Consider the following 86335-nt stretch of genomic DNA (forward strand, 5'->3'; position numbering starts at 1 on the left):
AAATTGCAGACCGCCACATCGGTGAGATCACAGCTCTTTCCATCAAAACTGCACATGACTGGTTCTCCAGCATTGACGAAAAGCTCTCCGACAAACAGAACGAAATTGCGTACCGCATCCTTAAGGAAATCCGTGAGCGCCTGAAGTTCCTCAACGATGTTGGCCTGGAATACCTCTCCATGGACCGCTCTTCTGGAACCCTGTCTGGCGGTGAAAGCCAGCGCATTCGTCTGGCCTCTCAGATTGGCTCCGGCCTGACTGGTGTTCTTTATGTTCTGGATGAGCCATCCATCGGCCTGCACCAGCGTGACAATGCCCGCCTTCTGGAAACACTGAAGCACCTGCGCAATCTGGGCAACACCGTCATCGTGGTAGAACACGACGAAGACGCCGTTCTGACTGCGGATTACGTGGTGGATGTAGGCCCGGGCGCAGGTATCCATGGCGGACAGGTAGTTGCCAAAGGTACACCAGATGAAGTGATGGCTAATCCGGCCTCTCTCACTGGTAAGTATCTTTCCGGCAAAATGAGCATCCCGCAACCAGATGAGCCGCGCAAGATTGACAAGAACCGTCAGATCAAGGTGTTCGGCGCACGCGGCAACAACCTCAAAGACGTGAATGCAACCATTCCGCTTGGCACTTTCACATGTGTGACCGGTGTATCCGGTGGCGGTAAGTCAACATTCCTGATCGACACCGTCTACAAGGCAACGGCTCGTCGTCTCAACGGTGCACGCGACAACCCCGCCCCGCATGACCGGATTGAAGGTCTGGAGCGCCTGGACAAAGTCATCGACATTGACCAATCCCCGATTGGCAGAACCCCGCGCTCCAACCCGGCAACCTACACAGGCGCGTTCACTCCAATCCGTGAGTGGTTTGCAGGCATGCCGGAAGCAAAAACACGCGGCTACGCGCCGGGTCGCTTCTCTTTCAACGTGAAAGGCGGACGCTGCGAAGCCTGTCAGGGTGACGGTGTTATCAAGATCGAGATGCACTTCCTACCTGATGTATATGTCACCTGTGATGTGTGTAAGGGCAAGCGCTACAATCGCGAGACACTGGAAGTTCAGTTCAAGGGCAAATCCATTGCAGATGTACTGGACATGACCGTTGAAGAAGCAGCAAGCTTCTTCTCTGCCGTGCCATCCATCCGCGACAAGATGGAAACCCTCGCCCGCGTGGGCCTCGGCTACATCAAGGTCGGCCAACAAGCCACCACCTTGTCCGGCGGTGAAGCACAACGTGTGAAACTGGCAAAGGAACTTTCCAAACGCTCAACTGGCCGTACGCTCTATATTCTGGACGAACCAACAACCGGTCTCCATTTCCACGATGTCGCCAAGCTGCTCGATGTCCTTCATGAGCTGGTCGATCAAGGCAACACAGTTCTCGTGATCGAACACAATCTGGAAGTGATCAGAACCGCAGACTGGATCCTTGACCTTGGCCCTGAAGGGGGTGACGGCGGCGGAACCATCGTTGCAACCGGCCGTCCACAGGATGTGGCAGAGGTACCAGAGAGCTATACGGGACACTTCCTCAAGGAATTGTTTGAAAGGCGAAGCGCCAGCAAACTGGACGCCGCAGAATAAAAACCAAATGACCGGGCATTGTCCCGGTCATTTTTTTTGCAAAAACCGTCACCCCAACAGTCTCTTTCCGCGAGAACAACACAAAATACCAGTTGGCGCCGCTCTATTACAAAGCCTGCTCAAAGCCGGCGACACATTGAAATATGATTAAGTTTTCAGCACCAACTGCCTAAAAACAGCACTCCCAGCCCCTCAGGTATGCAGATTTGTGCCGCAAATCACAAAATTACCGCACTGCACAATCGTTAATTTTAGCATTTATGTCGTTTTGAAGAATGGTAGCGCCATCATTTGCCATAATGCCATGCATTTTTTGCATATCGGACATGCGAAATGATGTGATGCACAATTGGAAAGTCTTTTGTATAAACCAACTCAAGGCCGCTGAGGAACTCCTCCCAATTAAACCTCGGCAGCCTAACATACAATCCTCAGGCAGCACCTCCTCCCAAGCTGCTTGATGGTTCTAAACAGAGATTTCCTCCCAGTTCTCTGTTTACTAGCTTCGCCCGTCGTTCCTCCCATCGACGGGCGTTAGCTGTTTTAAGGGCCTATTTTCCTCAAAACTGCCCATCGTCCTCAGTAAAGCAATCACACAAAAGAAAAGCGCACCAGCCTCGCTGATACGCTCTCCAAATCATCACTGCTTTACGCACATCACTGCGCAACTCTCATCACCAGCTCACCTGCCTGATGGGTTTTCCAAATCAGCGCTGGTCATAGTCAGCCACTTAGTCATATGCAGAATATCCGGCGGCTTGCCATTACTCAGGCGCCAGCTGTCTACCACCCATGGAATCTCAGTCGTTGTATCCACCACAACAGCTGAAGCATGCGGATACTTACCATCAAGGAAGAAACCACGAGAGGCAGGCCGCGCCGCACGGTGGTATTTAAGCCAACCCTGAGAACCCGCATAAACCAGCAGGCTTGTCGTGTTGGTCGCCTCGTCAATGCAATCCATCTGCCCTTTAACGTTGCCATTACCCATATCCAGCCCACCAATATCATTGGATGACCCAACCACAGGCCCAACACGCTTTTCTTGCCACTGCACCGCTTTGGAAATTGCAGCACGTTCTGCCTCAGGGCTTCGATGCCCTCGCTTCAAAATCGAGCGCAACCGCTGTTTGTCTTTCTGGCTAAACGTCACAGCCGTGCGATATTCGCAGCCGAAACCATGACAGATGTACAGTGTGTCACCTTTGTTTTCGATGCCACCCATCTGAGTATACCAGGTACTTGGCTTTCTATTAATTTGGCTCATGCACGCAGTTAGCCCAATTGCGCCAACTGCAATCACGAAGGCCTGAGAAATTTTCTTCAGTTTCTTATTTGAAAAATACATGTGTTTTTGTGAATCACTTTGCACAACCATGGAAGATTGATGGCCTAAATGATTGAACTGAGCAAGTTCAGAGGCTAAGCAATTCGCAAGCGATAAACACTTAGGCTTCATCAGACGCTTTGGCGCAACAGAAGCCCAGTCGATTGGATAGGAAATGACGAAGCAGCCCATACACGTGGTTGGCGGCGGCCTGGCAGGCTCCGAAGCAGCATGGCAGATCGCAGAAAAAGGCCTGAAGGTCGTTCTGCACGAAATGCGCCCAACACGTGAGACCGATGCACACAAAACAGATGGCCTTGCAGAACTGGTGTGCTCCAACTCATTCCGTTCTGACGATGCTGAAAACAACGCTGTTGGCCTGCTTCATGCTGAGCTACGCGCTGCCGGCTCCCTGATCATGAGATGCGCAGATGCCAACAAAGTGCCTGCTGGCGGCGCACTGGCCGTTGACCGTGATGGATTTTCCCAAGCTGTACAAGCTGCGCTGGAAAGCCACGAGAACATAGAGATCCTCCGTGAAGAAGTGACTGAGATCCCATCCGCAGAAATCGGTCAGGTCATTCTTGCAACCGGCCCGCTCACATCTCCAGCTCTTTCAGAGCAGATCCTGCAAGCAACCGGCGAAGACTCCCTCGCCTTTTTTGATGCTATTGCACCGATCATCCACACTGAAACCATCAATATGAACAAAGCATGGTTTCAGTCTCGCTACGACAAAGTCGGCCCGGGCGGTACAGGTAAAGATTACATCAACTGCCCAATGGATAAAGAGCAATACGAAGCCTTTATCGATGCACTGATTGGCGGCGAAAAGACCTCCTTCAAAGAATGGGAAGAAAACACGCCATACTTTGATGGCTGCCTGCCAATTGAAGTGATGGCAGAACGTGGCCGCGAGACCCTGCGCCACGGCCCGATGAAACCAATGGGCCTGACCAATGCCCATCAGCCAGACATCAAGGCCTACGCTGTGGTGCAGCTGCGTCAGGACAATGCCCTTGGCACGCTTTACAACATGGTTGGTTTTCAGACCAAACTGAAGTACGGCGCACAGGCAGAAATTCTCCGCATGATCCCGGGCCTGGAAGAAGCTCAGTTTGCCCGCCTCGGCGGCCTGCACCGCAACACCTTCCTCAATTCACCGCGTCTTCTCGATGATCAAATGCGCCTCAAAGCTCTGCCATACGTGCGTTTTGCAGGTCAGATCACCGGCTGTGAAGGTTATGTGGAATCCACCGCCGTTGGATGTTTGACAGGTTTATTCGCAGCTCATCAGGCACTTGGAACCGACATTGCACCTCCGCCAATCACAACCGCATGCGGTGCAATCGTCAACCATATCACGGGTGGTCACATTGATCGCGAAGATGGTTCCGGCTCGCGTTCCTTCCAGCCAATGAACATCAACTTCGGCCTTCTGCCTCCACTGGACGAAATGCCGAAGCATCCGGAAGGCAAGCGCCTGCGCGGCAAAGAAAAGACCCGCCTTAAAAAGCAGGTTATGGCCAAGCGGGGTCTGGATGACTTTAAAGCATGGGTCGCGAACGTCTAACGCGCACGCAACATGCTATTAGAGACAGGAAAGGCCGGAAACTCCGGCCTTTTTTCTATTTCCGCGAGAGTTTGGTAAGGCGGCGAGATGTCCGCCACATATGCCAGACACGGCGCATATGCGGCGCCCCACCGCAAACCTGCAGCGGCTCAAAGCTGTCTTTATCTGCCTCGTTGAAAAACAACTCCACCTGAAACACAGGCAAGAACGCTGGCAGCACAGACGGATCAATCCCTTCCAACGCACTCTCACAATCATCGAGGTGCTTTTTACTCAGCTCTATCATCTCTTCAAAAGCCGCCCAGAGCGCGTCATTTGAGCGATTTCCCTGCAAGGTATTGGCCTCCACACCATGCCGTTCCATCACATCTTTTGGAAGGAACTGCTGATGCCGCGAAGCCTGCCACGCCAGGGTCTGCATAAGGCCAGACATCGCATACGCCACACCACCATGCCCACATGCGTCAGAAACCTGACGATCTGCTGGTTCCCCACTCAGGATCATCGAGGCAAGCAGAACGACTGTAGAGTTAGTCTCCCCGCAATACCCTTCCAGATCATTGATGGTCGGCATCGGATCAGAATAAAGATCAAATCGGCGCGCAGAAATCAGGTTAAGGAACGGCTCTCTTGGCAGTTTATGATGTTCAATGGTCTCAATGATCGCCTGCGCAACCGGGTTGTGCATCACATCGCCATGATCAGTTCCACTCAGCGCATCATGCCACCATTGCAGGCGAATTTCTCCGGGCATCGGCTCATTCACCAGCTCGCGGATACGCGCAATCTCACAGGCAAAGGCGTAAAGGGCAATCAAACTCGGACGCGCAATGATCGGAGCATACAATGTGCTCAGGTAACGCTCGTAGGAGAAGCGTTTTACGAAATCATTACAGTGGTCATAGGCCTGGCTCATAGCTGGGTTCCGCGCTTCTTTTAAACGTCTTCAACTGCAATAAACACGGCTGCTACAGCTCGGTCTTCACCAAGAAGCACATTGTATGTGCGCACAGCAGCACCAGTGGACATGCTATCGACCATGATGCCCTTCTCACGAAACGGCCCCTTACGAGACTCTGGAAATGGCTTCAGCTCGTCACCAGCACCAATCAGCAACACTTCAATATCATCAGATTCTGCAAGGATTTGCGCCAATGCCTCGTCCGTAACTTCGTCAAAGCTGGTAGGTGCCCAACCATAAACACCAGATGGCACACACATCAGCGATCCACGATGAGACATATCCGCAAATCGAAACCCGCCGTTTCCGTAGGCATCGATCTGAACCATGCTTGGATAATGCGCATCCCGCACTTCCAAAGGCTCTCCACGTTTTCCCATAGTGTCCTCCAATGGCTGTTTTCGCCCAGTATACCCGCAAATTGATAGCCTCTGTTTAATTACACGCGAAAGAATGTCCAATAGAAAATGGGGCTGACCACAACTGTGGCCAGCCCCATTTAAAATCTAAGCAGTTTCTGCTGGTTAAGCCGATTTTGCAGGAGATGTTTCGTCGTCTTTCTTATCAAACACGCTGGTGCGAAGCTTCATGAGCATCAGCAGCGGAGAGGCAAGGAAGATAGAAGAGTAAGTCCCGATCACGATACCGAAGATCATTGCCAACACGAATGACTGGATCACTTCACCGCCCAGGAAGTACAACGCAAACAGCGCCAGCAAAGTGGTCACGGATGTCATTGTTGTACGGGACAGGGTCTCGTTGATGGACTTATCAAGCAGCTCTTCCAGAGAAAGACGCTTGTAACGACGCAGGTTCTCACGAATACGGTCATAAACAACCACCGTATCGTTAAGTGAATAACCGATAATCGTCAGCACCGCCGCAATACTGGACAGCGTAAAGTCCAGCTGCAACACCGCAAACAATCCAACTGTCAGCAGGATATCATTGAAGGTGGTGATAATCGCGCCAACTGCGAACTGCCATTCAAAGCGGAACCAGATGTAAAACATGATCATCAGCAAGGCAGACCCGACCGCCAGCGTTCCTGCATAAGCAAGCTCGCCGGAAACACGAGGTCCAACTACTTCAGTTCTGCGGAATTCGTATCCATCGGTAAAGGCACCACGGACACTCTCAACCACATCCTGCTGCGCACTTTCGCCTTCGCCCTGAGATTCAATGCGGATCAGAACTTCGGTAGGACTACCGAATTCCTGCACCTGCACATCACCCAGATCAAGACCACCAAGTGTCCGGCGAATTTCAGAAAGGTTCGCAGGACCGCTTGTGGACTGCAGCTCAATCAGTGTTCCGCCCTTAAAATCGATGCCGTAGTTCAGGCCGATTGCTAGGAACAGTACAACGGAAAGAACTGCCGTAATTCCAGAAAACGGAAAACTCAAAACCCGCCAATGCATAAAGCGGAAATTGGTCTGCTCCGGAACAAGTCTAAGAAGTTTCATAGGGTCATGCTCCGAGTTAGATTGGCAGTTTGGATGGACGCTTACGCTTCACCCATACAGAGATGAGGAAACGAGAGATAGTAAACGCAGAGAACACTGTGGTGAAGATACCGATCATCAGCGTTACCGCGAACCCTTTAACAGGACCGGAACCGATGAAGAACAGGATCACAGCCACAATCAGCGTTGTGATGTTTGCATCCAAAATGGTGCCAAGTGCACGGCTAAAGCCCGCATCAATCGAACCAATAGCAGAACGACCTGCGCGTGCCTCTTCACGAATGCGCTCATAAATCAGCACGTTGGCATCAACCGCCATACCAATTGTCAAAACGACACCCGCAATACCCGGCAGGGTCAGCGTTGCCTGAAGCGTGGTGAGCACACCAAAGATCAGGAAAACGTTGGAAGCAAGGGCAAGGTTCGCGATGATACCGAACTGGCCATAAGCCGCCAGCATGAAGATCACGACCGCTGCTGCTGCAACGATGGAAGCAACCTTACCGCTATCAATGGAATCCTGACCAAGGCCCGGACCAACAGAACGCTCTTCAACCACATCCAGACGCGCAGGAAGCGCACCAGCACGCAGCAGAACAGCAAGATCATTTGCACCATCAACAGTGAAGCTACCGGAGATCTGACCGGAACCGCCTGTGATTGGCTGACGGATAACCGGAGCGGTGATCACTTCGTCATCCAGCACAATCGCGAATGGACGACCAACATTTGCGCGGGTCACATCCGCAAAGACGCGGGCACCGGCAGTGTTGAAGCGGAAGTTCACAACAGGCTCGTTTGTCTGCTGGTCAAACGCAACAGAAGCATCCTGCAGCTCTTCACCCGTCAGCAACGGGTTTTCATCCAGCAGGTATGGCTGGCCATCAGAACCCTCAACAACCATCGTGCCTGCTGGCGGACGGCCTTGAAGTGCCTGTGACGCGCTCATTTCCTGACTGACAAGATGGAACGTCAGCTGCGCAGTCGCACCAATAATGTCCTTCAGGCGCTGAGGGTTGGATTCACCCGGCGCTTCAACAAGGATACGGTCAGTGCCCTGACGCTGAATGGAAGGCTCAGTCGTGCCGAGTTCATCAACACGGCGACGGATAACTTCAATGGACTGCCTCACAACGGAAGCAAGGCGCATGTCCAGACCTTCTTCAGAGAAAGCCATGCGGAACAGGCCGTCACCTTGAGGTTCAAGAACAAATTCGTTAACCGCTGCACCACCGAAAACGCCGGAGTTAAGCGGGTTTACCAGTTCTACAAGGCGCTGTTCAGCCTCATCGAAGCGTGCATTATCACGAATACGAACCTGAACGCCGTCTCCCTGAATACCCAGACCGGTGTAGCCGATACGTGGGTTCTCGCGCAGGGCCCGGCGGATATTTCCAACCAGCTGACGGAACTGTTTTTCTTTGTAATCTTCCTTATCAACCTCATAGAGCAGATAAGCACCGCCCTGAAGGTCAAGACCGAGAACAATCTGGCGCTTAGGCATAAAATCCGGCCAGGATTGAACGGTACTTGCCGGGAAGAAGTTCGGCAATGTTGTAAAGATACCGCCCAGCACCACGACGATAATCAGGGCGATTTTCCAACGCGCGAAATGAAGCATGAGTATATGCCCGGTCCTAGAATAGGCAGACCGCTCTCACTGCGGCGATTGCCGAAACAGGAAAGCGGTCTGAAACTACAGGTATCAAGGCGCGATTATTCGCCGTCCTTAACAGGTTCACCTTTGGAGCGAACTTCCTGGATCATGGCACGAGCAATACGCACACGCGTACCTTCAGCAATGTCCACCTGCAGTTCAGCATCATCAACGATCTTAGCAACTTTACCAATCAGACCACCAGAGGTCACAACGGTGTCGCCGCGACGCAGATTGCTCACCATTTCCTGATGAGATTTCATTTTCTGGCGCTGAGGGCGAATGATCAGGAACCACATGATCACGAAGATCAGGACGAACGGCACAATAGACATTACAACGTCTGGCACGCCGCCTGCGGCCTGTGCATAGGCAGGGGTAATAAACATTAGTTTCTCCTTACCACAAATTCCCGAGGAACCTGATGGCGATCATTAAACAATTGGCGAGGTACCCCCCCCCAAAATTGACCTTGGCCCGAAAGAACAAGGATTTTGCGCTGGACTATACAGTCCACTCCAACCTTTTCAAGGCATTGACATGCTAACTGGGACTTTCCCCAAGAGTATTGGACATGATACAGCTGTAAATAGGGATACTTGGCCGCAGATCAAATAGCAGAACCGCCGCTGAGACAATTTTTCACCTAGTGCATTATGCGTAAAGCCTATGCCAGCGCACCTGAGTTAATCACGTAGATACACATGACAACTAAAGAAAATACCTCTGAAGTCGCCCTTCTTACATCCAAGCTGGACGAGATTGTCGCCCTGTTGGCCAGCTCCCTTCCCAAGCCTCCGGTTACTGTCAATTTCGACGAAGCCGATGCCTTTGTATTCCACCCTTCCCCGTTTGAGCTTGCACCTGTACCCAAAGTCAATCGGGTTGATATTAGCCTGCTCAAAGGCGTCGATCACTCCAAGAAAATGCTGATGGAGAATACAAATAGGTTCGCAGAAGGTTTTCCGGCCAATAACGTGCTGTTGTGGGGCGCCAGAGGTATGGGCAAGTCGTCTTTGGTGAAATCTGCTCATGCAGCGATCAATGCAGCACACACAGGCTCTTCAGACATCCGCAAGCTTGTTCTCATCGAGATTCACCGCGAAGACATCGAAGCCCTCCCCGCGCTGATGAACGAGCTGCGCGGCAAGCCTTACAACTTCATCATCTTTTGCGATGACCTCTCCTTTGATAGCGACGACACCAGCTACAAGAGCCTGAAAGCGGCCCTGGACGGCGGCATTGAAGGTCGACCAGTGAATGTCCTGTTTTACGCCACATCCAACCGCAGGCACCTTCTGCCGCGCGATATGATGGAGAACGAGCGGTCAACCGCCATCCATGCAAGCGAAGCGGTGGAAGAAAAGGTTTCACTTTCTGATCGATTCGGCCTTTGGATCGGCTTCCACAAATGCTCTCAGGATGAGTATCTGGATATGATCTACGGCTACACAGAGCATTTTGGCTTAAAGATCGAGCAGGAGCAGCTCCGCGCACAGGCGCTGGAATGGTCTACCACACGCGGGGCCCGCTCTGGTCGTGTCGCATGGCAATTTATTCAGGATCTGGCAGGCCGCCTCAGCCAAACGCTGTCCTGACAAACAAACACGCTTATAAAAAAGCACGCCGCGTGAAGGTCATCAACGCGGCGTGCTTTACCTATGAAAAGAGTTCCAAGAAGAACCCTCCCCCTTTTATTAGGAACGCGGTAGATGGCTCATAGGATCTACCGGCTTGTTATCCTTACGCAGCTCAAAATGCAGCTGAGGTTGTGTCACAGACCCCGTCGCGCCAGCCATGGCAATAGTCTGACCACGACGTACGGCATCACCACGGCGCACCTTCAGCTCTTTGTTGTGCGCATAAGCTGAAACCCAGCCATTATCATGGCGGATTAGTACCAGGTTTCCAAAGCCTTTCAGCTCGTTACCGGCGTAAACGATGGTTCCGTCTTCCGCAGCTTTAATATCTGTCCCTGATGGAACAGCCAGATTAATGCCGTCGTTTTTAGACCCACCCGGCTTAACGCCAAAGTCAGAGATAATCCGCCCACGCACCGGCCAGCGGAACGTCGCTTCATCTGCCACAGCAACCTTTGGAGCCTTCGCTGTCGCAACAGGTTGCACAGGCGCTGGCTTGGAAACTTCAGCTGGCTGCAAACGGACAACATCCGTCTCAGATTCAGAGATAATCGGAACAATCGGTTTTTGCGGCTTCTCTACACTCGCAGTGTGAACTGGGGCCGGTGCAAGAGAGTTGGCTAACGTTCGCTGTGTCGCAACCGGAGCGGTCACTCGTTGCGGGCTCAACCCTGCCAAAGCAATTCTCTTTGGCTTCGGCACGGCTCGTGTCGCTGTGACACTGGCAACCGATGCTGGGCGCTGTGCAACAGAAGCCCTAGGCTTGCTCTTTGGCACAGCTGAAACGCGCAAAGGAGCAACGCTGCGCGCTGCCTGCCCTGTTACAGGTACACCGTAAGATGGCTGAGCAGTCGCAGACTGCGGAGCAACAATCGGCGTCAAAGACTGACTGCGATAGGTCGTTGGCTGTTGCTGCGCGCGATAGACCTGAGAAGGTGCAGGCTGCTGAATTGGCTGAAGCGAAGACGCAGGCACAGCTGCTGCTGGTGCACGCCTTTGCACCGGATAAGCTGCTGGAGGCGCATCACTGTAAACAGGGCGCGATCGTTCTCCCACATTACCCGGAGGAAGCAACGCAGCCGCAATCTTGGTCGCAAACACGTCACGAGACTGCCTGGAAGCAGAACCATTGGCATTCAAAGGCGCAACATACTGCGAAGGAATGGAGGCCGTCGTCTGAGGCTGCCGGCCATTGGACGGCAACACACGAGCGCTGGCTTTCGGTAAACGGTTCGGTTTACGAACCATCTTCACCGGAATAACAACGGAATCACCTGGCTGCAGCGCAGAACTCACTGTCACACGATTAGCATGAAGAATTTCGTTCGCTGGTACACGGTATTGCCAGGCAAGACTATCAACATTCTCGTTGGCTTTCAGCGTGACAACGCGGCCACCAACAGCTGTCCACCCAAGCGCGCCATCATTCGGCGCTTTGGCAAGTGCTGCAGGAACCCGGGCGCTCGAGCGCGTGCGCTGGCTCACCGGAACAGGCTGTTTAGAAAATGTCGGCTGCCATGTCTGCTGCGGATACCCGCGCGATTGCGCAGATCCGGTCACAATAGGAGCATTGCTTGATGTTGGCGCAGGCAACAAGACGCCGCGCTGAACAACAGGTTTTGTGCTTGATGATGGAAGTCCAGGCGTCACCACAACGGCAGTTCGAGCCGGAGACGTTGGTTCATCAACATATTCAGATTTGCCAAACCGATCCACATTGCCACTACAACCAGCAAGACCTGCTGACAGCAAAAACAAGGCTACACCGCGCCGCAATCTGGCTTTCTCACGGGAATGAAACTGCATATCCGCCCTACCCAATACAAATAAAAGGCTAACTGGCGTAAGTTTACTGACAACAGAGTTGATAAAGACTTAATTAAAGCCTCATTCCCCTACAGTTTCGCAGCTATTCCCGGTGTGAGAGAAAGATAGCGGAAGCCACCAAGGTCAGTCTCATCAAGACCGCGGCCACCTTTGTCATACTGAATCAGGCGGCAAATACCGCTTTCATGCTTGATTGGCGCCAACAAACGCCCCCCGGGCGCAAGACGGTCAAACAAGAAGCCCGGCACACGGTCCAGCGCACCATTCAAAATGATACGATCAAACGGGCCGCCATCATCCTCTTCATCAACAGACGCCACAAGACCATCCGCATGAATCACATCTACATTGTTGATCTTGCAAGACCGAAGTCGCTCACGCGCCAGATCAGCCAGTGTCCGGTAGCGCTCCAGCGAGACGATGCGATCACAGATTTTAGAAAGAACCGCGCACTGATACCCGGACCCACTGCCAATCTCCAGCAGGGAATGATCCGGCTTCATTTGCAGAAAGTCGGCAACCTTCCCAATCAAGGATGGCTGTGTACTCATCTGCCCGCAATCAATTGGGAATGAACGATCTTCAAAGGCCAGAAATTGCTGGCTGGCTGACAAAAATATTTTACGAGGAATAGCTTCAAGTGCGCCCAGAACCACAATATTCCGCACACCCTCAGATCGCAGCTTCATCACCCATGCCGCCTGCTTGGCAAGGTTCTCATCAAAGCGACCATCTTCATCAGCAAACAGACTGTCTTCCATTTTAAAACACTCCGTCTATCTGCAGTGCAAAGCCTGCTGGCAAACCAGCAAACTCAAAAGAACGCACCTTCAAAGGTCCACCTCGGCCCTTTGAAGAATACGCACACATAACCTCAGAACCTGACGCGAACCCGAAGGACTTCAGCAGGTTCTCATCATATCAGGACTTTTCGAGCGTCTTTTCCAACTGCCCCATCAACTCATCAGCTGTCAGGTTCAAATGCAAAGGCGTGACCGAAATATAGCCCTCTTTCAAAGCGCTGATGTCAGTCCCTTCACGCGCATTGGGCACACGATTTTGGAAAGCAAGCCAGTGATATGGATTACCACGACCATCCTTGCGGCTTTCAATGTAGAGCGAACCCGCATCGCGCTTGCCCTGACGCACAACCTTAACACCTTTAACCATGTCAGGCGCATCTTTAGGGAAGTTCACGTTCAGCAGCGTGTCAGATGGCAGATTGAACTCCAGCAAGCTGCGGATCACACCAACAGCATGCGCTTCAGCGGTGTCGTAGCTTGGGCCAAACTCGGAACCAAATGCATAGGCCTGAGAAAGCGCGATGGAACGAACGCCCATCAAAGTGCCTTCCATAGCCGCAGCAATGGTGCCGGAATAAGTCACATCATCTGCAATGTTCGCACCCCGGTTGATACCGGAAAGAACCAGATCAGGTGGTGTATCCATGATGGAACGAACCGCCATGATCACACAATCCGTTGGTGTACCGCGAACTGCAAAGTGACGGCTGTCAATTTCACGAACGCGCAAAGGATCATTCAATGACAGGGAGTGCGCCACGCCGCTCTGGTCGGTCTCTGGTGCAACAACCCAAACATCATCTGAAATCTGCCGCGCAATGCGCTCCAAAACCTCAAGACCCTCAGCGTGGATCCCGTCATCGTTGGTTAGTAAGATACGCATATCGCAGCAATTCCTCATATAAGTCGCGCAGTGCAGCAGAAGAACGCAACCGCCCTTCTGCTGAAAATACGCTTACATCAATTGTTAAGCGCCAATGACTTCAAGGCCATTCATGTACGGGCGAAGAACCTCAGGAACCGTAATTGTTCCGTCTGCATTCTGATAGTTTTCCATCACCGCAATCAGGCAGCGCCCAACAGCAAGGCCGGAGCCGTTCAGAGTATGAACGAATTTCAGAGCCTTCTCGCCTTCCACGCGGTAGCGTGCATTCATGCGGCGGCCCTGGAAGTCACCACAAACAGAACAGGAAGAGATCTCGCGATAAGCATCCTGACCTGGCAGCCAAACTTCAATATCGTAGGTTTTACGAGCACCAAAGCCCATATCACCAACACACAGTGTGACAACACGGTAGTGCAAGCCAAGCAGCTTCAGAACCTTTTCAGCGGACTCACGCATCCGCTCCAGTTCTTCCAGAGAGCTGTTCTCATCCGTAATAGAAACAAGCTCACACTTCTGGAACTGATGCTGACGCAGCATGCCAGCCGTATCACGACCAGCAGACCCGGCCTCAGACCGGAAGCAATAGGTCAGAGCAGTCATACGCAGTGGCAGATCTGCCTCAGCAAGCGTCTCACCAGCAACCACATTCGTCAGCGGAACTTCTGCTGTTGGAATAAGCCAGTGATCATTTGTCGTACGGAACAGGTCTTCAGCAAACTTCGGCAGCTGGCTCGTACCGTAAAGCGCGTTATCACGCACCAACAGTGGTGGAGAAACTTCGGTGTAGCCGTTTTCCTGCGTGTGCAGGTCAATCATGAATTGACCAATCGCACGCTCCAGACGCGCAATCTGACCTTTCAGCAACACAAAACGGGAGCCAGACATTTTAGCAGCGGTTTCAAAGTCCATGCCGCCAAGTTGCTCACCCAGCTCGTAATGTTCTTTCTGCTCAAAGTTGTTACGCGGCTTTTCGCCATGCGTGTGCAGCAAAACGTTGTCAGCCTCATCCGCGCCAAGCGGAACATCCTCATGAGGAATATTGGGGATAACAGCCAAAGCATCCTCAAGCGCAGCGTTCAGCTTGCGCTGTTCCTCTTCGCCGTTCTGGATAAAGCTTTTAATTTCGGCAACTTCAGCCTTCAGGGCCTCTGCTTTTTCCTTGTCGCCCTGGCCCATGGCCATGCCGATTTCTTTGGATGCGGAGTTACGGCGCTGCTGCGCCTCCTGAAGCTTGGTGGTGTGGGAACGGCGCGCATCGTCCAGTTCAACGAGCAGCGCAGCGCGTGGCTCTTGGCCGCGTTTAGCGAGAGCTGTATCAAAGCTCTCCTGATTTTCACGAATCCACTTGATATCAAGCATAACTTAGTAACCCCGGCAGGTTTGCCTTCAAATAACCCGCCGGGAAACTCGTAAATCAGGATGGAAGTGCGACTAGGCCTCTTCTTCCGCTTCCTTCTCTTTACGTTTCTTCTCGACGAGCCTTACACAATAGATGGAGACTTCGTAGAGAAGCAGAGTAGGAAGTGCAAGACCGATCTGCGAAATCGGATCAGGAGGTGTTAAAATTGCCGCAGCTGCAAACGCAGCAACAACGGCATATTTCCGCTTACCCTTCAAAGACTCAGAGGTCACAAGACCCGCGCGTCCCATAAGCGTCAAAACAACCGGAAGCTGAAAGACCAGACCGAACGCGAAGATCAGAACCATCACAAAGCTCAGGTACTCACTCACACGCGGAAGCATCTCAATGGACGCTTGCCCGTCCATACCCATCTGCTGCATGGCAAGGAAGAAGCCCATCGCCATTGGCAGCACAAGGTAATACACCAGCGACCCGCCAATCACGAACAAAATAGGTGTCGCGACCAGATACGGAATAAATGCACTGCGCTCGTGCTTATAAAGCCCGGGCGCCATAAACATGTAAATCTGACTGGCAAGAACCGGGAAGGCAATAAACAGCGCTCCAAACAAAGCCAGCTTCATCTGGGTGAAGAACCATTCGTGCGGTGCGGTGTAGATCAGCTTGACTTCAATACTTTCCCCGGCCGCTGCCGAAAACGGCTCGATCAGGAAGTTGAAGATGTCATTTGAGAAGTAAAAGCAAACCGCAAAGGCAATAGCGATCGCAATCACCGACTTCATCAGGCGGGAACGCAATTCGATCAGGTGCTCAATCAGTGGCGCACGCGAATCTTCAATTTCGTTATCACTCATAAAATAGCCGCCCTAGCTTTCATCTTTGCTGGAAGGAGTGCTTGCGGCACTTACTTTTGCTTTTTGCGTGGAAGCCAGCTCAGCTGAAGAAACAACTTTCTGCGTCGGAACCTCTGCTTTCACAGGCGCAGCTTCTGGCGCACTGTCCGGCTTACTCTCCGAAGAGCCCTCACCGTTCAGCGAGCTTTTCACATCGCTTTCCGCAGTTTTCATGCTGTCCTGAAGCTTCTTCTTCTCGTCCGCCAATGTCTTTTTCAAGTCATCAAGTGGATTGAAGTTTTGTGCGGCATCAGCCTGCTTCCGCATTTCATCAATGCCGGTCTGCTTCTCCGCTTCTTTGACAGCGTCATTCAAACTAGACTGAAACTCGCCAGCCATACGCCGCACACTGCCGATTGTGCGCCCGATTGTGCGCAACATGCCCGGCAGTTCTTTGGGGCCAACCACCAAAATGGCAACCACAGCAACAAGCAGCAGCTCTGTCCATGCGATATCGAACATAAAGAAGCCGTTTCGTTAGTGTCTCAATGACAGCCCATTGTCAGGCTCTCATCATAGACATGTCGTGCCGCAAACGGCACATTCACTAGGGAAAGGCGTAGATCACAAACTCTAAGCCAGAAAACGCCGACTTTCCCTAGGTAATTTACACAGACTACCTTAAAGGAGACTTAGTCCTTTTTCGCGGTGTCTTCAGTTTTTTCCTGCGCATTCACGGTGTCACCCGGCGCATGGTCGATCACTTTAGGATCTTCTTCTTTTTCTTTTGCTTCCGCAGCATCATCATTCAGCCCCTTTTTGAAGCTGTTGATGCCCTTTGCAACATCGCCCATCAGCTCGGAAATCTTTCCGCGACCAAACAGCAGAACTACGACAACCGCGATGATGACAATTTGCCAAATACCAATTGAGCCCATCAACCAAACTCCTTAAGAACCCTGAACTGTGTTTTGAGAGACACTACATCCCCCAGATACTAATAGGTAGTATCCAGAAGAATTACCCACTATGATTTACTGACGTCTCTCGCCCAAAAACCAAAACATTCTCTGCATTTATACACAAGTCTATGACATTTTCTGGGTAGAATTGTAATACATCCCTCGTACGAATACGTAGAAGACGCTCAATTCCATCAACTTGTACGTCCAGAAGATCTGTCTCACCTGCCATTGCGCGAGAAATTACTCTGCCTTTGAACTGTCCCTCACCATGGCATACCTTTAAGTGATGTGGTCTTACACATAAGGTCGCATGAGCCCCTTCTTCAAGGCCATTAGAGGAAAAATTCCCGATAGGCGTGACCACACGGCCACCAACAACTTTTCCGGGTATCTCATTGAGATCGGAAAAGAATTTAGCGGCAAACAAACTATTCGGGCGGAAGTAGATATCCTCTGGCGTCGCCAGCTGTACCACCTCCCCATTACGCATCAGCGCAATCCGGTCACCCACGCGCAAGGCTTCTTCAGGATCATGGGTCACCACAACCGCTGTCGCGCCTTGCATTTTGATCATATCCAGCGTCTGCGTGCGCACATCATCACGCAAGCGACTGTCCAGTCCTGAAAATGGCTCATCCATCAACAAAGTATGAGGCCGCGGTGCCATTGCACGCGCCAGCGCAGCACGTTGCTGCTCACCTCCAGACAATCCATGCGGATAATCATCCAGATACTGACCAAGTCCAACCATGTGCAGCGCATCACGCGCACGGCGCTCGGCCACTTCAGAAGAAAGGTCGGAAAGACCAAACTTCACATTCTCAAGAATCGTTAGATGCGGAAACAGCGCATAGTCCTGGAACATAAGCCCCACACCGCGCTTTTCCGGCGGCAGAAAAGTCCGCTCATCAGCAACCACAGAACCATTGATCCGGACGCTTCCCTGCTGCTGGCGCACAACACCAGCTGCAATACGCAGCACCGTTGTCTTTCCGCAACCAGAATGCCCTAGCAAACACAGCACTTCTCCGCTTTTCAAAGAAAGCGAAACACCGCGAACCGCAGGTAAGTCCCCATAATGATGGTAGATATTGTCAAACACCAGCCGTTCTGATGCTGCAACCTTCCCTGGCTCCATTCGTCCCTCATAAAACTTGCAAGGCGGCGAACACAACATCGCGCCCCTTGCATGTGTTTATTTTTCTCCGGCGTCTTCTTCAAGTGCGCCAGTTGCAAACATTTCACTTTCTTCCAGAGGATCTTCATCTTCTGTCAGATCAATACTGTCATCCGGTGCTGGCACATGGAAGCTGGCAGGGATCGCACTATCAAGCAGCCCTGCCCCTTTCAACTCTTCCAGTCCCGGCAAATCCTTGATGTTCTCAAGACCAAAATGGTCAAGAAAATCAAAGCTCGTTCCATAAGTTACAGGACGTCCTGGTGTTCTGCGTCGACCTCGCATGCGCACCCAGCCCGTTTCCAGCAGCACATCAAGCGTGCCCTTAGATGTAGAAACGCCGCGAATATCTTCAATCTCTGCGCGGGTCACAGGTTGGTGAAAGGCAATAATAGCTAATGTTTCCAGCGCGGCCCGCGACAAACGCCGCTGCTCAACCGCTTCACGGTGCAAAATGAACGACAGATCTTCCGCAGTCCGAAACGACCAGCGATCCTCAGTAGACCGCAGTTGCACACCGCGCTTGCGATAAAACGAGCGCAGGCGGTTAAGAGCGCCGCGAATATCCCGATCACCAGGAATACGCTTTGTCAGCTCGGAAAAGCTGAGAGGCTCCGCACTGGCAAAGATCAAAGCCTCAACCATGCGCTCCGTTTCTAAAAGCTCCCCGGCATCCGCAACTTCAATAGCCTCATTGTCTGAGACTGTGTCGAGCAGGTCTGGTGTTTTACTCATGACAACTCAACCTCTTTTTCCTGAAGCTCTTCAGCCGGCTCACCCGCACCAATCTCTTCCGGCGTCCGCTGTGAGGCACGCACATAAATCGTCTCGAATGGTCCGGACTGCTGAATATCGATCACCCCTTCACGCACCAGCTCCAGACTGGCCGAAAACGCGGATGCCATTGCCGTCGCCCGCTCCTGCGGGTCTTCCAGATAGGCCGTCAGAAATCGCTCAATCGGTGTCCATACTGCAACCTGCCCTACAAGACGGGTCAGAATATCCCGCGCTTCCTGAAGCGACCAAACCTCACGTCGCTTCACATGCACGGACGTCACCGAGTGGCGCTGACGCTGCGACGCATAAGCCATCAGCAAATCATAGAGCGTGGCAGTCCAAACACTGCGGCGTTCCACCGACACAGTTTCAGGAGCACCACGCGCAAACAGATCCCGCCCAAGACGCGACCGGTTCATCAACTTAGCAGAGGCATCCCGCATAGCTTCTAATCGTTGCAGACGAAACGCCAGCGCCGCTGCCAGCTCTTCACCCGTCGGCTCATCGCTGTCTTTTTGCTGCGGAATAAGCAAACGGGATTTCAGATAAGCCAACCACGCCGCCATCACCAGATAATCTGCAGCCAGCTCCAGCCGCAAACGGCGCGCTTCCTTTACAAACTCAAGATACTGCTCTGTCAGCGCGAGAATGGAGATCTTGGTGATATCAACCTTCTGGCTGCGGGCCAGTGTGAGCAAAACATCAAGCGGGCCTTCAAACCCGTCCACATCCACAAGCAGGTTCGGGTCGCCAGTCGCGGGCTGCTCCACAGCCGCCGCGCCTGCCAACGCCTCCTCTATCTGCTCTGTGGCCTCAACGTCGCTCAAGCATCAATCCCTTTAAAGCGCATCCCCGAAGAGCATGTCCTGCACTCCAGTAGAAAGACACCCTCTCAAACTTTCGCACACAGCTCATCAAACTCCGCGCGCAGTGCCGTTTCATCCCCATCAAACACTTGGGTATTTCGCAGCATAGCCGCCTCGATGCGTTCAGCACGCTTACCGCTCACTTCTGGCACAGCCGATGCAACCACTTTCATCTCGTCCAGTTCGCCATTGCAATGCAGAACAAGATCACATCCCGCCGCAACAATTTTCTCAACCCTGCTCTTCAAATCACCGCCAAGCGCTTTCATGGAGATGTCATCACTGATCAAGACACCATCAAAACCAATCGCTTCCCGGATAACCTTCTGAATAGCATAGGAAGATTGCGTAACAGGATGATCTCCATCAATCTCTTTAAACACGATGTGAGCGGTCATCCCCATCGGGCAATCCCGCAAGGATTTGAACGGCAAAAAGTCCCGCGTTTCAAGCTCCTCAAGAGGGCTTGTCACTTCAGGCAAGGAAAGATGACTATCAACCAGCGCTCGGCCATGACCCGGAATATGCTTCATAACCGGCATCACACCAGCTGCGAGACAGCCATCCATCGCAGCGTGACCCAGATCACTCACAAGCGCAGCATCAGACCCATAGGCCCGCAGACCAATAATGTTGCTCGCACCTTCAATGGGCATATCAAGACACGGAATGCAGTTGGCGCTCAAACCAAGATCACGCAGATCCAGCCCAATCAGCAAGGCATGCAAATAAGCCGCCCGTTTCGCCGCCTCAACGTCCTGCGCATAAAGGCGCCCAATCGTCCCTGCTGCTGGATAGACTGGCACATGTGGCTCACCAACCCGCTGCACACGCCCGCCTTCCTGATCAATAAAAACAGGAGCATCCGCACGCCCAACAGCCTCGCGAAAATCAGCGCAAAGACGTCGGATCTGCTCCGGCGTTTCCATATTTCGGGCAAATAGGATCAGACCAAACGGCTGCTGGTCACGAAAAAAGGCTTTGTCCTCAGCGCTAAGCTCAGGTCCAAGGCATCCGGAAATGAACGATTTTAAAAACATGAGTAAAGCTGGTAGCTTGACGCTGGTACGGCGTCAAGCTCCAAAGCGTGGTCCCTGAAAAAGGAACTCGTATTTAGTTGCGGCGAACGTAACAGTCGCCACCAGCAGATTTAAACTCACCGCAGAAGGTGTTTGCACTGGTCGGGCCATCAAACGGCACCTGAATGCGGTAGTAAATACCTTTGTCGCCAAGATCAGCACGCGTAATCACCGGTGTCACCAAAGCCATCAGGTTTGGATAGCGACTGTTGTAGCGACGGATCTGACCACGTGCATCCTCAACAGTGCGCACAGAAGCCACCTGCACGATGTAAGTTCCACCTGGGATCTCACCCAAAACGCCTGCACCCGGTGTCGGAGTTGGAGCAATCGCCTGCGGGTTTACAGCAGCTGTCTGCGTATTCTGGTTACCAGTCAGGTTCAGTGGCGCGTTGCTGGCACGAGACGTCGGCTGCGGCTGCAGCGGCGTCAGTGTGTTGGAGCCAACAGTACTACGGCCTGTATTGGCAGACGCCACAACAAACGGCTTGGACTGAGGCACAACACTCACACCCAGAAGCGTATTACGCGTCTCGGTCCGCGTTGCCACTGGAGCATTCGCAAACGCATCCTGCAAACTTGTCGCAGTTGGTACAGCTGCAGCCTGCTGGTTTGCACTCTGGGTTTCACCCGGAAGTGGATCCCACTGCCCAGACGTCGCCGCTGGTGTCGTGCTACCCGTATTCTGCGGATTGCTGTTGCGCACAGTGCTGCTTGTGACAACACGAGGCTGCGCAGACACATTGGCCTCTGCACCAGCCCGCTGAACGATGGTCCCGTCAGGACGAACAATAACAGTCCGCACCTTCTTCGTCGGGTTCACATCAAACACGCTGGACTTGGCAGTATCCGTTTCGCTGGATGCTGGCGGCAAGGGTGTTACAGCTGCATCTTCGCGCTGAATCATCTTCTCGCCAGTAGCTGGCTGAGAGGCTTCTTGCGGAGAAAAGACTTTTGCAGTGTCGTTCTTAGGCTGCGCAGAAGGAGATGGGACCTCCTTCATTGGAGAGGCATCAGCGCGAATGACTGGTGGCGGAGTTGCGTCTCCGCCCGCTCCGCCAAAGTCGAACAGGAACAAGCCGGCACCGCCAACCACAACAATCGCAACAATGGATGCAGCAGCCATCAGGCCTTTACGCATGCCGCCACTGCGGCTCTCTTCTGCTTCAATCGGAACATCAACAGAAACGCGCGGCACAGCTTGCGGAAGAACGCCGCCATCAAGGCTCGGATCTTCTTTGCGCATAGCCTGCGCCACAGCATCAAGATCATATCCGCCAGGAGGAGGAGATTGCTCTTCACCAGGCTTTTTCACTGCATTCATTGCCTCTTGATGAGCAGCTTCCGTCTGCGCCAGCTTTTCAGCAGCAGCAGGCCAGGACATTTCATCCAAAGACGTATCGTTGGCAACGCTTTCGTCCAGCTGCCAGGCATCATCACCTTCAACGGCAAATGGATCGATTTCCTGAGCAACCTGTTCAAAACCGGCACTCATGCGCTCAAATTCATTCAGCTCTGCAGCAACTTCAGGGCCAATTTCAACTTCAGGCTCTGGTTCTGGCTGCGGCTCTTGCGCAATTTCATCTGCAAAGATGTCATCAACGCTCGCTTCAATGTCCTGCGCAACATTTCGCACAGGCTGAGGCGCAACAGGTTCAGCAACAACGCTTGGCTGCGCTTCCTCGTCAAGACTGAACTCAGCCAACAAAGCTTCTTCAAGATGCTTGGCAGGAATAACCGTTTCCTGTGCAGACACTTCAGGAGCGCTGATGTGCTCACCTTCAAGCTCAGCACCGGTGTCCATCGCAAACGCCGTCATATCCGGTTCAAATGAAACAGGGTCAGCAGCAGGTGCCACATCATCATGCGTGCCACGCAATTGAGGCGCGGCAGGAGCTTCTTCAATCGCAGGCGTTGGTGTCGGTGCAGGCTGAACAGGCTTGGCAGCAGCTGCTGCAGTTGCACGTTCTGCAGCACGCTCGGCGCGCCAGCTGTCATAATCGCTCTGGGAAAGCTCATCCAGAGCTCTTGGCGAAGCAGACGCCACATTTTGTACAGGCGCAGCAGGCTCGGCAACGCGCGGTGTTTCAACCGCACGTGGAGCATCCGCTGTGCGGCGTTCAAGACGCTCACGCAAAGTCTGCTCAGGGCGCACATCCCGCGCGCCAACAGCATCCAGTGTCGGTGTCGCACGGCTCACGGACCGCTGAGGACGAGACGTCTGCTCACGCTCCACCTGAGACTGATTGAGAGAAGCAACGAGGCTCTCTTCAAGATCGCGCGAAAGAATATCATCCATTTCCGGCTCTGCAGTCACATCAGCGGCAGTCACAGACTGGCGCACAGGTGCAGGCGCAGGAACTGGCTTTGCTTCAGGCACAGCCGCCGCTTTTGGAACCGGAGGAAGGTCACTGACATAGTCAACAGCCTCACTTGGCGCACCAGCAGACAACGCAGCAGCGCTCAAATCCGCAAACGGATCAGCATGTGCAGGTGACGCGGAGGTTTTTGGAGATGCAAAAACAGCATCCAGAGCCGCAAATGAATCTTGAGTTGATGCAGGCTCATTCACTTCAGCTGCACCCACTGAATAATCATCGGCCAACGTGGCGTCCTGAGAGCCATGCTGAGGAGCATGATCGGCAGTTACACTGCGCTCATCAGTCTTTGGAAACAGCGGACGGTCAGAGACTTCGCTTTCTACGCGAGAACTAGGACGGTACTGAGCAGCGCTCTCCCCGACAATTCTGGCAAGTTCTACGAGCGGATCTTGATCGCCTGCCCACTGTTGCGGTTCATCGCCTGCCGTTTGCCTAGCAGAAACCTCACCCGGACCCGGATACTTGGAGCGATTGGTCATTGCAGCGGTGTTTTCCCTTAAATAAGAGGCTCGCAATCCCCACCGCGAACCTCCAGTACTCTATCAACTATGCTCAGGCGCTAGCGCATTTCATTTGGTGCAGTGACACCCAAAACATTGAGGCCAGAAGCTATTACCTGTGAAACTGCGTAAACTAACGCGAGTCGAGCTTTGGTTAATTCTGGCGTTTTATCATTAATAAAGCGTAATTGCGGCTTTTCCTTGCCTCTGGACCAGTGTCCATGCAGGGCGCTTGCAAGCTCATACAGATAGAACGCAATGCGGTGCGGCTCGTGATTTTCTGAGGCTCCGTCTACAATTCGAGGCCACTGAGCCATCTTCGCGACCAGTGCAAGTTCACCCTCATCTTCAAGTTGTGCAAAATCTGCAGACTGCAACTCTTCAGCTGTGTTGGAGAACCAATCCAGCTCTCCAGCAGCCTGACGCAGCACAGAATGACACCGAGCGTGACCGTACTGAACATAAAACACTGGATTGTCTTTTGACTGCTCTTTCACCTTGTCAAAATCGAAATCCAGCTGCGCATCGTTCTTACGATAGAGCATCATAAAGCGTACCGCATCTACGCCCACTTCATCAACCACATCGCGAAGGGTGATGAAATTACCAGAGCGCTTGGACATTTTGAACTCAGCGCCGCCCTTAAAGAGCTTCACAAGCTGACACAGACGCACAATCACATCCACATCACCGCCAGAGATCGCATTGCCGATCGCTTCCAGACGCTTCACATAGCCGCCATGGTCCGCACCAAGCACAAAGATGATTTCTTTGAACCCGCGCTCAATCTTGTCGCGCATGTAAGCAACGTCAGCGGCAAAGTAGGTGTAGCTACCATCAGACTTCACCAGCGCTCGGTCACTGTCATCACCGTAGTTGGAGGAGCGGAACAGGGTCTGCTCACGGTCTTCCCAGTCATCAGGCACTTCGCCTTTTGGTGGCGGCAAAGTGCCAGTGTAAACCAGATCGCGCTGACGCAGAGCATCCAGCGTCAGATCAATGGCATTCCCCTGACCGTGCATGGTCTTTTCTGAAAAGAACACGTCGTGCTTCACGTTCAAAGCACTCAGATCTTCACGGATCAGATCCATCATCTTGTCAACGGCATAGCCCTTGAGCAAAGCATGACGCTCGCCCTCGTCCATCTCCTTCAGGCGCTCACCATATTCCTCTGCCAGCGCCTTGCCGACGGGAACAAGGTATTCGCCCGGATAATAGCCCTCAGGGATCTGCCCAATGTCTTCACCCAGTGCTTCGCGGTAACGCAGAAAGGCGGACTTCGCCAGAGTATCAATCTGGGAGCCAGCGTCGTTGATCACGTATTCACGGGTCACATCATAACCGGCAAACTGCAACAGGCTCGCCAGCGCATCACCCACAACAGCACCGCGTGTATGGCCCACATGCATCGGTCCGGTCGGGTTCGCGGATACATACTCCACATTCACCTTCAAACCGGCACCACGGCTGCCACTGCCAAACGCATTGCCCTTGGCAACAACATCTGCCAGCACGCGTTCCCAAATAACTTTGTTTACGCGGATGTTGATGAAGCCAGGTCCGGCAATATCAACAGCATCAACTTCACTGTCGGCGCGCAGGCCTTCTGCAATCTTTTCGGCAAGATCACGCGGCTTCATCTTCAGCTGTTTAGCCAGCACCATGGCAGCGTTGGTCGCCAGATCGCCATGAGCAGCATCCCGAGGAGGTTCAACAGTCACTCGTCGCAGATCCAGCTCCGGCGCGTCAGCAGCAAGGTCGAGACCCTTGACTACACTGTTTACCCTTTCGGCGAAGTCTGCAAAGATGTTCATTTTTAATAGCCTAGTTTGACAGCTCACAGGGTTTTGCGAAGCCGCAGCCCCACATAAACTCCATGAATTAATAGTGTTTGAATTGGCGCATTACCCCAGTTCCGGGGTATCGTCAAATAATCGTCGGTGTTCGTCTATGGCATAACGGTCCGTCATGCCTGCAATGAAGTCACAAACCCTGCGGGCCTTCACATCATCACCCTCGCCTTTCAATCCCGTACACCATGGTTCTGGCATTCTTTCCGGTGCTTTAAAGTAGGCATGGAACAAATCCCGCACCACTTTGGCAACCTTCCTGCGAACCGCCAGAACACTTTCGTGCCGGTACAGATTAGCAAACAAAAATTCTTTCAACTCGCGCTCTTCTCGCGCCATTTCAGTTGAAAAGGCAATAACAGGACCATTTGCATCACGAATATCCCCGCATTTCTTGGGAGAAACCTGATTAATTCGCGAAATACTCTCCGCAATCACGTCCTCCACCATGCCTGTGATACATCTGCGTCCGATCTCATGAATACGCCGCGCATCTTCAAGACCGGGATATTTCCCGTCCACCTCGTCTAAAATACGCTTCAGATACGGCACCTCTTTCATGGCCTCAAAGCTAAGCAACCCGGCCCGCAATCCGTCATCCAGATCGTGCGCGTCGTAAGCGATATCATCTGCAATCGCTGCCACCTGCGCTTCTGCACTCGGCCACGACCACAGCAGCAAATCCTGATGCTTGGCATATTCACTCACAGCAAACGGCAGATGCTTGCCTTCAAGCTTGCCACAAGGCGCACCGGATCGATCCGTCAGCGGCCCATTGTGCTTCACAAGCCCTTCCAGCGTTTCCCACGCCAGATTGAGGCCATCAAACTCCGCATACCGGCGCTCAAGATCCGTCACAATGCGCAGGGACTGGGCATTGTGGTCAAACCCGCCATAGTCCGCCATGCATTCATGCATCACGTCCTCGCCCTCATGCCCAAACGGGGTGTGTCCAAGATCATGCGCCAGCGCCAGACACTCGGCCAGATCCTCATCCAGCCGCAGCGCACGTGCAAGCGAACGCGCAATCTGGGAGACCTCAATTGTGTGCGTCAGGCGTGTGCGGAAGTGATCGCCCTCATGGTACACAAAGACCTGCGTCTTGTGCTTGAGGCGGCGGAAAGCAGCACTGTGAATAATACGATCTCGATCACGCTGAAACGGCGTGCGTGTCGGGCTTTCCGGTTCTGGAAAAAGTCGGCCACGGCTGACTTCCGGATCAACAGCATACTCTGCCCGTGGCTGAGCACCGTATCCTAACGTCTTGACCATTCTTTATCCCCCACCCCTTACAATCAGAAAATGCCCAGGTCATTCCCTGCGATTTTCGTATCACAGCAATGACATAACAGATGTAAAAGCCCTGTAAACAACCGCTTTCCTAAGCCAAATGTAATTTAGCAATAAAATACTATGGAAATTACCATGGAGACCACCTAAATTATAAGGCAAAGCGCATTCCCGAAAAGTGGCTACCGGTTTTCGGATAAGAATACGCAGATAAATAATCTTTAAAGCTGTTTAAGCAGCCCAAACCAAAAGCAAACAGCTTTAAAGAAAGTACGCAAGCCGAAACAAGACTGAGCTTATGACCCAGACCCCTGAAAATACCGTCGGCTTGACCGACAAGGCCGCAAAACGCGTCGCCCAGATACTGGAAACAGAAACCAATGGCAGCATGCTCCGCATTTCTGTCGAAGGTGGCGGCTGCTCCGGTTTTCAATACAAGTATGACATCGTAAAAGAACAGGAAGATGACGACCTCGTCCTCGCCAAATTCGGCGCAACGGTTCTCATCGACAGCATCTCCCTGCAATACATGGCAGGCTCGCAAATTGATTTCGTAACAGATCTCATGGGCCAGTCCTTCCAGATCTCAAATCCTCAGGCCGCCGCCGGCTGTGGATGCGGCACAAGCTTCTCCATCTAAGATAAGCCAGTCGCACATCAGGGGAATAAGTTAAAAAGCGGGCGTGAATGCATCCCAAAGCAACCACGCCCTACCAGCCTCAAAGCCCCGCCCCATAAGAACGCAGTTTTCCCGCTTTCCGCGCAAACCAACGCACATTTCAACGCAAAACAGTTATCCTCGTTCCGCGTAGAACTTGTTCCCTTCCACGCAAACACCTCAGAGAAGCCTCATGCTGTCCTTTCAAAATGCTCACAAATTGGTTGTTTATGCGCTCCTGAGTGTTGGCGTGCTGCAGATCGCAACATCAATCATAGCGAACTGGCATTTTGGCGTCTTTGCTTACACCGCTGATCAGTTTGTGACCCAGGCATCCGTCCTTGTGAGTTCATTTGCAATCGGCGGGCAACTCATTGCGCTGGCCTTTATCCTTGAGTACCTCAAAAGGCTTTTGGATCAGAAAGCCAAGTAAAGCAGCCTCAAGATTGCCCGACAGCGCCCGACAAGGCCTCATCCACACACACTTGCCCTGCCTGCCTTGCCCTCCTCAGACACCGTGCTAGAACAAATCAAGACACATATAGACCAAGCAGCCAGAGCCACTGCTGCAAATGCATTGATGCGCAGAGCTCTGACCTCACTGCTTTCTCGAAGGGAAACCCGATGAAAATCGCAAGCTGGAACATTAATGGCGTCAAAGCGCGGTTAGAAACGGTTCTCAAATGGCTCGAAGAAGAACAGCCGGATGTCGCTTGTTTTCAGGAAATTAAATCGGTTGATGAGAATTTCCCACGCGCTCCGTTTGAGGAGCTGGGATACAATCTGGAAACCCACGGCCAGAAAGGCTTCAACGGCGTCGCAATCCTCTCCAAACGCCCGTTTGAGGAGGTTAACCGCCGCCTGCCGGGTGAAGACGAAGACGAGCAAGCCCGTTATATCGAGGCCGTTATCGCCGGCGACAACGAACCAATCCGCGTGGGCTGCCTCTACCTGCCAAACGGCAATCCGGTAGAGACCGAGAAATTCCCCTATAAACTGCGCTGGATGGATCGCCTTCACAAGCATGCCGTTAAGCAGCTGGAAAAGGAAGAAGCCTTCCTGCTGGTTGGCGATTACAACGTCATTCCTGAGCCGGAAGACGCAAAGAAGCCAGAGGCTTGGGTTGGTGATGCTCTCTTCCGTCCGGAAAGCCGCCAGCGTTTCCGCGCCCTGCTCAACCTCGGCTTCACCGAAGCCGTCCGCGCAACCAATGGCACCGCCGGAACCTATACGTTCTGGGATTATCAGGCAGGCGCATGGCAACGCGACAACGGCATCCGCATCGACCACCTGCTGCTCTCACCGGAAGCCGCCCGCATCATGCAGGGCGTTGGCATCGACAAACACGTCCGCGGCTGGGAAAAACCATCAGACCACGTCCCGGTCTGGGTTGAACTCTCCGCTTAAATACCGCGCTCATTTTGAGCGTACCCTCCAAAAATTCTGGTGGCGACCGCGCCACCAGCCCTCCTCAATTTTTCCATCCAAAACAAATAAACAGAAGTCTGGGAGGACATCTGATGGCTTGGCAACCAGCTGAAAATCGCTATGACACCATGAAGTACAACCGCTGCGGGAAGAGTGGCCTCAAGCTACCTGCCATCTCCCTCGGTCTCTGGCACAATTTCGGTGAAACCACCCCACATCAAACCAAACGCGAAATGTGCCGCACAGCGTTCGATCTGGGCATCACCCACTTCGACCTTGCCAACAACTACGGCCCACCTCCGGGAAGCGCTGAGACCGCATTTGGTGAGATCCTGCGCACCGACTTTGCCGGATACCGCGACGAGCTCGTCATCTCTTCCAAAGCAGGTTATGACATGTGGCCGGGACCTTATGGCGAATGGGGCAGCCGCAAATACCTCATGGCCAGCTGCGATCAGTCCCTGAAGCGTATGGGGCTGGACTACGTCGACATCTTTTATTCCCACCGCTTCGATCCGGACACACCACTGGAAGAGACCATGATGGCCCTCGACCAGATCGTCCGTCAGGGCAAAGCGCTCTACGTGGGCATCTCCTCCTACAACTCCAAACGCACCAAGGAAGCAGCGAAGATCCTGAAGGAACTGGGCACCCCGTGTCTTATCCATCAGCCAAGCTATTCCATGCTCAACCGCTGGGTGGAAGAGGACGGACTGCTCGACACGCTGGAAGAAGAAGGCATCGGCTCCATCGTCTTTTCCCCTCTGGCACAAGGCATGTTGACCAACAAATACCTGGGCGGCATTCCACAGGACAGCCGCGCGGGCAAACACGTCGGCTCCTTCCAGGAAAGCTTCCTCAACGAGACCACGCTGACCCACATTCGCTCGCTGAACGAGATCGCCGAGAACCGTGGGCAGACACTGGCCCAGATGGCTCTGGCTTGGGTCTTGCGCAAAGGCCGCGTCACCTCAGCTCTGATCGGCGCAAGCCGCAAGGAGCAGGTGATCGACTGCGCAGCCACCATCAACAATCTGGAGTTCACAGAGGAAGAACTGACCGCCATCGATCAGTACGCCACAGAAGCCAACATCAACCTCTGGGCCCAATCCTCCGAACGCGAAGGTCCATCCCGCCCCGCGAAGAAGAAACAAGACGCTTAACGACAAAAGGAGTGCGAACATTAAGCTCGCACTCCTGCTTCTAAAGATAAGAAAGTCTCTTTAAGAGCGCGGATCCAGCCCTTTCTCTTCAAAATACGCGATTGCTGTGTTCAGGCCATTCAGGGCGGCGGGCACGCCTGCATAAACCGCCATTTGCCAGATGATCTCAAGAATCTCGGAGGCGCGCGCACCTGAGTTCAGCGTGTGCTCGATATTCATGACCAATTGCGGCCCTGTATGACCGCCCATCGCTGTCAAAGCCGCAATGCTGCACAACTGCCGGGTCTTCAGGTCAACACCTTCCCGGCCATAATGCTTGTCGTAGGCCCAATCCACGACACTCTCAGACATACCGGGCACCGCAGCATCATATTTATCAGCAAGCTTCTTCTTTAGTTCGGGATTTAAAATACTCAGGACTTTCTCCGCATTCATAAGCCAGTCTCCTCAAGCCATAAACAACCGCCGATCAGGCTTGCCTAACTGCCTCCTCTTGAAAATCGGTGTGTTAATCACCGAGAAGTTGAGGTGATTGCGGCAAACACTCAACCCGCTCGCCCATCAGAGCAGCACGTCTTGTAAGTTCATAAGATCCCTTAAGAGACTGAAATAGCGAGAAAATGTAGCTCTCTTGTAAAACCGGAGCACACGACTGTTTATTCCTTCTCAGATCTGCTAGGCATTTTTACGAGGAACAATCTGGATTGCGGAGCCACTCAATGCTTGAAGACCTTCAAACCCCTTGCCTTTTGCTCGATGAAGCTGCAATGCGCCGAAACATCAAAGGCATGGCAGACAGGTTCAAACAGATCGACGTTCCGCTGCGCCCGCACCTCAAAACAGCTAAGTCCATTGATGTCGCCCGCATTCTGCAAGAGCATGGCGCAGACCGCTGGACCGTTTCCACATTGAAGGAAGCAGAGTACTTTTCCTCCTTTGGCCTCAAAGATATCCTCTATGCCGTCTCCATCATCCCGCAAAAGATGGAACGCATCATGCGCCTCAACCGCGCCGGCGCACAAATGTCCATCTGTCTGGACAGTACCGAGATGGCAACGCACCTATCTACCATGACATTGGATGGCCCAAAGCCGCGCGTCTATCTGGAAGTCGATGTGGACGGTCACCGCACTGGCGTAAAGGCAGATCAACAGCGCGCCGTAGATGTCGCCAGAATACTTGCAAACGCATCTAACATGGAATTCGCCGGCGTTATGGCCCATGGCGGCGGCGTGAGCTATGCAGCAAACGGCAAGCAGGAGCTGGAAGCCGCTGCGGAACAGGAGCGCACAGCAACGCTTGCCGTTAAAGATGCTATTCTGGAAGCAGGCCTACCCTGCCCGCAAGTCAGCATCGGCTCTACACCAACAGCCCTCTTCGGAACATCATTTGACGGAGTTTCGGACGTTCGCGCAGGCGTTTACGTCTTTCAGGATGTGTTTCAGGCAAACCTTGGCATGTGCGCAATGGAAGATGTGGCTGCCACCGTACTCACCAGCATCATCAGCCACGCCCCACACCTCAACCGCATTGTCGTCGATGCTGGCGGACTAGCACTCTCCAAGGACCGTTCCTGCGCAAGCCAAAGCAATGACTGTGGCTTCGGCCTTCTAAGCGATGCAGACGGCCACTTGGATCCGCTGCTTTATGTGCAAGGTGTCAGCCAGGAGCATGGCTACATCACCACCAGAGACGGAAGCCCTCTTCCCTTCGAATTGTACCCTCTGGGATCACAGCTCCGTGTTCTGCCCAACCATTCTTGCATGACTGTCGCCGCCTATGAGGGGTATCATATGATCGATGGGGACCATGAAGGAGAGTGGTGGCCGCGCTGTAACAGGTGGTAGGTCAACCCGTTCCATCAATTATATCGGTCACATCTCATTGAGCCCTAAAGATTGTCGCACTAGGAAATTGATTGGCAAAAGTTTTTTCCAATTACGGCACACTGAATCTCCCGTGGATATCACCGTTTACCAATCAAGTTTTGTGGCCGAATTGAGTCTTTTTGGCCACCTCCAGGCGCTGTCCTGAACCGCAAAAGTCGATTTTCCACCCCCGCCACTAATATTTCAAACTTCGCATATCAGCTATGCAAAATTGACCTACCTACATTATACTTACTATAATGTACTTAGACCGCACCTAAGTGAAAATGCGGGCGCCCTGTTACACTGTTTCGCAAACGCACAAAATCAGCATCTCCTAACACGCAATTTCCTAAGCAAATTCATAGGACTAGAACCATTCCAGACCTCATTGCAACGCACACAACTTGAGCGAGTTATATCACCACCCACAATTGGCCGCCCAATATCCAAAATGTATGCATTTGTATAATGTTGCCTTGCATTTTTTGCAGGTCAGCCAGCCATTTCGGAATTGACATAAATCAAGATGCGGCCCCACTTGAGGCGTACAGTCAATGTCAACAAGCACTGGACGCAAGGAAGCGTAACTCACTGCAAGCCTTTGGAATTTACTTGTAGCACCACGCTAAATTGCTCAAATGATGAAGGACCTAAAAATGGGCGTTCACCAGAACATCGATAAAGCTACCTCCGACACTCTTCCATTTCTGAAAGACGACGGACCCAAGGCTTACGCAGGTTTCAAAAAGGGTGACTGGAACAAAGAAATTGACGTGCGCAATTTCATTCAGCTCAACTACACCCCTTATGAAGGTGCTGACGACTTCCTTGCTGGCCCAACCGCTGCAACAACCAAACTCTGGGACAACGTTCTTGAGTTGATGAAAGAAGAAAACAAGAAAGGCGTTCTCGACGCTGACACTGAAGTTGTTTCTTCTATCGTTTCTCACGCACCAGGCTACATCAACAAAGATCTCGAAAAGATCGTTGGCTTGCAGACCGATGCCCCATTGAAGCGCGCTTTGATGCCTTACGGCGGCCTGAAAATGGCAGCAGCCGCTCTGGAGAGCAACGGTTACAAACTCTCAGAAAAAACCGCTGAGGTTTTCTCTAAGCACCGCAAAACACACAACGACGGTGTGTTCGATCTTTACACTCCGGAAATTCGCCGCGCTCGTTCCGCTGGCATCGTAACCGGCCTTCCAGATGCTTATGGCCGTGGCCGCATCATCGGCGATTACCGCCGCGTTGCGCTGTATGGCATCGACAAGCTGATGGAAGACAAGAAAGCACAGCATGCTTCTCTGGACGGCAACGTCCTGAACGAAGAAACACTGCGCCTTCGTGAAGAAATCTCTGAACAGTACCGTTCCCTCGCTGAACTGAAGGAAATGGGCGCTGCACACGGCTGCGACATCAACCGCCCTGCAGAAAACGCTCAGGAAGCTATTCAGTGGCTTTACCTTGGCTACCTTGCTGCGATCAAAGAGCAGAACGGTGCAGCCATGTCTCTGGGCCGCACAACCACCTTCCTCGATGTGTACATCCAGCGCGATCTGGACAAAGGCGTCATCACAGAAGATGAAGCACAGGAACTGATGGATCACTTCGTCATGAAGCTCCGTATGGTTCGCTTCATGCGTACTCCAGACTACAACGCGCTGTTCTCTGGCGATCCAGTATGGGTAACTGAATCCATCGGCGGCATGGGCATCGATGGCCGGACACTGGTCACCAAAAGCTCCTTCCGTGTTCTGCAGACCCTTGTGAACCTCGGCCCTGCACCAGAACCAAACCTGACCGTTCTGTGGTCCGAGCATATGCCTAAGGGCTTCAAAGACTACTGCTCAAAGATCTCCATCGAGACATCTTCTGTTCAGTACGAAAATGATGACCTGATGCGTCGTTACTGGGGTGATGACTACGGTATCGCTTGCTGTGTATCTGCAATGCGCATTGGCAAGCAGATGCAGTTCTTCGGTGCACGTGCCAACCTTGCAAAAGCAATGCTTTACGCAATCAATGGCGGCATTGACGAAAAAACTGGCAAACAGGTTGGTCCAAAAGCGCACCCAATCACCGGCGACGTGCTGGAATGGGAGGAGCTGGAACCACTTTACGACCAGATGCTCGACTGGATTGCAAAAGTCTACGTTCAGGCGCTGAACTGCATCCACTTCAGCCACGACAAGTACAACTACGAGCGCGTTGAAATGGCGCTGCATGACCGCGACATCCTGCGCACCATGGCATGTGGTATTGCTGGCCTGTCTGTTGTTGCTGACAGTATCTCCGCGATCAAAAACGCGAAGGTCAAGATCATCCGTAACGACGAAGGTCTCGCAGTTGATTACGAAATCGAGGGCGACTTCCCTTGCTTCGGTAACAACGACGACAGCGTTGACGTGATTGCAGAAGACATCATGAAGAAATTCATGGGCAAAATCCGCAATCAGCCAATGTACCGCAATGCGACACCTACACAGTCTGTCCTGACCATCACATCCAATGTGGTGTACGGCAAAAAGACTGGCTCTACTCCGGATGGACGTAAAGCAGGCGAACCATTTGCACCGGGCGCAAACCCAATGCATGGCCGTGACCAGAAGGGCGCAGTGGCTTCCATGAAGTCTCTCTGCAAACTTCCTTACGAAGACAGCCAGGACGGTATCTCTTACACCTTCTCCATCATCCCAGGCGCACTGGGCAAGGACGAAGCTGAACGGATCGACAACCTGTCCCACCTGCTCGACGGTTACATGCATGACATGGGTCACCACATCAACGTGAACGTGTTCGATCGCAAGACCCTGGAAGACGCAATGGAACATCCTGAACTGTACCCACAGCTCACCGTTCGTGTCTCCGGTTACGCTGTGAACTTCATCAAGCTGACCCGTGAGCAGCAGATGGATGTGATCAACCGTACATTCCACGGTCAGCGCTAATAGCACTTGGCCAACGGTCAGCGCTAATAGCACTTGGCCAACGGTCAGCGTTAACAGCGCTGACCTCTCAAATTCCAAAACAAGGCGCGGGGCTCAGTCCCGCGCCTTGTTTATTGCGACAAAAGAGCCAATCTCATGCGACAGGAGCGCACATGCACCGAAAATGAATGGCTGAGTTGCACAATTTCATCTTTAAAAACAAGGTCAAAGACCTTACTTTTAAAGCATTATAAAAAGCAGAAGCGGCCCGAGGAAAAATCCTCACTCCCTATCCAAAACAGGCCGCTCGCAAACAATGATAAAGGACGCCAGCCATGCAAGACACCATGGGCTATGTTCACTCAGTAGAAACAGGCGGAACGGTAGACGGTCCCGGCCTGCGCTACATTGTGTTCACCTCTGGCTGTCCGCTGCGCTGCCTGTACTGCCACAACCCCGACACTCTAAAGCTGAAAGCCGGGAAACAATCCTCTGCCTATGAGCTTTTGAAGGACATCTCCACCTACCGCACCTATTTTGAAACTGGCGGCGGCGGCCTGACCGTGAGTGGCGGTGAACCTATGGCGCAAAAAGAGTTCCTGAAAACGCTTCTTTGGGGCTGTAACCAGATGGGCGTTCACACCACCGTGGACACCTCCGGCTACTTGCACGCCAACCTCGATGACGAAACCATCGACATGGCAGACCTCTACCTGCTCGATATCAAATCCTGGGTGCCAGAAACCTACAAGAAGGTCACCGGCGTTGAAGTTGGCCCAACTCTTGAGTTCGCAAAGCGTCTGGAAAAGATGGAAAAAGACATTTGGATCCGCTTTGTACTCGTACCAGGCCTCACAGACGCACCAGAGAACGTTGAAGGCGTCGCAAAGTTCGTTTCTGAACTCGGCAATGTAAAGCGCGTTGATGTGCTGCCCTTCCACAAAATGGGCGAACACAAGTGGCAATCCATGGGCAAAGCCTATCAGCTCAAAGACACCCGCGAGCCATCAGCCGAAGAAACTGAAGCTGCCAAAGAAACCTTCCGCAAGTACGGATTGGACGTGCACTGAGCATCTGCCATGCTTAGGCCACAGGCGCCCCAAAGATACCTGTCGATTACATAGGTTCTCCTGAATTTCAGGAAAAAGTCGCCACAATACCTTCCCAGACTAGCCCTCGAAAACATGGGGGCTTTTTCATGAGTAAACGAGTTATCCTCGGTGGGCTGGCAATGCTCACCGCAAGTGCATCAGTTGCAGATGCAGGCTTTAATCAAAGTAGAGCGGAAAAATTCGCCAAGAAAAACGAAGAGCACATCATCTGCTATTACCTCTACGGTGTGAGCAACCAGAGCAACAAGCAGGACATCGCCAGAGGCGTCATCACAGCCATGGCCTACGCCAAGGGCATGAAAAAGCAGGAAGCCATCTACGCACTCGGCTACGGCTCCGGCAAGATCTCCGCCATTCTGGAAGCCGACCCAGATCACCGCGAAGACCTGATCAAAGAATACAGCAAAGACTGCAAATAGAAAAAAGGCTGCTATCGCATAGATAGCGGCCTTTTGACTTCTCAGCCTCGAAATCCCACTTTACTGAGGTTTTCCGAGCACTTTCAGCACGTCATCCTTGGAAACGGCGCCTTCATATCCCATTTCACTGCGGATATGAGAGACCACCTGAATACGCTCTGCATTGTCCTTGGCAAGCTTGCCAGTACCGTGCCACAAGCTGTTCTCAAAGCCGATCCGCGCATGTCCACCATGACCAAAGGCCAGCGCACCACATGCTGTTTCAGCCCGCCCAAAGGCGCAAAGCATGAACGGGTTATCCTGAGCGATATGAGCTGCAGCATCGCGAGCGCTAAGGAAACCAAGCAAATCACGCGGATCGCTCTCCTGATCCTTAGCATAACGCCCCAGCACATAAAGCTGGCTGCCATACCCGGCCGGAACAACGCCCTCACCCATCAGCAGATCGAGACGAGCCACATCTTCCGGAGCATACAGGATATGCTGAACCGCACGGCCCGCGTCCTTCGCTTCATGATAGAACCGGCGCGCCAGATCCATATCACCGCCCTCTGGCGCCATTTCACGCATGGCAACAGAAACAGCCTCAGGCTCCACAGCGGCAACAACATCATACTGTTCCTGCGCGCTGTACCGACCAACAGCTTCGGTGGTGATCTGAACAGCCAGTTCAGGGCACTTGGCCGTCACCTCAAGGATAAGCTCCTTGTAAAGGCCAGCATCTAGAACATGTTGCCCTTCTGCACCGCGCACATGGGCATGAAGGGCATCCGCGCCCTCCGCTTCCACGTTCACGGCGCAAGCAACGACATCTTCAATCGTCACCGGCAGCTGCGGATGATCCGCTTTGCCACGACGCGCGCCATTCGGTGCACTCATGATGAGCCGTTTTGTCATTAGACAGAAACTCCGACCTGCGTGAAACTCTCTTTCATTGCAAGGCTTAGCTTCTCAACGATCTCGCCGATATGACTGTCATCAATGATGAACGGAGGCGCGAGCAGAATGTGGTCGCCGATTTTTCCGTCAACCGTACCACCCATCGGATAACACATCAGACCAGCCTTCATGGCATTCTGCTTCACTTTCGCATGAAGCTTGAAAGATGGATCCAAAGGCTCTTTCGTGTCGCGATCCTTAACCAGCTCCAGCGCACGGAACAGACCACGCCCGCGAATATCGCCAACATGAGGATGCTGACCAAACTCGTCATGCAGCGCAGCGGAAAGCTTCTCACCCATGGTCCGCACATGCTCCATACGGCCCGGAGCCATCAACTGATCCATAACAGCAGCACCAGCAGCAGCAGCCAGAGAATGCCCCATGTAGGTATGACCATGCTGGAAGAAACCAGAACCTGTCGCGATGGTGTCGTAGATCTCTTTAGAGCACAGCATTGCCCCAAGCGGCTGATAACCAGCGCCGATACCTTTCGCGATAGCAACGATGTCCGGGCGAACCTCATCTTCGTTACACGCGAAGATATGACCGGTGCGGCCCATGCCACACATCACTTCATCCAGCACAAGCAGGATGCCGTACTTGTCACAGATCTCGCGAATACGTTTCAGATAGCCTTTAACAGCCGGAACCGCGCCCATGGTTGCACCAACAACAGGCTCAGCGAAGAACGCAGCAACCTTTTCCGGTCCAACACGCAAGATCTCTTCTTCAAGAAGATTAGCAGAACGCTGGCCGTATTCTTCGAGCGTTTCACTCTCTTCCTTGTAACGATAAGCGTAACAAGGATCGATATGAGACATTTCGATCAGCAGTGGACCGAACATTTCACGGCGCCACTTGTTGCCACCAGCAGAAAGCGCTCCCAGCGTATTTCCGTGATAGCTCTGCCAACGCGCAATCATATGCGAGCGTTGGTTTTCTCCCTTTTCAACAAAGTACTGTCGTACTAATTTAACAGCAGACTCCATTGCCTCCGATCCACCTGAAACCAGATAGACACGGTCAATGCCTTCAGGAGCTTGGGCCACCAGTTTATCGGCAAGCTCTTCCGCCGGCTCACTGCCAAAAAAGCCAGTGTGAGCGAACGAAAACTTATCCAGCTGGTCCTTAATCGCGTCGATCACTTGTTCATTCGAGTGACCAAGACAGGAAACCGCGGCGCCCCCACAGGCGTCAAGGTATCTATTACCAGTGGAATCAATGAGGTAGCACCCGTCGCCCTTAGCAGCTGTTGGTAGTGTTACACGGGTATTTCTAGGAAAGATGTGGCTCATTTTACAGCCTCCGGGCTGTAGCTCTGTTGTTCGATTGACCGTCCATAGACACGCAAAACTACGCGTGACATTTTGCACAGGCACCACATTGCCTACGTCAAAGTACTTGTCCATAAAAAACTATGAAATATCTCCAGATTGTGATCGGAGACACCCGCACAAAAGACACTCGAGATATTTTACTACAAATTCCGGCAATAAAATTAGACGGGGTCTTGCTTGAGTAAGCAAAACCCCGTGCACCTAACGTGTAAGTTACTTAGTCACCGAAAGACTCCCTCAGTAAAATTTGAGTGGCCTAGAGCACGTCAGAGGCGGTGCGCCGCGTCTGACGAAGTATCCAGTGCGGTTTTTTCTGCGAGAACATCAAAAGCGTCATAACAAGCGTCAGCGCCTCAACCACAGGCAGGGCGTAAAACACGCTCATCGGCCCAATCACAAACCACAGGACGACAATCAGCAAAAGCGGCATAACCAGAGACCGGGACACCGCAATCAGTGCCGACTGGGTCGCGCAATGCATACCTGTAAAATAGCCGGAGAACGCGATGTTGACACCGTTGAACAGGAAGACAGGCCAGATCACACCAATGATCTCGATCGTCAGCTTCACCGTCGCCTGATCTGCATCTCCAACAAAGGCACTTGCCAGCAACATGGGCTGAAAAATCAATAGACAGGCAAGCAGCAAGCCAACAACAAAGTTGGTCCCGACACCAAGCGACAAGAACTGATAAATCCGACGCGGTTTCCGTGCACCAAAATTGACGCTCACCAGAGGCCCAAGCCCCTCACTCACGCCATAAAACACCATGATTCCGCTGAAAAACAGATAGTTCACGATAGTGAACGCAGCCACACCTTGGGCACCAATTTCGGTAATCAGGATCCAGTTGAACAGGAACACAACGATACCGCCAGAGCTTTCGTTGATGAACTCAGACAAACCATTATAGGCAGCCGTGTACATCACCCGCCAGGGTCCAAATGGCCGTAGAAATCGCAACTTGGCGCTTTTATTGGCGAAATGCAAAAGCAGAAACAGCATGCCAGCCTGACTGGCCAGCCCGGTTGCCAGCGCAGCACCCCAAACCCCCCATCCCAGATACCCGATCATCCAGGCATCCAGCACAATATTGACCACAGTGATCATCACCATGCCGGCAAGGGAAAAATTGGGACGCCCGTCAATGCGGACGAAATGCGACAGCGCAACCGCAAGGCTCAAACCGGGAAAGAACCAGGCAACGGTGAAGATATACGTCTCCACCATCTCAGCAGTCTCCGCGTTTGCGCCAAGCATCCGTGCAGCTGTTGGCGTAAAAACAAGCAGCAATGCCGCAAACACCACGGAAAAGGCCAAGACGCTGATCAGTGCCTTCATAAAGATGTTGGAGGCATCTCTTTCCCGTTTCTCACCGATGAACTTGCCTGCCACCACGGCAGCACCAACGGTCAGCATCACCACCACGCCAAAGTAAAGCGCAAACATAGGCGTAATCAGGCTGATCGCAGCCAATGCCGTCGCACCAACAAAGTTTCCGACAAAGATGCCATCGATAATACTGGCAGACGCAATGGAAATCATGCCAAGCACAGCAGGAACCGCAAACCGGAAAAACTCTTTCGCCGGATGTCCCCTGGTCATCTGCTCGTTTGCCATTGCCACTGACATGCTTTCACCTTTGCCTTCGAGAGTGCCCTCCCGCATTTCCGATCAAAATTGAGAAGAAATTGAATTTGAACGATTGATCAACTTGGACATACGTTCAATTTCGTGCTATGTCAAGATTGACCAATTTAAAGAGATAATCTGGAACGCTATATGGCCTATCTGGCGAAGGAAGAACGCCGCAAAGCAATCATTCTGGCAACACTGGATGTTGTGAAGGAAAATGGGTTTGCTGGCATCACCACCCGGGCAGTCGCCAAGCAACTTGGAGCCGCAACTGGCATTCTTCACCACCATTTTAAATCACTCACAGATTTAAAATGTGAAGCCCTGCGCTACCTCTCTCAAAAGAACGGCGACAACTGCATCTCGGTCTCCAAAGACCTTCCACCGACACAAGCCCTGCTCCGTCTCATCAGCTTCAATGCAACTCCTCAGGAAAAAGCAGAGACCAGCATATGGATCAGTGCGGCAGATGAAGCCAACAGAGACCCGGAGTTTGCCCGTGTCTACGCTGAAGAAACCAACAAAAGCCATGAATGGATCAGCAACAACCTCAAGGAAGGTATCCGGTCTGGCGAGTACACCCTCACCCTGCCCGCTGAACTTGTTGCATGGAAACTCATGTCACTGGCCTTCAATCTTTATGACGTATCCAACCTGCCCGACACAGATCTAACACCAGACATGGCCGTTCAGATCCTTAAGGACGAACTGAAGTCAACTCTTGGGCTCGACAGCAAAGACCTTGCGTCTCAGCTGCTTTCAAGCCATTAAGGTGAGACTTGATCACCGCACAACTTCAGAGAGCTTTCATGAAGAAGATCCTCATCCTCAACGGACCGAACCTGAACCTGCTTGGAATGCGCCAGCCAGAAGTTTATGGCTCCGCCACGCTTGCAGAGATAGAAGATCAGTGCCGCGCCCACGCAAAACAGCTCGGCCTAGACATAGAATGCAAGCAATCCAACCATGAAGGCGAGCTGATCGACTGGATTCACGAGACCCGCCAGACGCGGACCGCAATCGTGCTCAATGCAGGCGCTTACACCCACACCTCAATTGCAATCATGGATGCAATCGCCAGTGTGGAGCGCCCAGTGATCGAACTCCACCTCTCAAACATCCACCAGCGAGAAGAGTTCCGCCACACCTCCTACATCTCCAAGGTCGCAAAAGGTATGATCTGCGGTCTCGGCGCACACGGCTACACGCTTGCCATGGACGCTGCACTTCGAATTTTGGAAGAAGAAGACTAAGCAGTGTAGACGGGTTATCTCCCACCGCAATGCAACGCGATTGAGTTTACCACACACCAGCAACAGTTCGGCGCAGCTGAGCTGTCTCATCGGGCGAACTCAGAAAACTCAAGCGCTCCCAGAGTTTACTTGCCGTTATACTGTACAACAACAACAAGCCCCAGAACAGGTTTTCCATCCTCAAAACGCGGCGTAATTTCATCCAGCTCAATAAGCGCAAAGCCGTTATCCACCAGCAGCTTGTGTAGATAATCAGCAGAATGAGCAAATCTTCCACGATTGCTCATCACATATGGCTTTTCTGAAAAAACATCGTCTGCCGCTGTTTCCGTTGTGAAAATGACCTTGCCATTAAGCTCCAGGTTCTTAGCAAGGCCAGCGACAGCCTCCTCCAGTGCACCAAGATAAATAAATGTATCGCCAGAGATGATTAAGTCCCAGCGTTCATCCCAGTCGTTCTGTAGGAATTCAGTTAAGTCATTCAAATAAAGATCGTCATAAAGATTTTTCTGATCGGCCTTTTCAAGCATCCCTTCAGAAAGGTCTACTCCCGTCTTATGCAGCGCAAGATTGCCGATCACCTCGGTACACAAACCAGTACCGCACCCCAAATCTAAAAGGCGTTTAAATCTGCCCTCTGTGAACTTGCTGACCATCTCCTGAATAATCTGAGGTACTTCATAGTTGAGCTGTTTAGTCAAGTGCTGATCAAAGTTGTCTGCATAATTGTCAAAAATCTTGCTCACGCACTGCTCAGGCACTGTGTCGGGAGTGAAATTCTCATCATTTGATCCAGATGCCAACTGCTCTTGCTCAATAGCACTTAAATCCTGCTCTACATTTTTTAAAGCAAGCTGCTCAGCTTCTTCGGTCTTGCCTGCCTCTTTAAGATCCTGCACTTGGCAGTCGATCAAGAACTTTTTGAGCGCAGCATGTATTGGATTGTCTTCATCGTCTGAATTGAAATTAATATTCATCATCGTGACATGCCTCCACCTAAAGCAAACAAGTTGTTTTGCTTAAAAGTTCTAGATCAAAAAGCATGATGAAGACTTACAGTGCTTGATAAATATCGCTTTGTATTTTTGTCAGGCAGTTTGGATGCGCTGCTGTTTTTTGTTCGTCCTGTGAGACACGACAGGCTCCTCCTCGCACTCATAAGCATATGGGCGATTAAACTTACAGGAAGAGCCAACCCTCCAAATTAGTCATAGTTCTTAGAACTACGCAGCTTCTTGATGTTGCCGCGCTGCTTCTTACCTTCCATTCGCCGGCGCTTAGAGGCCAGCGTTGGCCGTGTGGCTTTACGCGTCTTGGGCACATAAGCTGCTTTGCGAATAAGCTCCAGCAACCGCTCCAACGCATCTTCTCTGTTGCGCTCTTGCGTGCGGAAGCGATCAGCCGTCAAAACAACTTCCCCCTTCAGCGTCAGGCGTGAGCCTGCGATCTTGCGCAAACGACTCTTTAAGTCATCCGGGAGAGTCGCATTTCCATCCAGATTGAATCGCAATTGCACGGCAGAAGACACTTTATTCACGTTTTGACCACCCGGCCCAGACGCCCTGATGAAGTCTTCTTTGATGTCGCGTTCCTCAATTGAGTAGCGCTCATTTACCTTTATTTTTTTGCGCTCGCTCATCTGGCCCGCCCGTTACACCACGCATGCATAGCATTGATTGAAATAAGAAATTTTACTATTTGGTCAAAAAACAACCAGGAAAGCAACATTGCACGCTATAATACCAGCCCTTCAGATTTGCAAAGTTTTACGCAACAAAGCCACACTCCATCGCAGGTATAGGCGAACGTATAATGCGCGTATATGTTTGATATCGCTTGATTTAGTCAGGTCTTCTACCTAGTCTCGGATCCATATCCTGACAGAGGGTAAAATAATTAAGGCGCTCAGCCGAACAAACAATATTCGTCTCAAGCGTTACTGGAGGGGAAATGACAGAGACTAACATATTGGCGCGGGACGAGATCCAAGAGATCACCGGCCTGACTACAAACAACCTTGATGCCTACTGGATGCCATTCACGGCAAACCGGCAGTTCAAGAAAGATCCACGCCTTCTCGTGAAGGCCAAGGACATGCATTACACCGCCGCCGATGGCCGCCAGATTCTGGATGGCACAGCAGGCTTGTGGTGCTGCAATGCTGGCCACGGACGCCAGAAGATCGTCGAAGCTGTGCAGAAGCAGGTCGCCGAGCTGGACTACGCACCAGCCTTCCAGATGGCACATCCCAAGTCCTTCGAGCTCGCTGCCCGTCTGGCAGCACTCATGCCAGATCCGCTGAACCACGTGTTCTACACCAACTCCGGCTCTGAGAGCGTTGAAACCGCCCTCAAAATGGCACTGGCCTACCACAAGGCCAAGGGAGAAGGCTCACGGACCCGCCTGATTGGACGCGAACGCGGCTATCACGGTGTCAACTTCGGCGGCATTTCCGTCGGCGGCATGGTTGCCAATCGCAAGCAGTTTGGTGCAATGCTCGCTGGTGTCGATCATATACGTCACACCCATGGCATTGCAGGCAATGAGTTCAGCAAGGGCGTGCCGAAAAACGGCATTGAGTACGCTGAAGATCTCATGCGTCTCATCCAGCTCCACGACCCATCCACCATCGCAGCTGTGATTGTGGAACCGGTTGCGGGCTCTGCTGGCGTGATCCTTCCACCAGAAGGCTACCTGAAACGCCTGCGCGACATCTGTGATGAGCATGGCATCCTGTTGATCTTCGACGAAGTCATCACCGGCTTTGGCCGTCTGGGCACTCCGTTCGGTGTCGATTACTTTGACGTCATCCCGGACTTCGTCACGACGGCCAAAGGCCTCACCAGCGGCGTTGTGCCAATGGGTGCGGTGTTTGCCAGCTCCAAGGTCTATGATGCATTCATGACCGGCCCTGAGCATCTGATCGAGCTGTTCCACGGCTACACCTACTCAGCTCATCCACTTGCCTGTGCAGCTGCCCTGGCAACGCTGGATGTCTACGCTGAAGAGGAGCTGCTCACACGCGGCGCCAAGATGGCACAGTACTGGCAGGACGCACTTCACTCCCTGCGTGATTGTCCGAATGTGATCGACATCCGTAACATCGGCCTGATTGGCGCGATCGAGCTGGAGCCGATTGCAGGTGAGCCGACCAAGCGCGCATTCACAGCCTTCCTGAAAGCTTATGAGAAGAACATTCTCATCCGCACCACAGGCGACACAATCGCAATGTCCCCACCACTCGTCATCTCTGAAAGTGAGATCGATGTACTGGTTGGCATACTGCGCGACGTCCTTAAGAATTTGGTTTAAGCTCCTGTTTCTGCATGAAATTTCAAAGAGGCGCCCCGGCGCCTCTTTTTACATACCGCAACGTTATAAGTAGCTTACACACACATTCTAAAGTTAACCCTTATTAACTTTAACCAGTTCCTGAGCAGCAATTCACCACATATACCAGCAAGCGCAACAAAGCCCCTCGCCATGAAACCATGAGGCTGATAATGTGCCGCCCGAATTACAAAAGCTCTCATGCATCAGGACTCCCATGCTACCTTCCCGCGACATTTCCCGCCTCATCGAAATCATGAAGGCCCTCAGAACACCTGAGACCGGCTGCCCTTGGGATCTGGAGCAGAACTTCAAAACCATTTCGCCCTACACCATCGAAGAGGCTTATGAAGTTGCCGATGCAATTGAGCGTGAAGATCTGAGCGATCTGAAAGAAGAACTTGGAGACCTGCTCCTTCAGGTCATCTACCACTCCCGCATGGCCGAAGAAGAAGACGCCTTCGCCTTTGGCGACGTGGTTGAAGCCATCACCAAAAAGATGATCCGCCGCCACCCGCATGTATTCGGAGATGACGAGCAAAAAGCAGCGGGCTTCCCGAAAGGCACATGGGATCGCATCAAAGAAGAGGAAAAGCAGGAGCGCAAACAACAACGCGCCGCAATGGGCCTCATTGACCAGATGCCACGCTTTCTGGATGAAGTGCCATCCGCATTCCCAGCTCTGACAGAAGCCGAAAAACTCCAACACCGCGCCTCCAAAGTTGGGTTTGACTGGGGCGCAGCAGAGCCCGTCCTCGACAAGATCAAAGAGGAAGTGGAAGAACTCACCGTTGAAGTCACAGCCAATACGCCAGACCGCAGAAAAATCGAAGACGAACTTGGCGATGTCCTGTTCGCAATCGCCAACCTTGCCCGTCATCTGGAAATCCAGCCAGAAGCCGCCCTCAAACGCACCAATGCCAAGTTCCGCCGCCGCTTCGCCCACATAGAAGACGCAGCAACAGCCGAACAACGCCCGCTTAAAGAGCTCTCCCTCGACGAGATGGAAGCTCACTGGCAAGCAGCGAAGAAGTTTGATCCAGCAAGCTGAAGAATACCGTCAGGCGAGTAGACACTATGTTCGCCTGAAACCCACCCAATTCACACAATCAAAAGGCATGTTTCAGGGTTAAGTTCCCGTATATAACCCGCCTCAAGATATGGCTGTACTTTGCCCCACTCAGTCAGAACTTCCGCCGCAAAATCGGGGTGCGCAGACCAGTCTGAGACCGCAACTGGATACTTGTTCGCAGGCACGATCATTTTGATCACATCTGGCCAATGGCGCTCTAACGTCATCAGATATCGACGCGACGCACTCACACTTCCAACCGCGATCACAGAACCAACAACCTCATAAAGCCCAAGCCCTTTTAAGCGCGTAAGTGAGAACGCCACATTCTCACCCGTGTTGGTCGCACGGGTCTCCAGAATAATTTGACGCCTTGGCACTCCAGCAGCAACAAGCGCCTCACACATGTCATGCGCTTCAAGATGACCCAAGGCAGTCCGCTCACCACCCGTAATCAGAACACGCTCAACAAGTCCATCACCCCAGAGTCTCACCGTGACCTGAACCCGAGCTTCAGCACTTCTGTGCGAGCCAAACAGCAAACACAGATCAGCCTTTCAGATCTCGGTTCTGACAAGCAAATATCGGTTAATCTCAGCAACAAGCTGATGAGTAAGCTCTAAATGCGGATTGATTGAACACGTCATGACCCGACTAGTCTAACAAGACAATCCAGTCATGTCATAAGGATACGCACAAGCACAGTGATTCAATAAAGCAAACACCTCAAAGAGAGGGTTTATCTATCTGAAATATTTGAACTACATTTCCATTACCGTTAAGCTAGGCTACGATGCCTTACTATCCTAAGTCTCCCCAGCCGATTTAAACACAGAAGCACTCATCAATAATGAAACATCGATTTTCCCTAGCCCTTATTGCCTGGTTAATAAGCCCTACAAGCTCCGCAACCGCAGAACCTCAGGACCACAATTTGCAACAAGGCCTCATTCAATGGGAGTGCTCTGCATTAGCAGAGATCGCAAACAAGGACAGCTCTCAAGAACATTTCAATGAGGGCCTCTCAATCATCAGAGCTGCACTAGACACATACAAACAACCGTATACGGGCACTAATAACAATACCTCAGAACTTCTAGACCTAATAGAAAATTACTCCAGTATAGACTTCGCCCTCGGCATGAGGTGGGCTGACACACTAATCAGAATGCATAATAAAATTGTGAGAGAATCTTTACATACCCAACGTTACGAAGACTATTTAGTCAACATTGTGTCAAGAGCCAGTGATTACTACGAAAAACGTGATTGTTCTGCTTTACAGGAAACCAAGTAATCACGTCTCACCCTAGCGCCTCACTAGAAACTCTCAGTTACCAACAAGAAAGCCCCACTCGCATGAGCAGGGCTTTCTTGTTTTCATTCGTCTCTCAGAGCCAATCAGATTGGTGAGTAACCACTGTCGTCATCCTCTTCACCGCCTTCTGAAGTCGGCTCTTCAGCCAGCTCCAGCCCGGTCACGAAGTACTTCGCGAAGCGCTCACGGACGCGAGATCGATGGGCATCCGGGACACGAACAGACAAGCGAATACCGTCCTCGGTATCGTCACGCGAGAGGATCTCGCAGTTCTGATAGAGCCATGCATGCCCCTGCCCGTCACTGTGTGGCAGAACCATCGTCACGGTATCCAGCTGCTCAGCCAGACGCGTTTCGATGCGAGCAATCAGATCCTCGATCCCATCGCCACTCAGCGCAGATACCGCAACCGGTCCCTCATCAACCGAGTTACTTTCCAGCAACTTGGCGCGATGTGCCTCGTCCAGCATGTCGATCTTGTTATAAACCTCAATGACACGATCACTCTCAGATACTTTAAGACCAAGCATCTCAAGCGTTTCATTCACATCCTGAGACTGCGCTTTGGTGTCTTCATGAGCAATATCGCGCACATGAAGCACAATATCAGCCTGAATAACCTCTTCCAGCGTCGCCCTGAAGGCAGCCACCAGATTGTGCGGCAACTCGGAGATGAAGCCAACCGTGTCTGACAGAATGACCTCACGGCCATGCGGCAGCTTCAAACGGCGAAGCGTAGGATCGAGCGTCGCAAACAGCAGATCCTTGGCAAATACCTCCGCATTTGTCATGCGGTTAAACAGCGTAGACTTGCCGGCATTGGTGTAGCCAACAAAAGCGATGACCGGATGCGGCACCTTCTTACGTGCTTTGCGGTGAAGCTTACGGGTGCGCTGAACCTGCTCCAGGTGACCTTTCAGCAGCGTGATACGATCCTGAATGATACGCCTGTCGGCCTCAATCTGGGTCTCACCCGGGCCACCAACAAAACCAAGACCGCCGCGCTGACGCTCAAGGTGGGTCCAGGACCGCACCAGACGGGATTTCTGCCAACTCAAGTGAGCAAGCTCGACCTGCAGGCGACCTTCCTTGGTCTGTGCACGTTCACCAAAAATCTCCAGAATAAGACCCGTCCGGTCAATAACCTTGGTGTTCCAGTCTCGTTCCAGATTTCTCTGCTGGATTGGGGTGAGCGGATGATCAACAACAACCAGCTCAATCTCTTCGACATCAATTCGCAAGCGGATCTCTTCCACCTTGCCTGAGCCGAACAGACTTCCCGGTTTTACATTTGCCAATCGAACCAGACTTGAGGAGACAATCTCCAACTCGATTGCAGCTGCTAGTCCAACAGCTTCTTCCAGTCTGGCTTGGGGGCTGCGCTCGGCACCAAAGGGGCGCTCAGGAGCACCTTTCCCTCTCGCCAGAGCTCTGCTTTGAATGATCGGTACGATGACGAGTGACCGGGTTCCCCGGGTCACTTCGTCTTCGCCGGCCTCAACATTCGCATCGCGTTGCTTGCGGTTCAGACCGGCCTCTTTTTTAGATTGGGGCTTCATCAGCCTCCTGCTTTTTCGCCTTCTTCTTCAGCTGGTTCGAACAGCTGTATAGGGCTATTTGGCATGATTGTTGAAATAGCGTGCTTGTAAACGAGCTGGGAGTGCCCGTCACGACGCAATAATACGCAGAAATTATCGAACCAAGTAACTACGCCTTGCAGTTTTACACCATTGATCAAAAAGATTGTCAGTGGCGTCTTCTGCTTCCTGACATGATTTAAAAATGTATCTTGAAGATTTTGAGCGCGGTCAGCCATAACTATTTTTTTCCTGTTCTCAGTGGACACGGCCGCGGCATCCACCATTTACTGTTCCCATCCTCGAAACGGCCAAGTGACACTCACAAACACAAGAGAGATGCCCCAACACTAATAAGGTGCGCCGTCTTTCCTAAGTTCCCTTCAGCAAACACCGGAGGCACTTAACCCCCGGCAACCGTCAGTTTAATCAACTCTGACGCTTCATGGAATGATTTTCTTAAGTCTTGAACGATTGGACCGGGCTTACCATCACCCAAAATTGTTCCATTTACATTCACGACGGGCATGACAAGTCCCGATGCACTTGTTAAAAATGCCTCTTGCGCACTTTTTGCCTCTTCCAGAGAGAAACCGCGTTCTTCTACGGAAAATCCTTTCATTTCCGCCAGTTTTAGAACGCCCGCTCTGGTAATCCCTTTTAAGATTCCGTGGGTAGCAGGTCGCGTCACCAAAGTGCCGTTCTTTAGAATTATCCAAGCATTGGTTGAACCGCCTTCAGTTATCAGACCTTTTTTATCCACAAACCATGCTTCTCGGGCACCAGACTCCTTAGCCTTTTGTTTAGCAAGGACATTAGGCAAAAGACCAACAGTCTTGATATCGACCCGATCCCAACGATTCTCTTCTACCGTAATGACGCCAACACCCTTGGCCGCAATTTGGTCCATTTTGTGTGACGGCACCGATTTTGCAGTCATCACAATAGACGGTGGAGTCCCAGCTGGCGGGAAATAATGGTCGCGCGAAGCCACGCCGCGCGTAACCTGCATGTAGATCAAGCCGTTTTTCACCCGGTTGAGCGAAATCACTTCCTTCATCACCCGCGTCAAGGCCCCGCGTGACATTGGGGCGGAAATCTGCAGCTCACTCAGCGACCGATCCAGCCGGTCCAGATGGGCGCTCATGTCCACAATCTGGCCTCTCCAGACCTCACAGACCTCATAAACGCCATCAGAGAACTGGTAGCCCCGGTCCTCCACATGCACGGCTGCATGAGAATGTGGCACATATTGTCCATTTACGTAGGCAACACGGCTCATCAGCCTCTCCTGCTCAGGAACATTCAACAGGTTACATCTAAGGGCATTTACTGAATACTATCAAGTGGCTAACAGCAGATAAAACTAGATATTTCCGAGTGGGATCACTGAGAAAACCTGAGCTTCCGTTTTAGGAAGCTAAAACCAACCTGCTATCCGGGCGTTTAAGCCAGAAATACTTAAAATCACAGGTTTATAGGCGGGAAGAAAAAACAAAGACCACGACGCCTCTGCTGGCCAGTCGCGAACAGTCGCGCTTCAGGCTTAACGGCTTGATGTTCCGGCACTTTCATACGAGAGCGCCGGAATCATGTAACAAAACCAGTTCTAGAAGAATTCCAGCGACACACGGAACATCTGCTCCACCTGACGCACCTTGTCTGCAATAGCAAAAATCACAACGCGGTCATGGGCCTGAATACGCTCATCGCCGCGCGGTGTTACCACTTTGCCATCACGTAAAATTCCACCGATACGAATGCCTTCTGCAAGCTCCACCTCACGTAGGGGACGACCAACAAGCGGAGAAGTATCCAGCGCCTCAGCCTCAATCACCTCAGCAGCACCATTTTGCAGCGCATGAACTGCCCGAATACGGCCACGACGCACATGCTGCAAAATCTTGGAAATCGTCACTTGACGCGGGTTCACAAAGGCATCAATGCCCAAAGCATGCGCAAAAGCTGGATAACTGGTGTTGTTCAGCAGGGAAAGGTTCCGCTCACAGCCCATTTTCTTGGCCATGACACAGGAAAGGATGTTCACCTCATCCTCGTTGGTCAGCGCCACCATCATGTCGGAATCTTCAACATCCGCTTCCTGCAACATCACCTGATCCAGCGCACTGCCATGCAATACCACAGTTCTGCGCAGTTCATCAGCAATGCGAATAGCGCGATCACGCGAATGCTCGATAATCTTTACTTTGGTTCTGCTTTGCTTTTCCTCAAGACGGCGAGCAACGTAAGCACCAATATTACCACCACCAGCGATAAGAACACGCTTGGCCTCAGGCTCTTCGTGACCGAAGATGCTCAGCGTACGACGCACCTGACCGCGCTCACAGCACACATAAACCAGATCCCCTTCCCGCATCATATCAGAGCTGTGCGGAACAAAGACCTTGCCTTCACGCGCGATACCAACAACAACAGCCGAAAGATCCGGGAACAACTCGGTCAACTGACGCAGTGGCGTATCCAGCACCGGACAATCACCACCACAGTCGACCCCGACGATGATCATGTTATCATCTGCAAAGCGCACCGTTTCCATGGCACCTGGCAGCGACAAGCGCCGCAGGATCATCTCACCCACTTCGATTTCAGGAGAAATGATCACGTCAATTGGCATGTTATCGCGCGAAAACAGATTGCGGTAATGGGATTGCAAATAGCTTTGCGCACGCACACGCGAAACCTTGATCGGCACGTTAAACAAAGAGTGCGCGACCTGACATGCGACCATGTTGATCTCGTCATACAAGGTCACGGCAATAATCATGTCAGCTTGATCAGCACCAGCCTGCGCCAGCACGTCCGGATGCGCACCATGGCCAATAAAGCCGCGCACATCCAGTGTGTCACGAATGGCATGAACCAGCTGTGGGCTGGTATCAATCACAGAAACGTCGTTCTGCTCCGCTGCAAGTTTTTCGGCAATGCCGTACCCAACCTGTCCGGCGCCACAAATTACAACCTTCATAATTCAGTCCTTTGCTCCACCTCAAAGCTCACCAATCAGGTGAGACCAAGAGACTTGAGCTTTCGGTGCAATGCTGACCGTTCCATACCAATATATTCAGAGGTACGCGAGATATTACCGCCAAAACGCTTAACCTGTGCTTGCAGATATTCACGTTCAAATTGTTCCCGTGCTTCACGAAGTGGCAAGGACATCAACTCTTCACCACCAGAAGACCCCGGCATACTCGGCACAGTAGACGCCACCTCAGCAGGCAGAAGATCCGCTGTAATCACAGCTTCTGAATCAGCCCGTGTCAGGATCATCAGACGTTCAACATTGTTGCGCAGCTGGCGCAGGTTCCCCGGCCAGTCATGCGTTTGCAGCACGGCCATCGCATCCTCACCAATTCGGCGCATTGGCAGGCCAGTAGAGTTGGAAATCTGTTTCATGAAGAAATGGATCAGCTGAGGAATATCCTCACGGCGTTCTTCAAGCGGAGGCACACGCAGCGGCACAACAGCCAGACGGTGATAGAGGTCCTCACGGAACAAACCTTCCGCAATCCGGTTTTCCAGATTGTAGCCACTGGAAGACAAGAGACGCACATCCACCTTCACCTTGTTGTGGCCACCCAGACGGGTGAAGGTCTGATCCACCAGCACACGTAGAATTTTATTCTGCGTCTCCAGAGGCATATCGGCAATCTCATCCAGATAGATGGTCCCGCCATGCGCCTCTTCAAGCGCGCCCACCTTGCGCGGTGTGGTGTCAGTCTCTTCAATGCCGAAGAGCTCCTCTTCCATCCGCTCCGGCGTGATGTTCGCAGCAGAAAGCACCACAAACGGCGATTTGGAGCGAGGAGATGCCTCATGGATCGTCCGCGCAACGGTCTCCTTGCCAGAACCAGACGGCCCGGTGATCATCACACGGCTGTTGGTCAGACAAATACGCTCAATCGTCATGCGCAGGTTATTGATTGAGGACGAACTACCCACCAGATTAGAAACGTCACCAGCACGCTGCTTCAGTTCCTTGATCTCGCGCTTCATAGAAGAAGCTTCCAGCGCGCGCTCGGTGATCAGAACCAGCTTGTCTGCCTTAAACGGCTTCTCAATGTAATCGTAGGCGCCTTTTTTGATCGCAGAAACCGCTGTCTCTACGTTGCCGTGACCAGAAATAATCACAACAGGCAGGTCAGGGTTTTCTTTCTTGATCACCTCAAGCACCTCAAGCCCGTCAAGCTTGCTGCCCATGAGCCAGATATCAAGAATAATCAGAGACGGACGACGGTCCGCAATCGCAGCCAACGCCGCATCACTGTTGCCAGCGGTACGGGTATTGTAGCCGTCATCCTCCAAAATTCCAGCGATCAGCTCACGAATATCTGCTTCATCATCAACAATCAGAATGTCACTTGCCACGGCTTATCACCACCATTCTTACGTTACATTTTCAGTGAAGGAAGGAACATCAAAACTTCGTAAAGTCAGCCGAACCATGGCGCCATGTCCACCCTCGGCAACAGATGGCGCATCCAGCAGTTCAATTCCACCTCCATGATCTTCCATAATTTTCCGCACAATCGCGAGCCCAAGGCCGGTGCCCTTTTCGCGGGTCGTCATATACGGCTCCAAAAGCCGCGTGCGGTGCTCAGTTGGAAGGCCAATTCCGTTATCAATCACATCAATTGTGAGAACCGGACCTTCCCTATAAAGTTTCACCAGAACAGAGCCCTGCTCCGGATTTTCTTCGCTCGCCAGATAAGCCTCAACAGCTTCCGACGCATTCTTGATCACATTACCAACAGCCTGCCCAACCAGACGGCTGTCAAATGTTGCCCGTACAGCCTCATCCGGCACATCGGTTTCAAAGTGAACCTGAGAATTGGCAACAGACACCATAAAGGTGGACTCGCGCACCACAGAGCGCAGATCGGCCTCTTCCATCTTTGGTTTTGGCATACGCGCAAACGAGGAGAACTCATCCACCATACGGCCAATATCCCCCACCTGACGAATGATCGTATCCACGCACTGGTCAAACACCTTACGGTCATCATCCTCAATACGCTTGCCATAGCGGCGACGGATACGCTCCGCCGAAAGCTGGATCGGTGTCAGCGGGTTCTTAATCTCATGCGCAATACGGCGAGCAACATCCGCCCAGGCCGAGTTACGTTGAGCTGCAACAAGGTCTGTAATGTCGTCCAGCGTCACCACAAAACCATGCTCAGAACGGGTCGCCTCTTCAGTCGTCACACGCACATTCACAGTCCGCTCGCGCCCCTTACGCATAATGGCAACCTGCGCCACCTGCGAGCCGCTGGAGCTTTCTTCAAGCGCTTTCGACACAACCTCTTGCACCTCTGGAAGATTGTCGTAGATCGGCTTTTCCAGAAGCTCGTTTTCGTCCTGACTGAGAAGACGTGTTGCTGAGCGATTGACCATGGTCACATCGCCCTCATCATCAATCCCGATAACGCCAGAGGACACGCCAGACAGCACGGCTTCACTGAAGCGGCGACGACGGTCAATCTGATCATTCGCAGCCAGCAAAGCATCCCGCTGCCCACGCAACTGACCCGTCATATTGTTAAAGGTCCGCCCAAGGCTCTCAAGATCGCCACTCGCTTTCGCAGCTTCCACCTCAACATAATAGTTGCCTTTGGAAACCTGATCTGCCGCCCCAATAAGATTGCGGATCGGCAGCACAAGCTGGTTGGCAAACCCAAACCCCACCCAGATGGAGGAGAGCAGAAGCACGAGCGCCACACCCACATAAACAAGCGCAAATGCCAGCTGAACACCAAAGCGTCGCTGCTCCAACTCGGCGTACTCATTAACGCCAGCCTCGGCCAGACGCTGGTATTCAACCACTCGAGGATCAAGCGCACGGGTCACATAAAGATAAAGATCATCAAAAGCAGAAAGCTTGATCACACCGCCGACAAGGTTAGAAACACCCGGCGCAATTAGAACAGGAGCCCCGTCTTTCGCCTGATTCATAGCCACTTGCGGCGGCAACAACGGCTCCACCTTCGGGTCGCGCAACACACGCATCACAACGGTGCCGTCATTCTTCAGGACATAAGCCCCCAGCAATCCGCGAACCCAGGTCTGCGTCTCAAAAAAGCGGTCAAACCGGGTGGGGTCGTAGAAATAGGAGTTCCGGTTCAGATCAACATCACTGGCCATACCAATCAACGTGGATCGCAGAGAATTTCCGTGCTCCTGAACATAAGCTGCCGCAACCGACTGTGCGTTGGTGATGATATTGCGCGTTCTTGTCTCAAACCAGCGATCAAGCCCCTGATCCAGCGTGATCGTTGCCACCACAGCAACAATAAACGCAGGCAGTGCAGCCACCAGCGAGAACATTGTCACAATGCGCACATGAAGACGTGCAGCTGCACGCCCACGGCGCCGCGCCTGCAACAGCTTCACAAGCTCAAAGATGATCAAGCCGATAAGCAGGAACACCAGTGCGCCATTAAATCCAAGCGCAATGTAAACAACCGTTTCAGAGGGAACGATAGGCGTCACGCCCATCAGCACCAGAAAGGAAACCCCGATGGAACACAGCGCCAGCAACACCACGGAAAGGCCAAACATGCGAGACTTGCGGCCTTTCGCATCAAGCTTTGGAGTATGTTCTTCTGCTTTTGACTTGAAAATCATGAAACGCGAACCTGCGCACCTGCGATAACTTTATTAATATTGGAAACAGACTATTAGCACGAATTGTTGCCAAAATGCGACAATGGGTTTTATTAGTCACACTCTTGATGGGGAAAACCGAAAAATCCACAGGTCAGAATAAGCATGCAGCGCACAACTCAAACGCACTCTCACCCCATTAAACGCAAAATGGCGCAAGAGATCGCGCCATTTTGAAAGTTTCACTCGATAAAAGTCGATTATCTAGAGCTGCGGATCACCTGAACGTCCAGTTCGCGGATTTTCTTGCGCAAGGTGTTGCGGTTCACACCTAAAAGTTCAGCGGCCTTAATCTGGTTGCCACGGGTGGCTGCAAGCACGGCACTGATCAAGGGGTACTCCACCTCACGCAGGATACGGTGATAAAGGCCCGGAGGCGGCAGATCTTCGCCAAATCCGCCGAAGTAATCGCCCAGATACCGCTCCACAGACCCACCCAGATCCTGAACAGACGGCGCATCCATGTCATTCACAGCCGTAGAAGGCTGAGAAAGTTCCAGATCGATCAAACTGGCGGTTATGTCATCCTGCGGATACAGCGCTGCCAGACGGCGCACAAGGTTTTCCAACTCACGTACGTTGCCCGGCCAGCGATAACGGCGCAGCTTATCAAGCGCAGCCACCTCAATCTGCTTTGCAGGCAATCCTTCACTCTCTGCGATAGAGAAGAAGTGGCGCACAAGATCAGGAATATCCTCAGTCCGCTCTCGCAAAGGCGGAAGGCGGATTGGAACAACATTCAGGCGGAAATACAAATCTTCACGGAACAGCCCCTGATTGATCAGCTGACGCAGGTCTTTGTTGGTCGCTGCAATAATGCGCACATCGGTCTGGATCGGCGTACGACCGCCCACAGAGGTATATTCGCCCTGCTGCAACACGCGCAGCAAACGGGTCTGCGCTTCCATCGGCATATCGCCGATTTCATCCAGCAGCAGCGTCCCACCATCGGCCTGCTCAAACCGGCCAGAAGAGCGCGCCTGAGCACCTGTAAACGAGCCCTTCTCATGCCCAAACAGCTCAGACTCAATCAAATCCTTTGGGATCGCCGCCATATTGACCGCAACAAACGGACCATTCCGGCGTTTGCCATAATCATGCAGCGCCCGCGCAACAACCTCTTTACCAGTCCCACTCTCACCGTTGATCATCACGGTCAGATCAGTCTGCATCAAACGGGCAAGCACGCGGTAGATTTCCTGCATGGCAGGAGAACGACCTACGAGTGGAATATTGTCATTCCCCTCACCGCTCATATCAAACTGCCGCCCTTTAGGCTCAGCGAGCGCGCGGCCCACAATACCCGTCAGCTCTTTCAGATCAAACGGCTTGGGCAGATACTCATAGGCCCCTTGCTCAGAGGCCTTAATCGCCGTCATAAAGGTGTTTTGCGCACTCATGATGATGACAGGCAATTCCGGACGCAGCTTGCGGATACGCGGCAGCACATCAAACGCGTTCTCATCCGGCATCACCACATCTGAGATCACCAGATCCCCCTCGCCCGAACTCACCCAGCGCCACAACGTGGTGGCGTTGGATGTCAGTCGAACAGTATACCCTGCACGAGACAGAGCCTGATTGAGAACGGTACGGATCGCAGAATCGTCGTCAGCAACAAGAATGGTTCCACTCGGCATACTCTTAGTCCTCAATTCCAGAATGTACGTCAGGCCCGGTAAAGGCAGGCATCAGAATGCGGAAGGTCGTGCCCCGATTGCCGCTCTCGCACTCCACCACGCCGCCATGATCACCCACGATCTTGGCAACCAGCGCCAGCCCAAGGCCAGAGCCATTCGTCTTTGTCGTAATAAACGGATCAAACAGATGCGGGCGCAGATCTTCCGGCACCCCATAGCCGTTGTCGCGCACACAAAACTCAAGCGGCAAGCTCACACGCTCCTGCACGCCGGGCACAGACAAACGCACACCGGGACGGAAGGCCGTGGAGACAACAATCTCCGGCTCGTTCACGCCGCTCAGCGCTTCGCTCGCGTTTTTGATCAGATTGATAAATATCTGCACCAACTGGTCACGGTTGGCATAAACGGGCGGCAAGGAGGGATCATAATCCTCGACGACCCTTACCTTGGAGGCAAAGCCATTTTCCGCAACACGTTTCACATGATCGAGCACCACGTGAATATTGACCGGCTCGCGATCAATCGGGCGCTCATCGGAAAACACTTCCATCCGGTCCACCAGCTTCACGATCCGGTCCGTCTCCTCCATGATGAGACGGGTCAACGTGCGATCATCTTCACTGGCTGACTGCTCCAACAGCTGAGCCGCACCGCGAATACCAGAAAGCGGGTTTTTGATCTCATGAGCCAGCATGGCAGCAAGGCCGGTCACGGTACGCGCAGCACCGCGGCTGGTCAGCTGTTTGTCCAGCTTCTCCGCCATGGTGCGCTCCTGAAACAGCAGCACAACGCCGCCCGGAGCATCACTTAAAGGGGAAGCGTGAATATCAACCAGCTTCTCCTGCCCAATGCGCGGTGTCCCAATGTCCACCTTATACTCATTAACCGCACCGCCGCGCTCACGCACCTGTGCAATCAACCCCAGCAGCGGGCTGCCAAACGGCACAAACCAGGACACTTCACGGCGCTTCAGCATCGACAAACTGGCATGGAAAAAGTCTTCCGCCGCACTGTTTGCCCCAACAATCTTGTCATCTCCTCCAACCACCACAACAGGGTGCGGCAGAGAATCCAAAACGGCCTGTCCCGGCACACCCTTGCCCAAACCAGCCTTGGCTTCTGTCAGAGTGTCTCCTCCCGTCTCCAACATCAGGCAGCACTCCTCATAGGGACTTGAACAAACCAGTCATAAAGGGTGTTCCGCACCAGATCAGCATCCAGACTGGTCATAAGCCCTCGCATAAATCCTTGCGGCGCATCATCAAGCCGTCCCCCAGCTTCCAGATACCAGCCCATATGCTTGCGGAAGGCCCGCACGCCGATCTCAAAGCCATATTGCTCCAACATGGCGTCGTAGTGCTCCACAACAAGTGCGGCCAGCTCTTCCCCATGTGGATCAGCAAGCCGTTCACCCGTTTCCAGATAATGCGCAATCCGCCCCGGCACCCACGGGCGTCCATAAGCACCACGGCCAACCATCACCAGATCAGCACCAGACTGCGCCAGCATCTCGTCGGCATCCTCAAACTTGCAACAATCACCATTGGCCACCAGCGGCACATCCGGAACAACATCCCGCACCTGCCGGATTGCCCGCCAGTCCGCCTTGCCCTTGTAAAATTGCGAGCGCGTACGACCATGCACGGTGATCATCTTCACACCTGCATCCACCGCCCGTTTGGCAAGCTCCGGCGCATTAATGGAAGTCTCATCCCAGCCCAGGCGCATCTTCAACGTCACTGGAACAGACACAGCCTCCAGCGTCGCCTCAACCAGCGTCATGGCGTGGTCCAGATCTTTCATGAGAGCAGAACCGGAGTAACCAGAGGTCACTTTTTTTGCAGGACAGCCCATGTTGATGTCGATCACATCCGCACCGGCTTTTTCAGCCATGCGCGCGCCCTCGCCCATCCAGTGAGGATCTTTGCCTGCCAGCTGCACGATGTGAGGATCGATCCCCTCACCTTCGGCCCGCATCAGCGATTCTGGATGCCCAGTACACAGCGCTTCACTGGCAACCATTTCACTCACCACCAAACCCACGCCATAGCGCAAAGCGATACGGCGGAACGGCAAATCCGAAACGCCGGACATTGGCGCAAGAATAACTTTGTTTTTGAGGGGGATATTACCTATCGTCAGCATTACGCATATTTCTTGAAAGAGCCCAGTTGCACATTTGATAAGCAGCATATGAAGTTGCACATATTCTAACCAAACTAAAAATTTAGGCAAGGGAATATTAAAGAGAAGAGATTGAAGTGTTGAGCTTCGCTCTTAAATCGAGCAAAACCCTCACCAACACAGTTTCTAAGAGCCGCCACCTCACACCCTGAGGACGCAGTTCACACTCAAAGCAGGTGATCCAGTTTTGCAGTCCACTGAAAAAATTGCATGCATCATAGTTGCAGCCGGACGCGGTTCACGCATGTCCACGCAAAATGACAGCAGCCCGAAGCAATACCGGGACCTTGGCGGAAAGACTGTTCTGCAAAGAACACTGGAAGCAATTTTATCCTCCTCGCAGGTGGATCTGGTGCTGCCTGTCATCCACGCAGAAGACGGCGAGGCCTATCAAGAGGCCGCAAGCTCACTGACTGACAATCGCCTGATAAGGCCCGTCACGGGCGGAGCCACCCGTCAGGCATCTGTCGCATGCGGCTTGAAAGCACTGGAAGAGCACGCCCCGGACTACGTTCTGATCCACGACGCCGCCCGCCCCTTCATCACACCAGCGGTGATCGAAGATGCTATCACGGCCCTGCAAAACGGCGCACAAGCAGCACTACCAGCTGTGCCAGTGGCAGACACGTTAAAGCGGGCAGATGCAAACCAGCAAGTTCTGGAAACCGTCGATCGCACCCACCTGTGGGCCGCACAAACACCGCAAGCCTTCCCGTATCCGCTCATTTGGGCAGCTCATCAGGAAGCGATCAATGAGAACATCGACAGCTTCACCGATGATACGGCACTCATCGAATGGCAAGGAAAACCTGTCACTATCACGACAGGAGACCCGCAAAACATCAAGATCACCACACTCAAAGACATGACGAACGCACAGGAACAGATCGCCATGAAACAACTCGCAGACCTTGGCGACATTCGCGTTGGAACCGGCTACGACGTGCACGCATTTGAAGATGGAAATACCGTCATTCTCGGCGGCATTTCCATCCCGCACACCCAGAAACTCAAAGGCCATTCCGACGCGGACGTTGGCCTCCACGCCCTGACGGATGCCATCTTCGGCGCATTGGCAGATGGCGACATCGGCTCGCATTTCCCACCCTCTGACATGCAGTGGAAAGATGCGGCCTCTGACCAATTCCTGAAATACGCAATAGACCGGGTTCACAAGCGCGGCGGCATGATCGCACACTTGGATTTAACGCTGATCTGTGAAGCTCCGAAAATCGGCCCACACCGGGAAGAAATGCGCAAACAGATCGCACAGATCTGCGATCTACCCATTGGCCGCGTGGCTGTGAAAGCAACCACCTCCGAAAAGCTGGGCTTCACCGGTCGCCAGGAAGGCATTGCTGCGCAAGCCTGCGCAACCATCCGGCTTCCGTTTGAAGATTAAACGAAGCCACCAAAACAAGGGAGAGAGAACCATGACCGACATCCTCAGCCTTAAGGAAAGAGCACGCGTTCTCGTCTCCAGATACGCTGAAAAAGAGATCAAGATCACCACAGCAGAAAGCTGCACTGGCGGCCTGCTCGCAGGCCTGCTGACAGAAGTGCCCGGCTCCTCTGCTGTGCTCGATCGTGGCTTCGTCACCTACTCCAACGAAGCCAAGCATGAGATGATCGGCGTCCCCGTTGACCTGCTCATGAGCTACGGTGCGGTCAGCAGCGAAGTTGCCAAAGCCATGGCAAGTGGCGCCCTGATTTGCTCCAATGCCAACGTGGCCGTTTCCATTACTGGCATCGCCGGACCGGACGGTGGCACCAAAGACAAACCTGTCGGACTTGTCCACTTTGGCTTTGCTGCTGACCAAGAGGAAACCAAGCACGTCCAATGCCTCTTCGAGAACACCGGACGCGAGGGAATACGCTTTCAGGCGCTGGTACAAGCGTTAAAATTATTAGAAAATTTTATTGAAACTAGCTAATCGAAATTTACCTTCTCGTTAAAAGAGTACCGGGTAGGCACTACTACCTTATGACATTCTAAGAAAACTTAGATAAAATCTGTTTTAAATTTACAACGGAATGTCACGGTATACCCATGAGATATATTGCTAGTTTGTTTTTGGGCATGTGCTTAAGCACCTCAGCTTATGCGGCATCAGATGTATTCCTCATTTCACGAGGGTTCGATGACGAGTTCATCGGCTCTCACGAAGTGCAGAAAATGCCACGCGGTGGCTATAAGGAGTTGCGCCTGTGCGGCCAGTCCTACTGGGTGCGCCCCTACTCTGTTGCCTGGACAAAATGGGAAGAACAGCTTGGCCACAAGATCCGCCTTGAAGTAAACCAGGGCTATGGCTGGGTGGTTCTGTGCACCAAACCAACCACACAGCTGAACCTCAAAGACGTCGGCATTTACGCTTCTCTTGAAAAGACCATGGAGCATGGTGATCCGGATAAGGAACTCACCAACCGCTTTCAGGCAATCCGGCGCACTTTCGTCATGCGCAATGGCCTTACCCCAGAGCAGGCTGAAGCCGAAATCTCCAAAAACTACGAGAACAGAGGCTCCCGCCTGAGCCAGTTCCTGAACAATCGCGACAAGAATTAAGCGGCATTTCTGAGGTCTTTCAGCCACAAGAACGCCGAAAGACCTGAAAATAACCGACTGATCAGCGCCAATGCACTTCATTCGGCTGCTCTTTGTACATGAATATTTTACATGAAGGAGCAGCAGCAAAATGCATATTTGGCGACCAGCACAAACAATCAAGGTGAAAGCCCTCGGCCTGTACTGGCGCAACAATCGCCTGTTGGCGGCAGAAATCTATGATGACGCAGGCAACCTCAAAGGCGTCCGCCCACTTGGTGGTTCAGTGGAGTTTGGGGAAGATTGGAAGACAGCCCTGATCAGAGAGTTCAGGGAGGAACTCAACATCCAAATCACTATCTCTGGCGACCCCGTTATCATGGAAAACATTTATGAGCACGAAGGCCAGACAGGCCACGAGATCCTATTCATCGCAAATGTGACCTTCCCGCCAGAGGCATTCACCACACAGGAAGCGATCACATTTCAGGAAGACAGCGGAACAGAAATCACCGCACGCTGGTTCGATCCCGAAGAGCTCACCCCAAACGGCGTTGACCTCTTCCCTACAGGATTAAAGCAACACCTGGAGACCCTGCGATAGCCCATACAAGAAAATGGGTCACCTTTGTGATTATGGAATATATTTATATTATCTAAATACATCCAATTTTAGTGGGTATCAGACTTCAGATTTTTAGGTGCCGTAGATTTTGTCGGCGCGGTCTTCAAAGGCGCTAGAGAATTTGCGGAAGGCGCGGTCGAACATAGCGCCCATCATGGTGCCAAGTGTCCGGCTCTTGAACTCATAATTGATATAGAAGCTCACATCACATTCCTTTTCGGAAACCGGATCGAAGCTCCAGACATTTTCCAGATGGCGAAACGGGCCATCCAGATACTCAACCGTAATTTTACTCGCCTCACGATCAAGGGTCACACGGCTGGCAAATGTCTCTTTGAAAACTTTGTAAGCCACAGTCATATCCGCCACCATCATTTCACGGTGGTCATCAATCTTCCGGCGTCCGCGCACACGCAATGCTTGACATAAAGGCACAAACTGAGGGTACTGGTCCACATCTGCAACCAGATCAAACATATCATCAGCACTGTGCTGAACTCGATGTGTGCTTTCGAAAGACGGCATATGCTCGCGTTCTTTTTCTTCTAGTTTTTCAAAAATTCTTCAGGATGCTCTAAGCGACCTTTTTTGATTTGCCAAGAAAATTTTCAGGTTTTCTCTCATCAAGCAGGCCCCTGTGAGCCAAAAGCATCAGAAATTTTCAAGTCGCAATTATACCGCGACGATCTAACGCAACCGTTTCATTCTCAAAACTCTGGCCAGTACTCAAAACTCAATTCTACACTATGCGCTAATACTTAGCTCTTTTTGAAAGCAAACCCAATGCTTAGTCCTTTTAAAATTTCCCACCTCGCCAAAGAAGGCGGAGAAGAAGATTACATTAAAACCACTAATACTCTCACCGATAGTCCTGTGCAGGTCATCAGCCGCGAAGAAACCGCCAAATACCATCAAATCACAGTGGTCGAAGGCGGAATTGAACGCATCAGATACATCCCCCACCAAGCCCGGCACAAAACCCCGCTCATCTTCATCCACGGCATGTGGCATGGCGCATGGTGCTGGAAGAACTATCAGGAAAAACTCGCAGAATCCGGCTGGGAGAGTGTCGCCATCAGCCTGCCCGGCCACGGTCACTCACCAGAACAACGCCCCACAGCAGAAGCCACACTGGGCTATTACCTGCGCTTTGTGCAGGAGGAGGTTACCCGCCATGACCAGCCAGCCGTTCTGATCGGCCACAGCATGGGCGGCGCTTTGGTGCAGTGGTATCTGAAGTATGTCGGCGGGCTGAAAGCTGCCGTTTTTGTCGCCTCATGGACCGCCATTGACGTTATGCAAGACTGCCTGAAAAACGCTATGTCCATCGACTGGCTTGGAACAGCGCTGTCCCCCCTTTTGGGATACAAGTTCCAGTTCAGATCCCCCAAAACCGTCGCAAAATGGTTCCTTGCGGATCGCTCGAACCCGGTTGCCCAGTACATTCAGAGCCAACTTGGGCCAGAATCCAACGTCGTGCTCCTGCAACATCGCCCGCCGCAATGGTTTCCGCCGCTGGATGATGCAACACCCAAACTATGGCTCACGGCCAGCGAAGACGCCATCATCCCCTTCAACCGCTCCCTGCACTCTTCTGCCCTCTATGAGGCAACGCATAAAATCGTGCCCCATGCCGGACACGACATCATGCTGGAAGACAATTGGGAGGAAAGCCTGTCCTACATCACCACATGGCTGCAGAACATGAGCACCACCAGAGCACTGGCAACCAGCTGAGTTCCTAAAGAAGCGCCTCCCATCGTGGTGAGGCGCACACACCAAAACCAGCTAAGCCTTACCTTGCAGTTCAACAAGGCACTTTGCTGTATCTGCAGCCTCCTCAGCATAAGCAGGATCACGATGGATAAGCATGGTCGAAAACGCCCCCTCCATCAGCAACACCACACGGCGTGCCAGAACCTCAGGCTCCATCAAACCAGCAAGCGTATAACGCTCTGCCAACCAAGCCTCAAACGCCTTCTTGTGCTTTGCCCCCACAACAACAGCCGGATGCCCCGGCATGTTAGCCAGTTCCGCAGCTGTGCGAATGAAACCGCATCCCTTCCATTTCGGATGCCGGGCGTTTGACGCAACACGCAGGAAAATTGCAGCAGTCTTGTCCGCAGCACTGCCTTCCGCCTCATCAAACCACGTCGCAAATGCTTCCAGATTGGGTTGGTCCCGGGAGATAAGGTACTCAGTCACCAGATCATCTTTGCTTTTGAAATGGTAGTAGAGCGTCTTCTTGGTGATCCCTGCTTTCTCGGCAACGGCATCCACACTGACAGCACGAATGCCCTCACCGTAAAACAACTTGTTTGCAGCATCTAAGATGCGATCGCGGGTCGTCCGCTGAGTTTTCTGAACCATGTATACTAACCAGTGAGTTTACTGAAGAGTGCAGCACTCCTACCCTTGAGTCAATCCAGCTTGAAATGAGGGAAACACCATGAAAAAGCTCGTTCTGTTTGAAGTCAGAGACCGCATTGCACTGCTCACCTTAAACCGCCCGCAAAAACTCAACGCACTGAACTACCAGACCAACGACCGCCTTCTGGACCTTCTGGACCGGATTGAAGATGACCCGAAAATCAGCGCCGTGATCCTCACAGGCGCAGGAGAGCGGGCATTTTCCGCCGGTGGTGACATTCATGAATTCTCCCAGAGCATCATCAAAGGGACAGATGTTGCCGTCAAACAATTCGTAGCCCGTGGCCAGACCATGACCAGCCGCATAGAAAACTTCACCAAGCCCATCATCATCGCCGTCAACGGCATCGCTTTTGGGGCGGCTGCGAAATCACCGAGGCCGCCCATCTGGCAATCGCCTCAGACCGTGCCGTCTTTGCCAAACCGGAGATCAACATTGGCATTCCGCCCACTTTCGGCGGCACCCAGCGCCTGCCCCGTCTCGCCGGTCGCAAGCGCGCGCTGGAACTGTTGCTCACCGGAGACCCGTTCGGTCCGGACCGAGCCTGTGAGCTTGGCCTCATCAACAAGGTCGTCCCGCACGATGACCTGCTGCCGGAAGCCTTCGCTCTGGCAGAACGCATCCTGCGCCACTCCCCACTCGCCGCCGCCCGCATCCTCACCGCCGTCACCCGCGGCCTCAACACAACCATCGCCGAAGGCCTCCAAATCGAAGCCGCCCAATTCGCCCAAATGGTCCCCACCAACGACATCCACGAAGGCCTCAACGCCTGGATAGAACGAAGAACCCCCGCCTATGCCGGCAATTAGAGAGGAGCGTCAGACTGTAAATCTATGCGCGCAAATAATCATAACCTACGAAGTGAAGATGGAGGCCTGCCATACAAATTCTGAAACACAGCATTAAAGCGTCGTATTCCCAAAGCCCGAGGCAAACGCAATCTCTGCCAACGTGAGATCAGTCGTGTCAATCAGACGCTTTGCACGCTGAAGTCTTACTGTGGCAGCAACCTGGCTGGGAGTTGCCTCAAGATACTGGGAAAATAAGCGCGCTAAATGGCGACTACCAATGCCGAGAGTTTCAGCAAGTTGCTGGACATTGTTACTATCAAGATACCCCGTATGGATGAGACGCATCGCACGTCCAACAGTCGTTGCAGTCCCCATCCATGCAGGGCTACCGGGCGCGGCCTCGGGCCTGCAACGAAGGCACGGACGATACCCTGCTTGTTCCGCCGCAGCAGCAGATGGATAGAAACTAACGTTTACTGATTTTGCAGGGCGAACAGGACAAACAGGACGGCAATAAATCCCAGTAGATTTAACTCCCGAGAAGAACACCCCATCATACCTGCGATCTCTAGCTAACCGCGCTCGATCACACGTCTTCCAATCTGGGAACTCTGCAGCCACATCAATCATTGCAGCAGTAAATTCTTTTTATTTGAATCTGTCGATCTTTAATCGACGATGGAGTCCGTATCCGGCGAGTTTCAGCAGATCATTTGTGGCAAGAAATTATGGTTTTCTGAAAGGACAACTATGCCTCAAACATCTGCCAAGCTCATTCCGGAGCTCTGCCTTCTCATAATCCTGTCCTTCCTTTGGGGAGCTTCCTTCACACTTATCGAAGTTGCAATCACCACCATTCCACCAGCAACCATCGTTCTTCTCAGGCTGCTGATTGGTGCTGTAGTCCTCATCACACTGGTCATGATCAGCGGAACCGTTTTCCCCAATACCGCCAAACGGTGGGGTGAACTTCTTGTGCAAGGCATTTTGCAAAACGCACTCCCCTTCACGCTCATCAGTTGGGGGCAGCTGCATACTTCCAGTGGCCTTGCAGGTCTACTAAACACAACGCCACCTCTATTCGTATTTTTGATCAGCTACTTTGTTTTGCAGGACAAGACCGTAGACGCCAAAAAGCTCCTCGGTATTCTGATTGGATTTGCAGGTATTGGTGTCATCATGGGGCCTACGGCCTTTGCAGGAGAGCAAAACTCAGCACTCGGACAACTGGCAATCACAGGGGCCAGCCTTTGTTATGCCTTAGCTGCCCTGAACGCAAAGCGCTTTTCAGATCAACCACCACTGCTGACAGCAGCATGCTCGATGACCCTTGCAGCTTGTCTTATGGCACCGATTGCTTTCACACTCGACCATCCATTGAAGCTTTCACCATCGCCTGAATCTCTGGCCTCAATCCTTGCTCTGGGTGTGTTCTCCACTGCACTTGCAATGGTGCTTTATTTCCGCCTTGTACGCACACTTGGCCCTTTAGGAGTAACAACAGGAAGCTATCTCAGGGCCGGTTTCAGCGTAGTCTTGGGAGTACTATTTCTTGGCGAAACCCTTACAGCAAACCTACTGACCGGTCTGCTCTTTATCTTTACAGGAGTAGCGCTGGCAACCGGACAGATAAAACTTCCGCGACTAACGAAGAAGACAACTTGATCTTGCAACACCCACAAACAAAAAAAGCGTCACACCGTGCAGTGTGACGCTCTTTAAAAACTCGTGGAGTGGAACCGGCGCTTAGTTGCCTTGTTTTGCCTTACGGGCTGCTTTCAGCTCGGCAAAGTCTTCGCCAGCGTGGTGGGAAGAGCGGGTCAGCGGGTTCGCGGAAACCTTCAGGAAGCCTTTCGCGTAAGCGATCTTCTCATAGGCCTTGAACTCGTCCGGGGTTGGGAAATTCATCACCGGATGGTGCTTCTTGGTTGGCTGCAGGTACTGGCCAACAGTCAGGAAGTCCACATCAGCAACACGCAGATCATCCATCAGCTGAAGCACTTCGTTGCGCTCCTCACCCAGGCCAACCATGATGCCGGATTTGGTGAACATCTCAGGATCAATCTCCTTCACGCGCTGCAAAAGGCGGATGGAGTGGAAGTAGCGTGCGCCCGGACGAACCTTCAGATAGTTGGAAGGAACCGTTTCCATGTTGTGATTGAACACGTCAGGTTTCGCCGCAACAACAATCTCAACTGCGCCTTCCTTACGAAGGAAATCAGGCGTCAGCACTTCAATTGTTGTTTTTGGAGAGGCTTTACGGATCGCAGCAATCACGTTGGCAAAGTGCGTCGCACCGCCATCATCAAGATCATCACGGTCCACAGAGGTGATAACAACGTGCTGCAGTTCCATGGAGGCAACAGCTTTACCAATGCTTTCCGGCTCATTTTGATCAACTGGCCCCGGCATCCCGGTGCGTACGTTACAGAACGCACAAGCACGGGTACAGGTATCACCCAGGATCATGAAACTCGCATGCTTCTTGGACCAGCACTCACCGATATTCGGGCAACCAGCTTCTTCACAAACCGTGACGAGGTTGTTCTTGCGAACCAGCTCGTGGGTCTCTTTGTAGACAGGAGAAGTGGGCGCCTTAACACGGATCCATTTTGGCTTGCGCTGAACAGGATTATCCGGGCGATGTGCTTTTTCCGGATGGCGCGGACGCTCTTTTTCCTGTAGTGCAGACGCCGTTTGGCTTTTATGATTAGGATCGAGTGTATTTACCAGTGTAACCATATCAGTTCCGTCAGGTCCGAGACTTTGCGTCACACTTGCCTTAAGGGTCAGTGTCGCTGTCTCTTATAAGTTTAGTGGTCCATAACAGGAAATGAAGCATCTCTCAATGCCAGACACTGGTGTTCAGTCAGTTCCGCGCCTCAGGACCACGCCTATTCAAAGCCAATTGCATCCCCACCAATCAGTGAGGCAATCAGAGCAAACGCAATGGCGCCAACCATCGCAACGACCGCCTGGTCGAGATATTCATTCCCCAGGGAAACTTCCACATCCGCAAATTCGAACAGGTAAACCCCTGAAATACCACCGAGAAATCCGGCGATAATCAACACGGCGAAGTCTCCGCCAACTGTAGCCATCACCAGCACAGTAGCTACAACGGCACAAACGGCTGATGTCACCAGCCATATGATTGATTTCATAAAGTCCACGGTTCTTCTCCTTTTTGATAAGAAGAGTACCCGGGAAAAATTAAGTCCCTCTCACTGGTAAAATTCCAGTGAGAGGGAATTGATTTACATATTTAGAGCACGTCCGTAGGCGTCCAGAACACTTTCCTTCATCATTTCGGAAAGGGTCGGATGCGGGAAGACAGTGTGCATCAGCTCTTCTTCGGTGGTCTCAAGACCCATGGCAACAACGAAGCCCTGAATGAGCTCGGTCACTTCAGCGCCAACCATGTGCGCACCCAGCAGCTGACCGGTCTTCTTGTCAAAGATCGTCTTGACCAGACCTTCAGGCTCACCAAGAGCAATCGCCTTACCGTTACCCATGAACGGGAAACGACCAACGCGCAGCTCATAACCAGCATCTTTCGCACGCTGCTCAGTCAGACCGACAGAAGCCACCTGCGGATTACAGTAGGTACAACCCGGAATCTGCTCGCTCTTCATCGGGTGAACATCAAGGCCGGAGATCTTCTCAATGCAGATCACGCCTTCATGCTCAGCCTTGTGCGCCAGCATTGGAGGACCAGCAACGTCACCAATCGCATAAACGCCAGGAACGTTGGTGCGGCTGAAGCCGTCAGTCACGATGCAGCCGCGGTCTGTCTTGATGCCAAGCGCTTCAAGGCCAAGGTTCTCGATGTTACCAACAACGCCAACAGCGGAGATCAGCTTCTCAGCGGTGATTTCCTGCGTCTTGCCGTCTTTGGTCTCAACAGTCGCAGTCACCTGACCGCTACCCTTAACAACCTTGGAAACCTTCGCTTCCATCACAAACTTGATGCCCTGCTTCTCCATCTGCTTTTTCGCAATCGCGGAGATTTCAGGATCTTCAACCGGCATAATGGTCGACATCATTTCAACAACGGTCACGTCAACGCCCATTGTCTTATAGAAAGATGCAAACTCGATGCCGATCGCGCCGGAACCCATCACAACAATGGATTTAGGCATTTTTTCTGGAACCATCGCTTCGAAATAGGTCCAGATGTTTTCTTTGTCAGGCTCAAGACCCGGAATGACGCGCGGCTTAGCACCAGTTGCAACAATAACGTGCTTGGCGGAATAAGTGCCGTGGCCCTTCACACCCTTAGGTGTTGGGTGCTGTGGCTGCATAGCGTCTTTGGAAGAAGGCCCAACAGCGATCTCACCCGGCTTGGTGAGCTTTGCTTCACCCCAGATGATGTCCACTTTGTTCTTCTTCATCAGGAAGCCGATACCGCCATTGAGCTGACCGGAAACTCCACGAGAGCGCTTCACAACAGCAGAAGCGTCAAAGCTCACGCCTTCAGCGGAAAGACCGTAGTCTTTGCCGTGCTGCATGTAATGGTAGATCTCAGCAGAACGCAGCAGCGCTTTGGTTGGGATACAGCCCCAGTTCAGGCAGATACCGCCCATATGTTCACGCTCGACAATCGCGGTCTTGAAACCAAGCTGCGCGGAGCGGATTGCGGTTACATAGCCACCAGGACCAGAACCAATGATAATCACGTCGTAGGCGTTGCCACTCATCTCTTTAACCTCGCCAAATCGGCATCAAGGAGCTTGAGGCTCCACATAAAGGTGGGAGAACTTGGAAAAGTTCTCCAAAACGTAGTCGGGCAGTTCTCCGCTGTCCTTAGCGACCAGCTTTCCTCTGCCATCGCCCGCATCCAGACGGTCCAGCGTTCTTTGCGCACGGCCCAGATAGGCATCATTCATGTGTTCGGTGTGTGAGTAAGCCTCAAGTTTCGTAACCACCTTGTCCATGTCCCCCAAAAAGCTGAAGTGCCAGCTGGAAGACCTGATCAATTGACGTCGCATAAACCGGCTGTGCCGTGTAAGAGCTTTCCATTGCCACAAAGCAGCCTCGAGAACAGGAGAGAGACTTTTGCTTTGATAAGCTCGCTCACGCCGCAAAGCCTGAGCACCTTTGAAAAACATCGCACTGATCATTCGCGGGCACGAGGTAAAATCCGAGACATCGTCTTTGAAATTCAGTCTGTATCGGAAAATATCTGCGCCAAAGAATGTCAGGCTTTTACAGCTCCTGGGGTCATTTTTCGCTCTGAGCAGCGCCTCCGGCTTTGGAATTTCATCCACGTCGGAAACTATGATCAGATCTTTCACCGCAAGATCTTTAAGGCCGCGTTCTATGCAATCGCGTTGGTGGTACTCCCTCGACCAGGCGTTCTGCGGTGCCTCTGGCATGTCCTCGACAATGATATGCCGGATCTTGCTCAAAAACGGTGCAAACCGCGACTTGTTATCAGCAAAATAGAGAGGCTTTTCGTGTCCGGTAAAGGTCTTGGTGGCCTCTACAAGAATGAACTCATCCACCACATCGAAAAGTTCGCCCAAGCGAATTTCCAGGGTATCGAGTTCGTTGAAAAACGTGAAGCCATCGACAACTTTGACCATATCATACGGTCTCCTTGCTCAAACGGTCTTCAGCTTACTCCACTCTAATTGCTCACACCTACCACTTGGATTTACCGGCAGAAAAGCAGGGGCTCCTGTTTCTGCCGGTAAGTCCTGATTAAACCAGCATGGACATCGGGTTTTCGATGTAGCCTTTGAAGGCCTGCAGAAGTTCTGCACCCAGCGCACCATCCACCGCACGGTGGTCAGTGGAAAGGGTCACAGACATCACAGTCGCAGGGACGATTTCATCGCCCTTCACAACTGGACGCTTCTGACCAGCACCAACAGCAAGGATGGTTGCATGCGGAGGATTGATCACCGCTGCAAATTCCTTGATGCCGAACATGCCAAGGTTGGAAACAGAGGTTGTTCCACCCTGGAATTCGGTTGGAGCCAGCTTGCGCTCACGAGCACGCTTTGCCAGATCTTTCATCTCGATAGAGATGGTGGAAAGCGTTTTCTCTTCAGCGCGGCGAATGATCGGAGTGATCAGGCCACCATCGATGGAAACAGCAACACCAACGTCAGCATGCTTATGCATAACCATGCCGCTCTCAAGGTAAGATGCGTTAGCAGCTGGAATTGCTTTCAGTGCCAAAGCATGCGCCTTGATGATCATGTCGTTGACAGACAGCTTGTAAGCTGGCTTGCCGTCGCCGTCTTTCGGTGCAGACGCATTGAGCTGAGCCCGCAGAGCCAGCAAAGCATCCAGTTCACACTCCAGTGTCAGGTAGAAGTGTGGAACAGTCTGCTTAGACTCGGTCAAACGCTTGGCAATGATCTTACGCATGCCATCGTGAGGAACCAGCTCGTAGCTGTCTTCATCAAACAACTTGAGGGTCTGTTCATCAGATGGACCAGACGCCAGCGCAGCTTTTGGAGCCTCAGCAGCCTTCGGTGCATCCGTAGCTTTAGGAGCAGCCTCAGCCTTGCCAGTGCCAGCAGCAATCGCTGCATCAACGTCACGCTTCACAACGCGGCCATGTGGGCCGGTGCCAGCGATCAGCGCAATGTCCAGACCATTCTGCTTCGCCAGACGGCGCGCCAGAGGGGATGAAAACACGCGCTCACCAGAAGCTGCAATCGGAGCAGCAGGTGCAGGAGCTGCAACTGGAGCTGGTGCCGCTTCAGCAGCAGGTGCTGCAGGAGCCTGAGGGGTAGCAGCAGCGGTTGGTGCAGCAGGTGCTGCATCCATCGCAGAAGCGTCTTCGCCCTCTTCCAGAAGGATCGCGATCGGTGCATTCACCTTCACGCCCTCTGCGCCTTCAGCAACCACGATTTTACCGATGGTGCCTTCATCGACAGCTTCCACTTCCATGGTCGCTTTATCGGTTTCAATCTCTGCAATCACATCGCCTGCAGAAATCGCGTCACCTTCTTTAACCAGCCACTTGGCCAGATTGCCTTCTTCCATAGTCGGAGAAAGCGCAGGCATCAGAATATTGATTGGCATACCACTTGTCTCCCGGTTAGGCGGTGTAGGTCACAGCCTTAACAGCATCGATAACTTCCTTGGTGTTTGGCAGAGCCAGCTTCTCAAGGTTTGCTGCATATGGCATTGGAACATCTTTACCGGTCACGCGAAGAACTGGCGCATCCAGCCAATCGAAAGCTTCACTCTGAACCTGATAAGCAATTTCAGAGGAAACGGAACAGATTGGGAAAGCTTCTTCCACGGTCACCAGACGGCCAGTCTTGCGAACGGAGGCCAGAACAGTCTCCATGTCCAGCGGACGAATGGTGCGCAGATCAATCAGCTCAACAGAAATGCCCTGCTTTGCCAGCTCATCTACAGCCTGCAGCGCATAGGTCATGCCAATGCTCCAGGAAACCATGGTCGCATCAGTACCTTCGCGAACAATCTTCGCTTTGCCGATTGGCAGAACCAGATCTTCAACATCCGGCACGTCGAAGTGCTGACCGTAAAGGATCTCGTTTTCAAGGAACACAACCGGGTTCGGATCGCGGATAGCCGCTTTCAAAAGACCCTTCGCATCAGCTGCGGTGTAAGGCTGAACAACCTTAAGGCCTGGAATGGAAGCATACCATGCTGCAAAGTCCTGAGAGTGCTGTGCACCCACACGAGCAGCCGCACCGTTTGCACCGCGGAACACCATTGGTGCACCCATCTGACCGCCAGACATGTAAAGCGTCTTACCAGCAGAGTTGATGATGTGGTCAATCGCCTGCATTGCGAAGTTGAAGGTCATGAACTCAACAATTGGGTTCAAACCTGCCATCGCAGCGCCAACAGCAAGGCCAGTAAAGCCATGCTCGGTGATTGGTGTGTCGATCACGCGCTTTTCGCCAAACTCGTCCAGAAGACCCTGGGAGATCTTATAGGCGCCCTGATACTGAGCAACTTCTTCGCCCATCAGGAACACGTTCTCATTGCGGCGCATTTCTTCGGCCATCGCGTCGCGCAGAGCTTCACGAACGGTCATGCTCACCATTTTGGTGCCCGCAGGAATTTCCGGATCAGCAGGTGCAACGCTTACAACCGGAGCAGCAGCCGCGACTGGTGCTTCAGCAGCCACAGGTGCAGCCGGTGCAACAGGAGCAGCGCCCAGATTGTCAGCAGCAGATGCATCTTCGCCTTCTTCCAGCAAAACTGCAATCGGCGCATTCACTTTTACTTCTTCGGTGCCTTCAGCAACGAGGATCTTGCCAAGCACGCCCTCATCAACCGCTTCCACTTCCATGGTTGCTTTGTCGGTCTCGATTTCAGCAATCACGTCACCTGCAGCAACGGTGTCGCCTTCTTTCTTAAGCCACTTAGCAAGTTTGCCTTCTTCCATGGTCGGAGAAAGCGCAGGCATTAAAATTTCAACAGCCATAATGTATTATCCCGACCTTAGAGCACGATATCTGTGTAGAGCTCAGATGGATCCGGCTCAGGATCATTCTGTGCAAACTCAGCAGAAGCAGCAACAACAGCGCGTACTTCTTTATCGATAGCCTTCAGATCGTCCTCACTTGCCCATTCTTTTTCAAGAAGGCGAGCACGAACCTGTTCAATCGGGTCATGCTCAGAGCGCATCTTCTGGACTTCATCTTTACTGCGGTATTTTGCAGGGTCAGACATGGAGTGACCACGGTAGCGGTAGGTGATCATCTCAAGGATGTAAGGACCATTGCCTTCACGGCACCATTCCATCGCATAGTCGGTCGCAGCTTTCACCGCGCGCACGTCCATACCGTCAACCTGAACACCCGGAATGCCGAAGGAAGCACCGCGCTGGCTAAGATCTGTTGTGGAAGAAGCACGTTCAATGGAGGTACCCATGCCGTACTTGTTGTTCTCAATGACGTAAATCACTGGCAGGTTCCAAAGCTTCGCCATGTTGAAGCTCTCGTAAACCTGACCCTGGTTGGCAGCACCATCGCCGAAGAACGCCATGGAAACTTTACCGTTCTCTTTATAACGGTTCGCAAACGCAAGACCGGTACCAAGTGAGACCTGAGCACCCACGATGCCGTGTCCGCCATAGAACTCCTGTTCTTTGGAGAACATATGCATGGAACCGCCCTTACCTTTGGACAGACCACCGCTGCGACCAGTCAATTCGGCCATCACGCCGTTCGGGTCCATGCCACAAGCGAGCATGTGAGCATGGTCACGGTAAGAAGTGATCATCTGATCACCTTTTTCCTTGGCCATCTCCATTCCAACGACAACAGCTTCCTGGCCGATGTAAAGGTGACAGAAGCCACCGATCAGACCCATACCGTAAAGCTGACCCGCCTTTTCTTCGAAGCGACGGATAAAAAGCATTTCGCGATAAGCGTTTAGCTCTTCATCTTTGGAGAATTCTACTAGTGCAGGTACGTTTTTCATCGCACCGCGGGCTTTGGTAGCACTTTTAGCGCGACCGCCTGAAGACTTGGATTGAGTTCCAGCCATGAGCCTCGTCTCTTTGTGACGTGAATTGGTGAAAGCACACTATCGCCCACAGCGTAGAATGCCAATATGAGCAGAAACACTTGTGGATTTATCTAAGATATTGATTTTACTGATATTTTCAAGTTAACTTAAATTGGGTTAACTCAATCAAATCAACTCATTTTAAGTTAATGCACGCTGATGTTTCAGTTGCGCATGATTGCAACTTCATTCACGTGCGCCAGATTTAGGGAAGCGCGAGCCCGCTCATCCACCATGTCTGGATCAAGGCTCTCCGGGTCAAGCAACATGACACGGCGTTGTAATTGCAGGCGTTCTTCCCGCAACTCATCAAGCTCCAATTCGAGCGCAAGAATCTCATGTTCAATCTGTGGTCGACCCACAAGACCCAGCTTACCGTTGAGCGCATGAAATGCAAAGTAGCAAAGCGCACCAATGGCAATACCCGGCACAAGGAGATTCTTTAGATAGGAGTGTTTTCGCTGACGTGTGGTAGCTAGCACTGACTGACCTACTCATTACAAAAATGGTCACATGCCCAGCACTATTTCACAACGCCCTTAACCAAGAGTTTCCGTAACAATTGAAAACTGTCTTTATCTGTTATTTTTTCTAAAACAGAGCAGTATCGTGTGCCCCCAAAAAAATGGGCATAACTTTTGGCATCTCATTAAAGTCAACCAGACTGCGCCCCACGAATGGGGCGCTCATCCATTTCAAACCAGCCGGCTCAATCACTCTATGGAGTGAAATTAGGCCATCTCTTCACGATGTTCATGTGACACCAGTAGATCTTCTTTTGGACCAAAGAACTCGAAATTGAGCTGCTTTTCGGGCACGCCGCGATCCTGAAGACTAGAGTAGAGACCAGCCATAAACGGCTTTGGCCCACAAAAGTAATAGTCCGCACCAAGGCTAGCAGGCAGAGTCTCCAGAAATCTATAATCGACTAAACCGGTTGAACTATTACCCGTTCGGAACTGGCCGTCTGCCTCTTCGTCGCTATAGCGATAATAAACTTTCAGGTTCTGGTTCTGGTGCGCAAGCTCATTTATTTCACCTTTAAAAGCTTGGACAGTCTCGTTCTGACTGGCATGAACCAGAATAACCTTTCTGTCTCCATCTCGCACAAGTGCTGCTTTCAGAATACTCAGGATTGGGGTAATGCCAACACCTGCAGCCAACAATACCAGCGGACGGTTTTCTTCAACTTCTTCGTTCAGAAAAAAGTCTCCACATGGGGCCGCTAGTTCCAATTTTGCACCTGTTTCAATGCGACTGTGCAGCAAGTTGGAGACGTACCCAGCCGGGTGCCCCTCACCGAAAGCAAGCTCTTTCTTCACACTGATACGAAAACAGCCTGCATCTGGCCTGTCGGACAAGCTGTAATTGCGCATGGTGGTTTCTGTATTCGGGTCTGGTACTCTTATTGTAATGTACTGACCCGGCTTAAATTGGGGCAGAGCACCTCTGTCTGCTGGCTTGAGGTAGAATGACGTGATGTTACTGCTCTCAGCCTGTTTCTTAACAACCTCAAAGTCTCGGAAACCATCCCAGCCACCTGGTTGATCAGCTTTTTCCTTGCAAATCGTGCTTTCTCGCTCAATCAAAATACTAGAGAGAAAACCATAAGCCTCTTCCCATGCATTAATGATGTTATCTGTTGCCGCATCTCCCAAGACTTCTTTAATGGAAGCGAGCAGATTTTCACCGACAATAGGGTAATGTTCAGCCTTGATTTGCAAAGCAGCGTGCTTTTGCGCGATCAACTCAACCGCACCAGCCAAAACTTCCAAATTATCAATATGCAGCGCAAATGCAGTTACAGCACCAGCCAAAGCTCTTTGCTGAGTACCCTGCTCCTGATTGGATGTATTGAAGAAAGAGGCAACCTCTGGATTGCGCGAAAGCATACGCTTATAAAAATGCTGTGTTAATACCTCTCCATACTCCTGAAGAATAGGTGCTGTAGATTTAACAATTTCAATGGTAGTTTGGCTGATCATTTGATCGGCCCCTTAAATGTGCATTTCAAATGCTAATTATTAACGAGAGCTTACGGCGTCAAGATGCAATTGACAAAATTTACGGATTACGGCCTGAGAACACTCATGTATCTCGCCTCAAACCCCCAGCGTTTATGTAGTGTTAAAGAGGTTTCGGAATACCATGATATCTCCCGTAACCATTTAGTGAAGATTGTGTTACGCCTTGTTGAAGCGGGGTATATTTCATCTTTCAAAGGTAAAGGGGGCGGTATGCAGCTGGCCAAACCAGGCAACAAAATCCAGTTGGGTGAGGTCATCAAATTACTGGAACCAAACATGACAATGGTGGAGTGCTTCGATCCAGCAACGAACACTTGTAGGATAACCGGTTCCTGCAACGTCAAGCACTACCTCTACGAGGCCTCTCAATCATTCATTGAAACCATGAATAAGCATACATTAGAAGACGCTATATCAACCCAATAGTGCTCTTAAAGAAGCTGCATTGCTCCCATCGTCAGTTGAAGCGACAAGACTCAAGCAAAATTAATGAACTCACAAAATCTTTCATCTTAATGCTAAAGAACGCAAACCAGCGCACATAGCGACGCAACGCTGGGATTTCATAAAAACCCCAGCAAATGAGCCATTTAAGACAAAAAAATCAGGCATTTTCAGCCAGCCGTGAGAGCTTAATCAACACAGCAGCGGCTCCCTTCAACCGATCATCCGCAGACGGCCAATCACGGGTCAGCACCACCTTCTGATCTAGGCGGATCTTGGCGAGGATAGTTTGTTCCGCGATGTAGGATACCAGCCCAGCCGGATTGTTGAATTCGCCATTGCGGAAGGCAATCACGATGCCCTTCGGCCCAGCGTCAATCTTTTCAACGTTCGCTTTGCGGCACAGCCCCTTGATGTAGACAATCTTCAGAAGGTGTTGAACTTCCTCAGGAAGTGGCCCGAAGCGGTCAATCATCTCAGCCCCAAAGCCATCGATGTCTTCAAGCTCCATGAGATCCGCCAGACGGCGATAAAGCTCAAGCCGCAACTGAAGGTCCGGCACATACGTATCGGGGATAAGAACAGGCGTACCGATGGCAATTTGTGGAGACCACTTGTCCTCCTGGAAGTCCTCACCGCCAGATTTCAGCTGCGCAACCGCCTCCTCCAGCATCTGCTGGTAAAGCTCAAATCCAACCTCTTTAATATGCCCGGACTGCTCTTCCCCAAGCAAGTTACCCGCTCCGCGAATATCCAGATCATGTGACGCAAGCTGGAAGCCAGCACCCAAATTCTCAAGGCTTTGCAAGACCTTAAGGCGGCGCTCAGCAGTAGGTGTCAGCGTCTTGTTGGCAGGAACAGTGAACAGTGCATAAGCCCGCGTCTTGGACCGTCCCACACGCCCACGGATCTGATAAAGCTGCGCCAGACCAAACATGTCTGAACGGTGCACAATCAAAGTGTTCGCGTTTGGTATGTCCAATCCGGACTCCACAATTGTGGTTGCCAAAAGCACATCAAACTTACCCTCATAGAAGGCGTTCATGATGTCATCCAGCTCCCCGGCAGGCATCTGCCCATGCGCAGAAACCACTTTAACTTCAGGCACATTCTCTTCCAGGAACGCCCTCACCTCTGCCAGATCAGACACGCGCGGACACACATAAAAGCTCTGCCCCCCGCGATAGTGCTCACGCAGCAAGCTCTCGCGGATAACCATCGGGTCAAACGGGGATATAAACGAGCGTACAGCCAAACGGTCCACCGGCGGTGTCGCGATAAGGGAAAGCTCCCGAACGCCCGTCAGTGCCAATTGTAGGGTACGAGGAATCGGGGTCGCAGAGAGGGTAAGAACGTGAACATCACTTTTCAGCTCTTTCAACCGTTCTTTATGCTTCACACCAAAATGCTGTTCCTCATCGATAATGAGAAGACCCAGATCCCTGAAACCAATTGCTTTTCCCAGGAGCGCATGCGTCCCGATAACAACATCGACGGCCCCTTCTTTCAGACCCTTCTTGGTCTCAGACAGCTCCTTACCGGGGACAAGTCGCGATGCCTGCCGTACTTCAATCGGCAATCCATTAAAACGATCCGCAAAAGTCCGGTAATGCTGACGCGCCAACAACGTGGTCGGAACCACAATCGCCACCTGCCTCCCAGACATCGCCGCCAAAAACGCAGCTCTTAGAGCAACTTCCGTCTTACCAAAGCCCACATCACCACAGATAAGCCGGTCCATCGGACGCCCTGATGCCATGTCATCAAACACAGATTCAATGGCGCTCATCTGGTCATCGGTCTCATCATAAACAAACCGCGCAGTGAACTCATCATAAGCCCCCTCAGGAGCCGTAATCGCAGGAGCAGTTCGTAACGCACGTTCTGCCGCAATCTTAATCAAGCCATCGGCAATCTCAAGAATACGCTTTTTCATCTTGGCTTTACGGGCCTGCCATGCCCCGCCGCCAAGCTTATCTAACTGAACTTCCTGATCTTCTGAACCGTAGCGCGTCAGTAGCTCAATGTTCTCGACAGGAAGGTAAAGCTTGTCCGACCCTGCATATTGCAGCTCAAGACAGTCATGCGGCGCCCCAACAGCCTCAATGGTCTTCAGCCCGATAAACCGGCCAATACCATGCTCCACATGCACAACAAGATCACCGGGGGCCAGAGCAGAGGCCTCAGTAAGAAAATTCGCCCCTTTGGACTTCCGCCGACGCTGACGCACCAGACGGTCACCGAGGATATCCTGTTCCCCTATGAAGGCCAGATCATCAATCTCAAAGCCATGTTCCAGCCCAAGAAGGATCAGTGCCGTCAGCCCAGCGGGTACCTTGCCCAACTCAGCAGAATTGCCCGCATATCCAGTGCGGTCCAATCCATGATCGCTCAGAACTTGGGTTAACCGTTCACGAGAACCCTCACTCCAGCAAGAAAGAACCGCCCTCTTCCCATCCTTAGCAAGAGCTGACACATGCTTGGAAAGCGCATCAAAAATATTTACATCACCCGCAGCACGTTCAGCCGCAAAGTTCCGTCCCTGACGCCCCCCCATATCAATCGCAGTCTTGCCCGTGCCCGGAGGCATAGCGAACGGGGATAACTGAGCAGAAGCCCTGTCTGCCACAAATGTGCTGAACTGGGTGTCCTGAAGATAAATGGCAACTGGTGGAATAGGTTTATACGGCACACCAGAGGAAAGCGCTTTGTTGTTGAGCCCGTCCTGACGCGCACCAAAATGCTCTTCAATCTGCTCAAGGCGTTCCTTGATCATGTCCTCAGCACTGGCATCCAGCACAACTGGCGTTTCACCAATGTAATCAAACAGGGTAGAAAGGTTATCATGGAACAGAGGCAACCAATGCTCCATCCCCGCATAACGCCGCCCCTCACTAATGGACTGATAGAGAACATCCTCAGGCCCAGCGGCTCCAAAAGCAGTCACATAGTTACGGCGGAACCGCGAAATCGTTTCAGGATCAAGAATGATCTCGCTCATAGGAACAAGCGTTAGACCCTTCTTCTGAGCCAGCGTTCTCTGACTATCCGTATCAAAGGAACGAATGGACTCCAGCGTATCCCCGAAGAAGTCCAGACGCACAGGCTCTTTGGTTGCTGGAGAAAACAGGTCAATAATGCCGCCGCGTACAGCATACTCCCCAGTTTCACGCACTGTTGGCGTGCGGGCAAAGCCGTTGACTTCCAGCCACTTAACGATCTTGTCGGGATTGATACGGTTGCCCGGCATAAACGAGAGAATATGATTGGCCGTCCACTCACGAACAGGCATCCGCTGCAAAGCCGCGTTCACTGTTGTGATCAGAACAAACTTCTTTTTCTTCGGCAGTCCCTTTGCCAGCCGAAGCAACGTCAGCAACCTGCGCGCAACAATCGCTCCATGAGGCGAAACACGGTCATACGGCAAGCAATCCCATGCAGGCAGCTGAAGCACTTCCACATCAGACGCAAAGAACCCCAGAGCCTCTGTCAGCGCCGCCATACGGGTTGCATCCCGCGCAACATAAGTCAGCGCAAGGCCGCCCTCCTCAACTTCAGCAAGCACCTTTGAAAGCACGTAGGCTTCTGCTCCATCAGGAACGGAAGCTAGCGTGATGTTTTCACTTTTTTTGAGCAAACTTTCAAACACGGGAGGGGCAACCTTATTATTTCAAATCGTCGGCGGGCAATAACAGACACCTGATCTACAGCAAACCAGAGGTCACAACGCACTCAGCTTCCAGCCTTGTCCTTGTAGTAATCGAGGATCTTGCGGAAGAGATCTGTGTTCGCTTCATCGGGGACCGGCTTCGTGCCAATAAACCATGAGAAGAGATCCTGATCATGATGCTGCAGGAACACTTCCAGTTCGTCCAGCTCTTCATCACTCATCTGAACAATGTGCTTTTCAACGTAGCCGCCAAGCATGATGTCCATTTCCTTCATGCCACGATGGTGACAGCGGAAAATGATACGTTTACGGCGGTTATCCAGCTCGATGTTCTCGTTTTGATCTTCGCTCTGCGCACTCTGATCCATCGTAGTTTCCTTAGAAGGTCGCTGATCCTTGTCACTATCTGCAAATAGATAGGGCCAAAATGTTTCGCCTGTATACAACCCTTATTTTCATCTGTCAGTGTTTTCTTAAGGGCGTTGCACAAATCACAAGAACATGGCACAGATCAGATCTGCTGTTCACGTTCTGGTCTATATGGTATGCGCCCTACTCGCCTTGATCCTCTTTTCGCTTCGGTCACCAAACTTCCGGGTATCGGCCCCAAGATTGCGAAGACCATAACAAACCTGCTTGTCGGCAGTCCGGACCGCGACGCCCGCATTTCCGACTTGCTCTTCCATGTTCCGGTAAATGTTATCGACCGACGCTTGCGCCCAGGTGTCTCCGGCTCCCCTGAGGGGGAAATCGTGACGCTTGTGCTCCACATAGACCAGCACCGCGCACCTCCACGCGGCAGCCGTGCCCCCTATAAGGTTCTCGCGCATGATGAGACCGGAGCCATTGAGCTGGTATTCTTCCACGCACGCGGAGATTTCTTGCATCGCACGCTGCCCGAGGGTGAGAAGCGCATCGTCTCTGGCAAGGTCGAATGGTTTAACGACCGTGCCCAAATGGTGCACCCAGATCACATGGTCTCTGAGGAAGAAGCTGAAAATCTGCCGCTCGTAGAGCCTGTTTACCCAATGACAGCGGGCCTTGCTTCCAAAACGCTCCAACGTGCAATGGGCACCGCTCTTGAGTTTCTCCCGCAAATGCCTGAGTGGCAAAACCAGCCCTTTATAGAACAACGCGATTTCCCGCCGTTTGATGTTGCCTTGCGGTCCATACATAAACCAGAAGATGCCAGAGATCTGGCACCAGAAGGCAAAGCCCGCGAACGCCTCGCTTACGATGAGTTTCTGGCAAACCAGCTAGCTCTTGCTCTTGTACGCAACTCTCTGCGCCACATGGGCGGCAAAGCCCGCAAAGGCGACGGCTCGTTACGCCGAAAGATCCTTGCAGCCCTCCCGTTCGAACTCACAGGCGGTCAGGAAGAAGCGCTGAAAGAGATCTTCGCTGATCTGGAAGAGCCAACCCGCATGCTGCGCCTGCTTCAGGGCGATGTTGGTTCAGGTAAAACGGTCGTCGGACTCATGGCAATGGCAGCTGTTATTGAGACAGGCGCTCAAGCCGCTATGATGGCTCCAACGGACATTCTGGCCCGCCAGCACTACGCCTCCATGAAACCTCTGTGCGATGCAGCAGGCATCCGCACCGCTGTTTTATCAGGTAAAGACACGGCCAAAACTAAACGCGAGATTGGCGAAGCGTTGGAAGCAGGTGAAATCGACTTAATTGTCGGCACTCATGCGCTCTTCCAATCAACGGTCAATTTCAAAGACCTTGGCATCACGATCGTAGACGAGCAACACCGCTTTGGTGTCCACCAACGACTGGCTCTGTCCTCCAAAGGCGCCCACGTGGATGTGCTTGTGATGACCGCAACTCCAATCCCGCGCACGCTGGTCCTCTCTTTCTTCGGAGATATGGACGTCTCCCGCCTGACTGATAAGCCCAAAGGCCGACAGGAAATCAAAACCGTCTCCATATCGCTGGATCGCATTGGTGAGGTTGTTGACCGCCTGAAAGCAATGATTACACAGGGGCAAAAGATCTATTGGGTCTGCCCGCTCGTGGAAGAGTCAGAAAAGATCGACCTCGCCGCTGCCGAAGAACGCTTCAACGACCTGCAAAACGCCCTCGGCCCGGTCGTCGCTCTTGTTCATGGACGTCAGAAGGCCGATGAAAAGCAAGCCGCCATGGACGCCTTCAAAAATGGTGACGCGCGCGTACTTGTAGCAACCACTGTGATCGAGGTTGGCGTTGACGTCCCGGACGCAACCATCATCGTGATTGAACACGCCGAACGCTTCGGCCTTGCGCAGCTGCACCAGCTCAGAGGACGCGTTGGCCGTGGAAGTCTAGCCTCTTCATGTCTGCTCCTCTTCAAAGCCCCCCTTAATGAAACGGCAGCATCCCGCCTCAACATCCTGCGCCAAACCAATGATGGTTTTCTCATTGCCGAGGAAGACTTGCGCCTGCGCGGCGAAGGCGAGCTCCTGGGCACTCGTCAGTCCGGCACACCGGGCTTCCGGCTCGCCTCCATTGAAGATCATGCCGATTTAATGGAGATCGCGCGTGATGATGCAAAGCTTATTCTGGCAACAGATCCTGAGCTTGAATCAGAAAGAGGCGACGCCTTGCGCCACCTCCTGTACCTCTTCGCCAGAGACGAAGCTATCAAACTGCTCAGAGCAGGCTGACCTATTCAGCTGCGACAGTCTCTGGACCATCGCCGCTTTTGCCAGCTTTCTTACGTTGATGCGCCTCAACAGCCTTTTTATCCTCGCCCTCTAACAGCTTCGGATATTCCGGGCTGACAAGGCCAGCTGAAATCACCAGCTTTGCGGCATCTTCAACGCTCATGGAAAGCTCGATGATGTCCTCGCGCGGCACAAACAGCAAAAAACCAGAGGTCGGGTTCGGCGTGGTTGGCAAGAAGACAGAAACCGTATCCGCTTGTTCTTCCAGATGCGCGGCAACTTCACCCTTGGTGTCCGTGGCAAGAAACACAATCGCCCACAAACCTTTGCGCGGATACTCAACCAGCCCTGCTTTGGTGAAGTTACGTCCACTGTCATTCAAAACAGTCTCAAAGATCTGTTTCAACGCAGAATAAAGGTTACGCACCAATGGCATCCGGCCAAGAATGGACTCGCCAACGCTGATGAGCGAGCGCCCCGCAATGTTAGCTGTCAGGAAACCAATCACCGTTATTGCCAGCAATGCAGCAAACAATCCAAAACCCGGAACTTCGACCGGCAGATAGTTATCTGGATTGTAGATAGATGGCAGGAAGGGCTTTACCCAACCATCAATCAATTGGATCAATGACCAACTCAGATAAAGCGTAATACCAACCGGACCCGTGATCACAAGGCCAGTAAAGAAATAGTTCCGCAGCCGCGTCATAAACCCAACGCGCTTTGGCTTTTTATCCCCGTCAGATCCCATCGGCCAAACTTTCATAATTCGGGAACCTTCCGCTTTATATCAGCGACAAGGCGCAGGTATATCCGTGCTTCTTTACGAACTAGTGTATTTTGTCGGTTTTGCAAGTTCCTCTTGAAAAAGAATTCATGCTTCTCATCTAAGAGGGTGGATATGTTAGCCATGGTCGCCGGTTGATGCGCCAATAGCCAAACTCCCACTATTGTCAGCACTCACCAACACGGCGTATAAGGCATATCATGCTTGCCGGAAGTGGAGCTCTCTGTGAAGAAGCTATTCTATATGACGCTTGGATTAGCCTTAGTGGCCACAGGGATCGTTGGCATCTTTTTACCGTTGCTGCCGACAACAATTTTCTTCATTCTTGCAGCAGGTTGCTTTGCAAAATCCAACCCACGTCTGGAAAACTGGATCCTGACACATCCAAAGATTGGACCAAGTGTCATCCAATGGCAGGAACATAAGGTCATCCCCAAAAGAGCAAAATTTTTTGCCTTCACAGGCCTGATCTTTGGCTACCTGATGTTCCTGAAAATGTCACATCCAACAATCCTGCTCGCCGTAGCAGTCGCCCTCATGATGTGCGCCATAGCCGCCTACATTGCCAGCCGCCCCTCCAAACCACTGGCAACTTGAAAGTCTCGACCTCGTAAACAAGACTTGCCTGAACAAGTGCATCCAATTGGCAAGTAAAGTCGAGGTTCCTGAAGATTTACTGCATCCGCCTGCTAGTGCGGATAAAACTCACCCACTTTGATGCAACAGTCCCACCACTTTTCGAGGTTCAAACGGATTTAAACTTCTCACTGATTCCGCTTCTGGACATGCGGCTCGCTTTGCTACACACATATCAAGAACTGGACAAATGCGTCAAATACGCGTCAAGCATCAATATGGTGTGTTTGCGAGTGATGGAGGTCCCCCCGGAGTTGGCCCAGACTACACTCTCGCTTGTTGCTGCTGTAGATGACTCTAAGCGGTTCAAGAGTTTGCGAACGGCTGCGGCTCATTTTGGTCTAACGCCAAGGCGGTTTCAGCCAGGGGAAACTGACAACCCAGGCCGGTTCTCCAAAGCCGGAGATATGCAACTCCGCTGTGTCCTTGAGCCTCCCCCTTTGAAGTGATCCGCCCTTATAGTTAGGAAAGCGGAGGACCAATGATGGCGATTAAGAGACCTAAGGCCGAAGAGATTGTCGTGAAGTTACGGCAGGTTGAAGTTCTGATGGGGCAAGGAATGGCCCGGATTGATGCGATCAGACAGATCAGTGTGACAGAACAAACCTATTATCGCTGGAAGAAGAAGTACGGCGGGATGGGCACAGAACAGCTGAAGGAACTGAAGCGGTATCAATGCAGGGTCAAATTTCCCCAGTTTGAGGTTTGGTGACCAGCCTTTTTTAGGTCTAGTTCTCCTTTTTAGGTGGTCTTCCGCGACGTTTGGGTGGTGGTGGAGGAGTTATTGATGCGTTGGCTCTTATATGCTCTGGAATAAGGTTGGTGTGACCGCGCAAGCGGTAGCT

At 52.3% G+C, this 86335-nt stretch carries 76 protein-coding genes and 3 pseudogenes (1 of these 79 running past the window's edge); 27 read left to right on the forward strand and 52 right to left on the reverse strand.

Translation table 11 applies throughout. The annotated features are described in order from the left end of the window. Positions 1-1598, forward strand: the 3' portion of a protein-coding gene (gene uvrA, locus PsAD37_RS15650; protein WP_063296944.1) for an excinuclease ABC subunit UvrA. It extends 1336 nt beyond the left edge of the window; 1598 of the gene's 2934 nt are visible here — the last part of the coding sequence; the start codon falls outside the window, past its left edge; the stop codon is at positions 1596-1598. A 682-nt stretch (positions 1599-2280) separates the two neighbouring features. Here uvrA and PsAD37_RS15660 read toward each other — a convergent pair. Then, positions 2281-2865: a hypothetical protein gene (locus PsAD37_RS15660; RefSeq protein ID WP_208991905.1), complete on the reverse strand. Its 585-nt coding sequence runs from the start codon at positions 2863-2865 to the stop codon at positions 2281-2283. Between the two features lie 235 nt (positions 2866-3100). Between PsAD37_RS15660 and trmFO the strand changes: the two genes are divergently transcribed. After that, on the forward strand, positions 3101-4498 hold the full coding sequence (trmFO, locus tag PsAD37_RS15665; RefSeq protein WP_084407855.1) for a methylenetetrahydrofolate--tRNA-(uracil(54)-C(5))-methyltransferase (FADH(2)-oxidizing) TrmFO: 1398 nt from the start codon (positions 3101-3103) through the stop codon (positions 4496-4498). A 55-nt stretch (positions 4499-4553) separates the two neighbouring features. On the opposite strand, the gene PsAD37_RS15670 is transcribed toward trmFO, so the two are convergent. The 5 genes from PsAD37_RS15670 to yajC all read right to left on the reverse strand — a co-directional run bounded on the left by PsAD37_RS15670 (position 4554) and on the right by yajC (position 8971). Beyond that, positions 4554-5414: a phytoene/squalene synthase family protein gene (locus PsAD37_RS15670; RefSeq protein ID WP_063296946.1), complete on the reverse strand. Its 861-nt coding sequence runs from the start codon at positions 5412-5414 to the stop codon at positions 4554-4556. Positions 5415-5434: 20 nt separating this feature from the next. Continuing rightward, a complete protein-coding gene (locus PsAD37_RS15675; RefSeq protein ID WP_057466261.1) occupies positions 5435-5839 on the reverse strand; it encodes an Mth938-like domain-containing protein in 405 nt (134 codons plus the stop codon). 144 nt (positions 5840-5983) lie between these two features. Further along, positions 5984-6925: a protein translocase subunit SecF gene (secF, locus tag PsAD37_RS29180; protein WP_063296947.1), complete on the reverse strand. Its 942-nt coding sequence runs from the start codon at positions 6923-6925 to the stop codon at positions 5984-5986. 16 nt (positions 6926-6941) lie between these two features. Next, complete coding sequence (gene secD / locus PsAD37_RS29185) at positions 6942-8546, reverse strand: protein translocase subunit SecD (RefSeq protein WP_063296948.1); 1605 nt, start codon at positions 8544-8546, stop codon at positions 6942-6944. Between the two features lie 95 nt (positions 8547-8641). Next, positions 8642-8971 (reverse strand): preprotein translocase subunit YajC, encoded by a 330-nt coding sequence (gene yajC / locus PsAD37_RS15690; RefSeq protein ID WP_057466258.1) that lies wholly within the window; start codon positions 8969-8971, stop codon positions 8642-8644. A gap of 315 nt (positions 8972-9286) precedes the next feature. Here yajC and PsAD37_RS15695 point away from each other — a divergent pair, with 315 nt between their 5' ends. Further along, positions 9287-10180 (forward strand): ATP-binding protein, encoded by an 894-nt coding sequence (locus tag PsAD37_RS15695; RefSeq protein WP_063296949.1) that lies wholly within the window; start codon positions 9287-9289, stop codon positions 10178-10180. Between the two features lie 99 nt (positions 10181-10279). Here PsAD37_RS15695 and PsAD37_RS15700 read toward each other — a convergent pair whose 3' ends face one another. From PsAD37_RS15700 to PsAD37_RS15765, 14 genes are all read right to left on the reverse strand, one after another. After that, positions 10280-12028, reverse strand: a complete 1749-nt coding sequence (locus PsAD37_RS15700) for a M23 family metallopeptidase (protein ID WP_063296950.1) — start codon at positions 12026-12028, stop codon at positions 10280-10282. A gap of 89 nt (positions 12029-12117) precedes the next feature. Next, positions 12118-12810: a protein-L-isoaspartate O-methyltransferase gene (locus tag PsAD37_RS15705; RefSeq protein WP_063296951.1), complete on the reverse strand. Its 693-nt coding sequence runs from the start codon at positions 12808-12810 to the stop codon at positions 12118-12120. 160 nt (positions 12811-12970) lie between these two features. Then, the gene (gene surE, locus PsAD37_RS15710; protein WP_063296952.1) at positions 12971-13735 is read right to left on the reverse strand and encodes a 5'/3'-nucleotidase SurE; all 765 of its coding nucleotides are present in this window, start codon (positions 13733-13735) and stop codon (positions 12971-12973) included. 84 nt (positions 13736-13819) lie between these two features. Further along, positions 13820-15097, reverse strand: a complete 1278-nt coding sequence (gene serS / locus PsAD37_RS15715; protein ID WP_063296953.1) for a serine--tRNA ligase — start codon at positions 15095-15097, stop codon at positions 13820-13822. A 72-nt stretch (positions 15098-15169) separates the two neighbouring features. Continuing rightward, positions 15170-15955: a twin-arginine translocase subunit TatC gene (gene tatC / locus PsAD37_RS15720; protein ID WP_057466252.1), complete on the reverse strand. Its 786-nt coding sequence runs from the start codon at positions 15953-15955 to the stop codon at positions 15170-15172. Between the two features lie 12 nt (positions 15956-15967). Continuing rightward, positions 15968-16456, reverse strand: coding sequence for a Sec-independent protein translocase protein TatB (tatB, locus tag PsAD37_RS15725; RefSeq protein WP_063296954.1), 489 nt, complete (start codon positions 16454-16456; stop codon positions 15968-15970). 170 nt (positions 16457-16626) lie between these two features. Further along, a complete protein-coding gene (locus PsAD37_RS15730) occupies positions 16627-16872 on the reverse strand; it encodes a twin-arginine translocase TatA/TatE family subunit (RefSeq protein ID WP_057466250.1) in 246 nt (81 codons plus the stop codon). A gap of 82 nt (positions 16873-16954) precedes the next feature. Continuing rightward, positions 16955-18037: an ABC transporter ATP-binding protein gene (locus PsAD37_RS15735; protein WP_057466249.1), complete on the reverse strand. Its 1083-nt coding sequence runs from the start codon at positions 18035-18037 to the stop codon at positions 16955-16957. Between the two features lie 57 nt (positions 18038-18094). Next, complete coding sequence (gene scpB / locus PsAD37_RS15740) at positions 18095-18811, reverse strand: SMC-Scp complex subunit ScpB (protein ID WP_063296955.1); 717 nt, start codon at positions 18809-18811, stop codon at positions 18095-18097. Then, a complete protein-coding gene (locus PsAD37_RS15745) occupies positions 18808-19680 on the reverse strand; it encodes a ScpA family protein (RefSeq protein ID WP_063296956.1) in 873 nt (290 codons plus the stop codon). The genes scpB and PsAD37_RS15745 overlap by 4 nt, the downstream gene beginning before the upstream one ends. 65 nt (positions 19681-19745) lie before the next feature. Next, the gene (gene nagZ / locus PsAD37_RS15750) at positions 19746-20759 is read right to left on the reverse strand and encodes a beta-N-acetylhexosaminidase (protein ID WP_063296957.1); all 1014 of its coding nucleotides are present in this window, start codon (positions 20757-20759) and stop codon (positions 19746-19748) included. A gap of 73 nt (positions 20760-20832) precedes the next feature. Further along, a complete protein-coding gene (locus tag PsAD37_RS15755; RefSeq protein WP_063296958.1) occupies positions 20833-23658 on the reverse strand; it encodes an SPOR domain-containing protein in 2826 nt (941 codons plus the stop codon). Between the two features lie 80 nt (positions 23659-23738). Then, positions 23739-25493: an arginine--tRNA ligase gene (argS, locus tag PsAD37_RS15760; RefSeq protein WP_063296959.1), complete on the reverse strand. Its 1755-nt coding sequence runs from the start codon at positions 25491-25493 to the stop codon at positions 23739-23741. A 90-nt stretch (positions 25494-25583) separates the two neighbouring features. Next, positions 25584-26801 (reverse strand): deoxyguanosinetriphosphate triphosphohydrolase, encoded by a 1218-nt coding sequence (locus tag PsAD37_RS15765; RefSeq protein ID WP_063296960.1) that lies wholly within the window; start codon positions 26799-26801, stop codon positions 25584-25586. A 316-nt stretch (positions 26802-27117) separates the two neighbouring features. Between PsAD37_RS15765 and erpA the strand changes: the two genes are divergently transcribed. From erpA to mgrA, 4 genes are all read left to right on the forward strand, one after another. After that, on the forward strand, positions 27118-27459 hold the full coding sequence (gene erpA, locus PsAD37_RS15770; RefSeq protein ID WP_063296961.1) for an iron-sulfur cluster insertion protein ErpA: 342 nt from the start codon (positions 27118-27120) through the stop codon (positions 27457-27459). Between the two features lie 211 nt (positions 27460-27670). After that, the gene (locus PsAD37_RS15775; RefSeq protein ID WP_063296962.1) at positions 27671-27910 is read left to right on the forward strand and encodes a hypothetical protein; all 240 of its coding nucleotides are present in this window, start codon (positions 27671-27673) and stop codon (positions 27908-27910) included. A 191-nt stretch (positions 27911-28101) separates the two neighbouring features. Further along, the gene (gene xth / locus PsAD37_RS15780) at positions 28102-28884 is read left to right on the forward strand and encodes an exodeoxyribonuclease III (RefSeq protein ID WP_063288823.1); all 783 of its coding nucleotides are present in this window, start codon (positions 28102-28104) and stop codon (positions 28882-28884) included. Between the two features lie 113 nt (positions 28885-28997). Continuing rightward, complete coding sequence (gene mgrA / locus PsAD37_RS15785; protein ID WP_063296963.1) at positions 28998-30068, forward strand: L-glyceraldehyde 3-phosphate reductase; 1071 nt, start codon at positions 28998-29000, stop codon at positions 30066-30068. 60 nt (positions 30069-30128) lie between these two features. On the opposite strand, the gene PsAD37_RS15790 is transcribed toward mgrA, so the two are convergent. Then, entirely contained in the window at positions 30129-30503 is a 375-nt protein-coding gene (locus tag PsAD37_RS15790; RefSeq protein ID WP_063296964.1) for a carboxymuconolactone decarboxylase family protein, read from the reverse strand. Positions 30504-30787: 284 nt separating this feature from the next. On the opposite strand from PsAD37_RS15790, the gene PsAD37_RS15795 reads away from it, so the two are divergent. From PsAD37_RS15795 to PsAD37_RS15810, 4 genes are all read left to right on the forward strand, one after another. Next, complete coding sequence (locus tag PsAD37_RS15795; protein ID WP_063296965.1) at positions 30788-31915, forward strand: alanine racemase; 1128 nt, start codon at positions 30788-30790, stop codon at positions 31913-31915. Between the two features lie 680 nt (positions 31916-32595). After that, positions 32596-34887: a formate C-acetyltransferase gene (gene pflB / locus PsAD37_RS15800; RefSeq protein WP_208991906.1), complete on the forward strand. Its 2292-nt coding sequence runs from the start codon at positions 32596-32598 to the stop codon at positions 34885-34887. A 314-nt stretch (positions 34888-35201) separates the two neighbouring features. Continuing rightward, entirely contained in the window at positions 35202-35936 is a 735-nt protein-coding gene (gene pflA / locus PsAD37_RS15805) for a pyruvate formate-lyase-activating protein (RefSeq protein WP_063296966.1), read from the forward strand. A gap of 128 nt (positions 35937-36064) precedes the next feature. Continuing rightward, positions 36065-36397: a hypothetical protein gene (locus PsAD37_RS15810; protein WP_063296967.1), complete on the forward strand. Its 333-nt coding sequence runs from the start codon at positions 36065-36067 to the stop codon at positions 36395-36397. Positions 36398-36457: 60 nt separating this feature from the next. Here PsAD37_RS15810 and PsAD37_RS15815 read toward each other — a convergent pair whose 3' ends face one another. From PsAD37_RS15815 to PsAD37_RS15825, 3 genes are all read right to left on the reverse strand, one after another. Then, a complete protein-coding gene (locus PsAD37_RS15815; RefSeq protein ID WP_063296968.1) occupies positions 36458-37294 on the reverse strand; it encodes a 3-keto-5-aminohexanoate cleavage protein in 837 nt (278 codons plus the stop codon). Next, positions 37294-38634, reverse strand: a complete 1341-nt coding sequence (locus PsAD37_RS15820; RefSeq protein ID WP_063296969.1) for an aspartate aminotransferase family protein — start codon at positions 38632-38634, stop codon at positions 37294-37296. The genes PsAD37_RS15815 and PsAD37_RS15820 overlap by 1 nt, the downstream gene beginning before the upstream one ends. Before the next feature lie 298 nt (positions 38635-38932). Further along, on the reverse strand, positions 38933-40345 hold the full coding sequence (locus PsAD37_RS15825; RefSeq protein WP_208991907.1) for an MATE family efflux transporter: 1413 nt from the start codon (positions 40343-40345) through the stop codon (positions 38933-38935). A gap of 114 nt (positions 40346-40459) precedes the next feature. On the opposite strand from PsAD37_RS15825, the gene PsAD37_RS15830 reads away from it, so the two are divergent. Together PsAD37_RS15830 and aroQ are read left to right on the forward strand one after the other, a co-directional pair. Then, complete coding sequence (locus PsAD37_RS15830) at positions 40460-41083, forward strand: TetR family transcriptional regulator C-terminal domain-containing protein (RefSeq protein ID WP_063296970.1); 624 nt, start codon at positions 40460-40462, stop codon at positions 41081-41083. 38 nt (positions 41084-41121) lie between these two features. Next, positions 41122-41565 carry a type II 3-dehydroquinate dehydratase gene (gene aroQ, locus PsAD37_RS15835; protein WP_063296971.1) on the forward strand — a complete coding sequence of 148 codons (444 nt, stop codon included), beginning with the start codon at positions 41122-41124 and terminating at the stop codon, positions 41563-41565. A gap of 125 nt (positions 41566-41690) precedes the next feature. Here aroQ and PsAD37_RS15840 read toward each other — a convergent pair whose 3' ends face one another. Together PsAD37_RS15840 and arfB are read right to left on the reverse strand one after the other, a co-directional pair. After that, positions 41691-42545: a class I SAM-dependent methyltransferase gene (locus tag PsAD37_RS15840; protein ID WP_063296972.1), complete on the reverse strand. Its 855-nt coding sequence runs from the start codon at positions 42543-42545 to the stop codon at positions 41691-41693. A 224-nt stretch (positions 42546-42769) separates the two neighbouring features. Then, positions 42770-43204 carry an alternative ribosome rescue aminoacyl-tRNA hydrolase ArfB gene (gene arfB, locus PsAD37_RS15845; protein ID WP_063296973.1) on the reverse strand — a complete coding sequence of 145 codons (435 nt, stop codon included), beginning with the start codon at positions 43202-43204 and terminating at the stop codon, positions 42770-42772. 311 nt (positions 43205-43515) lie between these two features. On the opposite strand from arfB, the gene PsAD37_RS15850 reads away from it, so the two are divergent. Then, complete coding sequence (locus PsAD37_RS15850; RefSeq protein ID WP_063296974.1) at positions 43516-44877, forward strand: aspartate aminotransferase family protein; 1362 nt, start codon at positions 43516-43518, stop codon at positions 44875-44877. Positions 44878-45112: 235 nt separating this feature from the next. Continuing rightward, complete coding sequence (gene mazG, locus PsAD37_RS15855; protein WP_063296975.1) at positions 45113-45946, forward strand: nucleoside triphosphate pyrophosphohydrolase; 834 nt, start codon at positions 45113-45115, stop codon at positions 45944-45946. Positions 45947-45996: 50 nt separating this feature from the next. Here mazG and PsAD37_RS15860 read toward each other — a convergent pair whose 3' ends face one another. The 10 genes from PsAD37_RS15860 to dusB form a co-directional block, all read right to left on the reverse strand. Beyond that, positions 45997-46509, reverse strand: coding sequence for a YdcF family protein (locus PsAD37_RS15860; protein WP_275078328.1), 513 nt, complete (start codon positions 46507-46509; stop codon positions 45997-45999). Between the two features lie 859 nt (positions 46510-47368). Beyond that, positions 47369-48844: a GTPase HflX gene (gene hflX / locus PsAD37_RS15870; protein ID WP_063296977.1), complete on the reverse strand. Its 1476-nt coding sequence runs from the start codon at positions 48842-48844 to the stop codon at positions 47369-47371. Then, the gene (gene hfq / locus PsAD37_RS15875) at positions 48844-49101 is read right to left on the reverse strand and encodes an RNA chaperone Hfq (protein WP_008546823.1); all 258 of its coding nucleotides are present in this window, start codon (positions 49099-49101) and stop codon (positions 48844-48846) included. The genes hflX and hfq overlap by 1 nt, the downstream gene beginning before the upstream one ends. Before the next feature lie 164 nt (positions 49102-49265). Continuing rightward, positions 49266-50144, reverse strand: coding sequence for a D-amino-acid transaminase (locus tag PsAD37_RS15880; protein WP_063296978.1), 879 nt, complete (start codon positions 50142-50144; stop codon positions 49266-49268). A gap of 327 nt (positions 50145-50471) precedes the next feature. Next, positions 50472-51848, reverse strand: coding sequence for a Trk system potassium transporter TrkA (gene trkA / locus PsAD37_RS15885; protein WP_063296979.1), 1377 nt, complete (start codon positions 51846-51848; stop codon positions 50472-50474). Positions 51849-51883: 35 nt separating this feature from the next. After that, the gene (locus PsAD37_RS15890; RefSeq protein ID WP_063296980.1) at positions 51884-53251 is read right to left on the reverse strand and encodes a sigma-54 dependent transcriptional regulator; all 1368 of its coding nucleotides are present in this window, start codon (positions 53249-53251) and stop codon (positions 51884-51886) included. An 18-nt stretch (positions 53252-53269) separates the two neighbouring features. Next, complete coding sequence (locus PsAD37_RS15895; protein ID WP_057466221.1) at positions 53270-55507, reverse strand: PAS domain-containing sensor histidine kinase; 2238 nt, start codon at positions 55505-55507, stop codon at positions 53270-53272. A gap of 239 nt (positions 55508-55746) precedes the next feature. After that, on the reverse strand, positions 55747-57186 hold the full coding sequence (gene ntrC, locus PsAD37_RS15900) for a nitrogen regulation protein NR(I) (RefSeq protein ID WP_063296981.1): 1440 nt from the start codon (positions 57184-57186) through the stop codon (positions 55747-55749). Between the two features lie 4 nt (positions 57187-57190). Next, entirely contained in the window at positions 57191-58339 is a 1149-nt protein-coding gene (locus tag PsAD37_RS15905; RefSeq protein ID WP_208991909.1) for a nitrogen regulation protein NR(II), read from the reverse strand. Beyond that, a complete protein-coding gene (gene dusB / locus PsAD37_RS15910) occupies positions 58339-59334 on the reverse strand; it encodes a tRNA dihydrouridine synthase DusB (protein ID WP_063296982.1) in 996 nt (331 codons plus the stop codon). Before dusB ends, PsAD37_RS15905 begins: the two co-directional genes overlap by 1 nt. Positions 59335-59560: 226 nt before the next feature. Here dusB and PsAD37_RS15915 point away from each other — a divergent pair, with 226 nt between their 5' ends. The 4 genes from PsAD37_RS15915 to PsAD37_RS15930 all read left to right on the forward strand — a co-directional run bounded on the left by PsAD37_RS15915 (position 59561) and on the right by PsAD37_RS15930 (position 62519). Continuing rightward, entirely contained in the window at positions 59561-60775 is a 1215-nt protein-coding gene (locus PsAD37_RS15915; RefSeq protein WP_193778275.1) for a bifunctional 2-C-methyl-D-erythritol 4-phosphate cytidylyltransferase/2-C-methyl-D-erythritol 2,4-cyclodiphosphate synthase, read from the forward strand. Positions 60776-60806: 31 nt separating this feature from the next. Next, positions 60807-61307, forward strand: a complete 501-nt coding sequence (locus tag PsAD37_RS15920; RefSeq protein WP_063296983.1) for a CinA family protein — start codon at positions 60807-60809, stop codon at positions 61305-61307. Positions 61308-61423: 116 nt separating this feature from the next. Beyond that, on the forward strand, positions 61424-61936 hold the full coding sequence (locus tag PsAD37_RS15925) for a hypothetical protein (RefSeq protein ID WP_208991910.1): 513 nt from the start codon (positions 61424-61426) through the stop codon (positions 61934-61936). A gap of 130 nt (positions 61937-62066) precedes the next feature. Further along, a complete protein-coding gene (locus tag PsAD37_RS15930) occupies positions 62067-62519 on the forward strand; it encodes an NUDIX hydrolase (protein WP_063296985.1) in 453 nt (150 codons plus the stop codon). Between the two features lie 93 nt (positions 62520-62612). Here PsAD37_RS15930 and PsAD37_RS15935 read toward each other — a convergent pair whose 3' ends face one another. Next, on the reverse strand, positions 62613-63065 hold the full coding sequence (locus PsAD37_RS15935) for a type II toxin-antitoxin system RatA family toxin (RefSeq protein ID WP_084407858.1): 453 nt from the start codon (positions 63063-63065) through the stop codon (positions 62613-62615). Positions 63066-63323: 258 nt separating this feature from the next. Between PsAD37_RS15935 and PsAD37_RS15940 the strand changes: the two genes are divergently transcribed. Beyond that, entirely contained in the window at positions 63324-64277 is a 954-nt protein-coding gene (locus PsAD37_RS15940; protein ID WP_063296986.1) for an alpha/beta hydrolase, read from the forward strand. Positions 64278-64328: 51 nt separating this feature from the next. Here the strand turns inward: PsAD37_RS15940 and PsAD37_RS15945 are convergent, their stop codons facing one another. Beyond that, the gene (locus tag PsAD37_RS15945; RefSeq protein ID WP_063296987.1) at positions 64329-64910 is read right to left on the reverse strand and encodes a TetR/AcrR family transcriptional regulator; all 582 of its coding nucleotides are present in this window, start codon (positions 64908-64910) and stop codon (positions 64329-64331) included. Positions 64911-64989: 79 nt separating this feature from the next. On the opposite strand from PsAD37_RS15945, the pseudogene PsAD37_RS27625 reads away from it, so the two are divergent. Continuing rightward, positions 64990-65780 (forward strand): annotated as a pseudogene (locus tag PsAD37_RS27625) (crotonase/enoyl-CoA hydratase family protein). Between the two features lie 93 nt (positions 65781-65873). On the opposite strand, the gene PsAD37_RS29505 reads toward PsAD37_RS27625, so the two are convergent. Together PsAD37_RS29505 and PsAD37_RS29510 are read right to left on the reverse strand one after the other, a co-directional pair. Continuing rightward, positions 65874-66137 (reverse strand): helix-turn-helix domain-containing protein, encoded by a 264-nt coding sequence (locus PsAD37_RS29505; protein ID WP_342633582.1) that lies wholly within the window; start codon positions 66135-66137, stop codon positions 65874-65876. Positions 66138-66221: 84 nt separating this feature from the next. Further along, positions 66222-66392: pseudogene (locus PsAD37_RS29510) on the reverse strand (Ada metal-binding domain-containing protein); the annotation flags it as partial. Positions 66393-66512: 120 nt separating this feature from the next. Between PsAD37_RS29510 and PsAD37_RS15960 the strand changes: the two are divergent. Then, the gene (locus PsAD37_RS15960) at positions 66513-67427 is read left to right on the forward strand and encodes a DMT family transporter (protein ID WP_063296989.1); all 915 of its coding nucleotides are present in this window, start codon (positions 66513-66515) and stop codon (positions 67425-67427) included. Positions 67428-67508: 81 nt separating this feature from the next. Here the strand turns inward: PsAD37_RS15960 and lipA are convergent, their stop codons facing one another. From lipA to hmpA, 9 genes are all read right to left on the reverse strand, one after another. Continuing rightward, positions 67509-68504 carry a lipoyl synthase gene (gene lipA, locus PsAD37_RS15965; RefSeq protein WP_057466208.1) on the reverse strand — a complete coding sequence of 332 codons (996 nt, stop codon included), beginning with the start codon at positions 68502-68504 and terminating at the stop codon, positions 67509-67511. Between the two features lie 152 nt (positions 68505-68656). Beyond that, on the reverse strand, positions 68657-68926 hold the full coding sequence (locus tag PsAD37_RS15970) for a hypothetical protein (protein WP_244271761.1): 270 nt from the start codon (positions 68924-68926) through the stop codon (positions 68657-68659). A gap of 93 nt (positions 68927-69019) precedes the next feature. Continuing rightward, entirely contained in the window at positions 69020-70462 is a 1443-nt protein-coding gene (gene lpdA, locus PsAD37_RS15975; RefSeq protein WP_063288847.1) for a dihydrolipoyl dehydrogenase, read from the reverse strand. Between the two features lie 24 nt (positions 70463-70486). After that, complete coding sequence (locus PsAD37_RS15980) at positions 70487-71350, reverse strand: N-acetylglucosaminyltransferase (protein WP_063296990.1); 864 nt, start codon at positions 71348-71350, stop codon at positions 70487-70489. 118 nt (positions 71351-71468) lie between these two features. Continuing rightward, positions 71469-72806 carry a pyruvate dehydrogenase complex dihydrolipoamide acetyltransferase gene (locus PsAD37_RS15985; protein WP_063296991.1) on the reverse strand — a complete coding sequence of 446 codons (1338 nt, stop codon included), beginning with the start codon at positions 72804-72806 and terminating at the stop codon, positions 71469-71471. Positions 72807-72822: 16 nt separating this feature from the next. After that, a complete protein-coding gene (locus PsAD37_RS15990) occupies positions 72823-74190 on the reverse strand; it encodes a pyruvate dehydrogenase complex E1 component subunit beta (RefSeq protein WP_063296992.1) in 1368 nt (455 codons plus the stop codon). A gap of 17 nt (positions 74191-74207) precedes the next feature. Then, complete coding sequence (gene pdhA / locus PsAD37_RS15995) at positions 74208-75191, reverse strand: pyruvate dehydrogenase (acetyl-transferring) E1 component subunit alpha (RefSeq protein ID WP_370446600.1); 984 nt, start codon at positions 75189-75191, stop codon at positions 74208-74210. Between the two features lie 251 nt (positions 75192-75442). After that, complete coding sequence (locus PsAD37_RS16000; RefSeq protein ID WP_057466201.1) at positions 75443-75709, reverse strand: septum formation initiator family protein; 267 nt, start codon at positions 75707-75709, stop codon at positions 75443-75445. Between the two features lie 300 nt (positions 75710-76009). Beyond that, positions 76010-77263: an NO-inducible flavohemoprotein gene (gene hmpA, locus PsAD37_RS16005; RefSeq protein ID WP_063296994.1), complete on the reverse strand. Its 1254-nt coding sequence runs from the start codon at positions 77261-77263 to the stop codon at positions 76010-76012. Positions 77264-77326: 63 nt separating this feature from the next. On the opposite strand from hmpA, the gene PsAD37_RS16010 reads away from it, so the two are divergent. Continuing rightward, positions 77327-77731 carry an Rrf2 family transcriptional regulator gene (locus PsAD37_RS16010; RefSeq protein WP_063296995.1) on the forward strand — a complete coding sequence of 135 codons (405 nt, stop codon included), beginning with the start codon at positions 77327-77329 and terminating at the stop codon, positions 77729-77731. A 178-nt stretch (positions 77732-77909) separates the two neighbouring features. Here the strand turns inward: PsAD37_RS16010 and mfd are convergent, their stop codons facing one another. Together mfd and PsAD37_RS16020 are read right to left on the reverse strand one after the other, a co-directional pair. After that, entirely contained in the window at positions 77910-81398 is a 3489-nt protein-coding gene (gene mfd, locus PsAD37_RS16015; RefSeq protein WP_063296996.1) for a transcription-repair coupling factor, read from the reverse strand. Positions 81399-81481: 83 nt separating this feature from the next. Further along, positions 81482-81787, reverse strand: coding sequence for a succinate dehydrogenase assembly factor 2 (locus PsAD37_RS16020; protein ID WP_063296997.1), 306 nt, complete (start codon positions 81785-81787; stop codon positions 81482-81484). A gap of 177 nt (positions 81788-81964) precedes the next feature. Between PsAD37_RS16020 and recG the strand changes: the two genes are divergently transcribed. After that, complete coding sequence (gene recG / locus PsAD37_RS16025) at positions 81965-84067, forward strand: ATP-dependent DNA helicase RecG (protein WP_063296998.1); 2103 nt, start codon at positions 81965-81967, stop codon at positions 84065-84067. 1 nt (position 84068) lies between these two features. Here recG and PsAD37_RS16030 read toward each other — a convergent pair whose 3' ends face one another. Next, the gene (locus PsAD37_RS16030; protein WP_063297010.1) at positions 84069-84818 is read right to left on the reverse strand and encodes a DUF502 domain-containing protein; all 750 of its coding nucleotides are present in this window, start codon (positions 84816-84818) and stop codon (positions 84069-84071) included. A 279-nt stretch (positions 84819-85097) separates the two neighbouring features. Here PsAD37_RS16030 and PsAD37_RS16035 point away from each other — a divergent pair, with 279 nt between their 5' ends. The 3 genes and pseudogenes from PsAD37_RS16035 to PsAD37_RS16045 form a co-directional block, all read left to right on the forward strand. Beyond that, positions 85098-85451, forward strand: coding sequence for a YbaN family protein (locus PsAD37_RS16035; protein ID WP_057466196.1), 354 nt, complete (start codon positions 85098-85100; stop codon positions 85449-85451). Between the two features lie 275 nt (positions 85452-85726). Continuing rightward, the gene (locus PsAD37_RS29585; RefSeq protein WP_369327096.1) at positions 85727-85939 is read left to right on the forward strand and encodes a transposase; all 213 of its coding nucleotides are present in this window, start codon (positions 85727-85729) and stop codon (positions 85937-85939) included. 35 nt (positions 85940-85974) lie between these two features. Continuing rightward, positions 85975-86166 (forward strand): annotated as a pseudogene (locus PsAD37_RS16045) (transposase); the annotation flags it as partial. Between the last annotated feature and the right edge of the window lie 169 nt (positions 86167-86335).

Source organism: Pseudovibrio sp. Ad37, assembly GCF_001623075.1.
Lineage (GTDB): Bacteria > Pseudomonadota > Alphaproteobacteria > Rhizobiales > Stappiaceae > Pseudovibrio.

Coding starts and splice junctions, on each gene's coding strand:
- surE (WP_063296952.1), bottom strand. CDS start 13,735: ATGCGTATCTTACTAACCAACGATGACGGGATCCACGCTGAGGGTCTT.
- PsAD37_RS15765 (WP_063296960.1), bottom strand. CDS start 26,801: ATGGTCAAGACGTTAGGATACGGTGCTCAGCCACGGGCAGAGTATGCT.
- PsAD37_RS15960 (WP_063296989.1), top strand. CDS start 66,513: ATGCCTCAAACATCTGCCAAGCTCATTCCGGAGCTCTGCCTTCTCATA.
- PsAD37_RS15755 (WP_063296958.1), bottom strand. CDS start 23,658: ATGACCAATCGCTCCAAGTATCCGGGTCCGGGTGAGGTTTCTGCTAGG.
- PsAD37_RS15980 (WP_063296990.1), bottom strand. CDS start 71,350: ATGGTCAAAGTTGTCGATGGCTTCACGTTTTTCAACGAACTCGATACC.
- PsAD37_RS15670 (WP_063296946.1), bottom strand. CDS start 5,414: ATGAGCCAGGCCTATGACCACTGTAATGATTTCGTAAAACGCTTCTCC.
- arfB (WP_063296973.1), bottom strand. CDS start 43,204: ATGAGCGAGCGCAAAAAAATAAAGGTAAATGAGCGCTACTCAATTGAG.
- PsAD37_RS16010 (WP_063296995.1), top strand. CDS start 77,327: ATGCAATTGACAAAATTTACGGATTACGGCCTGAGAACACTCATGTAT.
- PsAD37_RS15700 (WP_063296950.1), bottom strand. CDS start 12,028: ATGCAGTTTCATTCCCGTGAGAAAGCCAGATTGCGGCGCGGTGTAGCC.
- lipA (WP_057466208.1), bottom strand. CDS start 68,504: ATGGTTACACTGGTAAATACACTCGATCCTAATCATAAAAGCCAAACG.
- ntrC (WP_063296981.1), bottom strand. CDS start 57,186: ATGCCGAGTGGAACCATTCTTGTTGCTGACGACGATTCTGCGATCCGT.
- hflX (WP_063296977.1), bottom strand. CDS start 48,844: ATGAAGCCCCAATCTAAAAAAGAGGCCGGTCTGAACCGCAAGCAACGC.
- PsAD37_RS15905 (WP_208991909.1), bottom strand. CDS start 58,339: ATGTTGGAGACGGGAGGAGACACTCTGACAGAAGCCAAGGCTGGTTTG.
- PsAD37_RS15660 (WP_208991905.1), bottom strand. CDS start 2,865: ATGAGCCAAATTAATAGAAAGCCAAGTACCTGGTATACTCAGATGGGT.
- PsAD37_RS15840 (WP_063296972.1), bottom strand. CDS start 42,545: ATGATGAATATTAATTTCAATTCAGACGATGAAGACAATCCAATACAT.
- PsAD37_RS15815 (WP_063296968.1), bottom strand. CDS start 37,294: ATGACAAAACGGCTCATCATGAGTGCACCGAATGGCGCGCGTCGTGGC.
- PsAD37_RS15985 (WP_063296991.1), bottom strand. CDS start 72,806: ATGCCAATCAATATTCTGATGCCTGCGCTTTCTCCGACTATGGAAGAA.
- trkA (WP_063296979.1), bottom strand. CDS start 51,848: ATGAAGGTTGTAATTTGTGGCGCCGGACAGGTTGGGTACGGCATTGCC.
- nagZ (WP_063296957.1), bottom strand. CDS start 20,759: ATGTTTTTAAAATCGTTCATTTCCGGATGCCTTGGACCTGAGCTTAGC.
- PsAD37_RS15920 (WP_063296983.1), top strand. CDS start 60,807: ATGACCGACATCCTCAGCCTTAAGGAAAGAGCACGCGTTCTCGTCTCC.
- pdhA (WP_370446600.1), bottom strand. CDS start 75,191: ATGAAAAACGTACCTGCACTAGTAGAATTCTCCAAAGATGAAGAGCTA.
- PsAD37_RS15675 (WP_057466261.1), bottom strand. CDS start 5,839: ATGGGAAAACGTGGAGAGCCTTTGGAAGTGCGGGATGCGCATTATCCA.
- pflB (WP_208991906.1), top strand. CDS start 32,596: ATGGGCGTTCACCAGAACATCGATAAAGCTACCTCCGACACTCTTCCA.
- dusB (WP_063296982.1), bottom strand. CDS start 59,334: ATGCTGACGATAGGTAATATCCCCCTCAAAAACAAAGTTATTCTTGCG.
- PsAD37_RS15795 (WP_063296965.1), top strand. CDS start 30,788: ATGCTTGAAGACCTTCAAACCCCTTGCCTTTTGCTCGATGAAGCTGCA.
- PsAD37_RS15935 (WP_084407858.1), bottom strand. CDS start 63,065: ATGCCGTCTTTCGAAAGCACACATCGAGTTCAGCACAGTGCTGATGAT.
- PsAD37_RS15945 (WP_063296987.1), bottom strand. CDS start 64,910: ATGGTTCAGAAAACTCAGCGGACGACCCGCGATCGCATCTTAGATGCT.
- PsAD37_RS15895 (WP_057466221.1), bottom strand. CDS start 55,507: ATGATTTTCAAGTCAAAAGCAGAAGAACATACTCCAAAGCTTGATGCG.
- recG (WP_063296998.1), top strand. CDS start 81,965: ATGCGCCCTACTCGCCTTGATCCTCTTTTCGCTTCGGTCACCAAACTT.
- scpB (WP_063296955.1), bottom strand. CDS start 18,811: ATGAGTAAAACACCAGACCTGCTCGACACAGTCTCAGACAATGAGGCT.
- secD (WP_063296948.1), bottom strand. CDS start 8,546: ATGCTTCATTTCGCGCGTTGGAAAATCGCCCTGATTATCGTCGTGGTG.
- erpA (WP_063296961.1), top strand. CDS start 27,118: ATGACCCAGACCCCTGAAAATACCGTCGGCTTGACCGACAAGGCCGCA.
- PsAD37_RS15730 (WP_057466250.1), bottom strand. CDS start 16,872: ATGGGCTCAATTGGTATTTGGCAAATTGTCATCATCGCGGTTGTCGTA.
- lpdA (WP_063288847.1), bottom strand. CDS start 70,462: ATGAGTGGCAACGCCTACGACGTGATTATCATTGGTTCTGGTCCTGGT.
- PsAD37_RS15695 (WP_063296949.1), top strand. CDS start 9,287: ATGACAACTAAAGAAAATACCTCTGAAGTCGCCCTTCTTACATCCAAG.
- PsAD37_RS15850 (WP_063296974.1), top strand. CDS start 43,516: ATGACAGAGACTAACATATTGGCGCGGGACGAGATCCAAGAGATCACC.
- PsAD37_RS15820 (WP_063296969.1), bottom strand. CDS start 38,634: ATGAGCCACATCTTTCCTAGAAATACCCGTGTAACACTACCAACAGCT.
- PsAD37_RS29505 (WP_342633582.1), bottom strand. CDS start 66,137: ATGGGGACTGCAACGACTGTTGGACGTGCGATGCGTCTCATCCATACG.
- yajC (WP_057466258.1), bottom strand. CDS start 8,971: ATGTTTATTACCCCTGCCTATGCACAGGCCGCAGGCGGCGTGCCAGAC.
- PsAD37_RS15990 (WP_063296992.1), bottom strand. CDS start 74,190: ATGGCTGTTGAAATTTTAATGCCTGCGCTTTCTCCGACCATGGAAGAA.
- PsAD37_RS29585 (WP_369327096.1), top strand. CDS start 85,727: ATGGAGGTCCCCCCGGAGTTGGCCCAGACTACACTCTCGCTTGTTGCT.
- PsAD37_RS15970 (WP_244271761.1), bottom strand. CDS start 68,926: ATGAAATCAATCATATGGCTGGTGACATCAGCCGTTTGTGCCGTTGTA.
- PsAD37_RS15705 (WP_063296951.1), bottom strand. CDS start 12,810: ATGGAAGACAGTCTGTTTGCTGATGAAGATGGTCGCTTTGATGAGAAC.
- PsAD37_RS15940 (WP_063296986.1), top strand. CDS start 63,324: ATGCTTAGTCCTTTTAAAATTTCCCACCTCGCCAAAGAAGGCGGAGAA.
- PsAD37_RS15830 (WP_063296970.1), top strand. CDS start 40,460: ATGGCCTATCTGGCGAAGGAAGAACGCCGCAAAGCAATCATTCTGGCA.
- PsAD37_RS16030 (WP_063297010.1), bottom strand. CDS start 84,818: ATGGGATCTGACGGGGATAAAAAGCCAAAGCGCGTTGGGTTTATGACG.
- tatB (WP_063296954.1), bottom strand. CDS start 16,456: ATGTTCGATATCGCATGGACAGAGCTGCTGCTTGTTGCTGTGGTTGCC.
- PsAD37_RS15825 (WP_208991907.1), bottom strand. CDS start 40,345: ATGCGGGAGGGCACTCTCGAAGGCAAAGGTGAAAGCATGTCAGTGGCA.
- PsAD37_RS15735 (WP_057466249.1), bottom strand. CDS start 18,037: ATGGAGCCAGGGAAGGTTGCAGCATCAGAACGGCTGGTGTTTGACAAT.
- PsAD37_RS15790 (WP_063296964.1), bottom strand. CDS start 30,503: ATGAATGCGGAGAAAGTCCTGAGTATTTTAAATCCCGAACTAAAGAAG.
- pflA (WP_063296966.1), top strand. CDS start 35,202: ATGCAAGACACCATGGGCTATGTTCACTCAGTAGAAACAGGCGGAACG.
- xth (WP_063288823.1), top strand. CDS start 28,102: ATGAAAATCGCAAGCTGGAACATTAATGGCGTCAAAGCGCGGTTAGAA.
- argS (WP_063296959.1), bottom strand. CDS start 25,493: ATGAACATCTTTGCAGACTTCGCCGAAAGGGTAAACAGTGTAGTCAAG.
- PsAD37_RS15775 (WP_063296962.1), top strand. CDS start 27,671: ATGCTGTCCTTTCAAAATGCTCACAAATTGGTTGTTTATGCGCTCCTG.
- aroQ (WP_063296971.1), top strand. CDS start 41,122: ATGAAGAAGATCCTCATCCTCAACGGACCGAACCTGAACCTGCTTGGA.
- PsAD37_RS15880 (WP_063296978.1), bottom strand. CDS start 50,144: ATGAGCCGTGTTGCCTACGTAAATGGACAATATGTGCCACATTCTCAT.
- hmpA (WP_063296994.1), bottom strand. CDS start 77,263: ATGATCAGCCAAACTACCATTGAAATTGTTAAATCTACAGCACCTATT.
- mgrA (WP_063296963.1), top strand. CDS start 28,998: ATGGCTTGGCAACCAGCTGAAAATCGCTATGACACCATGAAGTACAAC.
- PsAD37_RS16020 (WP_063296997.1), bottom strand. CDS start 81,787: ATGGATCAGAGTGCGCAGAGCGAAGATCAAAACGAGAACATCGAGCTG.
- PsAD37_RS15930 (WP_063296985.1), top strand. CDS start 62,067: ATGCATATTTGGCGACCAGCACAAACAATCAAGGTGAAAGCCCTCGGC.
- secF (WP_063296947.1), bottom strand. CDS start 6,925: ATGAAACTTCTTAGACTTGTTCCGGAGCAGACCAATTTCCGCTTTATG.
- trmFO (WP_084407855.1), top strand. CDS start 3,101: ATGACGAAGCAGCCCATACACGTGGTTGGCGGCGGCCTGGCAGGCTCC.
- PsAD37_RS16035 (WP_057466196.1), top strand. CDS start 85,098: ATGACGCTTGGATTAGCCTTAGTGGCCACAGGGATCGTTGGCATCTTT.
- PsAD37_RS15925 (WP_208991910.1), top strand. CDS start 61,424: ATGAGATATATTGCTAGTTTGTTTTTGGGCATGTGCTTAAGCACCTCA.
- tatC (WP_057466252.1), bottom strand. CDS start 15,955: ATGAGTGATAACGAAATTGAAGATTCGCGTGCGCCACTGATTGAGCAC.
- hfq (WP_008546823.1), bottom strand. CDS start 49,101: ATGGCTGACCGCGCTCAAAATCTTCAAGATACATTTTTAAATCATGTC.
- serS (WP_063296953.1), bottom strand. CDS start 15,097: ATGCTTGATATCAAGTGGATTCGTGAAAATCAGGAGAGCTTTGATACA.
- mazG (WP_063296975.1), top strand. CDS start 45,113: ATGCTACCTTCCCGCGACATTTCCCGCCTCATCGAAATCATGAAGGCC.
- PsAD37_RS15810 (WP_063296967.1), top strand. CDS start 36,065: ATGAGTAAACGAGTTATCCTCGGTGGGCTGGCAATGCTCACCGCAAGT.